Source organism: Pararhizobium sp. (genome assembly GCF_965279435.1).
In the GTDB taxonomy this organism is placed as follows: domain Bacteria; phylum Pseudomonadota; class Alphaproteobacteria; order Rhizobiales; family Rhizobiaceae; genus Pararhizobium.
Genome location: NZ_CBDIHY010000003.1, coordinates 867,501 through 982,843, shown reverse-complemented (window position 1 = coordinate 982,843; position 115,343 = coordinate 867,501). Strand labels below are relative to the sequence as shown.

The following is a 115,343-nucleotide window of genomic DNA, read 5'->3' as shown; positions in this document are numbered from 1 at the left end:
CAGGTCCATGCCATCGATGGCGATGTCATCGAGACGGCCGACGAAGGGTGACACGAAGGTGGCGCCGGCCTTGGCGGCGAGCAGGGCCTGGTTGGCCGAGAAGCACAGGGTGACGTTGGTCAGGTGACCATCCGACGACAGGTTCTTGCAGGCCTTGAGGCCATCGAGCGTCAGCGGCAGCTTGATGCAGATATTGTCGGCGATCTTTGAAATGACAGCCGCTTCCTTCATGATCGTTTCATAGTCGGTCGCGGCAACTTCGGCCGAAACCGGACCATCGACGATGCCGCAGATTTCCTTGGTGACTTCCAGGATGTTACGGCCGGACTTCAGGATCAGCGAAGGGTTGGTCGTAACGCCATCAACGAGACCGAGGTCGTTCAACTCACGGATTTCATTGACATCGGCTGTATCGACAAAAAACTTCATGGGTATTCTCCCTTGGGATGCGGGGCTGCTTGATGTTTCGGGGTTTTCTTTAACGCAATCCGGAGGCAAGGTCACGGCCGATGACTGAAGATTCGACTGATTTGTTTGACGACCTGTTCGCCCGCCGCGTCGTGCCCGTTCTGGTGCCGATGCCCGCCCCGAAACCATACTCCTATGCGGTGCCGGAGGGAATGGCTGTCCAGCCCGGATCGATCGTCCAGGTGCCGCTAGGCCCCCGCCAGGTGCTGGGCGTCGTCTGGGACGGAACCGACGATGGCAGCGTCGATCCGAAAAAACTGAAGTCGATTACCCGTGTCTTCGATTGCCCGCCTTTGGCCAAAGACATGCGGACTTTCCTCGATTGGGTTGCGACATACACCGTTTCGCCGCCGGGACTTGTTGCGCGCATGGCGCTCCGGGCTCCGGCGGCGTTTGATCCGGAGCCGATGATCGAAGGCCTGCGGTTGACCGAGACACGGCCCGAGCGGATGACGCCGGCGCGTGAGCGGGTGATCACTACCGCCGACAACGGGTTTACATGGACCCGCTCGGGGCTAGCCCATGCGGCCGGTACTTCCTCCAGCGTCATCGACGGACTGACGGAGCAGGGCGTGTTCGAGACGGTGTTCATGCCGCCGCCCCCGGTGGTGGCAGCGCCCGATCCGGATTATACCGAGCATCGTCTTGAGGGGCCGCAAAAGCAGGCGGCCATCGATCTGCTCGAAAGCGTCGATGCCGGCGGGTTTTCCGTGTCGCTGATCGACGGCATTACCGGCTCGGGCAAGACCGAGGTCTATTTCGAGGCGATCGCCGCGACCTTGAAGGCTGGCAAGCAGGTGCTGATTCTCCTGCCGGAAATCGCTTTGACCGCGAGTTTCCTCGAGCGTTTCCAGGATCGCTTCGGCTCGAAACCGGCCGAATGGCATTCCGACCTTGCACCGCGCACCCGCGAAAAAGTCTGGCGGCAGGTGACGGAAGGCGGTGTGCGGGTCGTGGCCGGTGCGCGCTCGGCGCTGTTCCTGCCGTTCGAAAATCTCGGCCTCATTGTTGTCGATGAGGAACATGATCCGGCCTACAAGCAGGAAGACCGTGTCTTCTATAATGCGCGCGACATGGCAGTGGTCCGCGCGCGGATCGGCGAATTCCCGATCGTGCTGGTGTCTGCGACGCCATCGGTGGAAAGCAGGGTGAACGGCGATCTCGGCCGCTACAATCCGATCCACCTGCCGACGCGATTTGGCGATGCAGCACTACCGGATCTCGGCCTCGTCGATATGCGCAAGCACCCGCCAGAACGCGGCGGCTTCTTGTCGCCCATCCTGCTGCGCTATATCGGCAAGGCGGTGGAGCGCGGCGAGCAGGCGCTGCTGTTTCTCAACCGCCGCGGATATGCGCCACTGACACTTTGCCGCGTGTGCGGCCATCGCTTCCAATGCCCGGATTGCTCCAGCTGGCTGGTCGAGCACCGGTTTCGCGGCCAAATCCAGTGCCACCATTGCGGCTATGCGGAAAAGACGCCGGAGAGCTGCCCGGAATGCGGTACGCTCGATCATCTGGTCGCCTGCGGCCCGGGTGTCGAACGCATCGCCGAAGAAGTCGACCGGCATTTTCCCGATGCGCGCACCATCGTACTTTCGTCCGACCTGATGGGTGTCAAGCGCCTGCGGCTGGAGCTGGAGGCCATCGCCAAGGGCGAGGCGGATATCGTCGTCGGCACCCAGCTGGTCGCCAAGGGACACAATTTTCCGATGATGACCTTCGTCGGTATCGTCGATGCTGATATCGGCCTTGCCAATGGCGATCCACGCGCAGCCGAGCGGACATTCCAGCTGCTCAGCCAGGTGACGGGCCGGGCGGGGCGAACCGGCCTGAAGAGCCTTGGTCTGCTGCAGACCTATCAACCGCAACACCCGGTGATGCAGGCGATCGTCTCGGGCGATTCGGATGCCTTCTACCAGCGCGAAATCAGCGAGCGGGAAAAGGCGCTTCTGCCGCCGTTCGGACGCCTCGCCTCGATCATCGTCTCGGCCGATACCCGCCCCGATGCGGAAGGGCATGCGCGCGGCCTGCGCCAGGCTGCTCCCAAGGTCAGCGGCATCAGCATTCTGGGTCCGGCCGAGGCACCGCTGGCGCTGATCCGTGGCCGCCATCGTTTTCGGCTTCTGGTACATGGCCGCCGCAACAGCGACATGCAGGCTTTTGTCAAAACGATGATGGCGAATGGGCCGAAGGTGCGCGGATCGGTGAACGTGCAGCTCGATATCGATCCGCAGAGTTTTTTGTGACGTTTACCAATCCGGTTCAAGGGCCAGTGGGGTGTTTCGGTTTGTTCCGTTCGTCAACATCGCTGCTCGGCGCCTCAGTTCCAAAGGAAGAGCGTTGAGGGCTGGATCTTCGAAGCTCAGATGTGGAAGATGTGTCGCGATCAACTCTGCGACGAGGAAAGCCTGATCCCGGTCCCGCCCTTGTTTAAGGGGGTCGCGGTCTTCTCTTTCGCTGACCCAAATCTTGTGGAGAGCAAAGCTGCGCGGGTCAGGTACTGACATCATCAACGGAAACCCACGTCCGTCGAGCACAGTCACCTCTATCTTCGGACTGTTGACCAGCCATTTGAGGCCGTCGATTTCGACAGGTGTCAGGTCTGTTCCTTGGATCAGGTCTGTTCCAACGGGCTTGATGGGATCTGCAGATTGGGGGGTGATCAGATCGACAAAAAAACCGTCCTTGTTGACGGCACGATAACTGCCTTTCGAAAGCAGTCGAAAGGATTGATCCACGGACTTCAATAGGTCAATCCAGCCGTCCGGCGGAACATGTGTGGCAAGAAGCCGCAAGCTTGTCCGTCTGTCGAGTAAAAGATCGATATCGCCAGTGGCGATAAGCTGGCTGTCTATATGAACGCCTGCCATGCGCTCGTAGGCAAAGAGGCAATGAGTGCCGGCAATATCAAGCGCCGACCCCATCAAGTTGGCGGAATCAACGGCACGTAGAATTCGAGCCGCGATCAATGGCACCCGTCCCAGCCCCATAGCTCGGTTGATGGCGGCAAGCTCGTTCAGCCGCGACGCCAGGCTCGCGACCGTATCTCGCAGGGTTTGGCGTCCTGCATGGAAGGCCTCGAACGTTTTCTCTGTCTCGCCGTTTCGCGGCCCTAACGATTTCCAGGCTTTGCGTGCCTTTCGATAAAGATATTGGTGCTTTCCGACAGTCTTGAACGCCATAGAGCCCGCATATCGTGCCGCCAACTCGCGTGAACCTGCCTTCCAGGCGAGGTAAACCTGCTCGGTGTCAATGATCTGCCGGGCCTTTTCTCCGCTTACTTCGCTGATATTATAAATTTTATCCCCCTTACGGAGATTTCTATCAAAAAAGGGATAATAGTCCTCTGGGGCGGCTGTTCAAGAATTATCCCCATTCGCACGAAATTTTTTCAATGAGGAAATAATAAAATTGTTTCAGCATCTTATGAAGAAAAAATCTTATTCCTGCATCTTGTCCGGCCGGTTTTTCGGCAGGATTTCGGTGCTTCCAGGCGGAATCCGTCTGTGCGATAAGCGAATCGCCTGATCGAGTGAGGAGCATGTGCCATGGAATTCTACATTCCAACCGAAACGGGAGAATTCCTGGCGTTTTGTGCAGCCGTCGTCACGTCGCTGCTCGGGCTTGTCTTCCTGTTTGCGCCGGGCATCGCGTTCCGGGCGCTGGGGATCGATCTGCGTGAAGGCCGGCGTGGCGGGTATGCGGAGGCGCGCTCGACGATGGGTGGTTTTCATCTTGGGCTTGGTCTTGCCGCGCTGCTGCTTGCCCAGCCGATGGTCTATCTGGCGATGGGGGCTGCTTTTGCGCTTGCGGCATTCGGGCGCATCCTTTCGATGCTGTCGGATAGCGGCAACACGGTTGTGAATTGGTTGTATCTAGTCCTTCAGGTCGCGCTTTCGGCTTTGCCCTTGGCCTATGTCTTTGGCTTCGTTTAAGCCTTGCCAGTCAGGCGCTACAGCGCGGACCTCGCCAGCTCATACCCCATTTTTGTCAAAATTTGGCCAAACCGGGCTATCTTGAGCGCATTCGTGCGGTTCGCGTGTTGCGAGTCCAGATATCCTATGCTAGACGAACCGCGACTTGTGGGGGAAACAGGCCGCCCGGCCTGTATGTCCTTTAAAATATAGCAACAAATTCAAAGTGTTGGGTTTACGGTTCTCCGCAGACATCGCCTTTGAATTAAAATAAGAGAAGCTTGTGCCCGTGGCAGACACATCCCAGCTTATTTCCGGTGTTGCAGAAAGGTACGCGTCTTCGCTTTTCGATCTCGCATTGGAAGCGGGTTCGGTGGAGAGCGTAGCGGCGGATCTGGACAAGTTCCAGTCGCTGATCAACGAGAGCGCCGATTTGAAGCGTCTTATTGTCAGCCCGATCTTTTCTGCCGACGACCAGTTCAAGGCTATTTCCGCGATCATCGCGAAGGCCGGAATTTCGGGTCTGGTTGGCAACTTCCTGAAGGTGGTTGCACGCAATCGCCGCCTGTTTGCAGTGCCTGGCATCGTCAAGTCCTATCGCGAAACCGCCGCCCGTCATCGGGGCGAAGTTTCTGCTGAAGTGACTTCGGCACATGCCCTGTCGGCAGCGCAGCAGACTGAATTGAAGGCGGCGCTCAAGGGCGTCACCGGCAAAGACGTGACGCTCAACGTCACGGTTGAACCCTCTATTCTCGGTGGTCTGATCGTCAAGGTCGGGTCCCGCCAGATTGACACTTCCCTTCGCACAAAGCTTTCTAGCCTTAAGCTTGCACTGAAAGAGGTCGGCTGATGGATATCCGCGCCGCGGAAATTTCCGCAATTCTTAAAGATCAAATTAAAAACTTCGGCCAGGAGGCAGAAGTCTCCGAGGTTGGCCAGGTGCTTTCCGTCGGTGACGGTATTGCCCGCGTCTACGGTCTGGACAATGTCCAGGCCGGCGAGATGGTTGAATTCCCGGGTGGAATTCGCGGCATGGCTCTGAACCTTGAAGCCGACAATGTCGGTGTGGTTATCTTCGGTGCCGACCGTGGCATCAAGGAAGGCGACACTGTCAAGCGGACCGGCTCCATCGTGGACGTTCCGGTTGGTCCGGAACTGCTCGGCCGCGTCGTTGACGCGCTCGGCAACCCGATCGACGGCAAGGGCCCGATCAACGCAACGCGCCGTTCGCGCGTTGACGTCAAGGCTCCGGGCATCATCCCGCGCAAGTCGGTTCATGAGCCGATGTCGACAGGCCTGAAGGCCATCGACGCCCTGATCCCGGTTGGCCGTGGTCAGCGCGAGCTGGTCATCGGTGACCGTCAGACCGGCAAGACCGCCATCATTCTCGACACGATCCTCAACCAGAAGGCCATTCACGACAATGGCCCGGAAGCCGAAAAGCTGTATTGCGTCTATGTCGCCATCGGCCAGAAGCGTTCGACGGTTGCCCAGTTCGTCAAGGTGCTCGAAGAGCGCGGCGCCCTGAAGTACTCGATCATCGTTGCTGCAACGGCATCCGATCCGGCTCCGATGCAGTATCTCGCACCGTTCGCCGGTGCTGCGATGGGTGAATATTTCCGCGACAACAGCATGCACGCGCTGATTGGTTACGACGACCTTTCCAAGCAGGCCGTTGCCTACCGCCAGATGTCGCTTCTGCTGCGCCGTCCGCCGGGCCGCGAAGCTTACCCAGGCGACGTTTTCTATCTGCACTCGCGCCTTCTCGAGCGCGCTGCAAAGCTTTCCGACGCCAACGGCGCTGGCTCGCTGACCGCTCTGCCGGTTATCGAAACCCAGGGTAACGACGTTTCGGCGTTCATTCCGACCAACGTGATCTCGATCACCGACGGCCAGATCTTCCTTGAAACGGACCTGTTCTACCAGGGTATCCGCCCGGCTGTTAACGTCGGTCTGTCGGTTTCCCGCGTCGGTTCGGCCGCTCAGGTCAAGGCGATGAAGCAGGTTGCCGGCTCGATCAAGGGTGAGCTTGCCCAGTATCGCGAAATGGCAGCGTTTGCCCAGTTCGGTTCGGACCTTGACGCTGCGACGCAGCGCCTGCTGAACCGCGGTGCCCGCCTGACCGAACTTCTGAAGCAGCCGCAGTTCTCGCCGCTGAAGACGGAAGAACAGGTCGCAGTCATCTTCGCCGGTGTGAACGGTTACCTCGACAAGATCGCCGTCAACAAGGTTGGCGCGTTCGAGCAGGGTCTGCTGTCGTACATGCGTTCCGAAGGCAAGGACATTCTCGAGGCTATCCGCAAGGACAAGGCAATCAGCGACGACGTCAAGGGCAAGCTCAAGGCTGCCATCGACACGTTTGCGAAATCCTTCGCCTGAACGGGTACCAGTTAGGACGGACAACGGATGCCTTCACTTAAGGATCTGAAAAACAGGATCGCCTCCGTCAAGGCGACGCAGAAGATCACCAAGGCGATGAAAATGGTCGCCGCGGCGAAGCTTCGGCGTGCGCAGGAGGCGGCCGAGGCTGCTCGGCCTTACTCGCAGCGGATGAGCGCGGTTCTTTCGAACATCGCCCAGGCTGTCGGTTCGGATGACAGTGCGCCTCGCCTGATGACTGGCAACGGTCAGAACCAGACGCATCTGCTCGTGGTTTGCACGGCGGAACGCGGCCTTTGCGGCGGCTTCAACAGCCAGATTGCCCGCTTTGCCCGCGATCACGTGCGCAAGCTTTTGACCGAAGGCAAGACGGTCAAGATCATCTGCGTCGGCAAGAAGGGCTTCGATATCCTGCGTCGCGAATTCGCTTCGCTGATCATCGACCGCGTCGACCTGCGTGAAGTCAAAAAGATCGGTTTTGAAAACGCCGACCAGATTGGCAAGAAGGTCATCGGCTTGTTCGAAAAGAACGAGTTCGATGTCTGCACGCTGTTCTATTCGGAGTTCAAGTCGGTCATTTCGCAGGTTCCGACGGCACTTCAGCTGATCCCCGCCGCCGTTCCGGCCGGTGCGGAGCAGACTGACGCAGCGGCTGCGATCTACGAATATGAGCCAGATGCGGGCGAGATCCTCAACGATCTTATTCCGCGCAACATTTCGGTGCAGGTTTTCCGGGCTTTGCTCGAAAATGTTGCGGGTGAAATGGGTGCCAAAATGAGCGCGATGGATAATGCCACGCGCAATGCCGGTGATATGATCAACAAGCTGACGCTCTCCTACAATCGTCAGCGACAGGCTCAGATCACCAAGGAACTCATTGAAATCATTTCGGGCGCGGAAGCGCTCTAAGGTTACGGAAAGAGGGTAAGGATTATGGCTAAGGCAGCTACCCCCAGTACAACAGCAGCGGCTAAGAAGCCGACAGCAGTGAAGGCAGCAGCGGAAAAGCCGGCAGCAGCAGCGAAGACCGTTGCAGCGAAGAAGGCACCGGCAGCCAAGGTCGCCGTTACGGCAACCGGCGCCGTCGGCCGCGTGACGCAGGTCATCGGCGCCGTCGTCGACGTGACTTTCGATGAAGGCCAGCTGCCGCTGATCCTGAACGCGCTGGAAACCGACAACAACGGCAACCGCCTTGTTCTCGAGGTCGCACAGCATCTCGGTGAAAACGCCGTTCGCACGATCGCCATGGACTCGACCGAAGGTCTGGTTCGCGGTCAGCCGGTCACGGACACGGGCGCTCCGATCACCGTTCCGGTTGGTCTGGAAACACTCGGCCGCATCATGAACGTCATCGGCGAGCCGGTTGACGAAGCTGGTCCGCTGATCACCTCGAGCAAGCGCTCGATCCACCAGGAAGCACCGTCCTACGTCGAGCAGTCGACGGAAGCACAGATCCTCGTCACCGGCATCAAGGTCGTCGACCTTCTGGCTCCTTACGCCAAGGGCGGCAAGATCGGCCTGTTCGGCGGCGCCGGCGTTGGCAAGACGGTTCTGATCATGGAACTGATCAACAACGTCGCCAAGGCGCACGGTGGTTACTCGGTATTCGCTGGCGTGGGTGAACGTACCCGCGAAGGCAACGACCTTTACCACGAAATGATCGAATCCGGCGTGAACAAGCACGGCGGCGGCGAAGGCTCCAAGGCTGCACTCGTTTACGGCCAGATGAACGAACCTCCGGGCGCCCGCGCTCGCGTCGCTCTGACCGGTCTGACGATCGCTGAACAGTTCCGTGACGAAGGTCAGGACGTTCTGTTCTTCGTGGACAACATCTTCCGCTTCACCCAGGCAGGTTCCGAAGTGTCGGCTCTTCTCGGCCGTATTCCTTCGGCCGTTGGTTATCAGCCGACGCTTGCCACCGACATGGGTCAGATGCAGGAACGCATCACCACGACGACCAAGGGCTCGATCACCTCGGTTCAGGCCATTTACGTACCGGCCGACGACTTGACCGACCCGGCACCGGCAACATCGTTCGCCCACTTGGACGCAACGACCGTTCTGTCGCGCTCGATCGCAGAAAAGGGTATCTACCCGGCTGTTGACCCGCTCGACTCGACCTCGCGCATGCTCGACCCGATGGTTGTCGGCGAAGAGCACTACGAGATCTCCCGCAAGGTGCAGACGACCCTGCAGCGCTACAAGTCGCTTCAGGACATCATCGCCATCCTGGGCATGGACGAACTGTCGGAAGAAGACAAACTGGCTGTTGCCCGCGCCCGCAAGATCGAGCGCTTCCTGTCGCAGCCGTTCTTCGTCGCTGAAGTCTTCACTGGTGCACCAGGCAAGCTGGTCGCGCTCGAGGACACGATCAAGGGCTTCAAGGGCCTCGTCAACGGCGACTACGATCACCTTCCGGAAGCCGCCTTCTACATGGTCGGTTCCATCGAGGAAGCGGTCGAAAAGGCCAAGCGCCTGGCTGCTGAAGCCGCTTAATGACTTTCGATCGGGGCGCCTCTTGCGGTGCCCCGATCGTCACTCGCTGCGGCTGGCAATGTGCGGCCGCGCCGAACGGATTTTCTGCCGGGGTTTTTCGCCGGTAGCGCCAAAAGAAGCGAATGATCATGGCTGATTTCAATTTCGAACTCGTCTCCCCGGAACGCCTGCTGCTTTCCGAGCGCGTCAGCGAAGTCGTTCTTCCGGCAACGGAAGGCGAAATGACCGTCATGGCCAACCATGCGCCGGTGATGACCACAATCAAGCCGGGCATCGTCAGCGTCAAGGCAGTCGATGGCAAGGTGACACGTTACGTCGTGTTCGGCGGTTTTGCCGATATCCTGCCAACGGGCTGCACACTGCTTGCCGAATCTGCGGTTCCGGTCAGCGAAGTCGATGCCAAGCTGATCGAAAAGCGCATCGATGCAACCAAATCCGAATTGGATGATGGTTCGCACAGCGACGAGCACAAGACGCGCCTTGAAAGTTTCCTTGCCGAGCTGACACAGCTCAATCAAATCGTCGTTGCGGCCTGAAAGGGTCAATGACGTGGCTTTGGAACCCCGCTCCGGCGGGGTTTTTTATTGCCTGGAATTTCCCGGTCCGGCCGCCAAAAACTGGGACGCCGGCGGCGCTGTCACCGTAACGCTTTGATTCTATATGCGCTCGCATCTGCGAAAAGATTTTACATGCTCGCGTTTTGCGTTAGGTTGCCCCGTCGCAGACGTTTTTGAAACTTGCAACCGCAGGTTCGACAAAAGACAAGAGGATGCGCATGTCTTCGAAGATCGTGCCGGTCATTATGGCCGGCGGCAAGGGGACGCGGCTATGGCCGCTGTCGCGTTCGGCGGCGCCCAAACAATTTCTCCAGTTTCTCGGTGATCATTCACTGTTCCAGAAGACGCTGGAACGGGTCTCCGATCAGGAGCTTTACACACCGGCGTTGGTGGTCACCAATGCCGAATTCCGCTTCATTGTTGCCGAGCAGGCCCGGGCGCTGGACGCACCGCTGTCGAGCATCCTTCTGGAGCCGGTCGCCCGCAACACTGCGCCGGCGCTCGCAGCTGCTGCGTTCGTGGTCCTGCGCGACCATGGCGACGCCGCCATCATGCAGGTGCTGGCCTCCGATCACGAGATCAACGCCGGCGCACACTATTTCGACTGCATCCGCATCGCGCAGGAGACCGCACAGACCGGTAAACTGGTGACCTTCGGTATCCAGCCGACGGAACCGGCCACCGGCTACGGCTATATCGAAATGGGCGATGATCTTGAGACGGGTGCGAAAACCGTTGCCCGCTTCGTCGAGAAGCCGGACCGGGAGCGGGCGGAAGAGCTGCTGGCAAGCGGCCGGTACCTCTGGAACTCCGGGATGTTCATGCTGCCTGTCGGGCAGTTGCTGGCGGAAATCCTGCGTTATGCGCCTGCGGTTTACGACGCTGCCCAACGGGCCATCCAGGGCGCCGAGCGGGATCTCGATTTCGACCGTCTCGACGAGGCGGCCTTTTCGCAGGCGCCGGATATTTCCGTCGATTACGCCGTGTTCGAGAACACGCCGCATGCAGCCGTGGTGCCGTCATCCTTCAGCTGGTCAGACCTCGGCAGCTGGGACAGCGTCTGGGCGATCGGCGAAAAGGATGCAGACGGCAATGTGGTTGGCCAGAAGGCAACGGTCTCCAATACCCGAAATTCGCTGGTGCTGTCGCGCGATATCCATCTGGCGGTTCAAGGGTTGGACGATGTCGCCGTCATCGCCAGCGAGGATGCCGTCTATGTCGGGCGGATGGAAGACAGCCAGAATGTCGGCGCCATCGTCAAGCAGCTAGCACTGTCGGCCAAGACGAAAGGGCTGACGGAAAACCATCCGACATCCTATCGCCCTTGGGGTGCGGTGGCATCGGTGCTGAGCGGCGAGCGTTTCGAGGTCAAGCGGCTGCATGTGACGCCCGGCCGCAAGATCTCGCTGCAGAAGCATCATCATCGCTCCGAGCACTGGATCGTCGTGCGCGGCACGGCGGAGATCATGATCGACGGCGAGACCCGCCTGCTGCATGAAAACGAGTCAGTCTACATTCCGCAGGGCGTCGTCCATCGACTGACCAACCCCGGCAAGATCGCGCTGGAACTGATCGAGGTGCAGACGGGGTCATATCTGGAGGATGATGATATCATCCGGCTCGATGACGAGTTTGGGCGGACATAAGGGCTCGGGATCGCTGTGTTCTCTTCTCCCCTGCGGGGAGAAGGTGGCCCAGAGGGCCGGATGAGGGGGCCATGCCGCTCCTAATTTGCCGAATCACCCCTCCTCGCCTCACTGCGTTCGGCTCTTCTCCCCGCAGGGGAGAAGAGGGAGCTATGCTTTGCGCCCGGAATTCTTTCCTCTGGTTGTCGCCACCAGCAACAGCATCATGTCATCCAATGATGGAGCAGACGCAAAAAAAACGCCCGGGATTTTTCAATCCCGGGCGTTGCGGTTTGAGAGTCTTTTTATCCCCGCAGATCAGCCGGCGATTTTGTCGGCATAGGCACGCTGTTCGTAATGGTGGCCGAAGCGGCTCTTGAGGAAGGCGTCGAGGCCGATTTCTTCCTGGCGGATGAAGCCCTTGGCCGGCAGTTCGCCCTTGGCCAGCATGTCGAGAACGGCGCAGATGCTGGATGCCGTGGTGATCTGGATGGCGCTCATCATGCGGCCGGCAACGACGGCGCTATAGACCTTGTTGGCGTAGGTTTCCTGAACCAGACGGCCTTCCTTGCGGCCAGAGACCGTGACGAAGATGATGACGACGTCCTGCATGGTCGATGGCAGCGAGTTTTCGAAGATGTCCTTGAGCACTTCGCGGCGATGGCGCAGGCCAAGATCGTTCAAAAGCGCCTTCATGATCGCGGCATGGCCGGGATAGCGGATGGTGCGGTAGTTGAGCGTGCGAACCTTGCCCTTCAGCGTTTCGCACAGCGTGCCGAGGCCGCCCGACGTGTTGAACGCTTCATAGGTGACGCCGTCGAGCGAGAATTCTTCGCGTTCTTCAAGCGCCGGAACTTCGATCAGATGGCCTTCGACGATGGCTTCGCAGGGTTCGATATATTCGTTGATGACGCCGTCGGTGCTCCAGGTCAGGTTGTAGTTCAGAGCGTTGGACGGATATTGCGGCAGGGCGCCGACACGCATGCGCACGCTGTCGAGCGTGTCGAAGCGGCTGGCGAGATCATTGGCAACGATGGAGATGAAGCCCGGTGCCAGGCCGCACTGCGGGATGAAGGCGGTGGTGGCGGTTTCGGCGATCGCCTTGACGTGACGGGTGGATTCAACGTCTTCGGTGAGGTCGAGATAGTGGACGCCGGCCTTGGAGGCGGCTTCGGCAATGGCGATCGTCAGGTGGAACGGTGCGGCGCTGAGGACGGCGAATTTGCCGGTCAAAAGGGATACCATAGCGGCGCTGTCGGAGATGTCGATTTCCGCAACCGAAATGGCATCGTGCTTTTCGATCATGGCGAGCTGTTCGGCACTGCGGTCGGCCAGCGTGACCTGATAATCGCCGGAATGGGCGAGAAGGCGGGCGATGGTCGAGCCGATCTTGCCGGCGCCGATGACAACAATGTTTTTCATGATGGTTCCCCCGAATGAATCTGAATGTACCCCATTATCTGCTTTCCAGTGGTTGATATGAAGCGCTGATCTGATAAAAATGCCGTCGAATAATCGGCATAATGCCGATAAGGATGGTCATAATGACGCTAGCGGACAAAGACCGGCATCTTCTCGCTATTCTGAGCGAAAACGCCCGCATGCCGACGGCGCTTTTGGCGCGCAAACTCGGCCTTTCGCGCACGACGGTGCAGGCAAAACTCGAGCGGCTGGAACGCGACGGCATCATTGCCGGCTATGGCGTCAGGCTGTCGGATGATTTTGAAAAGGGGCTGATCAAGGCGCATGTGCTGATCACGCTTGCCGCCAAAGCGCTGGGCCGGGTGACGCAGGACCTGCACGATATCGAGGATGTGCGGACGTTGCACTCTGTTAGCGGCAGTTTCGACCTGATCGCCATTGTCGCAGCATCGTCAATCAGCGAACTTGATCTGGTGATCGACCGGATCGGCGAGATCGACGGAGTGGAAAAAACGCTGTCGTCGATCATCCTGTCGACGCGGATCAATCGGTGATCATTCAATCAATGGGGTGCGCGTCAATTGCCACTCACCATACCCCTCTCCCCGCGGGCGGGGAGAGGGGACAACAGAGGTTGCCGCTTCTTCCTTCTCCCCGTTCACGGGGAGAAGGTGCCCGATAGGGCGGATGAGGGGCAGTTAAGGGGCACCCCTCTACCCAAACAGCACCATGCTGGCCCTGAGCGTCACCCAGACGCTCCAGAGCAGCGGGATGCCGACGATGGCCCAGGCGAGCAGGGCCTTGCCGTCGAAACCGCCGGCGCCGATGCCGAAGGAGCCGGTCGGGCCGGCGTTTGCCGCAGCGGACTTGGCTTGCAGGGCTGCCACTTCCTCGTCCTTCATGAACCATTTGTCCGGGAGCGGCCGGATCAGTGCATTGGCGATCAGCCCCAGCGCTAGCATGCCGGCGAGGATATACATCGTACCGGTATAGAGTTCAGGACCGGGCGCGACACCGGCCGAAATCTGTGCCTCGCGGATATAGTTGACCACAACCGGGCCAACGATGCCGGCCGTTGCCCAGGCCGTCAGTAGCCGCCCGTGAATGGCGCCGACGAACTGCGTGCCGAAGATATCGGCAAGATAGGCCGGGATGGTCGCAAAGCCGCCGCCATACATCGAGAGGATGATGCCGAAGGCCAGCACGAACAGCGCCTTGTTGCCAAGACCGGCCAGCGTCGGGGCGAGCGCATAGAGCGCGATGCCGAGGACGAAGAAGCAGAAATAGGTGTTCTTGCGGCCGATCTTGTCCGACAGCGAGGCCCAGAAGAAGCGGCCGCCGATATTGAACAGCGAGAGAAGCCCGGTAAAGCCTGCGGCGATTGCCGCGATCGACGCTTTCTGCGCCGTGTCGAGATCGGCAAAGGCGACATCCGGCAGGCCGATCAGCGAACCGGCAAAAATCTCCTGCAGCATCGGCGATGCCATGCCGATGACGCCGATACCGGCCGAGACGTTGAGGCAGAGCACCGCCCAGATCAGCCAGAACTGCTTTGTCTTGTGGGCATCGCGCAGGTGCACGTGCTTGGTGGTGATCATTGTGCTTTTGGACGCCGGTGCAGTCCAGCCTTCCGGACGCCAGCCTGCCGGTGGGATGCGGTAACCGAAGGCGCCGCCCATCATGAAGACGAAGTAGATCACCGCCATAACGACGAAGGTCTGCCAGACGCCTGCCGATAGATCGGTGCGGAAATGGGTCATCAGCAGGTTGGCCAGCGGAGCGCCGATCATGGCGCCGCCGCCAAAGCCCATGATGGCCATGCCGGTTGCCATGCCGCGCCGGTCGGGGAACCATTTGATCAGGGTGGAAACCGGCGAGATATAGCCGAGCCCAAGACCGATGCCACCGATGACGCCAGCGCCAAGCCACATTAGCCAGAGCTGGTGGGTATAGACACCGAGTGCTGCGACGAGAATACCGCCGCACCAGCAGCAGGCGGAGACGAAACCGGCCTTGCGCGGGCCGGCGCGTTCCAGCCAGCCACCCCAGATGGCGGCCGAGCAGCCGAGCAACACGAAGAACAGCGTGTAAATCCAGCCGAGATCGGCGACGCGCCAGTTGCAGCTGGTGGTGAACAGGGCGGAAGCAAGGTTCATGCTGGCGCAAGTATCGGGTGTGGTGCCGATCGCCTTGGAAAGCGGCAGCCAGAAGACGCTGAAACCATAGGCCATGCCAATACAGAGATGGATAGCAAGCGCTGCCGGCGGTACGAGCCAGCGGTTGAAGCCCGGCTTGGCGATAATGCGTTCGCGGTCGAGAAGGCCGACCGAACCTCCGCCCACATAGGTGTCCGTTGTTGCCGTCATGAATTTTGTCCTCCGTGCGCCCACGTCCCAGCGGGCGGTTCCCAATGAAAGGTGTTTCCGGGATCGGCAGGGATTGTTGTGCGCCACTCGCTCCTCCACGCGTGGTGCCTCCTTTGCCGTCCTTCCCATCACAGGAGCAATCGGCGTGCCAAATCGGGCCATTCAAGATTTCAATGGGTTATGCGAGAGGGACTGCGCGAACCGGACAAAATGTCCGTGAACTGGAGGACATTTTGTCCGACTCAGTTGGCTTCCGGCAGCCAGATGGAAAAGGTAGTACCTTCTCCTGGCATGCTTTGAACGGAAATCCGGCCCCCCTGGCGGGCGATCAGCCGCTGGCTGATGGACAGGCCAAGGCCGGTTCCTTCCTGCCGCTTGGTGGTGAAAAATGGATCGAAGATTTTGCCGATCAGCTCCGGCGTCATGCCGAACCCCGTATCGGTGATTTCCAATGTTACGCCCGGCTTTTCCTCGATGTCCTGATCCTGTGTGCGGATCGTCAGGGCGCCGCCCCTCGGCATGGCGTGGATGGCATTGACGATCAGGTTGACAGCCACCTGCTGCAGTTCCGTCCGGTTCATCAGCACCAGCCGCGTGGCCCGGTCGTCGCGGACGAGCTTGATCTCGGCCTTGTGCAGAAGATGCTGTACCAGCGGCAGGCAATCGGAAATTACCTCTGACGGTGCGTGGCGCTCGACATAGCCGGCATATTCTTCCGGCTTGGCAAACTGCAAGAGCTTGGTGACGATCTGGCTGATGCGATGGATCTGCTCGTCTATCAGCCGGAATTCCACCTTCGCCTCGTCGGCCTTGGCGCCGAGCACGCTGCGCACCACGTCGAGATTGCCCTGGATGACAGCGATCGGGTTGTTGATCTCGTGGGCGACGCCGGCGGTAATCTCGCCGATGGCGGCGAGTTTTTCCGACATGATCAGCTGCTTGGTCGTCGCCTCGATCTGGCGGTTGGCCAGTTCCAGCTCGCTTGTGCGCTCGGCGACGCGCTCGTTCAGCTCCTCGTTCCATTGCCGCAGTTCGCGATCACGCTGCTGCAACTGGTCGAGCAGACCGTCAAGATGCAGCGCCACGCGGCCGATCTCGTCGCTGGCGGCTTTCAGTTCGGTACGGGCGCCCATATTGCCACCCTCGACGCGGGTAATGGTGTCGCTCATGCGTTCCAGCGGTTTGAAAATCGCCCGTGCCCAGCGCAGGAAGATCGGTACGCTGACGGCGGTGACAACGAGAAAGGCGAGCACGATGGTCAACAGCGTCGCGTACTTTGCCTGCCGGAAGGGCGTTTCCAGAAAGCCGACATAGAGCATGCCGACGCGCTTGCCGAAACTGTCAACGATCGGCTCATAGGCCGAAATGTACCAGTCGTTGACGACGAAGGCGCTATCAAGCCAGGTGCGGCCCTCATCCAGAACGGCAGCACGCACGGCGGCGGAAACCCGGGTTCCCAGCGCACGGCGATCCTCGAACAGGCGCACATTGGTGCTGACGCGCACGTCCTCGAGAAACAGCGTCGCGGTGCCCTTGCTGCCTTCGGGAAGACTTGCCTCCCGATAGACGAGGTCGTTGATCGTATCGATGAAGACGAGGTTCTGATTGAGCAGGATACCGCCGACAAGCGCTGCTTTTGCACCGCTCTCCAGTGTCACGGGACTGGCCGAATGCACGACCATGCCGCGCGTCTCGCTCTCGCGGTCGGTCGGCACGGCATTTGGGGTTTCCACCAGATCGATCCGGGCGCGCTCCGCCAACGCAGGCGATAACGTGGCCAATTGTTCGTTGGAGAAAATGTCGATGGCTGTGGAAGATGTGCCGTTGAGTGCCGCAGCCACCACCGGCCAGGCGGCCTGTGACTGTCCTGTCCTATGGATCGGTTGGCCCTGACGATCGACGAGCATCAGGAAATCGAGGCCGAGCGTCTGCCGGCTCTTCTCAAGGTATACCGGCAGCTCCGGGGTTTCGCGAGCTCCCACCGTGTCGCGAAACGCGGCGGAAACGGCAAGCGCCTGGATATGCTCGCCGGTGTTTTCGAGAATGCGGGACAGATATTGATGGGCGATGGTCAGGTCGCCGTTGACCTTGGTGATCAGAAGCGCATCGAATTTGGCGTTCCAGCGGGCAATGGTAATGCCAAGCAGAAGTGGCAGGATGACCAGCGTCGGCAGCAGCGCGATGGCCAGAAGCCGGAAGCGGATGGAGCGGGCAGGGCGTTCTGTCGGATGGGAGGTCTCAGCCATTCCAGACAGCGCATTTGCGGTCGATGGTCTTGCGCGAAATGCCAAGGCGCCGGGCCGCTTCATCGCGGTTGCCGCCGGTTTCTTCCAGCACCGCCAGGATATGCCGGCGCTCGACATCATCCAGCGTTTCACCGGCCAACTCGGCCTGTGGACTGCGGCCGCCACGGAAGTCGTCCGGGAATTTTCCGAGGATCAGCGAGCGCTCGATCAGGTTTCGCAATTCACGGACATTGCCGGGCCAGGCATAGCGCGCCAGCGCACCGCGCACCTGCGCATCGATCGTCACCTGCGGCATGCCGAGTTGCTGCGACAATTTCTGCATGAACAGATCGGCCAATTCCTGCACATCATTGCCCCGTTCGCGCAACGGCGGCAGATACAGTTGCATGACATTGATCCGGTAGAACAGGTCGGCGCGGAACCGGCCTTTCTCCACCTCCTTCTGCAGGTCGGCATTGGTGGCGAAGACGAAACGCAGATCGACCGGCACTTCGCGTTCGGAACCGACAGGCCGGACGCGGCGATCCTCGATGACGCGCAGAAGCTTGCTTTGCGTGGCGAGCGGCATTTCGCCGATCTCGTCGAGGAACAACGTGCCGCCCTGCGCATGCGTGAACAGGCCTTCGCGGTTGTTTTCAGCGCCGGTAAAGGCACCCTTGATATGGCCGAACAGTTCCGTTTCGATCATATCGGCCGGGATGGCGGCGCAATTGACCGGTACGAAAGGCTTTTCCGTCCGGTCAGACAGGGTGTGCAGCGAGCGGGCGGCAACTTCCTTGCCGGTACCGGACTCGCCGGTCAAAAGCACCGAGGTCGGCAGCGGCGCCACGCGCGCGATGGTATCGCGGACCTCGCCGATCACCCGCGACGCTCCGATCAGCCGGTCGCGCAAAAGAATATGATCGGACGTTGCCTTCAGCTCATAGCGCAGCACGAAATTCTCGCGTTGCAGCCGCATGCGGTCGAGGCACCGGGCGACGGAATTGAGGATCTGGTTGGAGCGGAAGGGTTTCAGCACGAAATCGACGGCACCGGCGCGCAAGGCTTGGATCGCTGTTTCGAGATCGGCAAAGGCGGTGATCAGGATCGCTTCGGCGAAGAAACCGATGGCACGCTGCTCGGCCAGCCAATCGACGCCATTCTTACCGGGCATGATATTGTCGAGGATGACCACATCGAAATGGTGGGCATCAAGCTTGCGCGAGGCTTCGTCTGTATCGGCCGCCTCCTCGATCCGTTTGCAGCGGGGCCCGAGCGTGCGGACGAGGAAATTGCGCATGCCCGGCTCGTCATCGACGATCAGGATGGATGCCTGCGCCAGCCACGGGCCGAACTCCGGATCGCGCTCCGGCACGGGCGTTTTGCGCGCTGCCTCTCCCTGCAAAAGTCTCTCCCTCTTTTGACGAGGCCGACCATAGCAAGGCTGACGGGCAGGTACAAAGCGGTTTCGGATCTCTTTCGGAAAACAGCCCGATTGGTTCGCTGCGGAATATCTTGATGATGCGGCAGACGGGTCCGGTTTATTCGCTGCTTCAACTCTGCTAGGTGCCCAATCGAACGCAGCGGCTGAGGGGCACTTCGATGAATGCGCAGGAAATTCCGGATCATGATGCCTGGAGCGCCTGGCATCCGCTGGAGCTGACCAACCGTCTGGCTGGCATTTCGAAGCCGTGGTGCATCGTTGGCGGTTGGGCGCTCGACCTATGGCATGGCCGGCAGACCCGCGATCACGACGATCTCGAATTCACTGTGCTCCGCGAGGATATCGGGATTTTCCGCAATGCCCTGAAAGGGCTCGATTTCTACACGGCGGGAAACGGGATCGTGGAGCCTCTGCCGCACGAGGCAGAGCTGCCCGCCGATATCACGCAGATTTGGTGCCTGGACAGCGTCGAACGCTGCTGGCGGGTGGATATGATGATTGAACCCGGAACGCCGCAGACATGGATCTGCAAACGCGATCCAACAATCTTTGGCCCCCGCCATGAATTCGTCCGCTCGATTTCAGAGGGAATTCCCTATCTGGCGCCAGCACCCATCCTGCTGTTCAAGGCCAAATATCAGCGGGCCAAGGATGAGATCGATTTCGAAAATGCCTTACCGAAGCTGGCAACGGCCGAGCGGGCTTGGCTAAAGGCCAGTCTTGAGCTGGTGCATCCGGGGCATGACTGGATCGGAATGCTGTAGGGGGGTGACTGTAGAGGGCTACCTTACCTTCAGCCCCAGCTCCGCAAGCAACTGCCCCGCCTGGTCGCGCGAGATCGTTGCGCCCTTGAATTGCTTGGCGTTCAGCAGGCGGATGCCGCCCAGGTCGGCGCCGCGAAGGTCGGCACCTTCGAAACGGCAATCGACCAGATTGGCATCGCGCAGGCTGCAATCCTGAAATATCGCGTCGCGGAAATCGCATTTCTTCAGGTCAGCCATCTGGAAATCGAGGCCGTTCAGGCGGGCCTTTCGAAAGGAGAGGCCAGGCAGCCGGGCGTCGGCCAGCCGGGTTTCGTGGAAGGTCAGGTTGAGGGTTTTCGCCTCGGACAGATTTGCTCCCGTCAGCTTGCAACGGGAAAAGTGCGCGCTGGTCAGTGTCGTGCCGCGGAAATTGCTGTTGTTGAAGTCGCACCCCTCGATTTTGCTCTCGGACAGGTCGCAGCCGGTGAAATCCGCGAGACCGCCCTTGCAACTCGACCAGATCGTGGCGCTCAGTTTTGCGCCGGTGAAATTGGCTTGCTTGACGTTGCAGGCCTCGAACACCCAGCCATCCAGCGTTAGGCGGGAAAGGTCTGCTTCCTCAAGAACGCAATCTATCAGCTTGTGCGGTAGCCCGCTTTTCGAGAGGTGTCCGATTGCAGATCGATCAAGCTCGCTATTCTCGAGGATATTGGCTGGTGAAATTGGGGTGTCCGGGGAGATGGAGGGCGCCATGTCGATTGTCCTTGTTCGTCATCGAGGGAACATGGCACAGAACCACGACCCTCGCTGACCATTGCTGATCAAACTGGTGCCGTGGAAACCCGCAGGGGTCATAAGCTGCTCAGCGCAGGAACCGGATTACCAACCGGCTCATCTTTTTCGGTATTGCTGCGTAGCTTAGATGGCGCTCCCGTTCAACGTCAATGAACGGTGTCGGCAAAGCATCGCAGTTCTGACATCAGGCCTTTTCGGGAATGCTGGGTTCTGACAGCGATTCGCCGGCTGCCGTGCCCTTGCCGCCCGGTGCGCCGGCGGCTGCATCGCTGCCGGTTCCTACGCCTTCGGAGCCGGAATAGGGCTGCTTGATGATAGCGGCGGCGGATATCACGATCGGGTCGAAACCGGCATCGCCCTGTTCGATCAGTTCGAAGAACGCCTTGCGCATGCGTGGTTCCCAGAACTTGTTGATATGGGTGGCCACGCCTTCGACGCGCTCATTCTCCGGCTGCGACTTGAAAAAGGTGGCGATTTGGTTGGCCATGCGGACAAGTTTACCATTGGTGTTATCAAGCGACATCGGCGATGGCTCCGGATTGAATGCGGTCGGGATGGGTGAAAATCTCGAAATCGGCGCCGCGCACCAATGCGATCAGCGTCATGCCAGCTTCATCCGCCGTGCGGATGGCAAGCGCCGTAGGTGCCGATATGGCGATGATGAACGGGCTGCCGATGATGGCGGTCTTCTGCACCATCTCGACGGAAACGCGGCTGGTGACGACAACGGCACCTGTCGATCCGGCATGCCCGGCCCGCGCTGCAGCGCCGACCAGCTTGTCCAGCGCATTATGCCGGCCGACATCTTCGCGCACGGCAATCAGCCCCTTGCCGGGCACGTAGAAACCGGCGCCATGCACGGCGCGGGTCTCGAAATGCAGCGGCTGCTGGCCGTTGAGCAGGGCGACGGCCTCGATGATCTGCTGCTCGCAGAGACGCAGTGTCGAGGCCGATACTGTCGGTGTCTTGCGCACGGCCTGCTCGATCGATTCAATGCCGCAGAGACCGCAGCCCACCGGGCCCGCCATATGGCGGCGGCGGGAGACCAGCGCGTCATTCTGCTCGTCCCTCAGGATGATCTGCAGGTCGATGCCTTTTTCGTCCGTGACGGCCTCGATCGATTCGATCTCGGAGGGATCGGCGATGATCCCCTCTGTGAGGCTGAAGCCGACTGCAAAATCCTCGAAATCACCGGGCGTGGCCATCATCACGGCATGGGTGGAGCCGCCATAGGAGAGCGCGATCGGGGTTTCCTCAGGGACGACGCGGGAGCCAGGCGTGAGCTTGCCGCTACGATGGGCGGTCTCGGAGACGGTCTGGGTGAGTTTGAAGGTGGTCATGCCGCGAGCTCCATCGAGCCCCTCCCCCTTGTGGGGAGGGGTTGGGGAGGGGACTTTTCTTTTAACGAAAAAGAACCCCTCCCCTCCACTTCGCTCCGACCCTCCCCACAAGGGGGAGGGTTAAACCGCGCAAGCCGGGCACTCTTCCCTTCCTCATGTCGTCCGCAATGGAACGAGGGTGTTGGAAACACAATCATCCGAAAATTACTCCGCGGCCTCCATCTTGCCGGAAATCCGGCGCGATTGGCGGGCTTGTTCGTCGTAGTCCACCTGCCACTGTGAAGGGCCGTTTGATGGCGAGATCTGGACGGCTGTCACCTTATACTCCGGACAGTTGGTTGCCCAGTCGGAGAAGTCGGTGGTGATGACGTTGGCCTGTGTCGTGGGGTGGTGGAAGGTGGTGTAGACGACACCGGGGGCGACGCGATCGGTGATCAGCGCCCTGAGCGTCGTGTCGCCGGCGCGGCTTTGCAGTTTCACCCAGTCGCCATCGCGCACGCCGCGCAGTTCGGCGTCGTGCGGGTGGATTTCCAGCCGGTCTTCCTCGTGCCAGACGACGTTGTCGGTGCGCCGTGTCTGGGCGCCGACATTGTACTGGGAGAGGATGCGGCCGGTGGTGAGCAGCAGAGGGAAGCGTGGGCCGGTCTTCTCATCGGTCGCGACATATTCGGTGCGGATGAACTTGCCCTTGCCGCGCACGAAGCCGTCGATATGCATGATCGGCGAACCGAGCGGTGTCTTTTCGTTGCAGGGCCACTGCACGGAGCCCATCTTTTCCAGATAGTCGTAGGAGACCATGGCGAAGCTTGGTGTCGTCGCGGCGATCTCGTCCATGATTTGCGACGGATGGCTGTAGTTCCAGGCAAGGCCCATCGCCTGGGCCAGCTTCTGCGTCACTTCCCAATCGGCATAACCGTTGCGGGGCGTCATGACGCGGCGGACGCGGTTGATGCGGCGCTCGGCATTGGTGAAGGTGCCGTCCTTTTCCAGGAAGGTCGAGCCCGGCAGGAAGACATGGGCGTAGTTGGCGGTTTCGTTGAGGAACAGGTCCTGCACGACGACGCATTCCATCGCGGCAAGGCCGGCCTGCACATGCTTGGTGTCGGGGTCGGACTGGAGGATGTCTTCACCCTGGATGTAGATGCCCTTGAACGAGCCATCGACGGCGGCGTCCAGCATGTTGGGGATGCGCAGGCCCGGTTCGTTGGAGATTTTTACGCCCCAGAGCTTTTCAAAAATATCCCGTGTCGCGTCGTCGGAGACGTGGCGGTAGCCGGGTAGCTCGTGCGGGAAGGAGCCCATGTCGCAGGCGCCCTGGACGTTGTTCTGGCCGCGCAACGGGTTTACGCCGACGCCCGGGCGGCCGATATTCCCGGTGGCCATGGCGAGGTTGGCAATGCCGATGACCGTCGTCGAGCCCTGGCTGTGTTCGGTGACGCCGAGGCCATAATAGATCGCGCCATTGCCACCGGTGGCAAACAGGCGGGCAGCACCGCGAACCTCTTCGGCCGGAACGCCGGTCAGAGTTTCGATCGCTTCCGGGCTGTGATGCGGCTCGGAAACGAAGCTGGCCCAATCCTCAAATTCCGACCAGTCGCAGCGTTCACGGATGAATTTTTCGTCGAACAGGCCTTCGGTGACGATCACATGGGCAAGGGCGGTGACGATGGCAACATTGGTGCCGGGGCGCAGCGGCAGGTGGTGCGATGCCTTGATATGCGGCGAGGAAACCATGTCGGTGCGGCGCGGATCGATGACGATCAGCTTTGCCCCTTGGCGCAGGCGCTTTTTCAGGCGCGAGGCAAAGACCGGGTGGCCGTCTGTCGGGTTGGCGCCGATGATGATGACGACATCGGTGTGCTCGACCGAATCGAAATTCTGCGTGCCGGCCGAGGTGCCGAAAGTGGCGCCGAGACCATACCCGGTCGGAGAATGGCAGACACGGGCGCAGGTATCGACATTGTTGTTACCGAAACCGGAGCGGATCAGCTTCTGGACGAGGTAGGTTTCCTCGTTGGTGCAGCGCGACGAGGTGATGCCGCCGATCGATTCACGGCCATATTGATACTGGATGCGGCGGAATTCCGATGCCGTGTGGGCAAGGGCTTCCTCCCAGCTGACTTCGCGCCAGGGATCGCTGATCTTTTCGCGGATCATCGGGTTGAGGATGCGTTCCTTGTGGGTCGAGTAACCATAGGCGAAACGGCCCTTGACGCAGGAATGGCCGCGATTGGCCTGGCCATCCTTCCACGGAACCATGCGCACCAGCTCTTCACCGCGCATTTCCGCCTTGAACGAACAGCCGACGCCGCAATAGGCGCAGGTGGTGACGACCGAATGTTCCGGCTGGCCGATCTCGATCACCGATTTTTCGGTCAGCGTTGCTGTCGGACAGGCCTGGACACAGGCGCCACAGGAGACGCATTCCGATTCCAGGAAGTTCTCGTGCATGCCGGCCGAAACGCGCGAGCCGAAGCCACGGCCTTCGATGGTCAGCGCGAATGTGCCCTGAACTTCTTCGCAGGCCCGCACGCAGCGCGAACAGACGATGCATTTTGAAGGATCATAGGTGAAGTAAGGGTTCGATTCGTCCTTCGGCATCCACTTGGCGTTGATGTCGCCATTGTTGCGTGCCTTGACGTGGTTGTCGCCCTCGTAGCCATAGCGCACATCGCGCAGGCCGACCGCGCCAGCCATGTCCTGCAATTCGCAGTCGCCATTGGCAGCACAGGTCAGACAGTCGAGCGGATGATCGGAGATATAAAGCTCCATCACGCCCTTGCGGATGTCCTTCAGGCGGCTCGTCTGGGTATGGACGGTAATGCCGGGGGCGACGGGCGTGGTGCAGGAGGCGGGCGTGCCGTTGCGGCCTTCGATTTCCACGAGACAGAGGCGGCAGGAGCCGAACGCATCGACCATGTCGGTGGCGCAGAGTTTCGGCACCTGAATGCCGGCCTCCATCGACGCCCGCATGATCGAGGTGCCTTCCGGCACGGTGATCTCGTTGCCGTCGATGGTGAGCGTCACCATCTTTTCCGAGCGGGAGGCGGGTGTGCCGAAGTCGATTTCAGAGATGAGGGGCATGGAAATTACTCCGCAGCTTCGACAAGGGGAGCCGGGCGAAAATCGTCCGGGAAGTGGTTCATCGCGCTGGTCACCGGATAGGGCGTGAAACCACCCAGCGCGCAGAGCGAGCCGAATTTCATCGTGTTGCAGAGGTCGGCGAGCAGCACCATGTTCTTTTCCGGCTCTATCCCTTGCGCGATCTTGTCGGCGGTTTCGACGCCGCGGGTCGAGCCGATGCGGCAGGGGGTGCATTTGCCGCAGCTTTCAATGGCGCAGAATTCCATGGCGAAACGGGCTTGCTTCAGCATGTCGGCGGTGTCGTCGAAAATGGTGATGCCGGCATGGCCGATCAGGCCGTCCTTGGCCGCGAAGGCCTCGTAATCGAACGGCGTGTCGAACAGGGCGCGGGGGAAGTAGGCGCCGAGCGGGCCGCCGACCTGTACGGCTTTGACCGGACGTCCGGTCGCGGTGCCGCCGCCGATCTCATCGACGATCTGGCCCAGCGTCAGGCCGAAGGCCGCTTCATAAAGTCCACCATGCTTGACGTTGCCAGCGATCTGGATCGGGATGGTGCCGCGCGAGCGGCCCATGCCGAAGTCCTTATAGTAGACCGAGCCCTTGTCCATGATGATCGGCACGGAGGCGAGCGAGATGACGTTGTTGATGACGGTCGGACAGTTGAACAGGCCCTTGTGGGCCGGTAGCGGTGGCTTGGCGCGGACGATGCCGCGCTTGCCTTCCAGGCTGTTGAGCAGCGCCGTTTCTTCGCCGCAGACATAGGCGCCAGCGCCGGTGCGGATTTCAATATCGAAGGACCGGCCTGAGCCCATCACCGAAGCGCCGAGAATGCCGGCGGCACGGGCGATCTCGACAGCTTGCGTCATCGTCGCGATGGCATGCGGATATTCCGAGCGGATATAGACGAAGCCCTTTGTGGCGAGTGTCGCAAGGCCGGCGATCACCATACCCTCGATCAGCACGAAGGGGTCGCCTTCCATGATCATCCGGTCGGCGAAGGTGCCACTGTCGCCCTCGTCGGCATTGCAGACGATATATTTGCGGTCGCCCTTCTCGACGTTGATGACGGTATCGAGCACGGTCTTCCACTTGATCCCGGTCGGGAAGCCTGCGCCCCCACGGCCGCGCAGGCCGCTTTCGGTGACCTGCGTCACCACATCGGCTGATGTCATCGCCACGGCCCTGGCAAGACCCTTCAGGCCGTCATGGGCCTTGTAGTCCTCCAGCGACAGAGGATCGACAATGCCGCAGCGAGCAAAGGTCAGCCGCGTTTGGTTTTTCAGGAAGGGCAGTTCCTCGGTCTTCCCGAGGCAGAGCGGGTGATTGCCGCCTGTGAAGAGCCCCGCATCCAGCAGCGACGCAACGTCGGAGACCTTGACCGGACCATAGGCGATGCGGCCTTCAGCCGTCTCGACTTCAACCATCGGCTCAAGCCAGTGCAGGCCTCGCGAGCCGTTGCGGACGATCGTGGCATCAATGCCACGGGCTTCGATCTCGCGCGACCACGCCTTTGCGACGCGGTCGGCGCCAAGGGCCAAAGCCGCTGCATCCTGGGGAATAAAAATCCGCACGCTCATGCCCGTACCTCCGTAATGAGGTCACGCACCGCATCCGCATCGAGCCGTCCGTGCACCTCGCCATCAAGCATCGCGGCGGGTGCGGTGGAACAGAGACCAAGACAATAGACGGGTTCCAGTGTCACGGCGCCATCGAGCGTCGTCTGGTGGAAATCGATGCCGAGCAGGGATTTCACCCGTTCGGCCAGTGCATCACCGCCCATCGACTGGCAGGCCTCGGCGCGACAGAGTTTGAGCACATGACGGCCGGCCGGGTGATCGCGGTAGTCGTGGTAGAAGGTCACGACGCCATGGACTTCGGCACGCGACAGGTTGAGCTCGCGGGCAATGACCGGCAGCGCTTCCTGCGGCACATAGCCGAACTCGGCCTGGATTTCGTGCAGGATCGGCAGAAGCGGCCCTTCGAGCGACTTCATTTCGCTGACGATATCCAGCGTCCGTTCACCGATATCACGACTTGATACATGCAGGTTCAACGTTCAGACCTCCCGAACTGAAATGAACAATCTGTCGTGATCTGCGATCCCTCAAATCAAACGAAGCCCCTCCAGAACATCGTTTCATTCGGTTTCCTGGCTCAAAAGGACCAGGAACACCCAGTTTTACAGCTCACGCACTGAGAGGACAGCGTGTCAGCAGGCTTGAGGAGGGTCAATAGGCGTATTCCGTTAAGCGATAGATGTTTTCTATCAAAGCGCCTGGGCGTCGGCCAGAATGCGCGCTTCGTGCAGCAGGGCCGAGACGAGCGGCGTGAACGGTTCGCGATGCGTGGCGACCAATCCGACCGTGTGCCGGGCGTCCGGCTCGATGATCGGGACGAGCTTGATTTCGTCATGAAAGCCGAACGATTTCGCGACGTTATAGGGCATGATGCTGGCCCAGTGACCCGTTCGGACATGAGAGAACAGCACGATCATCGAGTTGGATTCCAGCGTTGGCGAGACGGTCACGCCGGCTTCGGCGAAATGCTGGTTGATGATGCGCCGGTTCTGCATGTCTGCGGTCAATAGACAAAGCCGAATACCGCCGACTTCCTTCCAGGTCACAGTTTCGCGATCTGACAGATTGGTGCCTGCAGCTGTCACCAGATGATAGCGCTCCACCTGCAGCGGCACGCTGGTGACGCGGCCGAGCGGTTCGTTTTCGAGATAGGTGAGGCCGGCATCGATCTCCAGATTTTCCAATAGGCCGAGGATTTTCAGCGACGTGGTGGAGAGGATGGAGAAGGTCACCTCCGGATGTTTCTCCTGAAAGGGTGCGGTGATGCGCGGCACCATGGCAAGCGTCGTTGGCACGGCTGCCAGCCTGATATGGCCGACAAGCCCGCGCCGGGCCGCGCGCATCTCCTCGTGCATTGTACGGGAATCCCCGACGATGCGGCGGGCCCATTCCAAGACGCGCTGGCCTTCCGGCGTCAAGCTCTGATAGCGCGAGCCGCGATTGACCAGCATGACGCCGAGTTGATCCTCCAGCTGCTTGATCGCGGCCGACAATGTTGGCTGGGTGATGCCGCAGAGATCGGCGGCGCGGCCGAAGTGGCGTTCCTGCGCCAGCGCGATGAAGAATTCCAGCTTGTCGATCAACCGCTACCTCCCAATGCTGAAGCTTGCGCTTAGCAGATCAACTGACCGCCATTCACTTCCAGCACCTGTCCGGTGATGTAACCCGACAGCGCGTTCGAGGCGAGGAACAAATAGGCCGGGGCGCAATCCTCCGCTGTGCCGAGCCGCTGCAAGGGAATGGTCTTGCGGGTGGCTTCGAGCTTTTCGGCGGATGAATAGCGTTCATGGAAATCGGTGGTGATGGTGCCCGGCGAAACGCAGTTAACGCGGATGCCTTCGGGCGCCAGCTCGCGGGCGAGCGCCTTGGAGTATGTCGAGACAAATGCCTTGGTGGCCGAATAGATCGCCGATCCGGCGCTGCCGCCGGTGAGCGCCGAGATTGACACCGTGTTGATGATGGCCGGATGGTTGCCGCGCCGGATGAGCGGCAGCAGCGCCCGGGTCGTCTGCACAACGGAGGTCTGGTTGAGCTGTACCACCGTCTCATATTGCTCGTCCGTCAGTTCGACGGCGAGAAACCGGCCGACCATCGTGCCGGCGTTGTTGATGAGAACATCGATCGCCTGGAATCGCGCGGCGATGCCGGTGGCCAGAAGCTCGATGCCACCGGCGGTCGAGAAATCGGCATAGGAGAGGAACGCCCGGCCTTCGGTCAGTGCTGCATCGAGAAAATCAGGCAACGGTTCGCGCGCCACGCGGCCGCCATGCAGATAGACGGTTGCGCCACAATCAAGAAATTGGCGTGCGACCTCCAGGCCGATGCCGCGGCCGGCGCCGGTGACGACGACATTCAAGCCTTTGAACAGCGATGGGTGAAACATCTGGATTCCTCCTCAGCGACGAACAGGCTGTCGCATCATGACCAGAAATGCAACGCGGCATGTCTGCAGGTTCATTTTCGAGCACACGCTGCGTTTATGAAATTGCACTGCTTTCGTTTTCGCATATTATGAAAGAAAACGAAAATGACGGGAAGGAATTATCCATGTATCTGACGGCGCGCCAGTCGGAAATCCTTGAGCTTGCCAAGACGGAAGGCCGGGTTCTGGTCGATGAACTTGCTACGCGTTTTTCGGTGACGCCGCAAACCATTCGCAAGGATCTCAACGATCTCTGCGACGGCCGGGTGCTGACGCGTATCCATGGTGGGGCCGTCTTTCCGCGTGGCAACGAGAATGTGAAATACGAGGCCCGCCGTTCGATCGCCGCCCTTGAAAAGCAGGCGATCGGCCAGGCGGCGGCGGCGATGATCCCGAACAATTCCTCATTGTTCATCAACATCGGTACAACCACGGAAGCGGTTGGTGAAGCGCTGCTCGATCATTCAGAGTTGATGGTCATCACCAATAATATCAACGTTGCCAACCGCTTGCGGGTTTTCCCCTCGATTGAGGTAGTCATTGCAGGCGGTGTGGTGCGTGGTTCTGACGGCGGTATCGTCGGCGAGGCGGCGGTCGACTTTATTCGCCAGTTCAAGGTGGATTATGCTGTCATCGGCGCGTCGGCGATCGATCAGGATGGCGCGCTGCTGGATTTCGATTACCGCGAAGTGAAAGTCGCGCAGGCGATCATCGCCAATGCACGGCACGTCATTCTGGTGTCGGATTCGACCAAGTTCGAGCGGACGGCGCCCGTCCGGATAGGGCACATTACCCAGGTCCACACCTTCATTACCGATGTTTGTCCCATCGAGAATGTCCGCAATATCTGCCAGGAGCAGGATGTTCGGTTGATCGAAACCGCACGCTGAAATCGCTGATTTTAGCGGTTGCTTGTCTTCCATAAACATTCGTTTGACATTCGTAAGATTTTCGCTTTAATTATTTTTGCTTTCGCATGTGCTCAAGATTGTGCAATGCGAAATGTGGGAGGGGAAATCAGTGCCTGCGCAGGACGTACTCGACATTTTCGTGATCGGTGGCGGTATCAACGGATGTGGCATCGCAAGAGATGCTGCTGGCCGGGGATATTCGGTTGCGCTGGCCGAAATGGACGATTTCGCCTCCGGCACGTCCTCTCGCGCCACCAAGCTCATTCATGGCGGGTTGCGCTATCTTGAACATTACGAGTTCAGGCTGGTGCGTGAATCGTTGATGGAGCGCGAAGTGCTCTGGGCCATGGCCCCGCATATCATCTGGCCGATGCGGTTCGTTCTGCCGTTCCACAAGGGTGGCATCCGTCCGGCCTGGCTCATCCGTCTAGGCCTCTTCCTTTACGATCATATCGGCGGCCGTAAGCTTCTGCCCGCCACCCGGACTCTCGACATGAGGCGCGATCCGGCTGCCAAGCCGTTGAAGGCGTTGTTCACCAAGGCTTTCGAATATTCCGACGGCTGGGTTGATGACGCTCGCCTTGTCGTGCTCAACGCCAAGGACGCGGCGCTCAAGGGCGCGCGCATCATGACGCGCAGCCGGGTCGTCTCGGCAGGGCGCGAAGGCGGTCACTGGTCGGTCAATGTCGAGGATGCAACGACCGGTGCCGTCAGCACCTTCAAGGCGCGTATGCTGGTCAATGCGGCGGGCCCCTGGGTCGACGTGGTTCTGTCGAATGCCGTGCGCAAGAACAATGTCCATAATGTCCGCCTCGTTCAGGGCAGCCATATCGTCGTGAAAAAGAAGTTTAACGATAGCCGAGCCTATTTCTTCCAGAACCCGGACAACCGCATCATCTTCGCGATCCCCTACGAGACCGACTTTACCCTGATCGGTACCACCGACAACGATTTCACCGGCGATCCGAAGAACATCCAGATCACCGAGGGCGAAATTACCTATCTCTGCAATGCGGCGAGCGAGTATTTTTCCGAACCGGTCAAACCGGCCGATGTGGTCTGGACCTATTCCGGCGTGCGACCGCTGTTCGACGATGGTGCCTCGAAAGCGCAGGAAGCGACGCGCGACTACGTGCTGAAGATCGATGGCGGCGACGGCGAAGCGCCGTTGCTCAACGTTTTCGGCGGCAAGCTGACGACCTATCGGCGGCTCGGCGAACATGCACTGGAAAAGATCGCTGGTGCGATCGGTGCCAAGGGCAATCCATGGACCGCCAAGAGCGTGCTGCCGGGCGGCGACTTTCCAGTGACCGGCTATGACGCCGAAGTGGCAAAGCTCAAGGGCCGCTATCCGTTTCTGACCGAGCGCCACGCGCGCCGCCTGGTGCGGCTCTATGGGACGCTGGCAGTCAGCCTGCTTGGAAGTGCCGGCAAGGCGGAGGATCTCGGCCGGCATTTCGGCGCCGATCTCTATGAGGCCGAAGTGCAATGGCTGATCACCCAGGAATGGGCACGGCAAGCCGAGGATATCCTCTGGCGCCGCACCAAGCTGGGCTTGACATTGACCCAGGCGGAAGCCGCCGGGTTGGAGGAATACATGCGGGAGACTATCCGCAACGTCGCCTGACGGCCGCGCCTGCATGGCGCTGCCTATGGCTGGGAGGAAGCCTGAGAATGCTTGAACTGAAAAACATAACCAAGGTTGTCGGAGCGGATACGCATATCCATTCGACCGATCTTGTGCTGGAGCGGGGCTCGCTCAATGTGCTGCTCGGCCCGACGCTGTCGGGCAAGACGTCGCTGATGCGGCTGATGGCTGGCCTCGACAAGCCGACGACCGGCACGATCTCGTTCGACGGCAAGGATGTGACCGGCGTGCGTGTGCAGGATCGCTCTGTCGCCATGGTCTACCAGCAGTTCATCAACTATCCGGCGATGACCGTTTACGAGAACATCGCCTCGCCGATGCGCATTTCCGGCAAGGATACGGCAACGATCGACCGCGAAGTGCGTAAGGCGGCCGAGCTGATGAAGCTGACGCCCTTTCTGGAGCGCACGCCGCTCAACCTGTCAGGTGGCCAGCAGCAACGAACGGCGCTGGCGCGCGCCATCGTCAAGAATGCCAGCCTCGTGCTGCTCGACGAGCCGCTTGCCAATCTCGACTACAAGCTGCGCGAGGAATTGCGCGAAGAGCTGCCGAAGCTGTTTGCCGCGGCCGGTTCGATCTTCGTTTATGCGACGACCGAACCGCAGGAAGCGCTGCTGCTCGGGGGCAATACGGCAACGCTTAGCCAGGGCCGCATCAGCCAGTTCGGGTCGACCATCTCGGTCTACCGCAAGCCTGTCGATCTTGCGACCGCAAAAACCTTTGCCGATCCGCCGCTCAATACCCTCGACGTGGTGAAGTCCGGTAACACTTTCGAGCACAACGGTATCAGCATCTTGCCGGTGCCGGCGCACCTCGCCGGTATCGCGGATGGCGCCTATACGATCGCCTTCCATCCGCACCACCTGTCGCTTGCCCGGCCGCACGACACAGCAGCGACGCTGAAGGCGCGCATCATCATTTCGGAAATCGCCGGCTCGGAAAGTTTTATTCATGTCGATTGCGCCGGTTCGCGCTGGGTCATGCTTGAACACGGCATTCACGACATCGAACCGGATACGGCAATCGAACTCTTCGTCGATACGCGCCATCTGATGGCCTTCGGGGCGGATGGACGTGCGATCGGCGCTTCTGCCGGTAGCCAGACTGTTCGGGGAGCGTGAGGAGAAAACCATGGCACGCATCAATCTCGACCATATCCGCCACGCCTACGGCCCGAAGCCGACGAAGCCTTCCGATTATTCGCTGAAGGAAGTGCATCACGAATGGAACGATGGCGGCGCCTATGCGCTGCTCGGTCCGTCCGGCTGCGGCAAGACCACGCTGCTCAACATCATTTCCGGCTTGTTGCAGCCATCCGAAGGCAAGATTCTGTTCGACGGCAAGGATGTCACCAACCTATCGACGCAGGAACGCAACATCGCCCAGGTGTTTCAGTTCCCGGTGATCTACGACACGATGACCGTTTACGACAATCTGGCTTTTCCCTTACGCAATCGCCGGGTTCCGGAAACGGAAGTTGATCGCCGCGTCACGGAAATTCTCGAAATGATCGGTCTGTCCGACCGCGCGAAGAAAAAGGCGCAAGGGCTGACGGCCGACCAGAAGCAGAAGATCTCGCTTGGCCGCGGTCTCGTCCGCTCCGATGTCAGCGCCATCCTGTTCGATGAGCCGCTGACCGTCATTGATCCGCATATGAAATGGGTGCTGCGCTCGCAGCTGAAGCGGCTACACAAGCAGTTCGGCTTCACCATGGTCTATGTCACCCACGACCAGACCGAGGCGCTGACTTTCGCAGACAAGGTTGTCGTCATGTATGACGGCGAGATCGTCCAGATCGGCACGCCGGCCGAGTTGTTCGAAAAGCCGAAGCATACATTCGTCGGCTATTTCATCGGTTCTCCGGGCATGAACGTTCTTCCGGCAAAGATCGACGGTTCGTCGGTCGATCTGGGTGGCCAGACGCTTGCGTTATCGTTTGCGCCGAAATTCGCGGCCGGTGCCAAAACGGAGCTGGGCATTCGCCCGGAATTTGTCCGGCTTGGCCGCGAAGGCATGCCGGTCATGATTTCGAAGGTCGAGGACATTGGCCGCCAGAAGATTGTCCGCGCCACGTTTGCCAACAAGCCAATCGCCATCGTCGTGCATGAGGACGGCGAGATCCCGGTGGAGCCGAAGATCACGTTCGATCCCGCAGCCATCAATATCTACGCCGATTCATGGCGTGTGGGCGGGGAGGCCTGATCATGGAAAAGACCTGGAACAACAAGGCCTGGTTCATGGTGCTGCCGGTGCTGGTGCTGGTTGCCTTCTCGGCAGTCATCCCGCTGATGACGGTGGTCAACTATTCGGTGCAGGACACGTTCGGCAACAATGAATTCTTCTGGGCAGGCACCGACTGGTTCATCCAGGTGCTGCAATCCGACCGCTTCTGGGATGCGCTGCAACGTAACCTGCTGTTTTCGGGCATCATCCTCGCCATCGAAATTCCGCTTGGTATCCTGATCGCGCTGAACATGCCCAAAAAGGGGCTCGGCGTTCCTATCTGCCTCGTCCTGATGTCGCTGCCGCTGCTCATTCCGTGGAATGTCGTCGGCACCATCTGGCAGGTGTTCGGCCGCGTCGATATCGGCCTGCTCGGCTATACGCTGGCAGCGATCGGCATTCCTTATAACTACGTCAACAACGTTCTGGACGCCTGGATCACCCTGATCGTCATGGACGTCTGGCACTGGACCAGTCTTGTCGTTCTGCTCTGCTATGCCGGCCTCGTGTCGATCCCGGACGCCTATTATCAGGCTGCCAAGATCGATGGCGCGTCCCGCTGGGCGGTGTTCCGCTACATCCAGCTGCCGAAGATGAAGCGCGTGCTTTTGATCGCCTTCCTGCTGCGCTTCATGGACAGTTTCATGATCTATACCGAGCCTTTCGTCATCACCGGCGGCGGACCCGGAAATGCCACCACATTCCTGTCGATCGATCTCGTCAAGACGGCCATCGGCCAGTTCGACCTTGGCCCGGCAGCAGCACTTTCGCTCATCTACTTCCTGATCATCCTGTTGCTCTCATGGATATTCTACACCGTGATGACCAACAGCGATGCGCAAAGCTGACGGACGGAGGGAGGAAAAACAATGACCACCGCGACACAATCTGTACCCCAGGCATCCGGCCGCAGCCTCTCCTGGCTGGTGCCCACGATCTACATCATCTTCCTGTTGTTGCCGATCTACTGGCTCGTCAACATGAGCTTCAAGACGAATACCGAGATCACCGGTGCATTCTCGCTCTATCCGCATGAGCCGACGCTCAGGAACTATGCGGTGATCTTCACCGATCCGTCCTGGTATAACGGCTATATCAACTCGATCATCTACGTGGTGATGAACACGGTCATCTCGGTCTCGGTGGCGCTGCCTGCGGCCTACGCTTTCTCGCGCTACCGGTTTCTTGGCGACAAGCACCTGTTCTTCTGGCTGCTGACCAACCGAATGGCGCCGCCGGCCGTGTTCGCGCTGCCGTTCTTCCAGCTCTATTCCGCCTTCGGATTGATCGATACGCATATCGCGGTTGCCTTGGCGCATTGCCTTTTCAACGTGCCGCTGGCAGTGTGGATCCTCGAAGGCTTCATGTCGGGTGTGCCGAAGGAAATCGACGAGACAGCCTATATCGACGGCTATTCGTTTCCGCGCTTCTTCATCCGGATCTTCATCCCTCTGATCGCCTCCGGCATCGGTGTCGCAGCCTTCTTCAACTTCATGTTCTCATGGGTGGAACTGCTGATCGCCCGCACATTGACGACGACGGATGCCAAGCCGATCGCCGCGATCATGACGCGTACGGTGTCTGCATCCGGCATGGACTGGGGCGTGCTGGCAGCGGCCGGCGTGCTCACCATCATTCCCGGTGCGATCGTCATCTATTTCGTCAGAAACTACATTGCCAAGGGCTTTGCCCTGGGGAGGGTTTAATGGCCACGCTGTCCCATCGCACCAATCGCTGGCCCGTGGCGCTGGCTGCCGTACTCGTCGTCTATGCTGTCCTGATCGGGCTGCTGATCATGGCGCTGCCGATCAAGGACGGCGTGCGCGACTGGTTCGCACCACTGATTCCCGGCGGCTGGATGGCCTGGTCTTTTCCCGGCGCCATGTTCTTTCTCACCATCTTTGCGCTGCTATCGCTGATGGCGGTCTGGGAATATGCCAGCCCGGGCGGCAATCCGCGCGTCGGTATCCTGCGGTTCGAGACGACGCGCGGCGACCGCCTGTTCGTCTCGTTGCTCGGCAGCGCCTTCATTCATCTCGCATGGCTGGGACTTGTCGGTCCCAACGTGTGGTGGGCTCTTGCTCTTTCCGTTGTCTACGCCATCGGCGTGTTCAAGCTGGTCTGAGGCAAGATTACTGAAACGGATTGCCTGGGAGGCAGTCCGGCACTGCAATCGCAAAACCTTTAAGGGAGGACAATTATGCGACGGCACCTTTTAACATCGACAGCAGTTCTGCTGCTGGCTTTTACAGGGTCCGCATTTGCGGGCATGGACGAGGCAAAGCAGTTCCTGGACAAGGAAGTCGGCGACCTTTCGTCGCTTGATCGCGCCTCCCAGGAAAAGGAAATGCAATGGTATATCGATGCCGCGAAGCCTTTCGCCGGCATGGATATCAAGGTTGTTTCGGAAACCCTGACGACGCATGAGTACGAATCCAAGGTTCTGGCACCGGCCTTCACCGCCATCACGGGTATCAAGATCACCCATGACCTGATCGGCGAAGGCGACGTCGTCGAAAAACTGCAGACACAGATGCAGTCGGGCGAAAACATCTATGACGCTTACGTCAACGATTCTGATCTGATCGGCACCCATTGGCGCTACCAGCAGGTTCGCAACCTGACTGACTGGATGGCCAAGGAAGGCAAGGACGTTACCTCGCCAACGCTCGACCTGCCGGACTTTATCGGCACGTCGTTCACTACGGCGCCGGACAAGAAGCTCTACCAGCTTCCCGACCAGCAGTTCGCCAACCTTTACTGGTTCCGGTACGACTGGTTCAACGACGAAAAGAACAAGGCTGACTTCAAGGCGAAGTACGGCTACGACCTCGGCGTTCCGGTCAACTGGTCTGCTTACGAAGACATCGCCGAATTCTTCACCGGTCGCGAAATCGACGGCAAGAAGGTCTATGGTCACATGGACTACGGCAAGAAAGACCCGTCACTCGGCTGGCGCTTCACCGACGCCTGGCTGTCGATGGCCGGTAACGGCGACAAGGGCATCCCGAACGGCCTTCCGGTCGATGAATGGGGCATCAAGGTCAACGAGAAGTCCCAACCCGTCGGCTCGTGCGTTGCACGTGGCGGCGATACCAACGGCCCGGCGGCTGTCTACTCCATCCAGAAATATCTCGACTGGATGAAGGCTTATGCACCGCCGGCAGCCCAAGGCATGAACTTCTCCGAATCCGGCCCGGTTCCGGCCCAGGGTGAAGTTGCCCAGCAGATCTTCTGGTACACGGCGTTTACCGCCGATGCCGTCAAGAAGGGGCTGCCTGTCGTCAACGAGGACGGCACGCCGAAATGGCGCATGGCACCGTCGCCGCATGGCGTCTACTGGAAGGATGGCATGAAGCTCGGCTATCAGGACGTGGGTTCCTGGACGCTGATGAAGTCGACGCCGGAAGACCGCGCCAAGGCCGCTTGGCTTTACGCGCAGTTCGTCACTTCGAAGACCGTTGATGTGAAGAAGAGCCATGTCGGTTTGACGCTCATCCGCGAATCTTCGATCCGCCACGAAAGCTTCACCAAGCGTGCGCCGGAACTTGGCGGTCTGATCGAGTTCTACCGTTCGCCGGCCCGCGTACAATGGTCGCCAACCGGCACCAACGTTCCGGACTATCCGAAGCTGGCCCAGTTGTGGTGGCAGGCGGTGGGTGATGCCGCTGCCGGTAACAAGACCCCGCAGGAAGCCATGGATTCGCTGTGCGCCGAGCAGGAAAAGGTGCTTCAGCGCCTCGAACGCGCCGGTGTCCAGGGCGATATCGGTCCGAAGCTGGCCGAAGAGCATGATCTCGAATACTGGAACAAGGATGCCGTCTCGAAGGGCAATCTTGCACCCCAGCTGAAGATCGAGAACGAAAAAGAAAAGCCGGTCACCGTCAACTACGACGAGCTGGTCAAGAGCTGGCAGTAAGGCAAGAAAACCGGCGCCGGGTAACTCTGGCGCCGGAGCTTGCTTTCAGCTTCTGCTAAAAATGAAAACCGCCCGAAGACATGATCTTCGGGCGGTTTTCATTTTTGTGGTTGGGCAGTTGCGACTACGGTTATGGGCCCGTCCAGCGCTTTACCGCGTTGATTGCGGTGCGCGTCATGATCTTCAGATCCAGAAGCAGCGAGAATTGCCTGACGTAATCGACATCCGAGACGATCTGGCGGATCGCCATCCAGCGATGCCCGGCCGGATCATTGAGATCGGCGGTCTGGGCTAGCCCTGTCAGGCCCGGCCGCATCAGGTTGCGGTATTCGTAACCCTGCACGAGATCGCTGTAGCTGCGCCCTGCGACGAGCATGTCGGGAATATGCGGGCGAGGGCCGACCAGCGACAGGTCGCCAACTAGCACGTTCCACAATCGTGGCAAAGTATCGAGATGGGTCCTGCTCAAGAAACGTCCGAGCGGCGTGACGTGCTGATTGTCAGTGATTGACTGATGGGCAGCGCAGGCGTCAACGGGCCGGCAGCGGAACGTCAAAAGCTCGAACGGGGCTCCGTTGAGGCCGGTGTGCAGTTGCCGGGAGAAAACCGGCCCCCTGCTGTCCAGCTTGATGAGCACCGCAATAATGACAAGAGCAGGGGCAAGAATGAGAAGCCCGGACAATGCGCTGGCGGTATCGATGGTGCGTTTGACTGCGAGCTGAACGGGAACGTCGGGGACGCGAACCGGATTGAGGTAAAATTGGCGCAAACCCGGTGAGGACTGCGGGCCTTGGAGCGTCACGGAACCCGTTTTGCCACGGCTGCTTTCCGATGCCCGGAAGGGACCTGTTCGTTGCGGGAGTATTTTCTCCGTCATGGACTTACTTCTTTCCGCTTTGACAGGCAGATCCGCTTTCCCGTTGATCGCTGACAAGAAAGACCTCATCCGCAGATATTCTGTCAGACGGTTTCGGATCTGGTTCATCCGCGCAGTGAAACATGCAGGTTTAACGTTTCGTTAAATGTACCCGCTTTGACAAAGTCGTGCGAATCCAATCCGTTCCCGTGGTTAATGTGCGGCGGGTCGAGGGTTCGATGTGTGAGCTTGGCATGGAGATTGGCAGCTGTTGCGGGGCCCAATCGATTTTTTTGCCAGAGGAAGAATTGGCTTATGGTGCCGCAGTGCTGGGCTCTGTCAGAGGAAGCCCGCCGGCGCTTTCGCCGGCCATCATGCCGTCTATCATCGGCAGCCCGTCGCTTCCGGTCAGCTGAAACCACTTGCTGCGGTCGAAGTACAAGTCTCCCGGCATCTTCTTGCCGTGCATGACGATCTGATTGGCGAGGAAATTGTAGCGCGGTGTTTCGCCGAATTCCTTTTTGAACTGGATGCGGCTGCCGAAATTGCGGATGTCGAACGGCTCAAGCTCGTGGATCTTGCCGATGATCTCTTCCGGGTTACCCCAGCGGACCTGACGCAGGAAGATATTGGCTGCCTGCCCGGCAAGCTCCGTGACCTTGGCCGTATCGGCTGCAGTTTCGATGTTCAGTTTGACACGAAAGGACGTGACGCGGTTTTCCTCGTCGCCCTTGATGACGATGAAGAGCGAGGATTGTTCGGGAGCGCTGGAGGCAGGAAGCTCGACCGAGGAGGAACATTCCCAATTGTCCTTGTTGGCACGGCTGATGGTCCAGTCCAATTCGCCGAAACCACCGTCCCTCAATTGCTCACACAGGGTCCGCGGGTCGCTCTGGATCAGGCGGATGAAGTGCTGTTCCGGGGCCTTGAGGTCGTTGAAGGCATAGACGGGAAGGACCATGCGCGCCGGTGGCAGACGCAGGCTTCTGGTCTGGGTTATCTTCACCTGTTTTGCTTCCGGCTCTGCATGGGGCAAGAGGTCGGGATAACCGAGATAGGTCAGCAGCAGATCGAGATTGCGGTGGTTGTTGGCAAGCAGAACCGTCGCCAGAATGCCGGCAAAGATCAACCCGACAGCGACGAGGAAAAATATCTTTCCGGACCGGCTTTTCCGTAGCGCCTTCATGCCGAAACCTGAACTGCGCAGTTTTCGCCGGTCTCAGACATCATGGATCCATATGCCTTGGCCATCTGGCGCTTCTCGTCTCACCCTCGCGATAGGTATTGTCGAGAAAAAACAGACATATCAAGGTATAAAATGAAAGAGGCCATGCTGGGGCGCCAGGGTGGGTAGCCGGTTGAAAGAAAACGCCGAAGAGAGGCCGTCACCGTGTACTTGGCTTCGCCAGCACGGCTATGGGGTGTGAGTAGCGAATTGGGCCGACAGTTCGGAGTTTCCGCCGGCGTCGTATTCGAAAATAGTCTTACTGCGCGGCAATTGCCGGGCGGGTTACCGTATCACCGCTGAAGATGATGACCGCAAACAGCAATACGCCCGCGAATGTGATCAGCGATGCGATTGCGACAACAGGTTCCATCGCCGGATTTCCGGTCAGCATCAGGTAGAGTGCCGGTACCATCAGGGCAACGCCCGCCGTGTAGACAGCGTATTGGATCAGGGCGATCCGCCGTTCGGCCTTGGTTGGGTTTAGCGCATGGTATCCACCAAAGATCGCCATCGTTACCCAACCAAGCAGATTGGCATGGGCATGCGCGCCGATGGCGCTGTGATCCTGCGAGATGGCCATGGTCAGGCCCATCGCAATTCCGATGATCAGGAAAATGATGGCAGTGCGGAAATAGAGCTTTGCGATGCGCGGCATATGTCTTCCCCCAAGTGTTGCCCTGGCGAATATTAGCACTCACTCTGGTTGGGCGCGAAGGCCAAATTTGGTCGCTTCTGGGCCGGTCAAGACGAAGGGAAAGCTCAGCTTCCTTCGTCCGGAATGTTGAGAACGTGACCGCAGGCCTTGCAGTGTACTGCATCGGCGTCGTGTCTTTGCAGGCCGCATTGGGGGCAGGGGAAGACGACCTTGTGCGGCCGCACGATCGCCTGCGCCAGCCGGACGAACAGCGAGATGCCGAAGATCATCGTGATGATCGAGGTCAGCTTGCCGAGCGTGCCGGGCAGGGTGATATCGCCAAAGCCCGTCGTCGTGATGGTGGCGACGGTGAAATAGAGCGCATCGACAAACCCTTCGACGCCCGCTGCCTGGTGGTAGAAGAACGCCGTGTAGACGAAGCCGGTGACGAGGAACAGGAAGGTCACGAAATTGATACAGGCACGGATGACGTCTTCCCACTCGGCATAACCCGCCCGCTGGATCAACAGCGTGAACACCTTGCTTTGCCCAAGTGACCAGATGCGGAAGGCGCGCAGGAACGCGAAGTTGGAAAATTGCTCCGGAAACAGCAATGTCGCGAGGATTGCGACATCGACCCACGTCATCGGCCGTGTCAGCCAGCGCCGGAGGTTGGCGGCGATCAGTGCCCGGGCGCCAAGCTCGAAGGCGATCAACGCGGCGATGGCATAGTCGATAATGAGGTACGCGTGGCCCTCAGCGAAATAGGGGCCGACGAGGAAGAAAATGATGATGGCGAGATCGATGAGCGCCATGGTGATCTGAAATCGGATCGCCCGCGCACTGGTCCCGAGATAGAGCATGCGCAACTTGCAGCGCAGAGCATGGAATGGAGGTTCTTCCGATTTTTCAGTTTCGCTGGGCTCTATCATGACGTTGAAATAGGCTGGTGCGGCAGGGCGGTCAATGCTGACGGATCTGATGACGCGCCGTTGCATAGCATGGTGGCTTTGCAATTTGGCCGTGTCCGCCTTCCGGGCACAAAAAAAGGCTGGAATCAGGTGCTTGAAGATTACATTAAGTTCACTTTATTTAGCTGTTGCAGGATGTATATCGTCGATGACAATGCAATTCGAAATGCCCCACCAGGAGCTCCATGTCCAATCCGGCCGATAGAAACGATGAAAACGATGGTGCTGAGGTCCGGGTTCAGCGGGTGTGGCTTCAGGGCCGGCTGCTGACGGCGATTGCCACGATCCTCATTCTTGCGCTTGCGGGGTATGCGATCTTTCACCTGACCAGTGAAGTTCGCTACGAAGACGTGATGTCCGCGCTCGATAACACCAGCGCAACATCGATCGCGCTTGCCATCGGCTTCACCGGGTTGAGCTTCTTTGCCCTGACCTTTTATGATGTCGGCGCGCTGATCTATCTCAAGCGCCGGTTGCCCTATGCCGATGTGGCATTGACGGCGTCGGCAGCCTATGCGGTCGGCAATACGGCAGGCTTCGGCCCGTTAAGCGGCGGCGCTATCCGTTATCGCGCCTATTCTCGCCTCGGCCTGAAGCCGGAGGAAATCGGCGGTATTATCGCTTTCGTGACCCTTGCCTTCGGCCTCGGGCTTGCAAGCGTCGCGGCCCTCAGCCTGTTGATGATCGCGCCGGAAGTGGCGTCGCTCGTCGGAATGAGTTCGGCGGCGCTGCGTGCAGTGGCGGTGCTGATCCTGGCCGCCCTGCTGGCTTTGATGGTTGCTGGCCGCAATGGCCGCGCCTTGCAGCTTGGGCGCTTTTCTCTGCGCATTCCGGATTCGCGCACGGCCTCGCGCCAGTTCCTTGTGACCGTCCTTGATCTCGCCGCCTCGGCCTCCGTCCTCTACGTTCTGTTGCCGGATGGCGTGATCGGCTGGCCAGCGTTTTTGGCGATTTATGCGGTCGCGGTCGGACTTGGTGTTCTCAGTCACGTCCCGGCCGGCCTCGGTGTCTTTGAAACGGTGATCGTTGCAGCGCTCGGCCAGGCCGTGGATGTCGATACGGTGCTGGGCGCTCTCGTCCTCTACCGTCTGATCTACCATGTGCTGCCGTTGCTTCTGGCGGTCATCTTCGTCATCGGTGCCGAGCTGCGCAGCCTTTACCGCAAGCCTGTCGCCTCCAGCCTTCGCCGCGTGGCCGGGCGGTTGACGCCGCTGCTGCTTGCTACGCTGGCGTTGATCCTGGCCGCCATGCTGGTGTTTTCCAGCGTCACCCCGACCCCGGACGACAATCTGGCCTTCCTGTCCGGCTATGTGCCGTTGCCGATTATTGAAGGCACACACTTCCTCGCCAGCCTGCTTGGCTTGGTTCTTGTCATTGTCGCGCGCGGTCTTGCGCGGCGGCTGGACAGTGCCTGGTGGGCTGCGATGGTCGTCGCGGTCATCGCGCTGTTGTTTTCACTGCTGAAGGCGGTTGCGCTGATCGAGGCCAGCCTGCTTGCCTTTTTCATCGTCAGTCTGCTTGCCACGCATCGTTCGTTCGATCGTCCGGCAAACCTGTCGAACGAACGGTTGACGCTGCCTTGGTTGACGGCGATGCTGGCGCTGTGCGCCTTCGCCGTGATCGTGCTGTTGTTCGTCTATCGCGACGTGGAATACAGCAATACGCTCTGGTGGCAGTTCGAACTGTCGGAGGAGGCCCCTCGCGGCCTTCGTGCCGTGCTCGGGTTGACGATCTTCTCCGGTGCCGCAGCGCTCTGGAGCCTGTTGCGGCCGGCCAAGGGGCCAAGAGAGGCGTCTTCCACAGAAGACATCGACAGGGCGATCGCCATTGCCAACGCGCAGGACATGTCCGACGCCAATCTTGTGAGGATGGGCGACAAGAGCCTGATGTTCTCAACCGATGGCCGCGCCTTCATCATGTATGGCCGCCAGGCGCGTTCCTGGATCGCTCTGTTCGATCCGGTTGGCCCGCGCGATGCATGGCCGGACCTGATCTGGCGGTTCATCGAGGAAGCCCGTTCCTGCGGCTGCCGGCCGGTTTTTTATCAGGTTTCGCCTGCAGGGCTTTCCTATTACGCGGATGCCGGCCTGCGGGCATTCCGTCTCGGTGAATTGGCCACGGCGGACCTGACGACCTTCGAGCTGAAGGGCGGCAAGTGGGCCACTCTGCGCCAGACCGTCAGCCGCGCGCAGCGCGACGGTCTGGAATTTGCCGTCATCGAGCAGGCCGATATCCCGGCAATCATGGACGATCTGGTTGCGGTCTCCGACGCCTGGCTTGCGCATCATCGTGCCAAGGAAAAAGGCTTTTCGCTCGGCGCGTTCAATGCTGACTATATCGCGGCCCAGCCGGTAGGTGTTCTGCGCCTGAACGGGAAAATCGTCGCCTTTGCCAATATCCTGGTGACCGACGCCTGCGAGGAAGGCACGATCGATCTCATGCGCTTCCTGCCGGATGCGCCGAAGGGATCGATGGATTTTCTCTTTGTGTCACTGATGGAGTATCTGCGCGACAGAGGGTTTAAGCGGTTCAATCTCGGCATGGCGCCTCTGGCCGGCCTTTCCGGCCGCCGTTCCTCGCCTGTCTGGGACAAGGTTGGCCGCACGGTTTTCGAACACGGCGAACGCTTCTATAATTTCAAAGGCCTGAAGGCTTTCAAGTCGAAATTCCATCCGCACTGGCAGCCGCGTTACATGGCAGCGGGTGGTGGTATCAATCCCGTTCTGGCACTGATGGATGCAACATTCCTGATTGGCGGCGGCGTAAAGGGAATTGTGAAGAAATGATCTTGAAGACATTCTGCCAGGCCGCCTTCGCAGCCAGCCTGATTTTCGCGGCATCCTCGGCACGATCGGAGGATCCAGCCGCCTTCGATACGGGCATGATCCCATCGCCCCATATCCTGATGCCCACTGGCGACGTCGCTGCCGCAGTTGTGCTGATTTCCGATAAGGGCGGATGGTCGGAGAAGGAGGACACGCTCGCCAAAAGCCTGACCGATGGCGGCGCCTTGGTCATCGGCATCGATCTGCCGAGCTACCTTACGTCGCTGGCGAAGGACGACGGCGATTGCATCTACATGGTGTCCGACATCGAAGCCCTGAGCCAGCAGGTCCAGCGGGCGGCAAAAAACAACGATTACCGGCTGCCGATCGTTGCCGGCGCCGGAGCGGGCGGTGCGCTGGCTCTGGCCATCGCAGCCCAGACCCCGGCAGCGACAATCGGGCAGACATTGGCCATCGACCCCGAGGCCGGCATCGCGCTGAGCAAGCAGCTCTGCACGCCTGCCGACAAGAAAAAGGTGGGTGACCGGATGGTCTACGGCCTGACAGACGGGCCGCTGCCCGATCCGGTCACCGTGCTGTTTACCAAGGATGCGCCGGCAGACGGCCGCGCCCATGTTAACGAGCTGACCGCCAAGCATAGCGACATCGAGATTACTGAAACGGATGATGATATGTGGACGGCGTTTTCCGATACGCTGTCAGCGCTCGTTTCCGCCTCCGCAGGCGAAGACAATCCGCTGGGTCTACCCCTGACGGTGCTCGAAACCAAGCCGACGCGCGACACGATGGCGATTGTCTATTCCGGCGATGGTGGCTGGCGCGATATCGACAAGGAAGTTGGTGATGTGCTGCAGCAGCAGGGCATGCCGGTCGTCGGTATCGATTCCCTGCGTTACTTCTGGTCGGAACGCCAGCCGCAGGAAACTGCCGATGATTTGCATCGCATCATCGCTTTTTATGGCAAGCGCTGGAACGTCAAGCATATTCTGCTGATCGGCTATTCCTTCGGAGCGGATATCCTGCCCCGGACCTACAATCTGCTGCCGCAGGCCGACAAGGATCGGGTTGCGCAGGTATCGCTTCTCGCGGTGTCGCATCAGGTGGATTACAAGATTTCCGTTCTCGGTTGGCTCGGTGCTGCCGCTGCGGACGGTGCCGGAGATCCGGCCGACGACATCACCAAGATGAAGCCAGCTGTCGTGCAGTGCATATATGGCACCGACGAGGACGACGATGTCTGCCCGACGCTGAAGGATACCGGTGCCGAAGTCATTGCCATTGATGGCGGGCATCATTTCGACGAGGATTATCCGGCGCTGGTCAAACGTATCCTGGATGGGTTCGATCGCAGGCTGGCGGCTATCGCCAAGCCTTAAATTGCCCTTGGCTACTTAAAATTATGGGACCGCCTTTGTGGGCGATCCCAAGGTCGTTAAAAACTACTGTTTTTTGGCTTCTTTGGTGTCGGCGCGGCCGCTGGGGATGGTGCTGACGGTAACCGAAACCGGGTCACTGGCGGGGAAGGACGACTCCAGTCCCTCATCCAGCTGCTCTTCCAGAGTGCCGGTATCGCCGGCGGCTCGTGCGCTTCGCAGCGACACCACGGCGGGGGATTCGCCAGTGGAATCATTGTCAGAGCCGGAACTATCCGCTGCCTCTTCCTCATCGGGCTGATCGAATGTCGCGACCTGCAGCATCATCGCTTTCGCCCTCGTGATGGCATTCAGGCGGTTCAGGCCATCGGATTCGGTCTGGTGCATCTGAACGGAAATGACATCCCCACCTTCGCCGACAAATTCGACGGTCATCAGCCCGGATGAAGGTTGCGGGTGAACCTGTGTGCCGATTACTTCCATGACAGTCGCCTCCATGATTGCGTTACCGCTAATAACCACACTGGCGAAGTTTTGTTCCGGTTGCGAGTTCACGCCGCAACGGACATGGCCGCAGCCCGAACGCAACAAGAGCGGCCGGAGCCGCTCTTTGACAGGATACTGAAGCGGCAGCGATCAGGCTGCGACGTCTTCCATCTCACGTTCCTTGAACATGCGCGCAAGGTTGAGGAAGCAGATCATGCCGGTCTCGTTGGCAATGATGCCTTCCGCATAGCTCTTGTCGAACGATGTGGTGATTTCCGGAACCGGCTGAACCTGGTCGCCACGGACGGTCAGGATGTCGGAGACGCGGTCGACGACGAGGCCGATGACCATGTTGTGGACTTCGGCAACGACGATGGCGCTGCGCTCGTTGGCAACCGTGCTCTTCATACCGAGCTTGTGGGCAAGGTCGATGATCGGGATGACGGTGCCGCGCAGGTTCATCACGCCGAGAACATCAGCCGGCGAATGCGGGATCGGGGTGGATGGCGCCCAGCCGCGGATTTCGCGGATCGTCGTAGTCTTCACGCAGAACTCCTGATCGTGAAGACGGAAGGCGATGATCTCGAGCGTTTCGTGACCGAAGGTACCTGTAGAGATCGTGTTGTTCATCAAAATTCTTCCCAGCTATCCCGATTGGCGGCAACTGCCACGTTTGAACTAAAGGCCTTCGCTACCCGGTTGGCCATGGCTCGGGCCGGGGAAGCGACTGGTTTTGCGTCCTGCCGCGCTGCCGCCAAGCGACCCTGCGATGCCTCACCGACCTTGAACTGGCTGAGCAGACTGAAAAGACCGTCTGCTTCTTTAGCCAAGGCGTGGCTGGCAGCCGTGGATTGCTCGACCATTGCTGCATTCTGCTGTGTACCTTGGTCCATTGTATTCACAGCCTGGTTAATTTCTTTCAAACCTGTCGCCTGTTCTTTTGCACCTTCTACAATAGCGGTCACATTGGTGTTGATCTGCTGCACCTGGGTCAGGATTTCCTCCAGTGCCTTGCCAGCCTGGCCGACGAGAGAGACGCCGGTTTTGACTTGATCGCCGGAGGTGGTAATCAGGCTCTTGATTTCCTTGGCCGCCTTTGCCGAGCGCTGGGCGAGTTCACGCACTTCCTGTGCCACCACGGCAAACCCCTTGCCGGCATCGCCGGCCCTGGCCGCCTCGACGCCTGCATTGAGGGGCAGCAGGTTGGTCTGGAAGGCGATCTCGTCGATCACGCCGATAATGCTGGAAATCTCGCGCGACGAGTTTTCGATTTCGCCCATCGCCTTGACGGCATTTCGTACCACCTCGCTGGAGCGTTCAGCGCCCAGCTTGGTCTGCGCCACCAGCGTACCCGCCTCTTCGGCGCGGCGGCTGCTGTCGGCAACGGTGGTGGTGATCTGCTCAAGGGCTGCGGCCGTTTCCTCGATCGATGCCGCCTGCTGCTCTGTGCGTCTTGAAAGATCCTGGGCGGCGATGCTGATTTCGCCGGAACCAGCGGCGATTGCCTGCGCATTGGTGCCGACGGCGCGCATGGCCTGTTTCAGTTTGTCGATGGAGTCGTTGAAGCTGAGGCGGAGCGTTTCCAGTGCCGGGATGAATTGTTTGTCCAGGTGCTGATCGAGATTGCCGCCGGCCAGATCCTGCAGCGCCTCCGCCAGTTCCTGGCTGTTGTTGACGCGGCCGGTAATGTCGGTGGCGAATTTTACCACCTTCATCACGGATCCGTTCAAATCGAAGATCGGGTTGTAGCTAGCCTGGATCCACACCTGCCTGCCGGCATTGCCGATTCGCTTGAATTCGTCGGCGATAAATTGGCCGTTGCGCAGCTTGGCCCAGAAGTCCCGATATTCGTCGCTGCGGCTATAGGCGGGTTCGCAGAACATGCTGTGGTGCTTGCCCTGAATATCGGCAAGTTGGTAACCGAGCGTCGAGAGAAAATTCCCGTTGGCCGTCAGAATGTCGCCGCTCGGGGTGAACTCGATAACGGCCTGGGCGCGGGAGATTGCATCGATCTTGCCGGCATCTTCGGCGTTTTTCAGTTTTTCGGCCGTGATGTCGGTGGCAAACTTGACGACTTTGTAGGGTTTTGATCCCCGGAACACGGGATTGTAGGATGCCTCGATCCAGATTTCCCGGCCGCCTTTGCCAATCCGCTTGTACTGGCGTCTATCGAATTCGCCGCGCGCCAGCCGTGCCCAGAATTCGCGATAATCCGTGCTTGCCGCATCGGCTGGATCGACAAACATGCGGTGGTGCTGACCGACGATTTCCGGGAGGTCATACCCCAGCGTTTTGCAGAAGTTTTCGTTGGCTGTGAGGATTTTGCCCTGCAGATCGAACTCGATGATCGCTTGCGATCGCTGCATCGCAGACAGGATTGCCTTGGCGTCGCTGCCGAACGGCGATGGGAAACTGCTCATGGCTGTCGGTCCTTGTGTGCACGGTTGGACAACGCGCGCGCAGGCGCGCCGCGCGATCGGGGCGGATTTTCACTGAATGGGAATGCGGACTGTTGGAGAACGATACCGGCAATTGCGTCTGCGTCGTCATGTCATGCCGGATAAACGGCGTTGCGCGAAAGCATCATGCCCCGGTGAATACCGGCCGCGTAGTAATATCTAGGGGGTAAAACTTGAACAGATATTTAAGATTTGCCGATTTCCGATCAATGATCGGCATAAATATGACTAATGAATATACCCGGCTCAACGCCGGGTATAGGAAGAAAGTCGAGTACATTCAAAGGGTGCGGAAAGCCGCGTTTCCGGGCTTTCTCCGCGCCAATCACTGCGCGGTGAGAACGCCCGCGAATTGCTCGACGGCCCAGTCCACCTGGTCTGCGGTGATGACCAGCGGCGGTGCGATGCGGATTGTGTCGCCATGAGTGTCCTTGGCCAGAATGCCGCGTTCCTTCAGCGCTTCGCAATATTTGCGGGCACCACCGGCTTCCGGTACCAGTTCAACGGCCAGCATCAGCCCACGGCCGCGCACGTCCTTGATGATGTTGGAACGGATGTCCTTGAGGCCGGCCTGGAAGCGGTCACCCATGCGGGCGGAGTTGCCGATCATGTCTTCTTCGGTCAGGGCCTTCAGCGACGCCCGGGCGATGGCGCAGGCGAGCGGATTGCCGCCGAACGTCGAGCCATGCTGGCCGGGCTGCAGGACGCCGAGCACCTCGGAATTGGAAAGAACGGCCGAGACAGGATAAAAACCACCGGACAAAGCTTTGCCGATCAGCGTCACGTCGGCCTCGATGCCTTCGTGCTCTTCGGCGAGCAGCTTGCCGGTGCGGCCGAGGCCGGTCTGGATCTCGTCGAGGATCAGTGTGATGCCGTGCTTGGAGCACAGCGCGCGAACCTCAGGGAAATAGCCCTGCGGCGGGATCATCACGCCGGCTTCGCCCTGGATCGGTTCGATCAGGAAGGCGACCGTGTTTTCGTTGATCGCGGCGCGGAACGCTTCGATATCGCCGAAGGGCACGGTCTTGAAGCCGGGTGCGAACGGGCCGAAGCCGGAGCGGGCATCCGGGTCGGTCGAGAAGCCGACGATGCCCATGGTGCGGCCATGGAAGTTGTTGGAGCAGACGATGATCTCGGCCTTGTTTTCGGCAACGCCCTTGACCTCGTAACCCCATTTGCGCACCGCCTTGACGGCGGTCTCGACGGCTTCCGCACCGGAGTTCATCGGCAGGATCTTATGGCTGCCGGTGAGTGCGGCCAGTTCCTCATAGAAATGCGCGAGCTGATCGTTGCGGAAGGCGCGCGATGTCAGCGTCAGCTTCTGCGCCTGCTCGACCATTGCCGCCAGAATTTTTGGATGGCAATGGCCCTGGTTGACGGCGGAATAGGCCGACAGGCAGTCGAGGTAACGGTTGCCATCGAGATCCCAGACATAGACACCTTCGCCGCGCGACAGCACGACGTCGATCGGCTTGTAGTTATGTGCGCCGAGCCGGTATTCGGTTTCGATCAGTGCGTTGGTCGTGTTCATGGTTCCTCCGGTATTTTTGTTATTTGTTTTTGGCTCAGGCGCCGCGGGTGGGGCGATCGAGAATACGGCGCCCGAACAGGCTTGCCGTCAGCTCGACGAGAATCCGGGCGCTCTTGCCGCGATCGTCGAGGAAGGGATTGAGTTCGACCAGATCGAGCGAGGAGACGAGGCCACTGTCGCAGAGCATTTCCATGATCAGGTGCGCTTCGCGGAAGGTCGCACCGCCGGGAACCGTGGTGCCGACGCCAGGTGCCAGTTCCGGATCGAGGAAATCGACGTCGAGGCTGACATGCAGCAAGCCGTTGGCGGCTTTGATCGTGGCGATGATCTCGTGCATGATATGGGCCATGCCGGTCTCGTCGATGGCGCGCATGTCATAGACATTGACGCCATGCTCGGCGATTTCCTCGCGTTCGCGGTCATCGACGGAGCGGATGCCGACTTGGAAGACGTTCTTCGGATTGACCATCGGGCGGTCTTTGTCGAGGATCGGCGCAAATTCCGCCTGGCCGCAGAAGAAGGCCACCGGCATGCCGTGCATGTTGCCGGACGGCGATGTCGCCGGTGAATTGAAATCGGCATGGGCATCAAGCCAGAGCACGAAGAGCGGACGGTTCTGTTCGGCGGCATAGCGGGCCATGCCGGAGACCGAGCCCATCGACAGGGCATGATCACCGCCGAGGATGACCGGGAATTTTTGAGCGCGGGCAGCCTGGTGCACCGATTCGTCGAGTGCGCGTGTCATCGCCGCGACGATCTGTAGATTGTTGGCTTTCGGATGGTTCGGCAGGTCGCGGGCAGGCAAAGGCTTCAGGTCGCCTTCGTCGGTGACGCTGTGGCCAAGACCGGCCAGAATGGTGTCGAGACCTGCAATGCGCAGCGCTGCGGGACCCATCGCAGCACCGCGACGGCCGGAGCCTTCTTCGAGTGGCGCGCCGATGAGCACGATGTTCTTCTTGGATTCAGCCATGGTCTTCCCCGCAAGTTCGCGTGATGCCGGTTTGCCCGGTTTGTGCGCGGATTATACGGGTTTGTTCGTTGGCAAATAGATGGAAAACTGGCAAATAGGTGGCAATAATTGACACTATGAGAAGTGCGGATGGACAGAATGATAAGTCTCGACGATCTTGATCATGCCCTGATCAGTGCGCTGCGCCACAATGCCCGCACACCCGTTTCAGCCCTTGCCGCCACCACAGGCGCATCGCGCGCGACCGTTGCCGCCCGGATCGACCGGCTGGTGGCGTCCGGCACTATTGCCGCCTTCACCATCCGCACCGGGGCCGAGCTTTCTGGCAGCGGTGTGCGCGCTATCGTCATGATTGAAATCCACGGCAAGATGGCCGATCGTGTCGCGGCTCAGCTGCGCGGCCTGCCGCAGGTGCGTGCGCTGCACTCCACCAATGGCCGCTGGGATTTCATCGCCGAACTGGAGGACAAGGATCTCGGTACCTTTGACGAAACTCTGCGGCTCATCCGGTTGATCGACGGGATCAACCTGACGGAGACAAACATCCTCTTGAAGACCAGCAAGATTTCGGCAGCGGTTTAAGTCGGATGATACTGACCGGCGCCGACAGGCGTCGCTCAATATTCCTTCTCATAAAAAATTCCGCCGCCTGCGCCGCTGGCTCCGGCTTCGCCGCGCAGCTTGACGCCACGGCCGACGTCGAGATTGATGATCGCCTTGCCGCCGCCGGCCTCAGCCCCAGATTGAAGCTCGAGATAGGTCCGGTCGTTGAGATATTTGCCGGCCGTTACCGTGGCGCCGCCGGTCGCATCGGTCGAAACGTCGAGGTCGTCGACACCCAGCTTGTTGCGCAGACCGCTTAAAAGCGAATTGGAGCCGCCGCCGGCCAGTTCACTGACAGCAGCAGCCAGCTGGGCGATCTGCAGGGCCGAAAGATTGGACAGCGACCGGTTGAAGATCAACTGCGCCAGGATTTCATCCTGAGGCAAAGCGGGTGACGACGAGAACGTGATCGCCGGGTTGTTGGCAGGGCCGGCGACATTGACGGTAACCGTTGTTGATCCGGCGGTGGAGGTTGCATCCAGATCCAGCGTCGGGATCAGGTTGCCCCCGAAGCTGATCGTGCCATCGGCGAAGTTGAGGCGCTTGCCAAGGATTTCCAACCGGCCACGCCGCATCTCGAAACCGCCGGACACGGCCGGTTCCGAGGCCGTGCCGCGGATGGTCAGGTCGCCACCGAGTTCGGCATCGATGCCACGTCCGCGGACGAATAGTTTTCCCGGAGCGCTGACGGCCAGGTCGAAGGCAACGCCGCCGCTCTTGGTGCCGCCGCTGCTGGCCGTGTCGCTGCGGACGTCGGCCTGCATTTTGCGCACATTGGCCGGGGCGTTCTTGTGCTTGATGTTGATCTCGGACAGGGACGCCGGCAGCTTTTCCGGAATGGTGATCGAGGCTTTGTGGATCGTAACCTTGCCGCCCAGTACCGGCGTTGCGGTCAACGAGCCCTTGAGCGTCAGCGCGCCATCGACACTGGCGGTGAACAGGCTGCCATCGACATAGGTCGCATCGGCAAGGCGGATGGCAAGGTCGGCCGGGAAGCCGGAACCGGGGGCGATGCCGACCGTGCCGGTGACATCCAGCGTACCGCCGCTGGCAAGCTTGCCGGAGAGTTTCTGGATGTTCGCCTGCTTGCCGTCGAGTGAAATATTGGCAGTGAGATCGGTGATCGCCAGATTGCGCCGCACATCGACGAAGCGTGCACCAGAGGTCGAGATCGTACCGGTCACCTGGGGTGCCGTTGCGGCACCGGTGATGGAAAGATCGACATTGGCGGCGCCGGTCAACGTGAAACCCTGGTCGGCCAGAAGGTTGGCGGCGAGACCGAACGGCAGGTTGCCCGACGCTTTGACGTCGATCGGCTTGTTGCCGGTGATGCCGATTTTGCCACCGGCCTTGAAGGCAAGGCCGTCCGCACCGTTGAGGGTGGTGTCGAGTGTCACGACGTTGTTGGCAAACTGGCCTTTGGCGGCGATATCGAGCGCGCCGACACCTGCGGATTTCGCCTGCGCGAGCGCTGCGTTTGCCCAGCGCAGATCGTAGGCCACGACAGGTGCCGCTGCGGTTCCAGTGACATCGACCTTGCCGCTGATGGCACCGTCGGCACCCAGCGACGGCACGAACGTGTTGGCAAGGCTTGCGGGCAGTGCGTTGAGATCGACATCGAGATTCAGCTTTTCGCCGGCCGAGCCGGTGACCGCGATTGTTCCGCCCGAAGCGCCGATCGTCAGCTTCTGCAGGCTGACCTTGCCGTTTTCGATGGTGATCGTCGTTGGCGCCGCGAGTTTTACCGGGATCCTTCGTGGTGTTGCGGCGAAAGAGGCGAGATTGACGATGGTCTTGCCGTTCGCCGTTTCGATATCGGCGCGGAGATTGAGCGGCGCGCCGTCATACTGGCCATCCAGTGTGACGTCCGTTTTGCCGGCCTGCTGGGTGAAATCGAGCTTCAGTCCGCCAACGCGGTTTTGGCCTTGCGCGAATGTTTCGACGGAGAGATTGCCCTTGATGGCAAGGGCCTTGAGGTCGGCGATGGTGATATCGGCAACCGGCTTGGTGATGACGAGATCGCCGCGCTTGATGCCGGAACCACTGGCTTTCAGTGCGATCGAAGTCTTGCCACCGTCGCTGTTGATCGATGCTGATCCGGCGATGTCGCCGGATGCCTTTTCACCGGCCATGGCGGCGAGCAGGCCGACATCGGGGAAGGTGAAGTCGATATTGCCCTGCGGCAGGAAATCGGTGGTGAACTGGATCTTGCCGTTCAGCCTGTTGTCGCCGATCTGCACCTGAAGGACCGGAAGACTGGTACGGCCTTCCTGCGAGACGAGGTCCGCGTTGACATTGATCGCCTGACCGCCAAGCGCACCGGTGGCCTTGATCTTCGCCTGCGGGTTTTTCGGATTGACGGTTGCATCGGCGGTGAGCTGAAGGTCGCTCAAGGTCCGGCCGGCCAGAGTGGCGCCGCTGGAGGTGACTTCAGCCTTGATACCGAGATTGTCGAGCGGGCCGGTGGCATCGACCTTGAAGTCGGCGATGCCGCTGGCATCGGCCAGGACCTTGCCGAGATCGGGCAGCGTACCGGTGAGAGCAGCCGTCAGCGCTCCGTCCTTGAGACCGAGGGATCCTGCGGCCTGGATTGCTCCGGAACCGACGGCGAGCCTGCTGATATCAACCGCACCATCGGCGCCGGTGGTCACCATTCCGGACAATGTGACCGGCGTGTCGAATTTGGCGGAAAGGGACGTCGGCAGCCCGGCCGGAAGCACCGACAGGTTGAAACCGGCATTCAGGGTCTTTGCGGCAATCTCGAACGCGCCATCGACGGTACCGCCGAGGTTGCTGCTGTCGATGGTGACGGGGTCGAAGCCGATCCGGTCCGGCGACACGTCCAGAATGGTCTCGATCTTCAGTGGCCCCTTGACCAGCCTGTCGAGGTCGGCGCTCGTCAGTTGCGTATTGCCGGTCTCGATGCGGGTCTTGATCAGGCCGGTCTGCGTGGACAGGTTGAACGCATCGCTTCGAGCCGTCAGTCTGATGGCTTCAAGGCGGCCTTGCGGCAAGGCAAGTTGACCACCGACAGCCTGGACGTCGAGGACCGCCGCTTGCATGCTGCCGGTGATCGACGCTGTGCCCGCATCGAGCACGACATGCGCCTCGCCGTTCTCAAGCGGCAGACGCGCGTCGATCCCCGCGAGTGTCGCGGTGACATCGAGCTTTTCGCCGGCACTGCCGTTCAGCGTTACCGTGCCGCCGGATGCGGCGATCGCCAATTCCTGCAGATTGACCGCACCGTTTTCGATGGTGATCGTTGTCGGGGCCGCCAGTTGCAGCGGGATTTTCTTCGGCGTGGCTGCAAACGACTGGAGATTGATTGTCGTCTTGCCGTCGGCACTCTGCAAATCACCGCGCGCCGTCAGAGGGGCTGCGTCATAGGTGCCATCGAGGGCGAAGTTGGTTTTGGGACCCTGTTGTTCGAAGCCGAGCTTGAGACCGGCAAGGCGCGTGTCACCTTGTCGGACTTCTTCGACCGTGATCGCACCCTTGATCGCCAAAGCTTTCAGATCGGCAATGGTGATGTCGGCAGCGGGTTTGCTGATCACCAGATCGCCGCGCGTAATGCCCGAACCGTTGGCCTTGACGGCAACCGAGGTCACGCCGTTTTCAGACTTGATGCTGGCCGTACCGGCGAGATCACCAGACGCGGTTTGGCCGGCCATGGCCGCCAGCAATCCGAGATCGGGAAAATTGAAAGTCAGTGCGCCATTCGGCTGGAACTCCGGCGTCAGGTCGAGTGCGCCGGTTAGCGTGTTCTGCCCAATCGTCGCCTCGATCGAAGGAAGGCTGGTGGCGCCCTTGGCGGAGGCGATTTCGGCCTTGGCGTTGATCGCCTGCCCGTCCAGCGAGCCCGTGGCGGTCACCGTCGCATTGGGCCCGTTCTGGCCGACGGTCGCATCGGCGTTGACGGCGAGATCGTTGAGGGTGCGGCCGGCAAGGGTTGCGCCGTTCGCTGTCACTTCGGCCTTGATGGCCAGCGCGTCGAGCGGTCCGTTGACATCGGCCTTGAAGTTGGCGGCACCCTTGGCGTTTGCCAGGAACCTGCCGATTTCCGGAACGATACCGCTGATTGCTGCGGTCAGGTTTCCGGTTTCAAGTGCTGCCGATCCGCCTGCCTCGATGGTGCCGGATTTCAGCGCCAGATCGCTGACGGTGACGCTGCCGTTTGCGCCGGTGCCGAGATTGCCGGTAATGGCGATGGTCGTGTCGAATTTCTCCGCCAGTGCCGGAGGCAGGACGGCAGGCAGGGCGAAGATTTTGAAACCGGTTGCCAGCGTGTTTTCGGCAATCGTGTAGGAGCCGGTCAGCGTTCCGCCGACGCTGGCGCTTTCCAGCGTCAATGGATCGAAGGAGATCGTTTCAGGCGTCGCTGACAGCGTGCCGTCGATCTTGAGCGGGCCTTTGATCAGGCGGTCGATATCGGTGCTGATAAAGCGGGTCGCACCGGTCTCGATCGTTGTCTTCAAAGGACCGGTCTTGGTCGAGAGATTAAAGCTGTCGCTGTAGGCATGCAGCTTGATCGCCTCGATCTCGCCCTGCGGCAGTGTTGCCTTGCCGATATCGGCGCCGATGTCGAGGACGGCCGTCTGGGCATCGCCGATCAGCGAGACGTTGGCATTGTTGATCGAAAGCTGCGCCTCGCCTTTTGCCAAAGGCAGGCGGAAGTCGATCGGGCCGCTCTTTCCGGTCAGGCTTGCCTGAAGGTCGTTTTCGCCAGCCGTGCTATAGGTGCCGGAGGCGGTCAGCGTCAGTGCGCCGGTCGAAAAGTTGCCGGTCTGGATGCGGATGGTCTTACCGTCGACCGCTGCAGACAGATCGATGTCGGTGGTGCCTTCGAACAACGGGCGGAAGGCTGCTGGAAGCAGATCGCTGAACGTGCCGCCACCCTTCAGCGAGACGGTACGGAAGCCGTCGGCCGCAAGCGTATGCTGGCCGCCAAGGTTCAGGACCTGCTGACCGTCGAGTGCAGCTGTCGCCGTACCGCTCCAGTTGGAAAGTGGCCCCTGTCCGGTGACGTTGACGCTGATCGCCGGTTCGCCCGGCAGTCGCATCGCCTTGGCGAGCAATCCGCCTTTCGGTTCGTTGATGGTGGTTTCCAGGCGAAGCTCGTTGCCGGCCGGATTGAAGACGATGTCGGCGATGGCCTTGGCATCCGGCCGGTCGCGCTGCGCAACGGTGAGCGCAGCGGCAATGCTGGCATTGGTGGCAGAGAGCTTACCCTGCGCATTGAGGAACTGATCGATACCGGCGATATCCTTGCCGATGATGATTTCCTTCAGATCGAATGTATCGATCTTGACTTCAAGCGGCAACGCGAAGGTCTGTCGGACTTCCTTGGTTTCCTGCGAGGGGATCGGCAGCCGTTCGAGGCGCACGGATCCGGCCGACAGTTTTGCCGCATCGAAGCGTTTTGAAAACAGCGCTGTTGGCGACCAGTCGATCGCCACTTCGCGGATTTCCGCATAGATGCCCCTACTGTCGAATAGCGTTACGCTGGACGCCGTGAAATCGCCGGTCAGCAGTGCGCTCGGATCGTTGATGCGAACGATCTGATCCGGCGTCGAGGCATATTTCTCGATCATCGCGGCAACAAAGCGCGCACCTGGCGCGGTAAAGCCTGCGAAAAGCACCAGAAGCACGAGCGCGACAAGGGCAAAGCCTGCACCATAAGCCAGCCAGCGTGACGCGATTTTCAAAAAACGGAGCAAACGATTCATAGTTCATCCATAGCGCAAGTTGCGTTGCGGTGAAATTGCTTCTGAAACCGGCTCCTTGCGTCCGGGTTCAGGCCGTGGTGACTGCCCTTGGCAATCAGAAGGATTGGCCGATACCGGCATAGATTCCGTATTTGGTACCGCCCGGATAGGGATTCAGCGGCACGGCGACATCCAGCCGGATCGGCCCGAACGGCGTATTGTAGCGCAGGCCGATGCCTGCACCGGCGCGGATATCGGAAAAGTTCGGCGCGGTCTTGGCCGATACCGTTCCCGCGTCGATGAAGGGAACGATGCCGATCGTATCGGTGATGCCGATGCGCGCTTCCACCGTGGCGTTGACATAGGAGCGTCCGCCGAGGATTTCGTTGTCGCCGTTGCGCGGGCTGATCTCCTGGTAGGAATAGCCACGCACCGTGCCGCCGCCGCCGAGATAGAAGCGCCGGTTTGCGGGAATCGAGGCGAGGCCGTCGCCACCGGCAATCACGCCGGCGCCGAGCCTTCCGGCCAGAACGAAACGGTTCTCCTCACCGAACCCGACATAGGCTGCTGCCGATCCCTCAAACGAGCTGAAGAAGCTCTGGCCTTTGATCTCGTAACTCGGCTTGGCGTTGATCGAGGCGCGATAGCCTGAAGCGGGATTGAGCTTGTTGTAGCGGGTGTCGCGGACATACTCGATCGGGATCGATGCCGTCAGATATTTGTTTTTTCCAAACGCATCCTCGACATCGGCCCAGGCCAGTTCACCACCGGCCGATACCGTGTCGGTGTCGGACAGCTCGAACGTGGCACCCGCTGCTGCTGTGAAGATTGTCGCCTTGTAGGCATCGGGATCGAGCAGCTGCGCCTTCAGGCTGGCATTGAAGGTGGAGGCAGGGCCGAAAGCCCCGGGCTTGGCAAACAGCAGGCCGGCCGAATAGTCGAGGTTGCCGATATCGGTGGTTTCGCCGATCCGGCTGACCGAGCCTTCCAGACGCAGGGATTCGGCCCGCCCGAACAAGTTGCGATGGCCCCAGTAGCCCTGGAGACCGAAGCCGTCGGTGGTGGAATATTGCGCGCCTGCACCGAAATAGCGTTGCTTGCCTTCGGAGACTTCGATGCTCATCGGAATAGTGCCATCCGGCGCCAGCGCATTCGCCTGCTTGATGGTGACGCTGGAAAACACGCCCAGCTGCCGGAGCCGGTCGGACGCCTTGCGCAACGCTTCCGGAGAATAGGGCTTGCCGCCGTTCAGCCGGGAATAATCGGCAACGAAGGTTGGATCGACGGTCTTTGTCCCGGTGACGGTGACGGTACCCACCGGTGCAACGGGGCCACCTTCGGCGGCAATCGTGACATCGACGGTGTTCGTCGCATGGTCGGCAACGACGCTGCGATCAGTCAATTTGGCCAGTGGGCGGCCTTCTTCCTTGAGATCGTCGACGATCTTTTCACCGGCCTTGATGATCAAGGTCGAATCAGCGCGTGCACCGGGCTTCAGATATTCGTCCGGCCGGCGCCCAACAGCATCACCCTTCAGAACGACATTACCCAATGTAAAGACGGGGCCGGGGGTCACCGTGATTTCAACGGGCACCGGAGCGCCATCTGGAAAGACGGGATCGGGCGGTAGCGTATCGATATCCTGACCGTTTACCTTGACGGCGACGGTGCCGCCGTAGCGTGCCTGTTCATAAAGGGCTGCCAGCAGACGGTCACGGTCGTCGCGGGCCTTGATGGCGAGGCCAAGATCGCCGGAAACCGGCTTGTCCTTGTCCTGATATAGCCGGGAGCTGTTTTCCAGCGCCGACTTCAGATCGGCGTCTCCGGTAGATTCATTCAGCGTCAGGCTGAAATTGACGGGATCGACGATGTCGTTGGGTTCTTCTTCTTTTTCGAAGAACCGCATACCGAAGATCTTGAAAGCATAGGCGTCGGTGACCGACAGAGGCCCGCACGCAGCCAAAGCCGCGACCGCAAAAGCAGCACCAATCTTCCGATACGCAACACTCATAGTCGGCAAACGCATAATTTCCGCATTCCGCTGTTCAGGCCACTTCGAACACCTGCCTGCCATCACGGCAGGGGTACAATCGCATGACAAGGTTTGCCGTTTGTTAATGATGACCCTACACAGCATTGGCCGGGGGATGAAGACTTTCGGCCGTCTTTTTGCAGAAAAGCCCTGCTGGTGTGGCATGAGGGAAACAAAAAACCCCGGATTTCTCCGGGGCTGAGAGTGGAAAAGCGGTGTAATGCGCCACTTTTCGCGGTGTGGCCTGCAATTAACGCGGGCAGCTGTCGATGTAGCGGCGGCCGTAGCGGTCGCGGTAGTAGCACTGGCCGGGCTGTTCGGACACGTTGCCAATGACAGCACCCGAAACGCCACCGATTGCTGCGCCAACGGCAGCGCCGCGAACGTTGCCAGTGATTGCTCCGCCGATGATAGCGCCGGAAACCGCCCCGATACCGGCACCCTTTTCAGTCTGCGTGCAGCTCACCACGGATAGAGCGAGCAGGACAAGCACGATGGCCTTCTTCATTTGTTTCTCCAAATCTGGACGCGGGACCCGAGTTCCCGGCCGTCCGTTTCTCCCCAGGGATAGAAGATGGACGGTAAGGTCCCCCTCCGGTCTAACTTGCACCTTCAAAAGATAAATGCCTGTCTGTGAAAGTCTACAGATATCCTGCAAAATCCCCTTGGCGCAAGTAATGCTATTCAACCTGAACGGAAGCTGAAGGCTGTTCCCTGTGGGACAGGGATTACCGCTGATCCCATTGAAACAGAATATAAGCAGCGGATGCTCCGTCCTTTTGGCATGGTCTTGACTCAGATCAAGGTTAAGTGGAATGAAATCCATGACAGGTAGTTTGGAACTGTTCAAAATTAGGGGCCTTTTGCCGCACTTGGCCGCGACAACCCTCGCAGAGGTTGACGCCGCCGCGCTTTGGATCAAAAAGACGGCAAGGTTCTGGAGACAATGATGGATTTCGAGAGTTTCTTTAAAGGTGAGTTGGACGGCCTGCATCAGGAAGGCCGCTACCGCGTTTTTGCCGATCTGGAGCGCCAGAGCGGGCAATTCCCCAAGGCGACCCGTTACAATTCGGCCGGCGAGAAGCAGGACGTCACCGTCTGGTGTTCCAACGACTACCTCGGCATGGGCCAGCACCCCAAGGTCACCGAGGCGATGAAGCTCGCCATCGACCAGTGTGGCGCGGGTGCGGGAGGCACCCGGAATATTTCGGGCACCAACCATTATCACGTTCTTCTGGAGCGCGAACTTGCCGACTTGCACGGCAAGGAATCGGCGCTGTTGTTTACCTCCGGCTACGTGTCCAATTGGGCAGCGCTCGGAACGCTCTGTTCGAAGATTCCCGGTGTGATCGTCTTTTCGGACGCCGGGAATCACGCATCGATGATCGAAGGCATCCGCTACTCCAAGTGCGAGCGGGTCATCTTCAAGCACAATTCGCTTACCGATCTCGAAGCCAAGCTTAAGGCTGCCGATCCGCGTGCGCCAAAAATCATCGCGTTCGAATCCGTGTATTCGATGGACGGCGATATTTCACCGATCAAGGAAATCTGCGACCTCGCCGACAAGTATGGCGCGATGACCTATCTCGATGAAGTGCACGCTGTCGGCATGTACGGCGCGCGTGGTGGCGGCATAGCCGAACGCGAAGGCCTGATGCACCGCCTGACGGTCATCGAAGGCACGCTCGGCAAGGCTTTTGGCGTGATGGGCGGTTACATCGCTGCATCCACGGCGTTGTGCGATTTCATCCGTTCATTCGCCTCCGGCTTCATCTTCACGACGGCTCTGCCGCCAGCACTTGCTGCCGGTGCGGTCGCCTCGATCCGTCACTTGAAGGAAAGCCAGGTCGAACGCTTCGCCCACCAGGAACGCGTCCGCCGGCTGCGCAATCTGCTCGACAAGAACGGCATTCCGCACCTCGACAATCCGAGCCATATCGTGCCGGTGATCGTCGGCGATGCCTCCAAGTGCAAGTGGATCTCCGATCTGCTTCTCGACAATTGCGGCGTCTACGTTCAGCCCATCAACTATCCGACGGTGCCGAAAAAAACCGAGCGTCTGCGCATTACCCCGACGCCGCTTCATTCGGATGCCGATATCGATCATCTGGTCGGCGCGCTGCATCAGCTCTGGTCGCGTTGCGCGCTGGCAAGGGCCGTCGCCTAAGCCAAAGGTTCCTTGGCAAAGGCTTGAATTTACAATGCGGATTGTCGAAAGATGATCCGCATTTTTGATTCTGGACAGTCTTTCAGGAGTTCTCCGCATGGGCATCGAGCACAGGCTCAATCAGGTGATCGACCGGTTTCTCGAAACCGGAAAGATTACCGGAACCGTCGTGCTTGCCTACGAGCATGGCCAACCGCTTTTCCGCCGCGCCGCCGGGTTTGCTGACCGGGAAGCGGGCAAGCCGGTTGGGTTCGATACGATTTTCCGCATGGCCTCGCTGACCAAGCCAATCGTTGCGGCAACGGCCCTGGCAATGGTTGATCGCCGCCTGATCTCTCTGTCCAATCGGGTTGCCGAACACCTGCCGTGGTTTCAGCCGAAGGCGCCAGATGGTAGGGCAGCGGATATCTCCATCCATCAGCTACTCACCCATACCTCGGGTCTGGTCTATGATGTAACGCTCGAACATCTGCCGGCGGCGCAGGCGATGACCTGCGGTCTGCTCAATACCGATCTCGATTACGAGGCCAATTTCAGCCGTCACAACGCGGTGCCGCTGGCTTTCGCCCCGGGTACGCAATGGGCCTATTCGTTCGCAACCGACATTCTGGGCGCAATCCTCGCCAAGGTTCATGGCGGGTCGTTGGAAGATGCGGTCGTGACATATATCGCCGGTCCTCTCGGGATGGCTGACAGCCGATTTCACGTCACTGATCCCGCGCGGCTTGCCGTGCCTTATGCCGATTCGGACCCATCAGCTGTGCGGATGACTGATCCTTATTTTGCGCCGGGAGATGCAGGCTGGACGCTGGGGTTTTCGCCATCACGGATTTTCAATCCCAAGGCGTTTCAATCCGGCGGCGCCGGCATGGTGGGAACGGCTGGTGATTTTCTTGGCTTCCTGGAGACGTTGCGCACAGGTGGCGGTGCCGTTCTCAAGCCGGAAACGGTGGGTTTTGGTCTTTCCAATCGCATCGGTACGCTGGTCTCGGACCCGGGCTGCTCCTTCGGCTATTTCGGTGCGGTGGTCGAGGATCAGGCAGAGGCACTGACGCCGCAGCCGGCCGGAACAGTTCGCTGGGGCGGTGTCTACGGTCACAGCTGGTTCATCGATCAGGCCAACGGGCTGACGGTGCTCAGCATGAGCAACAATGCGCTTGAAGGCTGCATGGGCGAATTCCCCGGCAAGATCGTCGAGGCGGTATACGCGGCTTAGCCTGATTTCAGGCTGCAGCGGCCTCACGCTCGACGATCATCTTTGCGATACGCCGGGCTTCGCCATCGACGGCAAAGACATCGTCCATGCTGGATGCTGCCGGTATCGCAGTCATCGCCTCCATGACGGTCTCGGTGATCTCGGCCATCTGCAGGAAGCCTACTCGTCCGTCGATAAAGGCCTCCAGCGCGACTTCCTTGGCGGCATTCAGTACCGCGCTCTGCATGCCGCCGCGTTCCATCGACAATCGTGCAAGGCGCAGCGCCGGGAAGCGTTCTTCATCCGGTGCCTCGAAATCGAGCCGTGACAGTTTTGCAAAATCCAGTCGTTCGACATCGAGCGCCGGCCGTGCCGGATGCGACAGCGCATAGCCAATGGCGGTGCGCATATCGGGGCAGCCGAGCTGCGCCAGCACCGAGCCGTCGCTATAGCCGACCATCGAATGGATGACCGATTGCGGATGGACGATCACTTCGATCTGGTCCGGCCGCATGCCGAAAAGATGCTTGGCCTCGATCATCTCGAGCGCCTTGTTGAACATCGAGGCACTGTCGATCGAAATCTTCAGGCCCATCGACCAGTTGGGATGGGCGCGCGCCGTTGCGGCGGTCACATCGCGCATCTCGGTCAGCGTCGATTGACGGAACGGGCCGCCGGATGCGGTGAGAATGATACGCTCTACAGCGTGACGCTGGTGCTCTTCCAGCACCTGATAGATGGCATTGTGCTCGCTATCGACCGGCAGCAGCTTGCCACCGCCGGCATGGACGGCGGCTACGAAGAGATCACCGGCAGAAACCAGGCATTCCTTGTTGGCAAGCGCGATGTCGGCGCCGCGCCGGGCTGCGGCCAGTGTCGGGGCAAGACCGGCCGTGCCGACGATGGCGGCCATCACCCAGCCGGCGTCGCGCTGCGCCGCCTCGATCAGGCCGTTGCGGCCAGCCGCGACTTCGATGCTGGTGCCTGCCAGCGCTGCCTTGAGATTTTCATATTGGCCCTCATCGGCCGTCACGGCGAGTTCGGCGCCCGCTGCCTTTGCCTGTTCGGCAAGTAGCGCGACATTGCCGTTGCCGGTCAATGCGGCAATGTCGAACGCATCACGTCCGCCGAGTTGGCGGATGACGTCGAGCGTATTGGTGCCGATCGAGCCCGTCGAGCCCAGAATAGTCAAGCGGCGTTTGCCTTGCGCGCCGGAGGTCATGGCCAAGTCCCGTTGTTTTTATTGTTTCCCGGTAGGCTCTACAGGTGAAAGCCGATGCCAACAAGGGTAGCCTCGCTCCGGGTGGTGGCGATAGGGTCGCAGGTGCTGCGAATCAATGGCCGCAGCGGGCGGGGCGAAACCTGCCGTTTGCCGGAAAGGATGTTCCTGATGTTGAAACTTGCGCTGTTTCTTTCCTGCTCCTGTGTGCTGATCGACGCCACGTCGGTCTCCACCGTCGCGGCCGAATCGGTGCCGAACGCGCTGGTGGGGACGTGGCTGGCGGAGGATATCGGCGGCGGCGGCGTCATCGACTTTCTGCAGACGACCCTGGAAATCAACGATGACGGCACCTATTCCGGCTTTGCCGGCTGCAACAATTACACAGGCACCTTTGACCTGAAGGACGGGGAGATTGTCTTTGGCCCGGCAGGTTCGACGCGCAAGATGTGCGTGCCGGCGGTGATGGATCAGGAGACGAAGTTTTTCGCGGCCCTGAAGACCGGGCTGTCCTGGAGGATCGAAGAAACCAAGCTGGTGCTGGCGAAAGCCGATTCGAAGACAGCTCTGCGGCTTGCTCCGCATACGGTGTCGTCAGACGTTCTCATCAACATTCCCGGTGCCCGGACAGTTGACCGGCAAGCTGTGCGTTACGATTGCGCCGGCAAATCCGTTGCTGCCGAATATATCAATGCCGGTCCGGTCTCGCTGGTCACGCTTGCCATTGGCAGCGAGTTCGTGGTCGCCTCAAACGTACTTTCAGGATCGGGCGCCAAATATGCGGGCGGGCAATATGTCTGGTGGACGAAGGGTGACGCGGCAACGCTGATCGACACTATGAAGGGTGACAACGACCCGGGCGTCACCTGCTCGAAAGTAGAGTGAACCCGGCTCGCCGGTGGTAAGTACTGGTGGTTTCCTGTCGCTCTGATCCGTTGACCGAGCGCCGCCAATTTTGCCCATCCCTATACCCCGCTGACGATAGCCGCCGCTTCTCTTGATGTCAGGCCGAGGTCTTGCGCCGGGTGATGAAGCTGAGCGCCAGCACAGCGAAGATCAGCAGGCCGGTGCCGACCTGTTGCCAGTAGAAATTCAGCCCGGTGAGCAGCAGGCCGTTGGCGACGATGCCGAGCAGCAGTACGCCGAGCACGGTACCGGAGACGTTGGGGCGGCCAAGGCGCGAGAGCGTCGTGCCGATGAAGGTGGCGCCGATGGCGTTGAGCAGGAAGGCGCTGCCGGAGGAGGGGATATAGACGGTGACCGTCGCCGACAGGATCAGTCCGGCGACCGCTGCAATCAGACCGGCAAGAATGAAGGCCACGGCCACATGCGCACGCGCCGTAATGCCGGAGTAGCGTACGACGCTCGGCTGGATGCCGATTGCAAGAGCGACGCGGCCGAAGCGGGCGCGGGTCAAGATGATGGTCGCTCCAACGATGATGGCGGCGGCGATGATGAGCGGAACCGGAATGCCGGCGACGGCGCCGCGCCCGAGAAAGCGGAAGGCTTCGGGAACGCCTGATGGAGGCAGATAGACCGGGTTGCCGCCGTTGGTCAGAAGCTGCTGAATGCTGCGGCCGATGAACAGCGTGCCGAGCGTGGCGAGAAACGGTGAAATGCCGATGCCTGAAATCAGTACCGCATTAAAAGCCCCGACCGCCGCGCCTGCGCCAAGACCCGCCAAGGCTGCGACCGCGATCGGCTGGCCGGCAAGCACCAGGGAGACAAAGGCGAAGCTGGCGAAATCGACGGCTGTGCCGACCGACAGATCGATGCCGCCAACCGAGACGGCAAAGGTCATGGCGATGGCGACGATGGCGAGCAGCGTAAAATTGTTGACGAGAATGCTCTGCAGGTTGGCGATTGTGAGAAATGTCGGGCTGGCGAAGGAGAAGATGGCAAATACGGTGATGAGTGCCAGAACGAGGGCGTTGTTGACGATCACGCCGATGATGGCGCGAGGGACGGACGGTTCGATTGCGGAGGTCTGCAGGGTCATGATCAGGCCTCCTGCCTGCGCAGCAATGTCGTTGCCGAAACCACGAGCAGGATCAACAGACCCTGGATGCCGCTGACCAGCACGCTCGAAATGTTGAGAAGCTGGAAACCGTTGACGAGGAAACCGACGAACAGGGTGGACAGCAGGGTGCCGATTACCGTCGGTACCAGCCGCCGTGAGAAGACGGAGCCGAGCAGGGCGGTAACCACCACCGGCAATAGCATCTCGCCTGAGCCTGTGGTGCTGCCGCTGAGATTGGAGACCGACAGGACCCCGGCAAACCCGCCGCACAGGCCGCTGGCGATGAAGGCGCCTGCGACCAACCGGCGAACCGGCAGGCCGGCGGCGCGGGCCGCGTCAGGAAATTCGCCGACGGCGTAGAGACGGAGCCCGGTCGGGGTGTATTGCACGATGGCCGCAGCGATCAGCGTGAAGACGAGCAGCACGTAGGCGAGCGCCGGAATGCCCAGAGGACCGGATGACGACAGCGCCGTAAGCAGCGGCGTCGAGGCGGGAATGACGGTATTCTGCGTCAGCACCAGTTCGAGGCCGGCGACTATGTTCATCACGGCAAGCGTTGCCAAGAGCGGCACGATACCGGCGCCGACGACGGCGATGGCGTTGACCATACCGATCAGAACGCCGGTGAGGAGGGCGGCTGCAACCGCCGTCGCATCTCCATAGCCGAGTTGAGCAGCCGTCGCGTAGACGGCGGCGCTCAGGCCCATATTGGCGGCGAGCGACAGGTCGATGCCGCCGGTAACGACGTTGGAGCCGCCGGCGATCAGCACGACGGTCAGGCCGATGGCCAGCACGCCGGAGATCGCCGACGGGCCCAGCACGTTGCCGATATTGCCGACGCTGAGAAAGTAAGGCGCGGTCAGTGAAAAGACGAGCAGGATGGCAACGAAAGCGACCAGCGATCCGGCGCGCAGCGCACTGGCGGCGAGACTGCCACCCCGGCTCGGCTTCAATGGTGAAACACTTGGTTCAAAATGGATGACGGGGGCAAGCTGGATATCAACCGACATGGCGGAGAACCTCTGAGGAGCCGGTGGATGCGGCAAGCACGTCGTCTGGTGATGTCTGAGACGAGATGAATTCGCTGATGATGCTGCCGCGGAAGAGGACGAGGATACGATCGGTGATGCCGATCAGTTCCGGCAGGTCGGATGACAGCACGATAATGCCGGCGCCGCGGGCGGCGAGGTCGCCGATCAAGTTATAAATCTCGACCTTCGAGCCGATATCGACGCCGACCGTCGGCTCGTCCAGCAGATAGATTTCGGAATGGCGGCTCAGCCATTTGGCGATCGCCACCTTCTGCTGGTTGCCGCCGGAGAGCGTGCGCACAAGGGCGTTGCGTCCCGATGTCTTGACCTCAAGGCGGCGGATGAGATCATCCGCTTCGCGCCGTTCGCTTTTGAAATCAAGAAAGCCGAGGCGGGTGAAGCGTTTCAGCGACGACAGCGTGATGTTTTCCGTGACGCTGAGATCAAGCGCCACACCGTTGCCGCGCCGGTCTTCCGGCACGAGCGCAAGGTGCTGGTCGACGGCCTGTGCGGGATTGGCGGACCGTGCCGGTTTGTCGTCGATCTCGATCTGCCCGGAGGTTGCTGTTTCCAGGCCGAACAGCGTGCGGATCAGGTCCTTGGCGCCGGAGCCCAAAAGGCCGGTCAGGCCGAGCACTTCGCCACGCCGCAGCGTCAGGGAAATATCCTGATATTTTCCATGTGACGACAGGTCGTCGAGGCTCAGGATGTCCTTGCCGAGTGTGACGCTGCGTTTCGGGAACATATCGGCAATGTCGCGCGCCACCATCAGCCTGGCGATGGCCGCAGCCGACGTTTCGCCAAGCGGCAAAGTGGCGACGTCTTCGCCATTGCGCAGCACCGTGACGGTGTCGCAGAGTTCTTCGATCTCGTTGAGATAATGTGAGATGTAGATGATCGTCACGCCCTCGTCGCGCAGGCGGCGGATCAGCCGGAAGAGAATATCCGCCTCGCGGCGCACAAGGGCTGCCGTCGGCTCGTCGAAAACGAGCACTTTCGGCTGGTCGAGCAGCGCGCGGGTGATCTGGACGATCTGTTTTTCGGCAGTGGAAAGCTCGCTGATCAGCGCACTGTTGGGCAGCTTGACGCCGAAATAATCGTCGAGGATTTCGCTGGCCCGGCGCTGCATAAGCCGCCGGTCGAGAAAGGGCGTTCCGGCGATGCGCGGTTCCCGCCCAAGGAACAGGGCTTCGCCGACTGTGAAGGTCGGAACCAGCAGGCGATCCTGGTGGATGAAATGGATGCCGAGTTCTTCGACGCGGTGTGGGGTGAGCCTGTCATAGGCCTGGCCGTCAATTTCGATGCGGCCTTCGTCAGGCTGATGCAGGCCGGCAAGCAGTTTGATCAGCGTCGATTTGCCGGCACCATTCTGGCCGACGAGGCCATGCACCGTGCCGCGCCGGACGCGCAACGAGGCATGGCTGAGCGCCGGCGCGCCATCAAAGCGCTTGACGATCCGGTCGAGATGAATGGCATCGCCGGTTTCGTCTGGTGAAGCTGCGCTCATGGCTTGTCCGTCCTGCTAATCGACCCGTGTGGAATGGCGACCCGGATATGCACCGGATCGCCTCAAGGCATGATGGCGTTAGCCGATACCGAGTTTCTTGGTGACTTCGTTGACGTTCGCCTTGTTGGCGATCAGCGCATGCACGTAGGTTTCGCGCGGCAGTGTCTGGCCGGCGAGAAGCTTGGCAACATTCTGGATTGCCGTGCGGCCGATTTCAGCGGGTTGCTGCGCCACGTCGGCGCCGGCCGGAGAATTTGGATCGGCAACGAGTTGCAGCACTTCAGGGCTGCCATCGACACCATAGGTGCGGATTTCATTGCGGCCGGCGGCGGCGACCGCCTGGGTGGCGCCGAGCTGCGGAATGTCCCAGGCGGACCAGATCGCCTTGATCGAGCCCTTCTCCGGATATTTGTTGAGAAGTGCCGTGATCTGCGTGAAGGCGTCCTGAACCGTGTTCGGGATGACGTCGCGCAATTCCGGCTCAAGGATTTTCACCTTGGGGAAGTATTTGACGACATTGACGAGCTGGTCGTAGCGGATGGCGCAAGGGGTGACGCCGTAAAAGCCGTTGAAGACGACGATATTGCCTTCACCGCCGATGTCGGAAACGAGCTGCAGCGCCAGGTCCTTGCCGATGCCCCAATTGTCGGAGGTGGTGTTGTTGATCGAATGGGTCGAGCCGACATCGACGGTCAGAACCGGAATGCCCGCATCGCGCGCCTTCTTCAGCCAGGGATCGATGACGCTCAGCGTGCCGAGGATTTGGACGATAGCGTCGGGCTTCTGGGCAATCAGCGTCTGCAGCTGTGATACCAACTTGCCATCGTTGCGGCCGGCATCGACTGCGATCGGTTCGCCGCCGAGACGATTCACCTCTTCAATCTGGGCATTGTAGGCCTGAAGGTCGAAGAAATGATCCGTGCCGGTGGCGCTGATGGCGATACGCTTGCCCTTCAGCGAGAGCTCCTCTGCGGCTGCGGCCGTCCGGTTGCCGATCAGGCTTGCGCCTGCAATTGCCGCACCTGCGACTGCCGAAAGTTTCAAAAGATCGCGGCGGCCGACGCCCTGTGCCGGTTTTTCCTGTGTCATGGTCAATCCCCGATTAAATAATATCTATAGAATAAGTGTATTATGATATCTGCCGAGAAAGAAATTTCCAAAGATGGGGCGGTGGCCGGAAAACTTGGGGCATGAAAGCGACCCGGGCAGGAGAAATCCCGGTGCTCCGGACCCTGTCAGGAGGAGTTGCTGCGGCCTGTGCCATAGGTGAGCGCAAGGGCACCGACAAGAACGGCACCCTTGACGAAATCCTGCGTGTAATAGGGGGCGTTGAGCATGGTAAGGCCGTTGAGCAGGACGCCGACGAAGACCGCGCCAACGATGGTGCCGAGAACATTCGGCCGTCGTTTTCCAAGCACCGCAAAGCCGATCAGCGCGGCGGCCACCGCGTCCATCAGCAGCGAGCCGCCGGAGGAGACATCGCCACGCCCGACGCGGGCGGCAATGACGATGCCGCCAAGGGAGGCAAGCGTGCCGGAGATCACATAGGCGAGCGTCTTCAGCCGCGCCGTCGATGCACCCGCCAGCCGTGTGGCCACCTCGTTGCCGCCGGTGGCAAACAGCAGGCGGCCGATGCGGGTCCGTTCCGTCAGAACGAACAGGGTAATGGCGACGAAGACCATGAGCACGACAGAGACCGGGACGACGCCGAACAGGCTGGCGCGGCCGATCAAAAGGAACGTGGGGTCATAGGCGCCGGTGGCGGTTGTCCCGTTCGGCAGGATCAGTCCGGCGGAAATCGAACGGCCGGCGGTCGGGATCAGTTGCAGGCCGGAGAGCAGGAACATCATCGACAGCGTTGCCAGCAGATCTGGAACCTTCAGCCGGACGATAAGAAACGCGTTGACGAGGCCGATCAGCGCTCCGAAGGCGAGGACTAGCGGTACGGTGGCGATGGCATCGAGCCCCCAGACAATCATCGCATAGCTGGCGGCCATGACGCTGGAGGCGGCAATCGCGCCGATCGACAGATCGAACCCGCCGACGGCAAGCGTGACGGTGACGCCGGCGCCCAGAATGGCGACGACGGCAACGGCCTGCAGGATGCTCATCAGGTTACCGAGATTGGCAAAGGCGGGCTCGGCCGTGGAGAAGCCGACGAGCAGAGCAGCAAGCAAAATGAACACGGCGCCGGATCTCAACGTTGTGCCAAGATCTGCAAGCCAGGTCGATGTCCCGGCGCTTGTATTTGCGCTGCGTGGCACCGGCGGAGCGGTTTCGTCAATGATCGATGTCATGCGTGGATTTCCTGCAGGAGGTCGGATGGCGCGCCTTCGGGCGCCGCGACAAGGCTGTGGTGGTCGATGATGAGAATGCGGTCGGCAACCTCGTGGGCCTCCTCCGGATCGGAAGTGGCGATCAGGGTGGCACGGTCGCTGCGGCTGCGGATCGCCTGGATGATATCGTGGCGGGCGCCGACGTCGACGCCCTGGAAGGGTTCGTCGAGCAGCAGAAGCCGGCTCGGTTCGGCTTCCCAGCGGGCGAGAACCACCTTCTGTTGATTCCCGCCGGAAAGCGAGGTTATCGGCGCCAGCGGTCCGGATGCCTTGATGCGCAGGCGGTCGATGGCCTTTACGGCCTCGCGCCGTTCGCGGCCGCCGAACAGCAGGCCGTGCGGATACCATTTGGCAAGATGCGGCAGGCTGATGGTCGCCGCCAGCGAGCTTCCCGGCCAATCGGCCGGCATCAGCGAAGACCGATGCCGGTCCTCCGCTGCCATGGCGACGCCGGCGGCAATCGCCTCCGCCGGCGTTTGCGGCCGGTGCCGGCGGCCGCCCAGATACATCTCTCCTGCGGCAAGGCGCCCGGCGCCGAAGATCGCCGAGAGCAGGCGGCTTTTGCCGGCACCCAGCACACCGGTGATCGCCACCACCTCGCCTGTGTGGACCGTGAGATCGAACGGTGTGGAGCCGGGCAACAGCCGCGCGTCGCGCAGTTCGAAGACCGGCGATCCCTCAGCAAGGCGAATGCCGGGCCGCGCCGATTGCAGTTTGCGGCCGATCATCGTCTCGATCGCCGCTGCAAAATCGATGGGGCGCTCGAAGGCACCGGGGACTGCGCCACCGCGCATGACGAGCACCCGGCTGGCAATTGCTTCCAGATCGGCGGTCCTGTGGGAGATATAGAGGATTGCAAGTCCACCATCGCGCAGGCGTTTGAGAATGCTAAACAGGCGCTGGCTTTCTGCAATGGAAAGACTGGCGGTCGGCTCGTCAAGAATCAGCAGATCCGCCCGGTTGGCGAGTGCGCGGGCAATGGCCACCAGTTGCCGGTCGGCAGCAGTCAATTCGGCGAAGTCGCGGTCCAGCGGCAGATCGAAACCGGCGGTATCGAGGATCGCCTGCGCTTGCCGCCTGATGCTGGCGCGGGAGATGAAGAAGGGCTGGCCGCGCTGGCTGAAGCGCGTCAAAAGCAGCGTGTCTGCAACAGTGAGCCCGGCAGCGCCGACCAGATCGGTCGATTGATGGACGGTGACGACCCCGGCAGCGGCGGCTTCTGCCGGACTGCGCGGGGCGTAAGCCTGCCCGTTCAGCGTGATCGCGCCGCTATCGGCGGGCAGGACCCCGGAGAGGATTTTTACCAGTGTCGATTTGCCGGCGCCGTTTGCTCCCATCAGCGCGACGATCTCGCCGGCATCGATCGTCAGCGTCGTGTTGACCAGCGCGCGCGTGGACTGAAAACTGCGGCTGAGCGCATCGACGTGAAGCAACGGCATGGGTGGAAATCCTGATGTCTTAATAGTCTATATATTTTGTCATATATTTTCCGTTGAAGACAGCCGAGCGGGCGGAACAGCTTTGCGAAGTACCGGCTGCGCCCGTAATTTCTTTGCTGAGGGATGGGTTCCGGCAGAACGTTCGCGCCGCACAGGCAAACTGGTCATCATGCGGTACCTTGCCGGTAAGACTTTGTCGCGCAGGCCAGTTCCCGCGAAACAGGTTTCTCCCCAAGGCTGAAAAATGGCACTAATTAGTCTATTAAATTTATGGATTGACTATCTAATAGGTGCTGCGTCCCCAGAAGGGCTGGCTGCTTGCCGGTGACGTGTTCGATTGTCTTCAGAAGGAACGCATTCCATGAAAACCATTCTCCGTCTGGCGGCAACCGCCGCTCTCATTCCCTTTCTGTTCGTCTCGGCTGCCAAGGCCGATGGCGTTGCCGGCGCACCGGCCCCGTTCGACAAGGGCGGCGTCAAGCTGGCGCTGATCAGCTACATTTCTGCCGGTGATTTCTTCCAGGCGTATCAGGCTGGAGCTGAAGCACAGGCGAAGGCGCTTGATATCGATCTGCGGGTCTTCCCTGGCCGCCAGAACGCGGCGGAACAGCGCGAGCAGATTCTGCAGGCAATCAACCTCGGCGTCCAAGGCATCGTTATAGACCACGGCGTTCCCGAATCGCTTGCCGATGTCGTGCAGCAGGCGCTCGACAAGGGCATCAAGGTCGTCGCCTTCGACGTCAATCTCAACAATCCAAAGGTGCCGCAGGTCGAGCAGAGTGATCACGCGCTGGCAAAGCAAGCGCTTGAGCAGGCCGTCAAGGACAATGGCACCAGCTTCAATGCCGGATACGTCTATGTCGCCGGCTTTGCGCCGCTCGATCGCCGCAATGAGGTCTGGGACACGTTCAAGGCGGAGAACAAGGGCGTCGTCGAGAAGGCACGCTTCGGCAATGTCAGCGATACGACGGCGACCAGCACGGCCGATCAGGCAAAAGCCGCGCTTCGGGCCAATCCCGATATTACCGTGGTTTTTGCGCCCTATGACGAGTTTGCCCGCGGCGTGAAGCTGGCGGCGGCCGATCTGGGCATTTCCGACAAGCTGAAGATTTACTCTGCCGACGTTTCGACCGCCGATATCCAGGAGATCATCGAGGAAGGCAGCCCGTGGGTCGCAACGGTCGCGACCAACCCGGCCGTGGTGGGTGCCGTTTCGATCCGCGCAGCTGCCCTCGAAATTGCCGGAGAAGAGGTTCCCCGCCAGATCACCGTCGAGCCGACGTTGCTGACCCAGAAAAGCCTGAGAGAGGCCGGTGTCAAAACCATCGAGGAACTGGCCGCCAAGATCCCGGCCTTCAGCGTCAGCGATGCCGTCACCGCGAGCTGGATCCCGGCCAAGCTGTTCTGATCTTTTGCATAGCGACGGCGGAGCCGCTTGTGGCCCCGCTGCTCTCCTCCTTTTCAAACTGGAGCTTTTCCCATGAGCCAATCCAACGTTGTCTATGCAGCCGGTCTCGGCGTCACGCGCGACAGCCTGTTTGCCAGCGCCGCCGAAATCTCCCGCGATCTGTCGCTGCACGCTGCTGATCTTGATAGGGAAGGGCGCCCGCCGATCGGCGAGATCGTCAAGTTGAAGAAGGCCGGCCTGCTCAATGCTCTGCATGCGCGCGACATCGGCGGCGGTGGACTGAATTGGGTCGATGGCCTGAAACTCGTCCGCATCCTGGCGCGTGGCGAAAGCTCCATTGGCCAGCTGCTCGGCTACCACTATGTCAACAGCCAGTCGATCTACTGGTCCTTCGCGGATCAGGCGCGCGCACAGGCGCTGGGTACTGAGACCGTGGCGCAGAACCTCTACTGGGGGGCTGCGGTCAACCCGCGCGACCCCGGACTGACATTGACGCGGCGTGGCAGCGGTTACGTACTCAACGGCCGCAAATCCTTCTCCACCGCCGCGCGGGTGTCCGACTACATCAATGCCAATGCGACGCTGGAAGGCAAGATTGCCAATTTCGCCGTGCCGACCGATCGGCCGGGGTATGTCACCAATGATGACTGGGACAATATCGGCCAGCGGTTGTCGGATTCGGGCAGTGTCGAGTTCCACGATTTTCCAGTTTACGACGAGGATTTTATCGCGCCACCGGCAGATGAAAATGTACCTCCACCAGCTCTGGCAACTTTCAATACGCCGCTCATTCAGCTGGTCTTTGTGAATTTCTATCTCGGAGCTGCCGAGGGCGCACTGGCCGCCGCCGTCGATTATGTCCGCACCACGACCCGTCCCTGGGTGACATCCGGTGTCGAGCGCGCGGCGGATGATCCGTATGTTCTCGAACGTGTCGGCGAATTCACCGCATCATTGAAGGCCTCTGTGGCTCTTGCGGATAGCGCAGCATTGGCGGTGCAGACGGCCCTTTCCAAGGGAACGGACGTGACCGCTCGTGAACGTGGCGAAGCAGCAGCTGAAGCCTACGCGGCAAAGGTTCATGCCACCCATACCTCCCTCGACATCACTGCCCGCGTCTTCGAAATAACCGGCGCCCGCTCGACGGCGGAAAAATACCGGTTCGACCGCTTCTGGCGCAACGTGCGCACTCACACGCTGCACGATCCGGTGTTTTACAAGGCAAAGGAAGTCGGCGAGTTCGTGCTGAACGATAGGATCCCGGTGGTGAGTTTGTATAGCTGAGTGGGGCGAGCGTTGCTTCTACCCTTGTTAAATGTACGAGGTGGCAGATTGCGAATCAGATTTCGTTTGGATACCGGTGTGGCATTCAATCGGAGGTTGCAGTGAAACTCGTCTATATCGCTTCATGTCTATTCTCAGTCGCAATCCTTGCTGGCTGTGCACCTTCGAAGCAAGAATACGCCGCTATCGTTACGACAGTTCAGGGGAGCGCAAAGGCAAGACAGTTTGCCATGAAAGAATGCATGGCAAACTGGACCCCGCAGCAACGCAAAGATGCTTCGATCATAATTGATTCTTCAGAGAAAGATGCGCCGCGGCTGGCTTGTGCCCGCTTCGTTGAAGCAGTCCGATCCGGAAAACTCGAATATCAGGATGCCGTTGATTTTAAACGCCGTAGACTTACGCCCAAGTTGATCAAGATTTTCCAAGGACGATAACCGGGCGCCTTGTAATGAGGCCCGGTTTTTACCTTCCTCGTTAACCGATACTGGGTTTTCTGAAGGCGATGGGAGGCTGAAAATTGCTCCTCTGGAGGCGCTACCATCTCCTTCTGTCCGTACAGTCGTTGAGCGCTGAACGGATAGCGTCTTCAGCGCTCACAACGCCCCATTCTTCGGCGGCACCACGCCGTTCAGGTGAAAATTGCCGACAACATGGGCCTTCCAGCGCACCGGATCGTGCAGCGTGTGGGTGCGGGCGTTGCGCCAGTGGCGGTCGAGGTTGAGGCCGATGCGGGTGGCCGAGGTGCCTGCGAGTTCGAACAAAGTCGTGGACGCGGCGAGCGCTACCTCCGTCGTCAGCACCTTTGCGGCGGCGACCGAGAGTGTGGCGTCGATGACATTGGCCTCGGTCGCGTCCATCTGGGCAACGTCGACCTTGCGGCCTGCTCTTTCGATCAGGGCCGTTGCCGCCTCTATCTTGATGGCGATCTCGCCGATCCTGGCAATGGTCAGCGGATCGTCTGCGGCGCGTTCGACGCCGGAATCTTTCCAGGGGCGGCTCTGGGTGCGGACGAAATCCAGTGTCTCGGCAAAGGCGGCGCGCGCGATGCCGAGATCGACACCGGCATGGATGATCTGGCCGACCGAACCGATGGTGGTTGGCCGCTCAAAACCCTTGTGATGGAAGACGATGGCATCGGCATTGACATAGACATTGTTGAGGATGGTCGTGCCGCTACCGGTAGTGCGCTGGCCAAAACCATCCCAGTCGTCGATGATTTCGATGCCTTCGGTGCCCTTGGCGACGAAGGACATGGTCAGCCGGTCTTCGGGATCAAGGGCGAACACCGTAATCCAGTCGGCGAAGAGCACGCCGGTCGAATAGAATTTCTGGCCATTGACGCGGTAGCCGGGTCCTTCCGGTGTGATGCGGGTATTGTAGTCGGCCACCGTCTTGGTGCCGCGTTCGGAGAGCGCATTGCCGAAACGGTCGCCCGCCAATGCGCGGCCAAAGAAGTAGCGCTTCTGTTCTTCGCTGCCGTCCACCCGCAATGCTTCTAGAATGTAGAAATGGTTCTGCGGGATCTGGCCGATCGACGCATCCGCCTCAGACAGGATCGCGGTCACTTCCGCCAGAATCGCGTTGGAGACATCAAGCCCGCCATATTCGGCGGGAACGGTAATCGCCAGAAGTCCGGACCTGGCGATCTCGTCGAGTTCGTCATAGGGCAGGGTGCGATTGGCATCGCGATCGGACGCGCGGGTGGCGAAATCGGCGGCTAGTGCCCGGGCGGTCTCGATGGCTTCGAAATCGCTGCGGAGGCGACCGGCCGTTGGTTTGACGATTGGCTGATACTGCAAGATGGTTTCCATCGCACGCTCCGTTTTTGCACGGATCATGGGTGGAAGAAGTCAGGCGGAAAGATAAGATTATAATTTCTATAGATCTCCTAGACTAAGAAAAGTCTTTCCTTAAAGCTGGTTTTGCGCCGTCTTTGGCGTTTTCGCCTGCAAGCATTCGGCGATCCTTGCCGCAACGAACACGGCATGGTCGGTTACCTGCGGTAGGCCCATCAACTCGCCGAACGTACCGCGCGCCAGCGGCCCGGCGATCAGCAGGGATGGCGTTACGCTCGCCACTGGGCCGATGGCTTCCGAGTTACGGGTGCAGGATAGTCCAAGGCCGGTCGGGTCGATTTCGAGGTAACCGTTTTGCGAGAGTTCGGCGAGGAAGGGCTGGCTGGCGAGAATGCCGCCATGGCCGGGACCGGTGGTCACGACCACGGCGTCGTAGGTTTTCTCGACGGTAAGGGGACACCGCCGCAGACGCAGCGTGCAGTGGATCGCATCCGCCTCGATACGGCTTGCCGCAACCGACCCGGCGAGGATTTCAAGGCGTCCTTCGGCGATTGCCGTATCGAGTGCGGCTTCTACCTGCGGCGCGACGCGGAACCGGTGCACATCCCAGAACGGCCGTAGATGCCGGACGATGCGCTGCCGTTCCACCAGCGGCAGAACCTGCCACAGCGCCTGGCCCTGCGCCCGTACCTGATCGATGACACCGTGCCAGGTCCTGCCGTCCAGAGCCGCGTGCCGGATGGCATTGCGGATGTTTTTCAGCAGTGCCCGCGCGGTGAAGGCTGGCTCTTTCAGGAAGTCGCCGGTCGGGTCCTGCGCCACCGGTGCGTGGCCGCGCGAGCGCAGTCCACGCCGTGAAATCGCGGTAATCGGACCCTGGTGGCCCTTCAGCGCGAGCGCAGCGATCACATCGGCCGAGGTCAGGCCGTTGCCGACGACAAGCACGCGGTCCGATGGACGGATGGCCGCAAGCGCTCCGGCTTTCGTTGGGTCGGGCACGAAACGGGGATGGTCCTTCAGCACGGCTTGAAGCTGGCCCGGTGCTACCGGCGGCGGGTGACTGGTGGCGATGACGACGACGTCAGCCTTGGTCAGTGTGCCATCGTCACTGATAATCGACCAGCGCGGGCCATCACGCAGCACATGCGCGACCGCCCTGCGCTGATGCTGGACAGCGCCGGTCGCAACAAGTGGCTGCAGCATGGCGTTGACATAGTCGCCGAACACGCTGCGGCGGGGAAACAGGGCGCCGTCGGGCCGCAGGGCATCGTCATCGCCGGCCGTCGCCGAATGCGTCGCGATCCAGCGTAGGAAATGATCCGGTTCTTCGGTCAAAAGGCTCATGCGCGCGGCCGGCACGTTGATGCGGTGAGCGGGCTCAGTCGTGTCGTAGGCGAGACCCTTGCCAAGGTACGCGCGTGGCTCGAACACGATGATTGCAGGAGCCGGGGTCTGGTTTGACAGCGCAAGATGAAAGGCTGTTGCCGCGCCCGACACACCGCCACCGACAATGGCGACCACCGGTACTTCGCCTGAGACGGCGCCGGATACTGTCATCGGGTTGACGATCAACTGGTTCATGACACCTCACCGTCGGGCCGTTTGATAGTCTATAGTTTTTATCAATATTATTCGACGGTCAAGCCTTTAACGTCGCGGCGGACCCTACGATGGGTCCGATACCCGGGTTCAGGACTTCTCGTCGAGGGCCTGGAGAACGCGCGCCAACAGTTCTTCCTCGTCACGAACGCCATGGCGATACAGCGTCAGCACCAGCGCTGCCACAGGGTCGTTGGCGTCGCTATCCGGAGCGATGTTGCGGGCCGCCCTTGCACTGTCGAATACGCGCTGGCACAGCTGCACGTGATTGGGGAGCATTGGCTCATTGCGCCATTTCGTCATACTTCGTCTCCTGTTGCCGGCTGAAACGGACCTGCCGAGGCCGCACTCCAACAAGGCATGCACCGGTCAGAGTGGCGGTGCGTTCCTTGAGCGGTACGAGTGACGATTGATTGTGGCGGTTTTTATCCCAGCCGTATCAGGCCGGTGCAGCGGCAGCGGCCGGGTCCATCATAGGCACGGCAGCATTCAGATCGTTATCGGCATATTTGATGACGAGAATGCTGAGAATCGACCCGACGATCACGAAGACGACGGCGCGCATGGTCATTTGCATTGTACTAAATCCTGTTTAAGCCTGCCTGAAACGTGCGGATCGACGGCTTGTTCCAAAAGCGGGCATTGCAGACATCCCGCTGGAACCGGCCCACTGGAACCCGCAAGACGATAAAGCGCCCTTACTTCCAAATGGTGTTGTTCGGGCGCTTGCTGGCAGCCTGCGATACAAATACATCAGATGAGCGGAATGAAAGCAGCCGGGGGTAGTGCGTGCATCAGGATATGGCATTGGTGGCAACCGTCGCGATCAGCTTTGTGCTGGCTGCGGGGTGCGGTTATTTTGCGGATCGGCTCCGCCTGCCGCCGCTGGTCGGATATCTGGTTGCCGGCATACTGATGGGACCATTTACGCCCGGGTTTACCGCCGATACCGCGCTGGCTACCCAGTTGGCCGAGATCGGCGTTATTCTTCTTATGTTCGGTGTCGGCCTGCATTTTTCTGCGGCAGATCTTGTCGCTGTTCGCGGGGTCGCCATCCCCGGCGCCATCGGCCAGATCATCCTGGCAACGCTACTGGGGATCGGCCTCTGTACGCTCTGGGGCTGGAACCTCGGCGCCGGGCTGGTCTTCGGGCTCAGCATTTCCGTTGCCAGTACTGTCGTTCTGCTCAAGGCACTGGAGGAGCGAAACCTGGTCAATTCACCGAATGGCCGGGTGGCCATCGGCTGGCTGATTGTCGAGGACCTGGCGATGGTTCTGGTGCTCGTTCTGCTGCCGATCGTTGCTGAGGTTCTGGGCGCTCAGGGTACTGTTGCGCATGGCGCGGCGGCGGCTTCGACGCCTGTTGCGCTGACAATCGTCCTGACACTGGTCAAGCTCGGCGCATTTGCCGTCCTTGCCATCGTTCTGGGACCGCGGATTGTTCCGTGGCTATTGACGCTGGTTGCCCGCACCGGATCGCGCGAATTGTTCACGCTCACCGTTCTTGCCATCGCGCTGGGCATCGCCTTCGGCTCGGCCACGCTTTTTGGCGTTTCGTTTGCGCTGGGCGCGTTCTTCGCCGGCGTCGTCATGAGCGAATCGCATCTCAGTCACCGTGCAGCGGAGGATTCTCTGCCGTTGCAGAATGCCTTTTCGGTGCTGTTCTTCGTGTCAGTCGGCATGCTGTTCAACCCGAAGATCCTCATCGAGCAGCCGCTGGCGGTCCTCGCTATCCTGGCGCTGATCACGCTTGGAAAATCGCTGATTGCCGCCGGTTTCGTGCTGATGCTGCGCTATCCGATGTCGATGGCGCTGACCGTGGCGGCAAGCCTCGCCCAGATCGGCGAGTTTTCCTTCATCGTCGCTGGCCTTGGCGTCTCCCTGGGGCTGATGTCACAAGAGGGGTATGACCTCATCCTGGCTGGCGCCATCCTGTCGATTACCCTCAATCCGCTGATGTTCTGGGCTGCGGCAAAGCTGAAGACCGCGTTCAGTGGTAGTGTGCCGATTTACGGCGAGCGGAAAATCAAAATACTCAGTCGCGATCTCGACGTCATCAAGGCGCGGAACGATGAAAAGGAAAGCCAGCAGCAGCTGAAGCAGCAGCAGCTGGTCCACACCTTTCCGCTGTTTTCAGAGGTCAACGATCACGCGCTCGAGGAGCTTCTCCTCCTGTTCCGTCCAGCCTCGGCCTCGCCGGGTGACAAGGTGATCAGGGTTGGAGAGCGCGGGGATGCGATGTTTTTCATCTCGTCCGGCGCCGCCGAGGTTCGTTTGCCGGGCAACGACATCCTGCTCGAGGCCGGCGCATTTTTCGGCGAGATGGCGCTGCTCAGCGGCGGGTTGCGCACCGCAGACGTGATCGCGGTGGATTTCTGCCAGTTCCTCAAACTCGATCGGCGTGATTTCAACATTTTCATGGCCCGCCATCCCCGCCTGCGCGCCGCTGTCAGCGACATGGCCCGTGAACGTAAGAAGATGAATGTGCCTGGTACGATCAACAGCGGCACGGTGGAGTAATTGTTATGGTTGAGGCTTGGAGCTGACATGAGCTTCAATCCGCCAAGACTCCGGTTTTCCGGTTTTTGCCTGTCAATCATCGCCGTGGCGCAATTTTCGGATGAAAAAACCTGAAGAATGGCAAGAAGCAGGGACAAAAATTGATGTAGACTGCAGTATTCGCCTCAAATCCCGGAGACTGTCATGACTGCTCCACATCCCTCCAAGACCCATATCGGCAATCACAAGCTGCATCCCGAAACATTGATGCTGAACTATGGTTATGATCCTGAACTCTCCGAGGGGGCGGTCAAGCCGCCGGTGTTTCTGACATCCACATTCGTGTTCAAGTCGGCCGAGGAAGGGCGCGATTTCTTCGATTTTGTTTCCGGCCGCCGCGAGCCGCCGGCAGGGACCGGGGCAGGGCTGGTCTATTCCCGCTTCAATCACCCCAACAGCGAAATCGTCGAGGATCGTCTCGCCGTCTACGAGCGTACGGAAAGCTGCGCGCTGTTTTCCTCCGGCATGTCGGCGATTGCAACGACGCTACTGGCGTTCGTCCGGCCGGGCGATGCCATCCTGCATTCGCAGCCGCTTTACGGCGGCACCGAAACGCTGTTGGCAAAGACCTTCCTCAATATGGGCGTTGCAGCGGTGGGATTTGCCGACGGTGTCAATGAGGCGTCCGTTCAGGCAGCGGCTGAAGAAGCGATGGCGAAAGGCCGGGTCTCGATGATCCTGATCGAAACCCCTGCCAATCCGACCAACAGCCTTGTCGATGTCGCGATGATCCGCAGGATTGCCGACGCGATCGGCAAGAAACAGGGACATACGCCAATCGTTGCCTGCGACAATACTCTGCTTGGCCCGGTCTTTCAGCGGCCGATCGAGTATGGTGCCGATATCTCGCTTTATTCACTGACCAAGTATGTTGGCGGTCATTCTGACCTCATCGCCGGCGCTGCTCTCGGCGCAAAATCGGTGATGAAACAGGTCAAGGCGCTGCGCGGCGCCATCGGCACGCAGCTTGATCCGCACTCCTGCTGGATGCTCGGGCGGTCGCTGGAGACATTGTCGATCCGCATGGAGAAGGCCAACAACAACGCGCTCGACGTCGCCAATTTCCTGCGTGATCATCCGAAGGTCAAGGGCATTCACTATCTGCCTTATCATGACCCGCAGTCGCCGCTCGGCAAGACATTTGCCGCGCAGTGCACCGGGGCGGGCTCGACCTTCTCCTTCGATATTCGCGGCGGCCAGCCGGCATCCTTCAAGTTTTTGAATGCGCTGCAGATCTTCAAACTCGCCGTCAGCCTCGGCGGCACGGAATCACTTGCCAGTCATCCGGCGACGATGACCCATTCCGGCGTGCCTCTGGAGGTGCGTCAGCGGATCGGTGTGCTGGAATCGACCATCCGCCTGTCAATCGGCATTGAACACCCCGATGATCTGATCGCAGACCTGACAATGGCGCTGGATGCGGCTTGATACTTCGGCGATATTTTTCTTATTTTTCGCTGTGTCTTGAAACGGTTACATTCCTTCGCCATATTATGCTCATGGAATTCGTTTCCAGCGGTTGACCACGGATGTACTGGCAATCGCTGTCGAGACGGGTCGGAGAGGTCGGGTTTTCACCCGGCCTTTTTCTTTGCCCGGACCCTCGCGGATCGCCCGCCGAACGGTTTCTTTTTCAAATTGTGTTTACGCTGTCGTTTGTTATCTCGCCTTTCGCGGGGGATAACACTACTTGTTATTGCAGACGATTTAGACGAACATTTGCCATGGCCATCCGGCCTCCCGGCCAATTCCCTCGACAGGAGAAAACCATGCCCCTTAAGTCTCTGATGGCCGTTGCGGCGCTGGCGCTTTTGGCGCTTTCAGGATGCGCAAGCACCGGCGCCAACAACACGACCTACTCGCAATACCAGGGTTACGGCCCGATCCCGGACCTCGGCGCCTCTGACTCGGGTGGCGTACGCATCGGTTACTGATACTCTTTGAGCGAACAGTTTTGCAGGGGGACGTGCATGCCCCCTGCAAATCGCGCATGCCAGCGGGCGGCGCTGCCCTAGCAATTGGCCACCCGATTGCTCCACACCTATCTTCCAGGATGTTTCGTCGTGATCCCAGCCAAGCTGGCAGGCTTTCGGTTGCCCGATGGCGGGCCGCGTGAACGTGCCTGTTTGTCTCCACGATAATGGCCCGATCAGCCACGGCATTGCCCGGTTACGGGCAGAGCCAAGGCATTTTTACGTCGGAACGTCCCGATTGTTACCGTAACGTACTTCCTCCGGTGCATTTTCCCATCAGAGTTGCAGGGTCGAAACAGCGACCTGCCAGGGCAGCTCCGACTGTCCCGCGAAGAGGAGATCCGCAATGACCGGAGACTTTCAACACGCCGAGATGGGAGACCATCATGACCAGTAAATTTTCGCGCAAACTGCTGAGCGCCACCGCCGCAGCCGCCATGTCCTTGATGGCCGTTCCCTTTGCCACCGCGACCGCCCAGGCGCAGGATGCAGCGGCAGCAAAGCCCAACATCCTTGTGATCTTCGGCGATGACATTGGCCAGACCAACATTTCCGCCTATTCCATGGGTGTCATCGGCTACAAGACACCGAACATCGATCGCATCGCAAAAGAAGGCATGATGTTCACGGACTATTATGCCGAGAACAGCTGCACTGCCGGACGTTCGACGTTTATCACAGGCCAGGTCTGCCTCAGGACCGGTCTATGCAAGGTTGGCGCGCCCGGCGTTACAGTGGGATTGCAGGATGGTGACATCACCATCGCCCAGGCGTTGAAGCCGCTTGGATACTCGACGGGGCAATTCGGCAAGAACCATCTGGGCGACCGGGACGAGTATCTGCCGACCAAGCATGGCTTCGACGAATTCTTCGGCAATCTCTACCATTTGAACGCCGAGGAAGAACCCGAGGCAGCGAATTGGCCGAAGGATGATGCCGAGTTTCTCAAGGCGTACAATCCGCGCGGCGTGATCAAGGCCTCCGCCGACGGAAAGGTCGAGGATACCGGACCGCTGACGACGAAGCGCATGGAGACAATTGACGACGAGACGACGGCAGCCGCCATCGACTTCATCGATCGCCAGGCGAAGGCGAAGAAGCCTTTCTTCACCTGGATGAATACGACACGCATGCACCTCTTCACCCACGTGCGGGAGTCCATGCGCGGCCAGAGCGGCATGCCAGGCAACGAGTATGGCGACGGCATGATCGAGCATGACGGCGACGTCGGCAAACTCCTGAACAAGCTTGACGAGCTCGGCATCGCCGACAACACCATTGTCGTCTATGCCACCGACAATGGCCCCAACCAGTTTTCCTGGCCGGACGCGGCGACAACGCCGTTCCGCTCCGAGAAGGACACCAACTGGGAAGGCGCTTTCCGCGTCCCGGCATTGGTCCGCTGGCCCGGCCACGTCAAGCCTGGCCAAGTCTCCAACGGCATGGTCTCAGGCCTCGACTGGTTCCCGACCCTGCTTGCCGCCGCTGGCGATCCCGATGTGAAAAACCGCCTTCTGACCGGCTGGAAGCCTGAAGGAAGCGCCACGACCTTCAAGAACCATCTCGATGGCTTCAACCAGCTCGATTACATCACAGGAAAGGCCGACAAGAGCGCTCGAAATGAGTTCTACTATTTCGATGATGACGGCAATCTCGTGTCGATCCGCTACGACGACTGGAAGGTCGTCTTCCACGAACAGCGCACTCCGGGTGGATTTGGCGTCTGGCAGGACCCATTGGTCACCCTTCGCTTGCCCAAGCTCTTCAATCTGCGCATGGACCCCTATGAACGTGCCGACACCGTCTCCGATCAGTATAACGACTGGCTGGTCAGAAACGACTTCCTTTTGGTCAAGGGACAGTTGAAGAGCGCGGCCTTCCTTGAGACCTTCGTGAAGTATCCGCCGAGCCAGCGCGTGGCCAGCTTCAACGTCGAAGGTGTCCGCGCCCAGGTGGACAAGGCGATCGACCAGTCCTTCAAGGAACGCGGCATCGAGAAGTAGTCCCTGCCGCCACTCCTATGACAATGATCTCCGGACGCACCTTCACCCGTGCGTCCGGCCCACATGAACGGAGTTCGGTATGACGGCACGCGACGATATACTCGCTCTTGGCCAACGCATCGGCCAGTCCATTATCGGCCAGGAGGAAATGGTCGAACGGCTGCTGCTGGGGCTGCTCGCCAACGGCCATCTCTTGGTCGAAGGCCTTCCCGGGCTTGCCAAGACACGCGCCATCAAAAGTCTGGCGAAGAACCTCAATTCCGAACTTTCCCGCGTTCAGTTCACGCCGGATCTTCTGCCGGCCGATATTACCGGGTCGGAAATCTATTTCAGCGAGGGCGGCAAGGGCGAGTTCAAGTTCCAGCAGGGACCAATTTTTGCCAACCTGATCCTCGCCGATGAAATCAATCGCGCACCCGCCAAGGTGCAGTCGGCTCTGCTGGAGGCCATGGAGGAGCGGCAGGTCACCGTCGGTGGCAAGAGCTATCCGCTTCCTGAACTGTTCATGGTGATGGCGACGCAGAACCCCATCGAGCAGGAAGGCACATATACGCTGCCGGAGGCCCAGCTTGACCGTTTCCTGATGCACGTCGAGGTCGGTTATCCCGATGAGGTTTCGGAGGCCGCCATCATGCGGCTGGTACGTGACGAAGAAAATGCAGGAGCGCATGCGAAGACAGCCGCTCCCGAAAGGCTCGATCCGCAGGCGGTCTTTGCGGCCCGCAAGGAGGTCGGTGCCGTGACCGTTTCCAGCCCCATCGAAAAGTACATTGTCGCCCTGGTTTTCGCCACGCGTTATCCGGATCGCTACGACAAGGATCTTGCCAAGCTTCTGCAGGTGGGCGTCAGTCCGCGCGGCGTCATCGGTCTCGACAAGGTCTCGCGCTCCTATGCCTGGCTGAAAGGCCGCGATTATGTGACCCCGGATGATGTCAAGGCGATCGTTCATGACGTCTTTCGCCACAGGCTGATATTATCTTACGAGGCACACGCCTCGGACACCACACCGGACAAGGTGATCGATCGCATTATAGAACTCGTGGCGGTTTCGTGAGGAGTGGCGATGCCGGCGACTGAGAGCACGCAAGGCGTTCATATCTCCACCGATCAGCTCGTGGCTCTGGAAGCGCGCGCCCGTGACTTGAGCTTCGTCCAGAAATCCCGCAGCCACCAGCAGCTAGCGGGCCGGATGCAATCCTCGATGCGCGGCCGTGGGCTGACGTTCGAGGAGTTGCGCGACTACCTGCCTGGCGATGACATCCGTTCCATCGACTGGCGGGTGACGGCACGCACGAACAAGCCTGCGGTGCGCGTCTACAGTGAAGAAAAGGAACGTCCCGCCCTCGTTATCGTCGACCAGCGGATCAACATGTTTTTCGGCAGCCGCCGCTCGATGAAATCGGTGACTGCGGCCGAGGCGGCGATGCTTTGCGCGTGGCGCATCCTTGGCTCGGGTGACCGGGTGGGAGGCTTCGTTTTCAACGATACCGACATTGACGAGGTCCGGCCGCATCGCAGCCGCGAGGCGGTGATCACGCTTGCCGGCAAGATCGCGGCACAGAACGGCAGCCTCGAGGCCGCATTTTCCGGGAAACCATCACCTGAATCGCTCGACACCGTCTTGCGCCGCGTCGCCGCCATTGCCCATCACGATCACCTCGTCGTCGTGATCAGCGATTTCGACGGTCACAGCGAGACGACGCGGGATACTTTGCTGCGTTTGGCGGACCGGAACGACATCATCTGTATTCTGGTCTATGACCCCTTCCTGCTTGATTTGCCGATTTCGGGCGACATCGTGGTGAGTGGCGGTGGCCTGCAGGCGGAACTGCCGCTGCGGCGCGCCGATGTCAGGCAAGCGATCGGGACCTTTGCCCGTGACCGCGGCCGTGAGCTTCGCGACTGGCAGCGGCAGTTGGGCTTGCCGATGCTTCCGGTTTCGGCGGCTGAAGACACCGCGCCTCAGCTCCGGCGGCTGCTCGAACAGGCCTCGTGGCGACAGCGGAGGCGGTAATGGAGCCGGACAAGGTGCCTCCCCTTGATCCTCTGACAAGAGTCGCTCTCGAATCGCTGAAAGACATAGCGGTACCAGAGCCCGTGTCGTGGATTCCACAAACGTGGGGATGGGCACTGGCCGCGATCCTCATGCTGGTGGTGATTTTGCTTCTCGTTCTTCGGGCGCTCCGGCGTTACCGGGCAAACGCCTATCGCCGGCAGGCACTTGTCGAGCTGAACGGCATCGAACCGCGCATCCTCGACCCGCAGACCCGCAATGACGCTGTGGGCGATCTGGCGGAATTGCTGAAGCGCGTCGCTCTGGTCGTGTGGAAGCGCGAAGAGGTGGCGACCCTTTCGGGAGCGGCATGGATTGATTTCCTGAAACGCCATTGCAAGGCGGGCGACGTCAGCGCTTTGCAGCCACTTCTCGACGGCGATGAATATCGCACGGACAGCGACCTGAGCGGCATTCCCGACACGCTTTGCAAGACCTTCGTCTCCTCGGCGAGGGTCTGGATCAGGCGGCATCATGTATCAGCTTGATCTTCCATGGCTGCTCGCTTTGATTGCGGTGCCGCTGCTGGTCTGGTGGTTGCTGCCTGCCCGCCGCGAAACCTCGGCATCGGTAAGACTTCCGTTCTTCCGGCAGGTCACTGAGGCCGCAGGGGTCGATCCGTCCGAAGGATCGGTGGTCGCCCGGCGGAGCTGGACGCGATGTATCTGTGAAACACTGGCATGGTGCCTGATGGTCGTCGCCATCGCTCGCCCGCAATTCGTCGAACCGCCGATCGAGAAAGTCGAGCCGCAGCGCGATCTGCTGCTGGCGCTGGACCTGTCGCAGTCCATGGATACCAAGGATTTCCGTTCGCCGGATGGCAGCACGGAGGCGCGTGTGGATGCGGTCCGCAAGGTGGTTGCCGATTTCGTCGCGAAGCGCCCCGGCGACCGTATCGGACTGATAGCCTTCGGCGATGCGCCCTATCCACTCGTGCCCTTCACGATGGATCATAAGACCGTCCAGGCGGTGATCGCTGATACGCTTCCCGGAATTGCAGGTCCACGCACGGCGCTCGGCGATGCCATCGGGCTTGCCATCAAGATGTTCGAAAAGACCACGGTGCCTGAAAAGGTATTGATCGTTCTCACCGATGGAAACGACACGGCAAGCCGTATGCCTCCGGCCAAGGCCGCCGACATTGCCAAACAGAAAAAGGTCATCATTCACACCGTCGGCATCGGTGATCCGAAAGCGTCCGGCGAAGACAAGCTCGATACCGGGACGCTGCAGAAGATCGCGGATGAAACCGGCGGGCGCTATTTCTTCGGGCAGGACCAGACGCAGCTTTCAACCATCTACGACACGCTCGACAAGATTACGCCGCAGGACCAAAAGAACCTCTCCTGGCGTCCGCGCATCGAGCTGTTCCACTGGCCGCTCGGTCTCGCGATTGCTATCCTTGGCGCATACTATCTTTTGAGCGGGTTGACGGGGCTCTTCAGAAGGAGAGCTGCGGCATGATCGAGAATTTTCATCTCCTCAGACCTTGGTGGCTTCTGGTTCTCGCCGTGCCCGCGATCATCGTCTGGATGTCGGCGCGCTCTGCCGATACCCGACGCCAGTGGAAGGGCATGATCGAGCAGCATCTTCTGGACAGCTTGGTTGTCGACAGTTCGCCTGGATCCCGTATGCGTCCGTCTTGGCTTCTGGCCACTGTTCTGACATGTGCGATCCTGGCGGTGTCCGGACCGGCTTGGGAGCGGGAGTTGCCGCCTTTCGTGGAAGACACGGCTCCCCTCGTCATCGCCGTGGATCTCTCGCCGACCATGGATGCGATCGACGTCAGCCCGTCGCGGCTGGAGCGCGCCAAGCTCAAGATCAGGGACATCGTCGCTGGACGCTCCGGTGCACACACGGCAGTCATTGCCTATGCCGGATCGGCGCATCTGGTTTTGCCGCTCACCGAAGACGGGTCGCTGATCGAGACCTACACGGATGCTTTGGCGACGCGGATCATGCCTGTCGATGGGAAGGATACCGCCAAGGCTCTCGCTCTTGCCGAGGCCACTCTTGCTTCGGAGGATGTCCCCGGTACGATTCTGTTCCTGACCGACGGGATCGAGCAAAAGGCATTCGATGCCTTTAAGCTTAAGTCTCGGCAGGGGATCGTTGTGCTCGGCATCGGCACGGCTGAAGGCGGGCCGGTGAAAAGCTCGGACGGTAGTTTTCTGACCGATGCGGCAGGTGGCCGGGTTGCCGCAAAGCTCGACGTCGAAGGATTGAAGAACCTCCACGCGCTCACTGGCGCGGATGTCGCGACATTTACGGACGACGATACGGACGTCCGCTGGGTATCACAACGCATCCGCACCAACTTCGCACAGAAGCGGGCGGCTGAGGGCGATCGCTGGCGGGATGCGGGATGGTGGTTGATCGGCCCGTTACTGCTGCTCTTCGCTCTCACTTTCCGCAAGGGTTGGATCGTCCGGGTTGGCGCGGTTCTCCTCTCCGCCCACATACTGCTGCCCTCGAATGCCCAGGCCGCCGACTTTGTCGACATGTGGCTGACACCGGACCAACAAGGGCGGATGGCCTATGAGAAAGGCGATTTTGAAGGTGCAGCGGCGCTTTTCGCCGACCCGATGTGGAAGGGAACGTCTCTTTATCGTGCAGGCAAATATGCAGAGGCGCTTGATGCATTCGCTACCGCCGACAGCGCCGAGAGCTGGTATGATCAGGGGAACGCCCTTTTGCATCTCGGAAAACTCGATGAGGCGGTCTCTGCATACAAGACTGCGCTGAAGAAGAGGCCGGATTGGCCTGATGCCGCTGCAAACCTTACCATTGCGGAACAGCTCGTGAAGCTGAAAAAGGATGAGGAGGAAGAGCAGCAGGATGCACCGAGCCTGCCGCCCGACAGCATTCAGTTCGACGACAAGGGCAAAAAGGGCAAGGCGGCCACTATTAGCATCGCCGAGCAGACGTCGGAGCTCTGGATGAAGAATATCATCGTCAGTCCCGCCGATCTTATGGCGCGCAAGTTTGCCATCGAAGCCCAGGGGAAGAAGCCATGATGATGCTCCGCGCCGTCATCGCAGTCTGGCTGGCACTCGGTTCGATCGCCTATGCCGCCGAACCGTTCACACGCGCCGCAGTGGAAGGCAAAGGCAGGATCGTACCCGGCCAACAGGTTCAGGTCACGGTCGATGTTTTCGTGTCGGATTTTTTCACAGCGCCGCCGCAGTTTCCGCTATTCGATTTGCCAAATGCAATCGTGACCCTGTCGGATGAGCGTGCGCAGAACATGGTCGAAACGGTCGATGGTGTGCAGTATGCCGGGATCCGCCGGACCTATGCGGTGGTTCCTGAAGCAGCAGGCACGTTCACCCTTCCGCCGGCCGTGATCACGCTCGGTTATTCGCAGGACGGCAAACCAATCTCCGGCCAGGCTATCCTGCAACAGGTGAGCTTTACCGTTGCCGGCACGCCCGACGGTGCGGCATCAACTTTGATCTTCGCGGCGCGGGACCTGACGATCACCCAGTCCTTCGATCGTGATCCAGCGGCGTTGACTGTTGGTGACGCCGTGGTTCGCACGATCACCCTGTTTGCCGAAGACACGCAGGCGATGATGATCCCGGCCATCCCGATCGTTACCGCCAAGGGCCTGAAGCAGTATTCGAAATCCCCCCGCATCGCCGATGGCGTGGCGGCCGAAGACCGGACGACGGGAAGCACCCGGACGGAAACCATCACCTATGTCGCCGAGGCCGCAGGTGCTTTCGAGATCCCCGCCGTGTCGTATCCCTGGTTCGACGTCGATACCCAGGTCAACGAAGCCGCAACGCTTCCCGCCACGCCCGTGAAAGTCGCGCCGTCCGTTCCGGCAGTCACCGGGCTGGCGCCCCGGTTGGAACAGCCGGATCATCAGGGTAAGCAAGCTTGGCTGTCGAAGAAGGGGGTATCGATGATCTTGGCGGCAATGGTTGGTTTGGCGGCAGCGGGTTATGCACTCTTCCATTTGCTGCCGTGGATAGGAAGGACGTTGCGAACGGTGAGGAATGCTCGCCGCAATTCCGAGCGGCAAAAATTCAGGCAGCTGATCGCATGTATCCCGTCCGATAACCCCGTCTCGATCTACCGTAACCTTGAAGACTGGACGCGCTCGGCAGGATACGGATCAATAGCGGCCTGGGTATTGGCATCCGCAGATGAAGGCGTCACTAGCGAGACCCGCAAACTTGAGAGTGAGCTCTTCGGTCCGGATCGCAACCATCCGGCCTTTGATCGCGCAGCATTGAAGCAGGCTCTCCTGATGTGGCGGAAGAAGGCTCGCGCGCGGGGGCGCGGAGTCCCCGCTTCGCCGCTGCCCGACCTCAACCCGCAAAGCGGGCGGCGCGCCGTCAACAGGGCCACAGCGCGCGCCGTCTGACACTGTGCTGTCGGCTTGTGTTCTCTCCGTGCTTGTTACCGTAACGTACTTCCACCCCCGGCCCGTCTCCATGATGTTGGGCATGGAAATCCGGAGAAGACGGTGATGCTGGTTCTCTCTGCGGAAGATACATAGTGCGACGCAACCGAAGACTTCGTTTGGATCCGAGCCGCACTTTTGTGATGGGATCAGGCCTTCACGGCAGATCTGCTCGCGTTTGAAATGCAAAGGGCGAAAGAAAAGTGATGAGATTGTTAAATCTGACAGCTGCCGCGGCTTTGTCGTTCCCAGTGTTGGGTTTTGCGCAGGAAGCGAAAAAACCGATTTCGAACGATGACCTGAATGATACGAATAACCCCCTCAATCCGGCCATTACGCTGAACCTGCACAACTTCTATATTCCCGATCTCGGAGGCCCTTTTGAGCGCGATGCGAATGCCTTCTTTTTACGGGGGCTTTTTCCATTTCTGATTGGCGATACACCCAATCTGGTGCGGTTCTCCATTCCGTTCATTACAGAGCCCACTCTACTTGATCATGGGCACACGACCGGCTGGGGTGACCTTGTGGTTTTTGATATTGCAGTGTTTGAACAGGATGGTTGGGCTTGGGGTCTCGGTCCTGTTTTGGGGGCTCCGACTGCCAGCGAAGACCGGTTCGGAAATGGCAAATGGACTGCGGGTGTCGCGGGCGGGCTCGTCGTCCCGACGAACTGGGGGCTGGCCGGAGGACTGGCGACCTATCAGAAATCCTTTGCCGGAGATGATGACCGCAAAGACGTTCAATCGCTGGAATTTCAACCCATCATTTTTTACAATCTCGATGCGGGTTTCTATCTGCAATCGACGGCAAGCATGTTTTTCAATCTTGAGAGCGAAACCTGGTCAGTTCCAGTCGGCCTGGGTTTGGGCAAGATGTGGCACCTGAATGAAGACATAAAGATGAATGCCTTCATCGAGCCACAGTACACGGTGGCGAGCAGCGGTTCCGGCCCGGACTGGCGTATATTTGCGGGTGTCAACTTCTCCTACAGCCTGGAGAAGTTCATCAAGAATCGCAGTCATTGACGACCCGGCCAGGTATTGTCGCAAAGCCGGTAATCGTAGCACTCACTCCGCAGTGCTCTTTTTCGGACTGTTCAGAGGCAGCGCGATGGTCAGGAATACGGAATCGCCTTCCGCACGGTTCTCGACGCCGAATTCATGGAAATACTTGATACGAGCGGAAACGGGCTGGTCGGCGACGGCGAAGTTCCAGCCGATTGTTGCGCCCAGCGCATTTGCGGTGCCCTTGAACGGGCGTAGCGCACCATCGCCGCTGTCGCCCGTGGTCTGGCGATAGACGTAACCGACCAGGCCCAGATCCCATTTCTGTCCGAAATGTTTCAGGGCGGCCCATTCGAAATGCAGTTCGTTGCCTGATCTGTAGTCCGTCGCAGGATTTTCGGCGTTGAATGTCATGCCAAGCGCGCCGGACAGCTCGTAACCGCTTGCCGGGTCAAGCCAGGTCAGCGCAGCATTGACGTCTGCGCCCCAGTGATGGAAGGCAATATTGGAAATTTCGCCGTCCTGGTAATTGCCGATCGGCACGTTGACGATGGTGCCGACCTGCCAATGCAGGTTGCCGGCATCCCAACCCAGGCTGGCGCTGACCAGCGGGTCTCCCATGGTGAATACAGTATCTGTGACTTCACCGGTCGCACCTCCCCCGAGCGGGCCGGCGATCGTCACATCCGCATTCGTCTTCATCCAGCCGTAAGGGACGGTCAATCCCAAACCGAGGCGGCCATTCAGAACCTCATCCTCCGGCACCCAGAGCAAGGTCGGCGCGGCAAGCACAGCTTGTCCCTCGACCCCAACCGCAAGCTTTCCGCCGGTCGGCAGCTGCTTATTGCCGCCAAGGCTGCCGTCATACAGCCAGGTATCATTCTGGAAATACAGGCCTGGTGGAGGTGCAATACCGGCTGCGGGGCCTTTTGAACCGAGCAGATAGAAACCTGCGCCGCGTTCTGCCGCCATGCCAGACGTTGCGGAGAGAAGCACGGCAACGGCCGCCAGCGCTTTGATCGTCATTGGTCTGTCCACGGCAGCATACTCCTCATTGATACACGATCGGAATCGACACAGACAATTATCGACAACTATACTGTCACGAGGCTTGCCCGCTGCGAATAAATACAATGAAAATATTGAGCGGTGTTGCAATTGCAGGCTGATGGATGTGTCTATTTTGCCGCATAGCCCGAGCTTGAAATTGCGGGACGAGGGTCTTGCCTTCCGGGTTGAGGAAAACAGACGTTCCGCCCGTTGTGTATTTTCGGAATTGTTGTGGCAGGACGATAAGTGGTGATCCCAACTGGATTCGAACCAGTGGCCTCAAGATTAGGAATCTTGCGCTCTATCCTGCTGAGCTATGGGACCAGCCTGAAGAACCCTTACAAAAGGTGGGCGTGGAAGCCAAGTGTTTCCCGTGTGGTTTTAGCGGTTTTCTGCGTATGGGGCTTTCTGATGTGCGCGCCGCCAAGCCGGGGCTGGCGCGGAACGCTTTTCCGATGATAAGCAGGGTGCGGCGAAACGGGGAGGAGACCCGGCCGTAACGGCGCCGCCTTTGGCAACGACACCCACAGAGTTTGATCCGGCATGTTCATTGGAATTGATTGGGGCGGCACGAAAATGGAAGTCATCGCGCTCGATCGCGATGGTTCGACACGGGCAAGGCATCGCATCGCCACGCCGACCAGCGGTTACGATGCCTGTATCCGCGCCGTACAGGAGCTTGTCGCGGCGGCCGAGCAGACGGCCGGCGAGACGGGTACGATCGGTATCGGTATTCCCGGCAGTCCCAATCCGCGCACCGGTATCGTACGCAATTCGAATGCCGTGCTTTTGAATGGCCAGCCGCTCGGGCGCGATCTTGGCGCCGCACTCGGCCGCGAGGTCCGGCTTGCCAATGACGCCAATTGCCTGGCGATTTCTGAGGCGGTCGATGGCGCCGGCAAGGATGCACATACGGTGTTCGGCGTGATTGTCGGCACCGGCCATGGCGGCGGGCTGGCGATCGGCAAGCATGTGCATGCCGGTTATCAGGGCATTGCCGCCGAAATCGGCCACTATCCGCTGCCCTGGATGACCAGGGACGAGTATCCCGGCCATAAATGCTGGTGCGGCAAACACGGCTGCCTCGATATGTATGCCTGCGGCACCGGTGTGGAGCTGGATTATCGTTTGACCACGGGCATCGACCGGCGCGGCCGCGACATCATTGCCGACAAGCGCAACGGTGAACCGGTGGCCACCGCCGTCTATCAGCGTTTTGTCGATCGGCTCGCCCGCAGCCTGGCGCTCTTGACCAATATCGTCGATCCGGATGTGTTCGTGCTTGGCGGCGGCATGTCAAATGTCGATGAGATCTACGATGAATTACCGGACCTGATCGTCAAATATATTTTTGGCGACAGTTTCGAAACGCCGATCCGCAAGGCGGTGCATGGTGACAGTTCCGGCGTGCGCGGTGCCGCATGGCTCTGGAAAGACTAAAAAGACAAAGGGAGAGCAGAATGAGTATCGACGCGGATCTGGAGCGGATTGCCCTTCAGGAAAACGAATTGCAGTTCGACAGTTTCAGCTTGGAAACAGGCTGGGCACTCGGGTCGCTGCTACGCGCAATGGCGGTGGAGCAAAAGCTCGGTGTCGTCATCGACGTGACGCTGTTTTCCATGCCGGTATTCTACACGGCACTCGAAGGCTCGACGCCGGACAATCCGAGCTGGGTGCGCCGCAAGCGCAATTGCGTCTTCCGCTTCCTGAAAAGCAGCTATGCCGTCGGTCTTTCCCTTGCCAAACAAGGCACCGATATCACCACCAAGTTCGGTCTGCCGGGCGCCGAGTTCGCGCCGCATGGCGGCAGTTTCCCGATTGTCGTCAAGGGCACCGGCTGCATCGGCGCGGTCACCGTTTCGGGCTTGCCGCAGCGCGACGATCACATCATGGTCGTTGAAGCGCTTGCCCAGCTTCTCGGCAAGGATATCGCCGGCTTGAGGCTTGGCGAAGGATACTGAACGGATAGATGACAATGGATATTGCCGGTTTTTCCGCAACGCTGAACGAATGGCTTTCCGAAAAGGCGCTGCCGCTCTGGCGGGACAAGGGCTTTGATTTGGCCGGCGGCGGTTTCGTCGAGACCATCGACATGGCGGGGCAGCCGACGCGGGCGAACCGCCGTTCGCGCGTCCAGCCGCGACAGGTGTATTGTTTTGCCGAGGCGGGGCGGCGTGGCTGGTCCGGCGACTGGCAGACGGTCGCCAATGACGGCATTGCCCATTTCGACCGGGTCTATCTGCAGCCGAGCGGATTTTATGGCGCGCTCGCCGACGCCGACGGCAATCTCATCGATGCGTCCTTCGATCTCTACAATCAGGCCTTCGCGCTTCTGGCTTTTGCCTACCTGGCGCAGGTGTTTCCCGGCCGCAAGGCGGAGATGATCGATCGCAGCAATGCGTTGCGCAATAGTCTGGAAGCCCATTGCAAACATCCGTTGGCGGGCTTTGAGGAAGACAATCCACCCCGTCTGCCGCTAGGCTCCAACCCACATATGCACCTGTTCGAGGCATGCCTTGCCAGCGAGACGGTGGAGGGCTTCGACGCAGTCGCCTGGACCAATCTGGCCGATGAGATCGCTTTTCTCTGCATGGAGCATTTCATTGACCGGGAGACCGGCGCACTGCGCGAATTTTTCGATCACGACTGGGCACCGGTATCCGGCGACCAGGGCCGTATCGTCGAGCCTGGCCACCAGTTCGAATGGGCCTGGCTTCTGTTGCGCTGGGGTGAGCGGCGCGGCAATGCCGATGCGCTGGTGAAGGCCCGGCGGCTGTTTGAAATCGGCGAGCAATATGGCATTGCCCAGCCGCGCGACGTCGCTGTCATGACGCTGTTCGATGACTTCTCCGTGGCCGATCCGATTGCCCGGCTCTGGCCCCAGACGGAATGGCTGAAATCGGCGACCCGTTTTGCAGCGCTGACGCAGGGCGAGGAGCGGGAACGTTATCTGCGGTCGGCCGTTCGCGCCGCAACCGCCTTGCAGTGCTTTCTCGATACGCCGGTCCAGGGTCTCTGGCGGGACAAGCAGAAAGCTGACGGCAGCTTTGTCGATGAGCCGGCGCCGGCCAGTAGCTTCTACCATATCCTCTGCGCCATCTACGAATTGGACGATTGCCTGAAGCGGCTCTAAGCCGAGATATCTGCTCGGTTTTTTCAAGCGGCCCGCTTCCATCGGAGGCGGGCCGCTTTGTTTCCGAGGTGATCAAATAAGCAACTCATATATTGACATAAAGATATCTTTATGTGATCTCTGATTTGCAGTTTATTGTCGTTTTCAGAACGGGAGATCTCCCATGTCCGCCATTGATGCACTTTTCGGCGCCGTTTTACTCAAGCCGGATGGGTCCGAAGTGATGGCCGCGCTGAAAGCGGCGGCTCGCGAGCGCATCCTGATCATGGATGGCGCGATGGGAACGGAAATCCAGCAGCTGGGGCTTGGCGAAGACCATTTTCGCGGTGACCGCTTCGGTGCCTGCGAGTGTCATCTGCAGGGTAATAACGACCTTCTCACGCTGACCCAGCCGGGCGCGATCGAGGAAATCCATTATAACTACGCCATCGCCGGCGCCGATATCCTTGAGACCAACACGTTTTCCTCCACATCCATTGCCCAGGCCGATTACGGCATGGAGGCGATGGTCTATGAACTCAACCGCGATGGCGCGCGTCTTGCGCGGCGCGCCGGATTGCGCGCCCAGCAGGTCGACGGCAAGCGCCGCTTCGTTGCGGGCGCCCTGGGGCCGACCAACCGCACGGCGTCGATCTCGCCGGACGTCAATAATCCCGGATATCGCGCCGTCTCCTTCGACGATCTGCGCATTGCCTATACCGAGCAGTTGCGCGGCCTCATCGACGGCGGCACCGATATCATTCTGATCGAAACCATTTTCGATACGCTGAATGCCAAGGCGGCGATCTTTGCCACCGAGGAAGTGTTCATCGAGATGGGCATTCGCCTGCCGGTGATGATCTCCGGCACGATCACCGACCTTTCCGGCCGTACGCTATCGGGCCAGACGCCGACTGCCTTCTGGCATTCGGTGCGCCACGCCGACCCGTTCACCATCGGCCTGAACTGCGCGCTCGGCGCCAATGCCATGCGCGCCCATCTCGCTGAAATTTCCAGCGTTGCCGACACTTTCGTCTGCGCCTATCCGAATGCTGGCCTGCCCAACGAGTTCGGCCAGTATGACGAAACGCCGGATGAAATGGCTGCCCAGATCGAGGGCTTTGCCCGCGAAGGCCTGGTCAACATCGTTGGCGGCTGCTGCGGCTCGACGCCGGCACATATCCGGGCGATCGCGCAGGCTGTTGCGAAACATGCACCCCGCGAAATCCCCGACGTGCCACGGCTGATGAAGCTGTCCGGCCTGGAGCCGTTCACGCTGACCAAGGACATCCCCTTCGTCAATGTCGGCGAACGCACCAACGTCACCGGTTCTGCCAAGTTCCGCAAGCTGATCACATCAGGCGATTATGCGGCGGCACTCGATGTCGCGCGGGACCAGGTGGCCAATGGGGCGCAGATCATCGACATCAATATGGATGAGGGGCTGATTGATTCGAAGCAGGCGATGGTCGAGTTCCTCAACCTGATCGCTGCCGAGCCGGACATTGCCCGCGTTCCCGTGATGATCGACAGTTCGAAATGGGAGATTATCGAGGCCGGTCTGAAATGCGTGCAGGGCAAGCCGCTGGTCAATTCGATCTCGATGAAGGAAGGCGAGGAAGCCTTTCTGCATCACGCGCGGCTTTGCCGCGCCTATGGCGCCGCCGTCGTGGTCATGGCCTTTGACGAGCAGGGGCAGGCGGATACGCAGGCCCGCAAGGTCGAGATATGCACCCGCGCCTATAAACTTTTGACTGAACAGGCCAACTTTGCGCCGGAAGATATTGTCTTTGACCCGAACGTCTTTGCGGTCGCCACCGGTATCGAGGAACACAACAATTACGGCGTCGATTTCATCGAAGCGACGCGCGAGATCATCGATACGCTGCCGCATGTGCATATTTCCGGCGGCGTCTCCAACCTGTCCTTCTCGTTCCGTGGCAATGAGCCGGTGCGTGAGGCGATGCATGCCGTGTTCCTCTACCACGCCATCCAGGCGGGCATGGACATGGGCATCGTCAATGCCGGTCAGCTGGTGGTCTACGACCAGATCGAGCCGGAGCTGAAGGAAGCCTGCGAGGATGTGGTTCTTAACCGCCGCGCCGATTCGACCGAGCGCATGCTGGAGCTTGCCGAGCGTTTCAAGGGCACTGCCGGCAAGGAAGCCAAGGAGCGGGACCTGAAATGGCGCGAATGGGCTGTCGAAAAGCGGCTTGAACATGCGCTGGTCAACGGTATCACCGAATTCATCGAGGCCGATACCGAGGAAGCCCGCCAGAATGCCCAGCGGCCGCTGCACGTTATTGAAGGCCCTCTGATGGCCGGGATGAATGTCGTCGGCGATCTCTTCGGCGCGGGCAAGATGTTCCTGCCGCAGGTGGTGAAGTCTGCCCGCGTGATGAAGCAGGCGGTTGCTATTCTGCTGCCCTACATGGAAGCTGAACGGCTGGCCGGCGGCGGCCTTGGCGAGCGCAAGAGCGCCGGCAAGGTGCTGATGGCGACGGTGAAGGGCGATGTGCACGATATCGGCAAGAATATCGTCGGCGTCGTGCTTGCCTGCAACGACTATGAAATCATCGACCTCGGCGTCATGGTGCCTTCAGCCAAGATCCTTGAGGTCGCCCGCGAAAGACAAGTCGATATCATCGGCCTCTCCGGCCTGATCACTCCGTCGCTCGACGAGATGGCACATGTGGCGGCCGAAATGGAGCGCGAAGGTTTCAACATTCCACTGTTGATCGGCGGTGCGACGACGAGCCGTGTCCATACCGCGGTCAAGATCCACCCGCGCTACAATCAGGGTCAGGCGATCTACGTCACCGACGCCAGCCGCGCCGTCGGCGTGGTGTCCAGCCTGCTGTCGCCGGAGATGAAGGGCGGCTACATCGATACAGTCCGGGCCGAATACAAGAAAGTGGCAGACGCGCATGCCCGCAACGAACTGGAAAAGCAGCGCCTGCCGCTCGCCAAAGCCCGCGCCAATGCCCAAAAAGTCGATTGGGACGCCTACCAGCCGAAGACGCCGTCTTTCCTCGGCACGCGGGTTTTCCAGAACTGGGACCTTGCGGAACTGGCTGAATATATCGACTGGACCCCATTCTTCCAGACCTGGGAGATGAAGGGCGTCTATCCGAAAATCCTCAACGACGAACGCCAGGGCGAAGCCGCCCGTGCGCTCTTTGCCGATGCACAGGCGATGCTGGCCAAGGTCATTGCGGAAAAATGGTTCGCGCCAAAAGCCGTCGTCGGCTTCTGGCCGGCCGGCGTCGTCGGTGACGATATCCGGCTGTTCACGGACGAAACCCGCGCAACCGAACGTGCTGCCTTCTTCACGTTGCGCCAGCAGATGGCCAAGCGCGATGGCCGCCCGAACGTGGCGCTGTCGGATTTTGTCGCGCCTGTCGATAGCGGCAAGCAGGACTATCTCGGCGGCTTCGTCGTAACCGCCGGCATCGAGGAAGTGGCGATTGCCGAACGCTTCGAACGGGCAAACGATGATTATTCGTCGATCATGGTCAAAGCCTTGGCCGACCGGTTTGCCGAGGCCTTTGCCGAGCGCCTGCACGAATATGTCCGCAAGGAACTCTGGGGCTACGCGACGGATGAGACCTTCCCACCGGGCGAACTGGCCGGTGAACCCTATGCCGGCATCCGCCCCGCTCCCGGTTATCCGGCACAGCCGGATCATACCGAAAAGGCAACTTTGTTTGACCTGCTGAAGGCCGAAGACGAAATTGGCGTCACACTGACGGAAAGCTTTGCCATGTGGCCGGGCTCCTCCGTTTCCGGCATCTACATCGCCCACCCGGACGCCTACTATTTCGGCGTCGCCAAGGTCGAGCGCGACCAGGTCGAGGACTATGCCGAGCGCAAGGACATGCCGGTCGGTGAGGTCGAACGCTGGTTGGGGCCGATATTGAACTATGTGCCAGTGCTAAGGGCGGAAGCGGCGGAGTAGGGGATTAGCGGCAGCCGGTGATTGCGAAATGCTGGTTTAACCGCCGCGCGCCGTCGATGGCATGGTGCCAATTCACTGTCCTGTAACGACCCTTCGTGCCAGCCGGAATGGGCTCGAAACGACTGAAGCCGCTGCATCGAACACGAAGGCTCCGGTCTCCGCAGACGTTGCGCCCTCACGCTTGTCCAGCGAGACGAGTTGAGGGCCGATGGCGGCGAGGTTGGCGTATCGGTCGTGACCCAGGCGATCGTCCGCTTTCACCGAGGTGATATCGATCACCTTGATGCGATACCGGGCGGCAGCTTCTTCGACGATGGGATCGTCGACATCAAGCCGCCCGGCGCGTTGTCTCTCTCCACCGAGAAAGCTCGAAACTCTCAAGGCCTTGTCGTCCTTGGCGACAAACAATGTCAGTGGCGTCTTCAACGGTCCAATCACGGCAAGCTGCTTGCGGAAGACATCCGCATCAATATCGGGCGCGGCCAGAATGACGACAAGCTTGTTCAGGACATCGTCATGGCCTTGAAGCTTGATCTGCCGCAGGGCCTCCATGATCAGAAAACATCCCATACTGTGCCCGAAAACAACGAGCTTTTTCACCTTGGGCTGCCGCGACATCTCGGTGATAACCGTCACCAGGTCGTCCCGCGAAAACAGAACGGCGTCCCTGTCGGCCACGTAGCCGGTCAATGCAGCTTCCGACGGCCATGAGAACAGAACCGGCGTCGCGCCGGTCTTTGCGTCCGCCGCGATCTGCGCCAGCCGGAACAGGCCCTCCTGGTAGCTGTAGTTGTAGCCGTGAACGAACAGACCGACCGAACCGTCAGGGTCCGGCGTCCCTGCCAACGTGACGAATTTCTGTCTGTCGATGGCCGTCCGCTTGGTGACCACGAGGTCGCGTTTTGCGTTTGGTTTGCCTTTTGACCATTCGATTTTGGACGGCTCATGCGTCGGCGGAACGGAGATGGTGTACTCCTCGAACGCCATCGATGGCGAACGGCCGCTTGCAAAGCCCTGACCGCCGGCGTCCTTCGTTCTGTTGGTCGCCGTCAAAAGTGCGATCTGCCGTTCGCCGCCTGCAGCACTTGACGGCTGCAAAACGGCATCCGTCGGGCGCGTCGCGCAGGCCGCAAGTTGCGAGATGGCAGCACATACGATCGCTATCTTGCGCAGGTTCGGGCGTCCAGGTTTGGTTGGGAGCAAACGGTTCATTGGTACTCGCTGATTTGATTCCGAACGCATGACAGCCTTGGTGCCATATTTTCCTCGCGGATAAAACAAACGCATGCCTGCTTTCCGGATATCGGCATTTGGCGGGGTCAAACGCCGACTTTGACCAACATTGAAGTATGTGGCGGCCCCGAGGGCGGTAGCACAATTATCCGCATCCGCCGCCACATTGCTCGTGGGCTCCGGTTTTGATACAGCGGTGTATAAGAATTCCGGATCTTGGAGCACTGCATGAGGAATGCAAAATCCGCAGATAAGTAAGCCGCAACAACTTTTTCATGTTGTTGCGGCGTTCTGTCGAACCAATCCCAGCTCAAGCTGACTGGCAGACGCCGCCAAATGTGCCTCATTTGAGCGGATGTTTTCCCATGCCTACTAACTCCCGTGTCTGGGCCTATTCCCTGCCAGCAACACTGCTGCTGATGGCCCCCTTCGATATTCTCGCCTCCCTGGCGATGGATATCTATCTTCCGGTCGTTCCTGCGATGCCCGGAATCCTCAACACCACCACGGCGGTCATTCAGCTGACCCTGAGCCTTTATATGGTCATGCTTGGCGTCGGGCAGATCGTGTTCGGGCCGATGTCCGATCGTATCGGCAGGCGTCCGGTGCTGATCGGCGGGGCGATGCTTTTTGCTACCGCGTCGTTCGGCCTTGCCGCATCGTCAACAGCCAGCATGTTCATGCTCTTCCGGTTCCTCCAGGCCACCGGGGCGTCCGCAGCCCTCGTGGCCACGTTTGCAACCGTTCGCGATGTCTATGCCGATCGTCCGGAAAGCGCTGTCATCTATGGCCTTTTCAGCGCGATGCTGTCTTTCGTGCCGGCTCTTGGCCCGATTGCAGGCGCCGTGATCGCCGATGGATTGGGTTGGCGTGGGATTTTCGCTACTCTTGGCGCAGTTGCCGTGTTGGCGCTCGTCAATGCGGTTTTTCGCTGGCACGAAACACGGCCTGTATCTGCTGCAATCTCGCGCCGCTCGATCCTGCCAATTTTCAAGAGTTTTGCGTTCTGGACCTACACACTGGGTTTTAGCGCGGCGATGGGCACGTTCTTCGTGTTTTTCTCCACCGCGCCCCGTGTTCTGATCGATGGCGCGGGTTTCTCTGAGTTAACATTCAGTTTGGCTTTCGCGACCGCAGCGGCTGCGATGGTCATAACCACGCGCTTTGCCCGGAAATTCGTGGCGAAATGGGGAATTCCCGGCAGTCTGGCGCGCGGCATGGGCATGCTGCTGGTGGGCGCGGCCTTGCTCAGCATCGGCCAAATCTTCGGTTCCGCATCCTTTTTGACCTTCATCGTGCCCATGTGGCTGATGGCGATTGGTATCGTCTTTGCGGTTTCCGTTACGGCAAATGGCGCGCTGAAGGGCTTTGACGATATCGCCGGTACGGCAGTTGCCTTCTATTTCTGCATCCAGAGCCTGATCACCGGCGTTGCCGGGACGCTGGCAGTCGTGACTTTACGAGGCGATACGGCATGGCCGCTCGTGGCCTATTCCTCGTTCATGGCCCTGCTTGTATTGGCAGCGCTGGTACTCCTTCGCCGCCAGCAAAGGCGGGTCTAACTGACCGGGCAGGGCGGCATCTGCTGTCCTGCCCTGATGGACGGGTTTGGATTGAGATAGGCAGTCTATTGGGTGTATTGACCGACGCGTCCGGCACCGCCACATCGACTTGTCGCAGAAGGAGTGCGAGGAATTCATGGCCGAAAACAAGCTCGATACGATTGCCCTTCTCAAGGCGATCGCCGATAGCCCGAAGCGTGACAACAGTGTCTATCACCAGGCAATGGCGGAGGCGCGCCAGGCTTTCGAAGATGCAGAAGCCGCGTTGGGTGGACCTGTCCGGGTGCGCACCAAGACCAAGCTGAAGCGCAGCGGTGAGTTTACCGTCAAATGGACATTCAGGCGCATATCCTGAAAAAAGGCTCTGAAAGGATGCTTGTGGCGTGCGCCACGACCAAGAAATGATTATTTTAGGTCAACGGGGGCACAAAACTGCTGTTTGAAACGTTTCCCAGGTTGAAAGGTAAAATGGTGTCTCACATGAAAATGTTTGCAATCATCGGTCTGTCGCTGGCCACCGCCTTTTCAAGCGTTGTGCCAGCTCAGGCATTCCCCTCCATCGAACGGCCGAGGCCTCAAGTTTCGGATGTTCTACAGGTCGAATCCTACCGCAGCTCCTGGGGTATCGGCCGTTATGGGGGCAATCGCGGCCCTTACATAAGACGTCACTATCGCAACGGCGGCTACTATGGTGATCGACGCAATTATCGTAACTACGGCAACCATCGACGCTACTACCGTGACTACGATGACAACTTCGGTGCAGCGTTTGGCGGCTTGGCTGCCGGAGCGATCATCGGTGGCCTTCTAGCGCAACCGAGATACTACGACGGTGGCCGGCGCTATTATCGCAGCGGTGGCTCGCATGCCGATTGGTGCTATGCGCGATATCGTTCTTATCGGGCTTATGACAATACATTTCAGCCGTATAACGGACGCCGCCGTCAGTGTCTTTCGCCCTATTAACGCAACGGGCGTTGGTGATGCAAAATCTGCTGGGTGGAGGGCAGGGCTTGTAATAGTCCTGCTCAGACGTGGAAATGCGCGCCCTGATTAAACGCCTGCCTTACCCTTTGATATACCAGCCCCACGGCTCGTCGCTGTTGAAACGGGTAATCTGCTTGGTCTCCAGATAGTTCGACAGTCCCCAATGGCCGAGTTCGCGGCCGATGCCGGATTGTTTGTAGCCGCCCCATGGGGCTTCGACGAAGGTTGGCTGCGAACAGTTGACCCAGACGATCCCGGCGCGAAACGCCTCGGCGACGCGTTCGGCGCGGATCACGTCCTTTGACATCACGGCAGCGGCAAGCCCGAAGCGGCTGTCATTGGCCATGCGGATGGCATCATCCTCGTCCTTGAACGGCTTGACGCAGACGACCGGACCGAAAATCTCCTCCTTCCAGACATAGCTGTCTTCGCTCATATCGGTGAGGACAGTCGGTTCGAGAAAATAACCGCTGTTGAGGCCCGCCGGACGGGCGCCACCGTAAGCAACCGTTGCGCCATCGATGCGGGCGCGGTCTATTGCGGAGACGATCTTGTCGTATTGTCCCTTCGAGACGATCGGCCCGAGCAGTGTGCCATCGTCCATGCCGTTGCCGATCTTGATCTTGGCCGCTTCCTCGCACAGGCGCGAAACAACGGCGTCGTAGATATCAGCCTCGACCAGCACGCGTGAGGTGGCCGAACAGACCTGGCCCTGATTCCAGAAGATCCCGAACATGATCCATTCGACGGCTTTTTCGATATCGCTATCGGCGAAGATGACAAAGGGCGATTTGCCGCCGAGCTCGAGGCTGACAGTCTTGATGTCCTGCGCGCCTGCCATCATCACCTTGCGGCCGGTGGACACAGAGCCGGTGAAGGCAAGCTTGTCGACCAGTGGATGTTCGGTCAGCGGTTCACCGGCCTGCATGCCGGTGCCGGTAATGATGTTGAGGACGCCGGCCGGAAGATCGACCTCCTCTGCAATCACGCCGAGTTCGAGCGCGGTGAGCGGTGTCAGTTCCGAAGGCTTGAGCACTATGGTGCAGCCGGCGGCAAGAGCCGGCGCGACTTTCCAGGATACCATCAGCAACGGATAGTTCCACGGTGTGATGGCACCGACGACGCCGAGTGGTTCGCGCACCACCCGCGAGGAGAAGCGTGGCTCGCTGAGCGGGATGGTCTCTTCTGGATGATGATCCAGTTCTTCTGCCAGAGTGGCATAATAGTTGAAACAGCCGGCGACATCGTCGATGTCCCACAGCGCTTCCGGCAGCGGCTTGCCGTTGTCGGCGACTTCGAGCCTAGCGAGAAACTCGCGTTTCTCGGTCACTTTCGCGGCGATGGCGCGCAGATAGACAGCGCGCTCGGTGCCGGTGAATTTCGGCCAAGGGCCGGAATCGAAGGCATAGCGGGCAGCTTTGACGGCCTTATCGATATCGCCGCTGGTGCCGGCGGGAGCCTTGTGAATGACCTGTTCGGTGGCGGGATCGATGACATCCAGCGTGCCGCCCTTTTCAGGCCTTACCCACGCGCCGTCGATGTAAAGCCTGTCCTGCATGTCGCGGTCCTTCTTTAAATCAGATCCAGTATCGCATTGGCGGCCACGGTCACGCCGGCGGCCTTTTTCATCGTCACGGAATTGGCAGCGAGTGTATCGCGCAGAGCGGAATTGTCGAGCAGGCCGGTGATCGTGGCGGCGAGTTCATCATCGGTCCAGCAGTAGCGGTCAAACTTGCGTCCGACGCCGACATCCTCGGCGCGCCGGGCATTGTCGTGGCCATCCCAGCAGAACGGCATGACCAGCGAGGGCACGCCAAAATAGAGGGCTTCGCAAAAGCTGTTATTGCCGCCATGATGAATAAACAGGCTCGACTGCTCGACGACGGAAGGCTGCGGAAACCAGCTTTCGAGGAAGACGTTGTCGGGGATGCGGCTGTACTCGTCACGCCATGGTCCGACATTGACGATGAAGCGGTAGGGCAGGGTCTCGAAGACGCCGATCATCCGCTTGATCATCGAGACGTCCATGGCGCCGAGACTGCCGAAGCTGGCAAGTACCAGCGGCGCCTCCTGATGCGAGGCGAAATGCGGCAGCGTATAGGGCGCCTCCTGCCGGACGCAGCCGTCAAGATAGATGAACTTTTGCGGGTCGAGTGGGTTTTGGCGCTCGAAGCGGACGGCGTCCGGGGAGAGAAGCAGGTTGAGGTACGGCGAGTTTTCGAGAAACTCGTTTGGCGGCAACGGGTTGAGGCCGCACTCCGCCAGAAAGGCATTCATGCGCTTCTGCGCCGGTGCTACGGCCTTGGCATAGGTGCGTGCAAACGCCGACCAATCCGCGCCGGGCTTGCCGCCGCAGCCGGAGAGATAGGGCGGAACCAGCGGATCGGGCAATTCCGTCTCGGCGCAGGAGACGACCCGGACCCACGGGACGCCGGCATTGGCGATCGCTGGAAACATCACGACGTTGTCGAGCACGATGGCTGCCGGTTTCAATTGTGCGAGTAGCTGGCGAAGCGGCTCTTCCGCTGCGATTGCCGTATCGACGATCGCCTCCCAGGTCGGGGCGACATAGCTCTTTACCTGTTCCAGCGGCGATTGGCGAAAGGCATCCTGATGCCGGTTGATGAAGTCGGTCCAGTCGGTCTGGCTCTCCGTTCCGGCTGACTGCAGCAGATATTCGGGAAAGCCATATTCGTTGAAAACGCCGCGGAAGCCGGGATGGCAGATGAAGACCGGGCGGGCGCCCAGCCGGCGCAGTTCCTGGGCGATGCCGACACAGTTGAGTGCTGCGCCATAACTGGCTTCCGGGAAAAAGGCGATCACCTTGGGCTGGCTCATGCGTGCACCGAATATCTAGCCCACGACCTTGAAGACGGGCGGAACGCCGCGCCCGGCAAGGCGTGGCCGCTGCGAATGGGAAAGCTGGATATGCACGCGCATCAGGTCGGCCGCAAGCTCAAGCTGGCCGCGCTCGATCTGTTCCAGCATCTGGATATGCTCCATGTTGGACTGCATCAGCCGGAAAGCGTTGACATGCACTGGCGGCTGGCTGGAACGGCGGCGGCGGTGATGGCTTGAAAGCGCCTCCGACATGAAGGGATTGCCGCAGCTTTTGGCGATCAGCATATGGAAGTCGAAATCGGTGCGCTCGAACAGTTTCTGATCGAAACCGCTCTCCGTCATCGAGCGCAGGATCTCCATCGATTGCCTGAGCGAGGTGATTGCCGCAGCGTCCCGGCGAAATCCGGGCATGGTCAGGGCGAGCGGTTCGCAGGACAGGCGATATTCGAAACTCTTGGCAACGGCATCGCCGCTTATGGCGAATTGCTTGATCAGCCATTGCTGGCCGGCGGCGCGCTCCGCCAGATTGTCCTCGGCCAGCCGCGTCAGCGCGTTCTGCACCGCGTTGCGGGACGCATCGTAGCGGCGCTGCAGGCCGGCGACGGTCTGGGAATCGCTGATGCGTCCGGCCGAGACATCGCGCAGGATGGCGTTGTAAAGCTCGGTTTCTTCGGCTGGCTGCGTCGTATCCTCCAGACCGGGGAACGAGGCAGGATCGATGGCAAGCAGATAACCGCCTTCGGTCTCGGCTGTGACGATCGATTTTTCGGCGAGGAACTGCAGCGCCTTGCGGATCGGGGTGCGCGAAACGTTGCAGCGGGAGGCAAGCGCCTGTTCCGGCAGCCGTTCGCCGCGGCTCATGCCGCGTTCTGTGGCGATGTCGAGTATTTTTTGCGCCAGTTCAACATGGCGATGATTGACCTTTTTCGCCTCTGCTTGCATCGCTCGTACCTTTGAATGCCATAGAGTAAAGCTCATGCTGCATCTTCTGCAAAAGGTCTGCAAGAGCGGTTGTTAAATTTTCGCCGCTGGTACGATTTCGTATTGACGTATTTTTTTTATAAATAATACTGCCTGATGAAGTGAGACATAGACCGGATAACCGGCACGCCGCTTTGGGAACAGAGGTTGAATCCTCGGGTGAGGCATTGCGTATTATCGCGATACCCTCCGGGACGATGTATTTGCGCATGCGGCGATGGCCCAAGATCTGCTTGGCATCCGGGCTGCGCCAGCAACGGGAGACTGCCATTGAAAACGTCAGTGAAATTGCGCCTGGCCGGTCTTGCCGCGACGGCCATGGTTCTTTCTACAGGCACGGCGCTGTCGGCCGATCTGGTGATTTCCAATTGGGCCGGCTACATGGCGCCCGATATTGCCGAGACCTTCAAGGCGGCGACCGGCCTGACGATCGAGGTGGTCAATCATGCCACCAACGAAGAGATCATGGGCAAGCTGATGGCGGGCCAGGGCAAGGGCTATGACGTGGTTTTCGTCTCCTCGCCGTTCGCCCATATCCTCAACGGCCAGGGCCTGCTCGAGCCGCTCGGGCCCGAAAAGGTGCCGAACCTCAAGAATCTCTATCCGCAGGCGACCAAGCTGGCGTTCGATCCGGGTAATACCTATGCCATCCCCTATGCCTGGGGCACGACAGGTCTCTGCTATCGTTCTGATCTGGTCGAAGGAACGCCGGACAGCTGGTCCTATCTGCTTACTCCGCCGGAAGCGCTGAAGGGCAAGATCACCATGCTTTCGACGGACCGCTGGCTGATGGCGCCGGCCCTGCTCTACAAGGGCTATTCGGTCAACGAGAAGGACCCGGCCAAGATCGAAGAGGCCAAGAACCTCTTGATCGAAGCGAAGAAGACTTTGCTTGCCTATGACGACACGACCTTCTTCTCCAAGCTCGTGTCCGGTGAAGCCTCGCTGGTACAGGCCTGGGATGGCTGGTGCAATTACGGCATTGCCGAAAACGACAAGATCAAGTTCGTCGTGCCGAAGGAAGGCTCCGACCTCTGGATCGACACCATGGTCGTGATGAAGAATTCCGAGCACAAGGAAGCGGCGATGAAGTTCCTCGACTTTATCCTTGAGGCCAAGAACCACGCTTGGGCGGCCTCGAACATCTTCTACGAAGTGCCCAACAAGCCCGCCATGGAAAGCCTCGATCCGGAACTCATCAAGAAATATCCGACCATGGGCGTGTCTCCAGAAACGCTGGTCAAATACGAGGAACTGCAGGATCTCGGCGAGGCGCAACGCGCATATTCGCGTGCGGTCAGCGAGATCAAGGCGGCGAATTAACCCTGTCTCTTCTCCCCAGAGGGGAGAAGATGCCCGAAGGGCGGATGAGGGGACCGTGCGGCAGACTTAGAGTTTGCGGAAAGACCCCCTCATCGCCTCGCATTCGCTCGGCACTTCTCCCCGCTGGGGAGAAGAGGGAGCAAGCCAAGCAGCCCCGCACTCATGGCTCATTTAAGAGCGCGGCCATTTCAATCCGGAGTCCTTTTCTTGTCCTCGCAGACGGTTCGTTCCAATCTCATGGCTCTGCCTGCCGTTGCGTGGCTCGTCCTGTTCATGGTCGTTCCGTGCCTGATCATTCTGGCCTATGCGTTCCTGACGCGCGGGCTCTATGGCGGCATCGAATACACGTTGACGGCAGAGAATTTTCTAAGGGTCATCGATCCTCTCTACGCGAAGATCTTTCTGACATCGGTGCGCATTGCAGGCCTGGCGACCTTGCTGGCGATCCTGATCGCCTATCCCGCCGCTTATGCCATCTGCCGGGCGCCCAAACGGACACAACCGCTGCTGCTGTTCTTTGCCGTCCTGCCGTTCTGGAGCAATTACCTGATCCGCACCTATGCCTGGATCGTGCTGTTGAACCGCGAAGGCCTGATCAACAATCTGCTGCGCTGGTTTGGTTACGAGGGAGAGCCGCTGGCGCTCCTTTATAGTGAGGGCGCCGTGATCACCGGGCTGGTCTACAACTATCTGCCCTTCGTGATCCTTGCCATTTATTCCAGCCTGTCGCGGCTGAACGGCGAGTTGATCGAGGCATCGCGCGATCTTGGTGCTTCGCGGGTGCGGACATTCTTCCGCGTGACCCTGCCGCTGACCATGCCGGGCGTGGCTGCCGGCGGTGTGTTCGTCTTCGTTCTCTCGATCGGCAATTTTGTCACCCCGGCGCTGCTCGGAGGCGGCCGGTTCCAGATGATCGGCAATCTGGTCTATGACCAGTTCCTGACCGCCAACGACTGGCCGTTCGGTGCTGCACTCGGCATGGTATTGATCGCCATCATGATCGGGTTGCTGCTTCTGCAGGCGCGGGCCTCGGCGCGCTTCAGCGGTGAAAAGCAGGAGGCAGCCAATGGCTGATGCCTTCCGCACCAAACTGACCGGGCGGATGATCCTGGTTCTGGTCTTCGGCTTTCTCTATCTGCCGATCGTGGTTCTCGTGTTGCTGTCGTTCAATGCCAGCGGTCTGCCGACGACATGGTCGGGCTTTTCGCTGCGCTGGTATGTCTCGCTCGCCAACAACAGCGATATTCTGCATGCCGCCTGGAACACCCTGGTCGTGGCGATCTTCGCGACGCTGATTGCCACCGTGCTCGGAACCATGCTGGCGATCGGCATGGAAACGCGCAAACGCAAGAGCACCGCTCTCGAAGCGCTGGCTTTTGCGCCGATGGTCATTCCCGATATCGTGTTGGCCGTGGCGCTTCTTACCCTGTTTTCGCGGCTGAACGTGACGATGGGCCTCTCGACGATCATCGTCAGCCACGTGATCTTCGATCTCGCCTTCGTCTGCTCCGTTGTGCGCGCCCGCTTGAAGAATTTCGACTTCTCGATTGTCGAGGCATCGCGCGATCTCGGGGCCTCGTCGGTTACGACCTTCTGGCGCATTACCCTTCCGGTTTTGCTGCCCGCTATCATTGCCGGTGCGCTGCTCGCCTTCACCCTGTCGGTCGATGAATTTATCATCGCCTTTTTCACCTCCGGCGCCGGGCGCTCCTCCATCACCCTGCCGATGCAGATCTATTCGATGATCCGCTTCGGCGTGACGCCGGAAATCAATGCGCTCGCCACCATCGTCATGGGCGTCAGCGCTGCCGCGCTTCTCCTTTCGCAATGGCTGAACAAAGAACAGATGACCCGATGAACACTCCTCTCAAAGCCCCGGTTCTGGCGGTTGATAACGTCGTCAAGCGCTTCGGCAAGACCATCGCGGTCAATTGCCTCTCACTGGATATAAGAGAGAATGAATTTTTCGCGCTGCTCGGCCCGTCCGGCTGCGGCAAGACCACGCTCCTGCGGATGATTGCCGGGTTCGAGGTGCCGGATGAAGGCCGTATCCGGCTTGCGGGCGCCGACATTACCGGGCAGGCGCCGGAAAAGCGGCCGCTCAACCTGATGTTCCAGTCCTATGCCCTGTTTCCACATATGACGGTTCGGCAGAACCTGGCCTACGGCCTTGAAATGGAACGTCTCGCCAAGCCGGAAATATCGGCGCGCGTCGAGGAGATGTTGAAGACCACGGACCTGCAGGCACTGGCCGAGCGCAAGCCGGCCGAGCTTTCCGGTGGACAGAAGCAGCGTGTGGCTCTCGCCCGCGCCTTGATCAAACGGCCGAGGGTGCTTTTGCTCGATGAGCCGCTCGGCGCGCTCGACAAGAAGCTGCGCGAAAAGATGCAGCTGGAGCTGAAACGGCTGCAGCATGAGGTCGGCATTACCTTCATCATCGTGACGCACGATCAGGAAGAGGCGCTGGTGATGGCTGATCGCGTCGCGGTGCTGAAGGATGGCAGCATTTTGCAATGCGGCACGCCTGAAGAGGTCTATGAGCGGCCGGCCAACCGCTTCGTTGCCGGCTTCATCGGCGTGATGAATTTCATCGAGGGCGAAGTCGGGGATGACGCAGTTTTCCGCGCCGCAGGCCAAACATTGGCCTGCAATACCGCAGGACTGAAACGCAATGCCAAGGCGGTGCTGGCGATCCGGCCAGAAAACATCACGTTGAGCCCGGCTGGTTCAGGGATCGCCGGAACCGTCGTCGATGCCGCCTATCATGGTCTCGACCGGCAACTCTACGTCAAGACGGCGCTGTCAGCATTCCCCCTTCAGGTTCGCGTAGCAGCGACAGGGGCCGGGACCGTGCAGACCGGTGCTGCGGTGTCGCTCGGGTTTGACGCGTCATCCTGCCGGATTTTTCAGGACTAAAGAAAACAAGAGGGAACTGATGTCCAAGACGATTGCATTCTTTCCGGAAGCGGCCTTCGGCCCGGCGCTCAATTCCGTCGGCATCGCGCAGGCCGTCGAGGCACTCGGCCACAAGGCCGTCTTTCTGTCCGATCCCGGTTTCGTCGATGTCTACAAGGGGTATGGGTTTGAGGCCTATCCGGTGAACCTCTCGGCGCCGATGCCGCCGGAGCAGATGGCGAAGTTCTGGGAGGATTTTATCAACGGCCATATCCCAAACTTTCGCAAAAGCCCTTATGACCAGATCAGCAACTATGTGCGCGATTGCTGGGAGGCGATCGTCGACAGTGCCAAGTGGGCGGAGAAGGATCTGCCGGGCGTGCTGGCGAAGATCAAGCCGGACCTCATCTGCGTCGACAATGTTATCCTGTTTCCGGCCATCAAGCAGTTCGGCAAACCCTGGGTGCGGATCATTTCCTGCTCGGAAAACGAGATCGAGGACGAAAACATTCCGCCGCACCTGTCCGGCTGCCGTCAGGACGATCGGGCCGGTCATGCCGCCTACCGTGAAAAGTTCCACGCGGTGATCAAGCCGATCCATGAGGATTTCAACGGTTTCCTCGCCTCGACCGGGGAGGCGGCCTATCCGATCGGCCAGTTCTTCGAGGCCTCGCCCTTCATGAACCTTTTGCTCTATCCGGAATCGGTGAAGTTCGACCGTGAACATCTGCTTGATCCAAAACAGTTCCAATATCTCGAAGGCTGCGTGCGCAAGGAAAAACCTTACGACGTCCCGTTCTTTGCCGAGAACAACGACAAACCTCTTCTTTATATATCGTTCGGCAGTCTTGGTGCCGGCGATACCGATCTTTTGAAACGGCTGATCACCACAATTGGAAAGCTGCCCTATCGCGCGTTGGTCAATGTCGGCGACTATAAGGAGCAGTATAGTGGCCTGCCGGGCAATATCATTATCGACAGCTGGTTTCCGCAACCGTCCGTCATTCCGCAGATCGATGCCGCCATCCATCACGGTGGGAACAACTCGTTCACCGAGTGCCTCTATTTCGGCAAGCCGGCGATCATCATGCCCTATGTCTGGGATGGCCACGACAATGCGACGCGGGTCGATGAAACCGGCCATGGCTTCAAGATGCCGCGCTATGACTGGACCGACGACGAACTGGCCGCAAGGCTCAATGCCTGCATCAACGATGCGGTGATGAAGGCGAAACTCGCCGCGACCAGCACCCATATGCAGTCGCAGAACGGCCCGCAAAAGGCCGCCGCAATTCTCGATCAGCTGGCAAACACGGGGACGTTCAATGGTTGAGGCGTTGCAAATTTTGACGGTGCCCGGGTGCCCCCCTCTGTCACTGCGTGACATCTCCCCCACAAGGGGGGAGATCATTCTTTTTCCTCACCGGCTTCAATGTCAGGCAGGCGCAATAGATGCGACCGATCTCCCCCGTTGTGGGGGAGATGTCGGCGTCGCCGACAGAGGGGGGTATCTCCATGGTTGAACCCAAGTCATCCTCCGCCCCCCACATCTACAACGCCACGACCACTGACGATCTCGTCGACTGGGGCCTGCAGCCCGACAGTGTCGAGGGCCAGTCGAAGTCGACCGGGCGGCTCGTACACAAGGGGCCGGACAACCAGCCGGAATCCGGCATCTGGGTCTGCACCCCCGGCCGCTGGCGGCTGTCGATCCCGCGTGATGAATTCTGCCATTTCGTCGCCGGCCGCGCCATCTATCGCTCGGATGACGGAGAGGTGATCGAGGTCGAGGCGGGCACCGTGGTGATGTTTCCCGGCGGCTGGATCGGCGAATGCCACGTGATCGAGACGATGCGAAACATCTACATGCTGGTCTGACCAGCTGGACTTGAGACTACTGCAGCGGCTTCTTGGCGTTTCTCCAAACACGGCCGCTTCCCAAAGAAAAGACGAAAGGAAACACGCCATGACTGCCACGCCACTGATGCGCAAGCCGCTCGAACAGACCGACCTCAAGGATTGGGGCGTCATCTCGACGATGATCGAAGGGGAGAGCCGCACGACCGGCAAGTTGATCCACAAGGGGCCGAACGGCGAATCCGAATGCGGGCTCTGGGTCTGCACGCCCGGCAAATGGGATTGCCACGTCACGCGCGACGAATTCTGCCACTTCCTCGAAGGCCGCTGCACCTATGTGCATGAATCGGGCGAAGTGATCGAGATCACCCCGGATACGGCAGCCTTCTTCCCGCAGGACTGGAAGGGCGTCTGCACCGTCCATGAGAGGATCAAGAAGGTTTACATGATCCGTTGAGGGGTCTGGGGGCAAACCGCGCGGGCGGCGGCCCCTCATCCGCCCTTCGGGCACCTTCTCCCCGCTGGGGAGAAGAGGGTAGCGGCGAATTCTGCTCCTCCTCTCCCCAGCGGGGAGAGGGCAGGGTGAGGGGGATTTCACCTCTCGGAATAAAGCGACAAGGAAAACACCATGTTCAATCCAGCCGAGCCCGTCTTCTACCGGCACCCGGACTACATCAAGGCGACGGGCGAGCGTCATACGGTGGTCAACCCCGCCACGCTTGGAAACGAGGGCGTATTTGCCGAAACGACGGTCGCGGAACTCGATGCCGTGCTGTTTGCGGCCAAACGGGCCCAATCGGACTGGAAACGCCTCGACGCCAAAAGCCGCGCCACCATCCTGCACCGGATCGCCAACCGGATCGAAGCGACCGACATGCGGACTTGTGCCGAACTGATGTCGCGCGAGATGGGCAAGCCCTATCCGGAAGCGATCGGCGAGGTTGCCAATTGCGCCGGTGCCTTTCGCTATTTCGCCGAAATGGCTCGCGACGAGGCCGGCAAGGTGGCGGGTACGACGCAGGCCGGGTCGTTTCAGTATGCCCGCTATGAAGCGCTCGGCACCAGCGTCCACATCATGCCGTTCAATTTCCCGATCCTGTTGATGTGCTGGACGGTGGCGGCGTCGCTGGCGTCGGGCAATGCCTGCATCATCAAGCCGGCGCTGGCGACGACGTTGTCGACGCTGGAATTCATGACAGTTTTTGAAGCCTTACCGGAGGGGTTGATCGCCTGCGTGCCGGGTGGCGCCGAGGTCGGGCAATATCTGATTGCCTCGCCGCTTACCCACGCCGTCGCCTTCACCGGTTCTGTCGCCGCCGGCCGCGCCGTGGCCTCGGCG

The 115,343-nt window shown here is 60.0% G+C and carries 95 protein-coding genes and 1 tRNA gene (2 of these 96 cut by a window edge); 53 read left to right on the top strand and 43 right to left on the bottom strand.

Annotation, left to right across the window (positions count from 1 at the left end):
- Nucleotides 1–429, bottom strand: the 5' portion of a protein-coding gene (fsa, locus tag ACQY8Q_RS10275; RefSeq protein WP_113246442.1) for a fructose-6-phosphate aldolase. The gene continues 225 nt to the left of window position 1, outside the view; 429 of the gene's 654 nt are visible here — the first part of the coding sequence; its start codon is at nt 427–429; the stop codon falls past the left edge of the window.
- A gap of 80 nt (nt 430–509) precedes the next feature.
- Here fsa and ACQY8Q_RS10270 point away from each other — a divergent pair, with 80 nt between their 5' ends.
- Nucleotides 510–2,714 carry a primosomal protein N' gene (locus ACQY8Q_RS10270; protein ID WP_428426490.1) on the top strand — a complete coding sequence of 735 codons (2,205 nt, stop codon included), beginning with the start codon at nt 510–512 and terminating at the stop codon, nt 2,712–2,714.
- A gap of 3 nt (nt 2,715–2,717) precedes the next feature.
- On the opposite strand, the gene ACQY8Q_RS10265 is transcribed toward ACQY8Q_RS10270, so the two are convergent.
- Nucleotides 2,718–3,650 (bottom strand): GSU2403 family nucleotidyltransferase fold protein, encoded by a 933-nt coding sequence (locus ACQY8Q_RS10265; protein ID WP_428426489.1) that lies wholly within the window; start codon nt 3,648–3,650, stop codon nt 2,718–2,720.
- A gap of 366 nt (nt 3,651–4,016) precedes the next feature.
- Between ACQY8Q_RS10265 and ACQY8Q_RS10260 the strand changes: the two genes are divergently transcribed.
- The 7 genes from ACQY8Q_RS10260 to ACQY8Q_RS10230 all read left to right on the top strand — a co-directional run bounded on the left by ACQY8Q_RS10260 (nt 4,017) and on the right by ACQY8Q_RS10230 (nt 11,460).
- Nucleotides 4,017–4,403, top strand: a complete 387-nt coding sequence (locus ACQY8Q_RS10260) for a DUF4345 domain-containing protein (protein ID WP_428426488.1) — start codon at nt 4,017–4,019, stop codon at nt 4,401–4,403.
- Nucleotides 4,404–4,665: 262 nt separating this feature from the next.
- Nucleotides 4,666–5,232, top strand: coding sequence for a F0F1 ATP synthase subunit delta (locus ACQY8Q_RS10255; protein WP_113246439.1), 567 nt, complete (start codon nt 4,666–4,668; stop codon nt 5,230–5,232).
- On the top strand, nt 5,232–6,761 hold the full coding sequence (atpA, locus tag ACQY8Q_RS10250) for a F0F1 ATP synthase subunit alpha (protein ID WP_428426487.1): 1,530 nt from the start codon (nt 5,232–5,234) through the stop codon (nt 6,759–6,761). The genes ACQY8Q_RS10255 and atpA overlap by 1 nt, the downstream gene beginning before the upstream one ends.
- A gap of 27 nt (nt 6,762–6,788) precedes the next feature.
- Nucleotides 6,789–7,670, top strand: a complete 882-nt coding sequence (locus ACQY8Q_RS10245) for a F0F1 ATP synthase subunit gamma (protein ID WP_428426486.1) — start codon at nt 6,789–6,791, stop codon at nt 7,668–7,670.
- 24 nt (nt 7,671–7,694) lie between these two features.
- Nucleotides 7,695–9,257 (top strand): F0F1 ATP synthase subunit beta, encoded by a 1,563-nt coding sequence (gene atpD, locus ACQY8Q_RS10240; RefSeq protein WP_428426485.1) that lies wholly within the window; start codon nt 7,695–7,697, stop codon nt 9,255–9,257.
- A gap of 128 nt (nt 9,258–9,385) precedes the next feature.
- Complete coding sequence (locus tag ACQY8Q_RS10235) at nt 9,386–9,793, top strand: F0F1 ATP synthase subunit epsilon (protein WP_428426484.1); 408 nt, start codon at nt 9,386–9,388, stop codon at nt 9,791–9,793.
- Nucleotides 9,794–10,032: 239 nt separating this feature from the next.
- Nucleotides 10,033–11,460 (top strand): mannose-1-phosphate guanylyltransferase/mannose-6-phosphate isomerase, encoded by a 1,428-nt coding sequence (locus ACQY8Q_RS10230; RefSeq protein WP_428426483.1) that lies wholly within the window; start codon nt 10,033–10,035, stop codon nt 11,458–11,460.
- 297 nt (nt 11,461–11,757) lie between these two features.
- Here ACQY8Q_RS10230 and ACQY8Q_RS10225 read toward each other — a convergent pair whose 3' ends face one another.
- Nucleotides 11,758–12,861: a saccharopine dehydrogenase C-terminal domain-containing protein gene (locus tag ACQY8Q_RS10225; protein WP_428426482.1), complete on the bottom strand. Its 1,104-nt coding sequence runs from the start codon at nt 12,859–12,861 to the stop codon at nt 11,758–11,760.
- Between the two features lie 122 nt (nt 12,862–12,983).
- Here ACQY8Q_RS10225 and ACQY8Q_RS10220 point away from each other — a divergent pair, with 122 nt between their 5' ends.
- Nucleotides 12,984–13,415 (top strand): Lrp/AsnC family transcriptional regulator, encoded by a 432-nt coding sequence (locus tag ACQY8Q_RS10220; RefSeq protein ID WP_113246434.1) that lies wholly within the window; start codon nt 12,984–12,986, stop codon nt 13,413–13,415.
- 159 nt (nt 13,416–13,574) lie between these two features.
- Here ACQY8Q_RS10220 and ACQY8Q_RS10215 read toward each other — a convergent pair whose 3' ends face one another.
- The 3 genes from ACQY8Q_RS10215 to ACQY8Q_RS10205 all read right to left on the bottom strand — a co-directional run bounded on the left by ACQY8Q_RS10215 (nt 13,575) and on the right by ACQY8Q_RS10205 (nt 18,857).
- Nucleotides 13,575–15,227 carry an OFA family MFS transporter gene (locus ACQY8Q_RS10215; protein ID WP_428426481.1) on the bottom strand — a complete coding sequence of 551 codons (1,653 nt, stop codon included), beginning with the start codon at nt 15,225–15,227 and terminating at the stop codon, nt 13,575–13,577.
- A 242-nt stretch (nt 15,228–15,469) separates the two neighbouring features.
- Complete coding sequence (locus tag ACQY8Q_RS10210; RefSeq protein WP_428426480.1) at nt 15,470–17,473, bottom strand: sensor histidine kinase; 2,004 nt, start codon at nt 17,471–17,473, stop codon at nt 15,470–15,472.
- Nucleotides 17,466–18,857 carry a sigma-54-dependent transcriptional regulator gene (locus ACQY8Q_RS10205; RefSeq protein ID WP_428426479.1) on the bottom strand — a complete coding sequence of 464 codons (1,392 nt, stop codon included), beginning with the start codon at nt 18,855–18,857 and terminating at the stop codon, nt 17,466–17,468. The genes ACQY8Q_RS10210 and ACQY8Q_RS10205 overlap by 8 nt, the downstream gene beginning before the upstream one ends.
- 197 nt (nt 18,858–19,054) lie before the next feature.
- Between ACQY8Q_RS10205 and ACQY8Q_RS10200 the strand changes: the two genes are divergently transcribed.
- The gene (locus ACQY8Q_RS10200) at nt 19,055–19,660 is read left to right on the top strand and encodes a nucleotidyltransferase domain-containing protein (RefSeq protein WP_428426478.1); all 606 of its coding nucleotides are present in this window, start codon (nt 19,055–19,057) and stop codon (nt 19,658–19,660) included.
- Between the two features lie 18 nt (nt 19,661–19,678).
- Here ACQY8Q_RS10200 and ACQY8Q_RS10195 read toward each other — a convergent pair whose 3' ends face one another.
- The 8 genes from ACQY8Q_RS10195 to ACQY8Q_RS10160 form a co-directional block, all read right to left on the bottom strand.
- A complete protein-coding gene (locus ACQY8Q_RS10195) occupies nt 19,679–20,392 on the bottom strand; it encodes a pentapeptide repeat-containing protein (RefSeq protein WP_428426477.1) in 714 nt (237 codons plus the stop codon).
- A gap of 226 nt (nt 20,393–20,618) precedes the next feature.
- Nucleotides 20,619–20,957, bottom strand: coding sequence for a formate dehydrogenase subunit delta (locus tag ACQY8Q_RS10190; protein ID WP_428426476.1), 339 nt, complete (start codon nt 20,955–20,957; stop codon nt 20,619–20,621).
- On the bottom strand, nt 20,947–21,774 hold the full coding sequence (gene fdhD, locus ACQY8Q_RS10185; protein ID WP_428426475.1) for a formate dehydrogenase accessory sulfurtransferase FdhD: 828 nt from the start codon (nt 21,772–21,774) through the stop codon (nt 20,947–20,949). Before fdhD ends, ACQY8Q_RS10190 begins: the two co-directional genes overlap by 11 nt.
- Before the next feature lie 204 nt (nt 21,775–21,978).
- A complete protein-coding gene (fdhF, locus tag ACQY8Q_RS10180; protein ID WP_428426473.1) occupies nt 21,979–24,858 on the bottom strand; it encodes a formate dehydrogenase subunit alpha in 2,880 nt (959 codons plus the stop codon).
- A gap of 5 nt (nt 24,859–24,863) precedes the next feature.
- Nucleotides 24,864–26,435, bottom strand: a complete 1,572-nt coding sequence (locus tag ACQY8Q_RS10175) for a formate dehydrogenase beta subunit (RefSeq protein WP_428426472.1) — start codon at nt 26,433–26,435, stop codon at nt 24,864–24,866.
- Nucleotides 26,432–26,911 carry a formate dehydrogenase subunit gamma gene (locus ACQY8Q_RS10170; RefSeq protein WP_428426471.1) on the bottom strand — a complete coding sequence of 160 codons (480 nt, stop codon included), beginning with the start codon at nt 26,909–26,911 and terminating at the stop codon, nt 26,432–26,434. Before ACQY8Q_RS10170 ends, ACQY8Q_RS10175 begins: the two co-directional genes overlap by 4 nt.
- Nucleotides 26,912–27,124: 213 nt before the next feature.
- Nucleotides 27,125–28,018 (bottom strand): LysR family transcriptional regulator, encoded by an 894-nt coding sequence (locus tag ACQY8Q_RS10165; protein ID WP_428426470.1) that lies wholly within the window; start codon nt 28,016–28,018, stop codon nt 27,125–27,127.
- A 29-nt stretch (nt 28,019–28,047) separates the two neighbouring features.
- A complete protein-coding gene (locus ACQY8Q_RS10160) occupies nt 28,048–28,818 on the bottom strand; it encodes an SDR family NAD(P)-dependent oxidoreductase (RefSeq protein WP_428426469.1) in 771 nt (256 codons plus the stop codon).
- Between the two features lie 164 nt (nt 28,819–28,982).
- Between ACQY8Q_RS10160 and ACQY8Q_RS10155 the strand changes: the two genes are divergently transcribed.
- The 8 genes from ACQY8Q_RS10155 (at nt 28,983) to ACQY8Q_RS10120 (ending at nt 37,558) form a co-directional block, all read left to right on the top strand.
- Complete coding sequence (locus tag ACQY8Q_RS10155) at nt 28,983–29,747, top strand: DeoR/GlpR family DNA-binding transcription regulator (protein WP_428426468.1); 765 nt, start codon at nt 28,983–28,985, stop codon at nt 29,745–29,747.
- A gap of 130 nt (nt 29,748–29,877) precedes the next feature.
- On the top strand, nt 29,878–31,395 hold the full coding sequence (glpD, locus tag ACQY8Q_RS10150; RefSeq protein WP_428426467.1) for a glycerol-3-phosphate dehydrogenase: 1,518 nt from the start codon (nt 29,878–29,880) through the stop codon (nt 31,393–31,395).
- A gap of 47 nt (nt 31,396–31,442) precedes the next feature.
- Nucleotides 31,443–32,537: an ABC transporter ATP-binding protein gene (locus ACQY8Q_RS10145; protein ID WP_428426466.1), complete on the top strand. Its 1,095-nt coding sequence runs from the start codon at nt 31,443–31,445 to the stop codon at nt 32,535–32,537.
- 10 nt (nt 32,538–32,547) lie between these two features.
- Nucleotides 32,548–33,618, top strand: coding sequence for an ABC transporter ATP-binding protein (locus ACQY8Q_RS10140; RefSeq protein WP_428426465.1), 1,071 nt, complete (start codon nt 32,548–32,550; stop codon nt 33,616–33,618).
- Between the two features lie 2 nt (nt 33,619–33,620).
- Nucleotides 33,621–34,487: a carbohydrate ABC transporter permease gene (locus tag ACQY8Q_RS10135; RefSeq protein ID WP_428426464.1), complete on the top strand. Its 867-nt coding sequence runs from the start codon at nt 33,621–33,623 to the stop codon at nt 34,485–34,487.
- A gap of 21 nt (nt 34,488–34,508) precedes the next feature.
- On the top strand, nt 34,509–35,345 hold the full coding sequence (locus tag ACQY8Q_RS10130) for a carbohydrate ABC transporter permease (RefSeq protein WP_428426463.1): 837 nt from the start codon (nt 34,509–34,511) through the stop codon (nt 35,343–35,345).
- The gene (locus tag ACQY8Q_RS10125) at nt 35,345–35,764 is read left to right on the top strand and encodes a DUF2160 domain-containing protein (RefSeq protein ID WP_428426462.1); all 420 of its coding nucleotides are present in this window, start codon (nt 35,345–35,347) and stop codon (nt 35,762–35,764) included. The genes ACQY8Q_RS10130 and ACQY8Q_RS10125 overlap by 1 nt, the downstream gene beginning before the upstream one ends.
- Before the next feature lie 75 nt (nt 35,765–35,839).
- Complete coding sequence (locus ACQY8Q_RS10120) at nt 35,840–37,558, top strand: carbohydrate ABC transporter substrate-binding protein (RefSeq protein ID WP_428426461.1); 1,719 nt, start codon at nt 35,840–35,842, stop codon at nt 37,556–37,558.
- Nucleotides 37,559–37,688: 130 nt separating this feature from the next.
- Here the strand turns inward: ACQY8Q_RS10120 and ACQY8Q_RS10115 are convergent, their stop codons facing one another.
- The 4 genes from ACQY8Q_RS10115 to ACQY8Q_RS10100 all read right to left on the bottom strand — a co-directional run bounded on the left by ACQY8Q_RS10115 (nt 37,689) and on the right by ACQY8Q_RS10100 (nt 41,208).
- Nucleotides 37,689–38,435, bottom strand: a complete 747-nt coding sequence (locus ACQY8Q_RS10115) for a sugar transferase (protein WP_428426460.1) — start codon at nt 38,433–38,435, stop codon at nt 37,689–37,691.
- Nucleotides 38,436–38,727: 292 nt separating this feature from the next.
- Entirely contained in the window at nt 38,728–39,600 is an 873-nt protein-coding gene (locus ACQY8Q_RS10110) for a DUF6030 family protein (RefSeq protein ID WP_428426459.1), read from the bottom strand.
- Nucleotides 39,601–39,898: 298 nt separating this feature from the next.
- Nucleotides 39,899–40,297 carry a hypothetical protein gene (locus ACQY8Q_RS10105; RefSeq protein ID WP_428426458.1) on the bottom strand — a complete coding sequence of 133 codons (399 nt, stop codon included), beginning with the start codon at nt 40,295–40,297 and terminating at the stop codon, nt 39,899–39,901.
- Between the two features lie 104 nt (nt 40,298–40,401).
- Complete coding sequence (locus ACQY8Q_RS10100) at nt 40,402–41,208, bottom strand: potassium channel family protein (RefSeq protein WP_428429741.1); 807 nt, start codon at nt 41,206–41,208, stop codon at nt 40,402–40,404.
- 224 nt (nt 41,209–41,432) lie between these two features.
- On the opposite strand from ACQY8Q_RS10100, the gene mprF reads away from it, so the two are divergent.
- The gene (gene mprF, locus ACQY8Q_RS10095) at nt 41,433–44,033 is read left to right on the top strand and encodes a bifunctional lysylphosphatidylglycerol flippase/synthetase MprF (RefSeq protein ID WP_428426457.1); all 2,601 of its coding nucleotides are present in this window, start codon (nt 41,433–41,435) and stop codon (nt 44,031–44,033) included.
- Nucleotides 44,030–45,409, top strand: coding sequence for a virulence factor family protein (locus ACQY8Q_RS10090; RefSeq protein WP_428426456.1), 1,380 nt, complete (start codon nt 44,030–44,032; stop codon nt 45,407–45,409). The genes mprF and ACQY8Q_RS10090 overlap by 4 nt, the downstream gene beginning before the upstream one ends.
- A 63-nt stretch (nt 45,410–45,472) precedes the next feature.
- Here the strand turns inward: ACQY8Q_RS10090 and ACQY8Q_RS10085 are convergent, their stop codons facing one another.
- The 5 genes from ACQY8Q_RS10085 to rocF all read right to left on the bottom strand — a co-directional run bounded on the left by ACQY8Q_RS10085 (nt 45,473) and on the right by rocF (nt 50,852).
- Nucleotides 45,473–45,889 carry a hypothetical protein gene (locus ACQY8Q_RS10085; RefSeq protein ID WP_428426455.1) on the bottom strand — a complete coding sequence of 139 codons (417 nt, stop codon included), beginning with the start codon at nt 45,887–45,889 and terminating at the stop codon, nt 45,473–45,475.
- Nucleotides 45,890–46,042: 153 nt separating this feature from the next.
- Nucleotides 46,043–46,522, bottom strand: a complete 480-nt coding sequence (locus ACQY8Q_RS10080; protein ID WP_037097448.1) for a chemotaxis protein CheW — start codon at nt 46,520–46,522, stop codon at nt 46,043–46,045.
- Nucleotides 46,522–48,312: a methyl-accepting chemotaxis protein gene (locus ACQY8Q_RS10075; protein ID WP_428426454.1), complete on the bottom strand. Its 1,791-nt coding sequence runs from the start codon at nt 48,310–48,312 to the stop codon at nt 46,522–46,524. Before ACQY8Q_RS10075 ends, ACQY8Q_RS10080 begins: the two co-directional genes overlap by 1 nt.
- 364 nt (nt 48,313–48,676) lie before the next feature.
- Complete coding sequence (rocD, locus tag ACQY8Q_RS10070) at nt 48,677–49,882, bottom strand: ornithine--oxo-acid transaminase (RefSeq protein WP_428426453.1); 1,206 nt, start codon at nt 49,880–49,882, stop codon at nt 48,677–48,679.
- Between the two features lie 34 nt (nt 49,883–49,916).
- Nucleotides 49,917–50,852, bottom strand: coding sequence for an arginase (gene rocF / locus ACQY8Q_RS10065; RefSeq protein WP_428426452.1), 936 nt, complete (start codon nt 50,850–50,852; stop codon nt 49,917–49,919).
- Nucleotides 50,853–50,990: 138 nt separating this feature from the next.
- Between rocF and ACQY8Q_RS10060 the strand changes: the two genes are divergently transcribed.
- Complete coding sequence (locus ACQY8Q_RS10060; RefSeq protein WP_426128249.1) at nt 50,991–51,434, top strand: Lrp/AsnC family transcriptional regulator; 444 nt, start codon at nt 50,991–50,993, stop codon at nt 51,432–51,434.
- A gap of 35 nt (nt 51,435–51,469) precedes the next feature.
- Here the strand turns inward: ACQY8Q_RS10060 and ACQY8Q_RS10055 are convergent, their stop codons facing one another.
- The 3 genes from ACQY8Q_RS10055 to ACQY8Q_RS10045 form a co-directional block, all read right to left on the bottom strand.
- Nucleotides 51,470–57,181, bottom strand: coding sequence for a translocation/assembly module TamB domain-containing protein (locus ACQY8Q_RS10055; protein ID WP_428426451.1), 5,712 nt, complete (start codon nt 57,179–57,181; stop codon nt 51,470–51,472).
- 94 nt (nt 57,182–57,275) lie between these two features.
- Nucleotides 57,276–59,186: an autotransporter assembly complex protein TamA gene (locus ACQY8Q_RS10050; RefSeq protein WP_428426450.1), complete on the bottom strand. Its 1,911-nt coding sequence runs from the start codon at nt 59,184–59,186 to the stop codon at nt 57,276–57,278.
- A 256-nt stretch (nt 59,187–59,442) separates the two neighbouring features.
- Nucleotides 59,443–59,700, bottom strand: a complete 258-nt coding sequence (locus ACQY8Q_RS10045; protein WP_428426449.1) for a YMGG-like glycine zipper-containing protein — start codon at nt 59,698–59,700, stop codon at nt 59,443–59,445.
- Nucleotides 59,701–60,141: 441 nt separating this feature from the next.
- On the opposite strand from ACQY8Q_RS10045, the gene hemA reads away from it, so the two are divergent.
- Nucleotides 60,142–61,359 (top strand): 5-aminolevulinate synthase, encoded by a 1,218-nt coding sequence (gene hemA / locus ACQY8Q_RS10040; protein WP_426240651.1) that lies wholly within the window; start codon nt 60,142–60,144, stop codon nt 61,357–61,359.
- 97 nt (nt 61,360–61,456) lie between these two features.
- Nucleotides 61,457–62,575 carry a serine hydrolase domain-containing protein gene (locus ACQY8Q_RS10035; protein WP_428426448.1) on the top strand — a complete coding sequence of 373 codons (1,119 nt, stop codon included), beginning with the start codon at nt 61,457–61,459 and terminating at the stop codon, nt 62,573–62,575.
- A gap of 7 nt (nt 62,576–62,582) precedes the next feature.
- Here the strand turns inward: ACQY8Q_RS10035 and dxr are convergent, their stop codons facing one another.
- Nucleotides 62,583–63,776, bottom strand: coding sequence for a 1-deoxy-D-xylulose-5-phosphate reductoisomerase (dxr, locus tag ACQY8Q_RS10030; RefSeq protein ID WP_428426447.1), 1,194 nt, complete (start codon nt 63,774–63,776; stop codon nt 62,583–62,585).
- A 168-nt stretch (nt 63,777–63,944) separates the two neighbouring features.
- On the opposite strand from dxr, the gene ACQY8Q_RS10025 reads away from it, so the two are divergent.
- On the top strand, nt 63,945–64,658 hold the full coding sequence (locus ACQY8Q_RS10025) for an META domain-containing protein (protein ID WP_428426446.1): 714 nt from the start codon (nt 63,945–63,947) through the stop codon (nt 64,656–64,658).
- 118 nt (nt 64,659–64,776) lie between these two features.
- On the opposite strand, the gene ACQY8Q_RS10020 is transcribed toward ACQY8Q_RS10025, so the two are convergent.
- The 6 genes from ACQY8Q_RS10020 to ACQY8Q_RS09995 all read right to left on the bottom strand — a co-directional run bounded on the left by ACQY8Q_RS10020 (nt 64,777) and on the right by ACQY8Q_RS09995 (nt 72,106).
- Nucleotides 64,777–65,772, bottom strand: coding sequence for an ABC transporter permease (locus tag ACQY8Q_RS10020; protein ID WP_428426445.1), 996 nt, complete (start codon nt 65,770–65,772; stop codon nt 64,777–64,779).
- 2 nt (nt 65,773–65,774) lie between these two features.
- Entirely contained in the window at nt 65,775–66,803 is a 1,029-nt protein-coding gene (locus ACQY8Q_RS10015) for an ABC transporter permease (protein ID WP_428426444.1), read from the bottom strand.
- Nucleotides 66,793–68,331, bottom strand: coding sequence for a sugar ABC transporter ATP-binding protein (locus tag ACQY8Q_RS10010; RefSeq protein WP_428426443.1), 1,539 nt, complete (start codon nt 68,329–68,331; stop codon nt 66,793–66,795). Before ACQY8Q_RS10010 ends, ACQY8Q_RS10015 begins: the two co-directional genes overlap by 11 nt.
- Before the next feature lie 78 nt (nt 68,332–68,409).
- Entirely contained in the window at nt 68,410–69,420 is a 1,011-nt protein-coding gene (locus tag ACQY8Q_RS10005; RefSeq protein ID WP_428426442.1) for a sugar ABC transporter substrate-binding protein, read from the bottom strand.
- A gap of 146 nt (nt 69,421–69,566) precedes the next feature.
- On the bottom strand, nt 69,567–70,628 hold the full coding sequence (locus tag ACQY8Q_RS10000) for an ABC transporter permease (RefSeq protein WP_428426441.1): 1,062 nt from the start codon (nt 70,626–70,628) through the stop codon (nt 69,567–69,569).
- Nucleotides 70,625–72,106 (bottom strand): sugar ABC transporter ATP-binding protein, encoded by a 1,482-nt coding sequence (locus tag ACQY8Q_RS09995; protein ID WP_428426440.1) that lies wholly within the window; start codon nt 72,104–72,106, stop codon nt 70,625–70,627. Before ACQY8Q_RS09995 ends, ACQY8Q_RS10000 begins: the two co-directional genes overlap by 4 nt.
- 361 nt (nt 72,107–72,467) lie before the next feature.
- Here ACQY8Q_RS09995 and ACQY8Q_RS09990 point away from each other — a divergent pair, with 361 nt between their 5' ends.
- The 3 genes from ACQY8Q_RS09990 (at nt 72,468) to ACQY8Q_RS09980 (ending at nt 75,235) form a co-directional block, all read left to right on the top strand.
- Complete coding sequence (locus ACQY8Q_RS09990) at nt 72,468–73,514, top strand: substrate-binding domain-containing protein (protein WP_428426439.1); 1,047 nt, start codon at nt 72,468–72,470, stop codon at nt 73,512–73,514.
- Between the two features lie 72 nt (nt 73,515–73,586).
- Nucleotides 73,587–74,798 carry an acyl-CoA dehydrogenase family protein gene (locus ACQY8Q_RS09985; protein WP_428426438.1) on the top strand — a complete coding sequence of 404 codons (1,212 nt, stop codon included), beginning with the start codon at nt 73,587–73,589 and terminating at the stop codon, nt 74,796–74,798.
- 101 nt (nt 74,799–74,899) lie between these two features.
- Entirely contained in the window at nt 74,900–75,235 is a 336-nt protein-coding gene (locus ACQY8Q_RS09980; protein ID WP_428426437.1) for a hypothetical protein, read from the top strand.
- Nucleotides 75,236–75,394: 159 nt separating this feature from the next.
- Here ACQY8Q_RS09980 and ACQY8Q_RS09975 read toward each other — a convergent pair whose 3' ends face one another.
- The 4 genes from ACQY8Q_RS09975 to ACQY8Q_RS09960 all read right to left on the bottom strand — a co-directional run bounded on the left by ACQY8Q_RS09975 (nt 75,395) and on the right by ACQY8Q_RS09960 (nt 78,773).
- On the bottom strand, nt 75,395–76,612 hold the full coding sequence (locus tag ACQY8Q_RS09975) for an SfnB family sulfur acquisition oxidoreductase (protein WP_428426436.1): 1,218 nt from the start codon (nt 76,610–76,612) through the stop codon (nt 75,395–75,397).
- A 99-nt stretch (nt 76,613–76,711) separates the two neighbouring features.
- Nucleotides 76,712–78,178 carry an FAD/NAD(P)-binding protein gene (locus ACQY8Q_RS09970; RefSeq protein ID WP_428426435.1) on the bottom strand — a complete coding sequence of 489 codons (1,467 nt, stop codon included), beginning with the start codon at nt 78,176–78,178 and terminating at the stop codon, nt 76,712–76,714.
- Nucleotides 78,179–78,286: 108 nt separating this feature from the next.
- The gene (locus ACQY8Q_RS09965; protein WP_428426434.1) at nt 78,287–78,499 is read right to left on the bottom strand and encodes a hypothetical protein; all 213 of its coding nucleotides are present in this window, start codon (nt 78,497–78,499) and stop codon (nt 78,287–78,289) included.
- Between the two features lie 136 nt (nt 78,500–78,635).
- Nucleotides 78,636–78,773 (bottom strand): hypothetical protein, encoded by a 138-nt coding sequence (locus ACQY8Q_RS09960; RefSeq protein ID WP_428426433.1) that lies wholly within the window; start codon nt 78,771–78,773, stop codon nt 78,636–78,638.
- 212 nt (nt 78,774–78,985) lie between these two features.
- Here ACQY8Q_RS09960 and ACQY8Q_RS09955 point away from each other — a divergent pair, with 212 nt between their 5' ends.
- The 11 genes from ACQY8Q_RS09955 to ACQY8Q_RS09905 all read left to right on the top strand — a co-directional run bounded on the left by ACQY8Q_RS09955 (nt 78,986) and on the right by ACQY8Q_RS09905 (nt 92,226).
- The gene (locus ACQY8Q_RS09955) at nt 78,986–80,716 is read left to right on the top strand and encodes a cation:proton antiporter (protein WP_428426432.1); all 1,731 of its coding nucleotides are present in this window, start codon (nt 78,986–78,988) and stop codon (nt 80,714–80,716) included.
- A 183-nt stretch (nt 80,717–80,899) separates the two neighbouring features.
- Nucleotides 80,900–82,183 carry a cystathionine gamma-synthase family protein gene (locus ACQY8Q_RS09950; protein WP_428426431.1) on the top strand — a complete coding sequence of 428 codons (1,284 nt, stop codon included), beginning with the start codon at nt 80,900–80,902 and terminating at the stop codon, nt 82,181–82,183.
- A gap of 341 nt (nt 82,184–82,524) precedes the next feature.
- Nucleotides 82,525–82,689, top strand: a complete 165-nt coding sequence (locus ACQY8Q_RS09945) for a hypothetical protein (RefSeq protein WP_428426430.1) — start codon at nt 82,525–82,527, stop codon at nt 82,687–82,689.
- A gap of 425 nt (nt 82,690–83,114) precedes the next feature.
- Nucleotides 83,115–84,731, top strand: a complete 1,617-nt coding sequence (locus ACQY8Q_RS09940; protein ID WP_428426429.1) for an arylsulfatase — start codon at nt 83,115–83,117, stop codon at nt 84,729–84,731.
- 79 nt (nt 84,732–84,810) lie between these two features.
- The gene (locus ACQY8Q_RS09935) at nt 84,811–85,785 is read left to right on the top strand and encodes an AAA family ATPase (RefSeq protein ID WP_428426428.1); all 975 of its coding nucleotides are present in this window, start codon (nt 84,811–84,813) and stop codon (nt 85,783–85,785) included.
- A gap of 9 nt (nt 85,786–85,794) precedes the next feature.
- Entirely contained in the window at nt 85,795–86,745 is a 951-nt protein-coding gene (locus tag ACQY8Q_RS09930; protein ID WP_428429740.1) for a DUF58 domain-containing protein, read from the top strand.
- The gene (locus tag ACQY8Q_RS09925) at nt 86,745–87,272 is read left to right on the top strand and encodes a DUF4381 domain-containing protein (protein WP_428426427.1); all 528 of its coding nucleotides are present in this window, start codon (nt 86,745–86,747) and stop codon (nt 87,270–87,272) included. Before ACQY8Q_RS09930 ends, ACQY8Q_RS09925 begins: the two co-directional genes overlap by 1 nt.
- Nucleotides 87,259–88,248: a vWA domain-containing protein gene (locus tag ACQY8Q_RS09920; protein ID WP_428426426.1), complete on the top strand. Its 990-nt coding sequence runs from the start codon at nt 87,259–87,261 to the stop codon at nt 88,246–88,248. The genes ACQY8Q_RS09925 and ACQY8Q_RS09920 overlap by 14 nt, the downstream gene beginning before the upstream one ends.
- Nucleotides 88,245–89,801 (top strand): VWA domain-containing protein, encoded by a 1,557-nt coding sequence (locus tag ACQY8Q_RS09915; protein ID WP_428426425.1) that lies wholly within the window; start codon nt 88,245–88,247, stop codon nt 89,799–89,801. The genes ACQY8Q_RS09920 and ACQY8Q_RS09915 overlap by 4 nt, the downstream gene beginning before the upstream one ends.
- Nucleotides 89,798–91,159, top strand: a complete 1,362-nt coding sequence (locus ACQY8Q_RS09910; protein ID WP_428426424.1) for a BatD family protein — start codon at nt 89,798–89,800, stop codon at nt 91,157–91,159. Before ACQY8Q_RS09915 ends, ACQY8Q_RS09910 begins: the two co-directional genes overlap by 4 nt.
- A gap of 245 nt (nt 91,160–91,404) precedes the next feature.
- Nucleotides 91,405–92,226, top strand: a complete 822-nt coding sequence (locus ACQY8Q_RS09905) for a hypothetical protein (protein ID WP_428426423.1) — start codon at nt 91,405–91,407, stop codon at nt 92,224–92,226.
- Nucleotides 92,227–92,268: 42 nt separating this feature from the next.
- On the opposite strand, the gene ACQY8Q_RS09900 is transcribed toward ACQY8Q_RS09905, so the two are convergent.
- On the bottom strand, nt 92,269–93,231 hold the full coding sequence (locus ACQY8Q_RS09900) for a SphA family protein (protein WP_428426422.1): 963 nt from the start codon (nt 93,229–93,231) through the stop codon (nt 92,269–92,271).
- A 271-nt stretch (nt 93,232–93,502) separates the two neighbouring features.
- Nucleotides 93,503–93,579 (bottom strand) — tRNA-Arg (locus ACQY8Q_RS09895).
- A 219-nt stretch (nt 93,580–93,798) separates the two neighbouring features.
- On the opposite strand from ACQY8Q_RS09895, the gene ACQY8Q_RS09890 reads away from it, so the two are divergent.
- The 4 genes from ACQY8Q_RS09890 (at nt 93,799) to metH (ending at nt 100,325) form a co-directional block, all read left to right on the top strand.
- On the top strand, nt 93,799–94,695 hold the full coding sequence (locus ACQY8Q_RS09890; protein WP_428426421.1) for an ROK family protein: 897 nt from the start codon (nt 93,799–93,801) through the stop codon (nt 94,693–94,695).
- Nucleotides 94,696–94,715: 20 nt separating this feature from the next.
- Nucleotides 94,716–95,216, top strand: coding sequence for a heme-degrading domain-containing protein (locus ACQY8Q_RS09885; RefSeq protein ID WP_428426420.1), 501 nt, complete (start codon nt 94,716–94,718; stop codon nt 95,214–95,216).
- 8 nt (nt 95,217–95,224) lie between these two features.
- On the top strand, nt 95,225–96,388 hold the full coding sequence (locus ACQY8Q_RS09880; protein ID WP_428426419.1) for an AGE family epimerase/isomerase: 1,164 nt from the start codon (nt 95,225–95,227) through the stop codon (nt 96,386–96,388).
- Between the two features lie 163 nt (nt 96,389–96,551).
- Entirely contained in the window at nt 96,552–100,325 is a 3,774-nt protein-coding gene (gene metH, locus ACQY8Q_RS09875; RefSeq protein WP_428426418.1) for a methionine synthase, read from the top strand.
- Nucleotides 100,326–100,397: 72 nt separating this feature from the next.
- On the opposite strand, the gene ACQY8Q_RS09870 is transcribed toward metH, so the two are convergent.
- Nucleotides 100,398–101,537 (bottom strand): alpha/beta hydrolase, encoded by a 1,140-nt coding sequence (locus ACQY8Q_RS09870; RefSeq protein ID WP_428426417.1) that lies wholly within the window; start codon nt 101,535–101,537, stop codon nt 100,398–100,400.
- 386 nt (nt 101,538–101,923) lie between these two features.
- Between ACQY8Q_RS09870 and cml the strand changes: the two genes are divergently transcribed.
- The 3 genes from cml to ACQY8Q_RS09855 all read left to right on the top strand — a co-directional run bounded on the left by cml (nt 101,924) and on the right by ACQY8Q_RS09855 (nt 104,086).
- On the top strand, nt 101,924–103,120 hold the full coding sequence (gene cml / locus ACQY8Q_RS09865) for a CmlA/FloR family chloramphenicol efflux MFS transporter (protein WP_428426416.1): 1,197 nt from the start codon (nt 101,924–101,926) through the stop codon (nt 103,118–103,120).
- A gap of 136 nt (nt 103,121–103,256) precedes the next feature.
- Complete coding sequence (locus ACQY8Q_RS09860; protein ID WP_428426415.1) at nt 103,257–103,475, top strand: hypothetical protein; 219 nt, start codon at nt 103,257–103,259, stop codon at nt 103,473–103,475.
- Nucleotides 103,476–103,600: 125 nt separating this feature from the next.
- Nucleotides 103,601–104,086 (top strand): BA14K family protein, encoded by a 486-nt coding sequence (locus ACQY8Q_RS09855; protein WP_428426414.1) that lies wholly within the window; start codon nt 103,601–103,603, stop codon nt 104,084–104,086.
- Between the two features lie 100 nt (nt 104,087–104,186).
- Here ACQY8Q_RS09855 and ACQY8Q_RS09850 read toward each other — a convergent pair whose 3' ends face one another.
- Genes ACQY8Q_RS09850 through ACQY8Q_RS09840 form a run of 3 tightly spaced genes read right to left on the bottom strand, consistent with a single transcriptional unit; the run spans nt 104,187 to nt 107,926 of the window.
- Nucleotides 104,187–105,665, bottom strand: a complete 1,479-nt coding sequence (locus ACQY8Q_RS09850; RefSeq protein WP_428426413.1) for an aldehyde dehydrogenase family protein — start codon at nt 105,663–105,665, stop codon at nt 104,187–104,189.
- A 14-nt stretch (nt 105,666–105,679) separates the two neighbouring features.
- Nucleotides 105,680–106,945, bottom strand: coding sequence for a nucleotide disphospho-sugar-binding domain-containing protein (locus ACQY8Q_RS09845; protein ID WP_428426412.1), 1,266 nt, complete (start codon nt 106,943–106,945; stop codon nt 105,680–105,682).
- A 15-nt stretch (nt 106,946–106,960) separates the two neighbouring features.
- Nucleotides 106,961–107,926 carry an FCD domain-containing protein gene (locus ACQY8Q_RS09840; RefSeq protein WP_428426411.1) on the bottom strand — a complete coding sequence of 322 codons (966 nt, stop codon included), beginning with the start codon at nt 107,924–107,926 and terminating at the stop codon, nt 106,961–106,963.
- A 273-nt stretch (nt 107,927–108,199) separates the two neighbouring features.
- Here ACQY8Q_RS09840 and ACQY8Q_RS09835 point away from each other — a divergent pair, with 273 nt between their 5' ends.
- From ACQY8Q_RS09835 to ACQY8Q_RS09800, 8 genes are all read left to right on the top strand, one after another.
- Nucleotides 108,200–109,252 carry a polyamine ABC transporter substrate-binding protein gene (locus ACQY8Q_RS09835; RefSeq protein WP_428426410.1) on the top strand — a complete coding sequence of 351 codons (1,053 nt, stop codon included), beginning with the start codon at nt 108,200–108,202 and terminating at the stop codon, nt 109,250–109,252.
- A gap of 237 nt (nt 109,253–109,489) precedes the next feature.
- Nucleotides 109,490–110,326 (top strand): ABC transporter permease, encoded by an 837-nt coding sequence (locus ACQY8Q_RS09830; protein WP_428429739.1) that lies wholly within the window; start codon nt 109,490–109,492, stop codon nt 110,324–110,326.
- The gene (locus ACQY8Q_RS09825; protein WP_428426409.1) at nt 110,319–111,110 is read left to right on the top strand and encodes an ABC transporter permease; all 792 of its coding nucleotides are present in this window, start codon (nt 110,319–110,321) and stop codon (nt 111,108–111,110) included. Before ACQY8Q_RS09830 ends, ACQY8Q_RS09825 begins: the two co-directional genes overlap by 8 nt.
- Nucleotides 111,107–112,168, top strand: coding sequence for an ABC transporter ATP-binding protein (locus tag ACQY8Q_RS09820; protein ID WP_428426408.1), 1,062 nt, complete (start codon nt 111,107–111,109; stop codon nt 112,166–112,168). Before ACQY8Q_RS09825 ends, ACQY8Q_RS09820 begins: the two co-directional genes overlap by 4 nt.
- A 16-nt stretch (nt 112,169–112,184) precedes the next feature.
- A complete protein-coding gene (locus ACQY8Q_RS09815) occupies nt 112,185–113,480 on the top strand; it encodes a glycosyltransferase (RefSeq protein ID WP_428429738.1) in 1,296 nt (431 codons plus the stop codon).
- A 182-nt stretch (nt 113,481–113,662) separates the two neighbouring features.
- Nucleotides 113,663–114,025 carry a cupin domain-containing protein gene (locus ACQY8Q_RS09810; RefSeq protein ID WP_428426407.1) on the top strand — a complete coding sequence of 121 codons (363 nt, stop codon included), beginning with the start codon at nt 113,663–113,665 and terminating at the stop codon, nt 114,023–114,025.
- Between the two features lie 88 nt (nt 114,026–114,113).
- Nucleotides 114,114–114,461: a cupin domain-containing protein gene (locus tag ACQY8Q_RS09805; protein ID WP_428426406.1), complete on the top strand. Its 348-nt coding sequence runs from the start codon at nt 114,114–114,116 to the stop codon at nt 114,459–114,461.
- Nucleotides 114,462–114,632: 171 nt separating this feature from the next.
- Nucleotides 114,633–115,343, top strand: partial view of an aldehyde dehydrogenase family protein gene (locus ACQY8Q_RS09800; RefSeq protein ID WP_428426405.1) — the beginning only. The gene runs 795 nt beyond the window's last position; 711 of the gene's 1,506 nt are visible here — the first part of the coding sequence; the start codon lies at nt 114,633–114,635; its stop codon lies beyond the right edge, outside the window.

What these genes read in the sequence shown, in the direction of transcription:
- ACQY8Q_RS10270 (WP_428426490.1), top strand. Translation starts at nt 510, where the DNA reads ATGACTGAAGATTCGACTGATTTGTTTGACGACCTGTTCGCCCGCCGC.
- ACQY8Q_RS10265 (WP_428426489.1), bottom strand. Translation starts at nt 3,650, where the DNA reads ATGGCGTTCAAGACTGTCGGAAAGCACCAATATCTTTATCGAAAGGCA.
- ACQY8Q_RS10260 (WP_428426488.1), top strand. Translation starts at nt 4,017, where the DNA reads ATGGAATTCTACATTCCAACCGAAACGGGAGAATTCCTGGCGTTTTGT.
- atpA (WP_428426487.1), top strand. Translation starts at nt 5,232, where the DNA reads ATGGATATCCGCGCCGCGGAAATTTCCGCAATTCTTAAAGATCAAATT.
- ACQY8Q_RS10245 (WP_428426486.1), top strand. Translation starts at nt 6,789, where the DNA reads ATGCCTTCACTTAAGGATCTGAAAAACAGGATCGCCTCCGTCAAGGCG.
- atpD (WP_428426485.1), top strand. Translation starts at nt 7,695, where the DNA reads ATGGCTAAGGCAGCTACCCCCAGTACAACAGCAGCGGCTAAGAAGCCG.
- ACQY8Q_RS10235 (WP_428426484.1), top strand. Translation starts at nt 9,386, where the DNA reads ATGGCTGATTTCAATTTCGAACTCGTCTCCCCGGAACGCCTGCTGCTT.
- ACQY8Q_RS10230 (WP_428426483.1), top strand. Translation starts at nt 10,033, where the DNA reads ATGTCTTCGAAGATCGTGCCGGTCATTATGGCCGGCGGCAAGGGGACG.
- ACQY8Q_RS10225 (WP_428426482.1), bottom strand. Translation starts at nt 12,861, where the DNA reads ATGAAAAACATTGTTGTCATCGGCGCCGGCAAGATCGGCTCGACCATC.
- ACQY8Q_RS10220 (WP_113246434.1), top strand. Translation starts at nt 12,984, where the DNA reads ATGACGCTAGCGGACAAAGACCGGCATCTTCTCGCTATTCTGAGCGAA.
- ACQY8Q_RS10215 (WP_428426481.1), bottom strand. Translation starts at nt 15,227, where the DNA reads ATGACGGCAACAACGGACACCTATGTGGGCGGAGGTTCGGTCGGCCTT.
- ACQY8Q_RS10210 (WP_428426480.1), bottom strand. Translation starts at nt 17,473, where the DNA reads ATGGCTGAGACCTCCCATCCGACAGAACGCCCTGCCCGCTCCATCCGC.
- ACQY8Q_RS10200 (WP_428426478.1), top strand. Translation starts at nt 19,055, where the DNA reads ATGAATGCGCAGGAAATTCCGGATCATGATGCCTGGAGCGCCTGGCAT.
- ACQY8Q_RS10195 (WP_428426477.1), bottom strand. Translation starts at nt 20,392, where the DNA reads ATGGCGCCCTCCATCTCCCCGGACACCCCAATTTCACCAGCCAATATC.
- ACQY8Q_RS10190 (WP_428426476.1), bottom strand. Translation starts at nt 20,957, where the DNA reads ATGTCGCTTGATAACACCAATGGTAAACTTGTCCGCATGGCCAACCAA.
- fdhD (WP_428426475.1), bottom strand. Translation starts at nt 21,774, where the DNA reads ATGACCACCTTCAAACTCACCCAGACCGTCTCCGAGACCGCCCATCGT.
- fdhF (WP_428426473.1), bottom strand. Translation starts at nt 24,858, where the DNA reads ATGCCCCTCATCTCTGAAATCGACTTCGGCACACCCGCCTCCCGCTCG.
- ACQY8Q_RS10175 (WP_428426472.1), bottom strand. Translation starts at nt 26,435, where the DNA reads ATGAGCGTGCGGATTTTTATTCCCCAGGATGCAGCGGCTTTGGCCCTT.
- ACQY8Q_RS10160 (WP_428426469.1), bottom strand. Translation starts at nt 28,818, where the DNA reads ATGTTTCACCCATCGCTGTTCAAAGGCTTGAATGTCGTCGTCACCGGC.
- ACQY8Q_RS10155 (WP_428426468.1), top strand. Translation starts at nt 28,983, where the DNA reads ATGTATCTGACGGCGCGCCAGTCGGAAATCCTTGAGCTTGCCAAGACG.
- ACQY8Q_RS10145 (WP_428426466.1), top strand. Translation starts at nt 31,443, where the DNA reads ATGCTTGAACTGAAAAACATAACCAAGGTTGTCGGAGCGGATACGCAT.
- ACQY8Q_RS10140 (WP_428426465.1), top strand. Translation starts at nt 32,548, where the DNA reads ATGGCACGCATCAATCTCGACCATATCCGCCACGCCTACGGCCCGAAG.
- ACQY8Q_RS10135 (WP_428426464.1), top strand. Translation starts at nt 33,621, where the DNA reads ATGGAAAAGACCTGGAACAACAAGGCCTGGTTCATGGTGCTGCCGGTG.
- ACQY8Q_RS10130 (WP_428426463.1), top strand. Translation starts at nt 34,509, where the DNA reads ATGACCACCGCGACACAATCTGTACCCCAGGCATCCGGCCGCAGCCTC.
- ACQY8Q_RS10125 (WP_428426462.1), top strand. Translation starts at nt 35,345, where the DNA reads ATGGCCACGCTGTCCCATCGCACCAATCGCTGGCCCGTGGCGCTGGCT.
- ACQY8Q_RS10120 (WP_428426461.1), top strand. Translation starts at nt 35,840, where the DNA reads ATGCGACGGCACCTTTTAACATCGACAGCAGTTCTGCTGCTGGCTTTT.
- ACQY8Q_RS10115 (WP_428426460.1), bottom strand. Translation starts at nt 38,435, where the DNA reads ATGACGGAGAAAATACTCCCGCAACGAACAGGTCCCTTCCGGGCATCG.
- ACQY8Q_RS10110 (WP_428426459.1), bottom strand. Translation starts at nt 39,600, where the DNA reads ATGAAGGCGCTACGGAAAAGCCGGTCCGGAAAGATATTTTTCCTCGTC.
- ACQY8Q_RS10105 (WP_428426458.1), bottom strand. Translation starts at nt 40,297, where the DNA reads ATGCCGCGCATCGCAAAGCTCTATTTCCGCACTGCCATCATTTTCCTG.
- ACQY8Q_RS10100 (WP_428429741.1), bottom strand. Translation starts at nt 41,208, where the DNA reads ATGATAGAGCCCAGCGAAACTGAAAAATCGGAAGAACCTCCATTCCAT.
- mprF (WP_428426457.1), top strand. Translation starts at nt 41,433, where the DNA reads ATGTCCAATCCGGCCGATAGAAACGATGAAAACGATGGTGCTGAGGTC.
- ACQY8Q_RS10090 (WP_428426456.1), top strand. Translation starts at nt 44,030, where the DNA reads ATGATCTTGAAGACATTCTGCCAGGCCGCCTTCGCAGCCAGCCTGATT.
- ACQY8Q_RS10085 (WP_428426455.1), bottom strand. Translation starts at nt 45,889, where the DNA reads ATGGAAGTAATCGGCACACAGGTTCACCCGCAACCTTCATCCGGGCTG.
- ACQY8Q_RS10080 (WP_037097448.1), bottom strand. Translation starts at nt 46,522, where the DNA reads ATGAACAACACGATCTCTACAGGTACCTTCGGTCACGAAACGCTCGAG.
- ACQY8Q_RS10075 (WP_428426454.1), bottom strand. Translation starts at nt 48,312, where the DNA reads ATGAGCAGTTTCCCATCGCCGTTCGGCAGCGACGCCAAGGCAATCCTG.
- rocD (WP_428426453.1), bottom strand. Translation starts at nt 49,882, where the DNA reads ATGAACACGACCAACGCACTGATCGAAACCGAATACCGGCTCGGCGCA.
- rocF (WP_428426452.1), bottom strand. Translation starts at nt 50,852, where the DNA reads ATGGCTGAATCCAAGAAGAACATCGTGCTCATCGGCGCGCCACTCGAA.
- ACQY8Q_RS10060 (WP_426128249.1), top strand. Translation starts at nt 50,991, where the DNA reads ATGATAAGTCTCGACGATCTTGATCATGCCCTGATCAGTGCGCTGCGC.
- ACQY8Q_RS10055 (WP_428426451.1), bottom strand. Translation starts at nt 57,181, where the DNA reads ATGAATCGTTTGCTCCGTTTTTTGAAAATCGCGTCACGCTGGCTGGCT.
- ACQY8Q_RS10050 (WP_428426450.1), bottom strand. Translation starts at nt 59,186, where the DNA reads ATGCGTTTGCCGACTATGAGTGTTGCGTATCGGAAGATTGGTGCTGCT.
- ACQY8Q_RS10045 (WP_428426449.1), bottom strand. Translation starts at nt 59,700, where the DNA reads ATGAAGAAGGCCATCGTGCTTGTCCTGCTCGCTCTATCCGTGGTGAGC.
- hemA (WP_426240651.1), top strand. Translation starts at nt 60,142, where the DNA reads ATGGATTTCGAGAGTTTCTTTAAAGGTGAGTTGGACGGCCTGCATCAG.
- ACQY8Q_RS10035 (WP_428426448.1), top strand. Translation starts at nt 61,457, where the DNA reads ATGGGCATCGAGCACAGGCTCAATCAGGTGATCGACCGGTTTCTCGAA.
- dxr (WP_428426447.1), bottom strand. Translation starts at nt 63,776, where the DNA reads ATGACCTCCGGCGCGCAAGGCAAACGCCGCTTGACTATTCTGGGCTCG.
- ACQY8Q_RS10025 (WP_428426446.1), top strand. Translation starts at nt 63,945, where the DNA reads ATGTTGAAACTTGCGCTGTTTCTTTCCTGCTCCTGTGTGCTGATCGAC.
- ACQY8Q_RS10020 (WP_428426445.1), bottom strand. Translation starts at nt 65,772, where the DNA reads ATGACCCTGCAGACCTCCGCAATCGAACCGTCCGTCCCTCGCGCCATC.
- ACQY8Q_RS10015 (WP_428426444.1), bottom strand. Translation starts at nt 66,803, where the DNA reads ATGTCGGTTGATATCCAGCTTGCCCCCGTCATCCATTTTGAACCAAGT.
- ACQY8Q_RS10010 (WP_428426443.1), bottom strand. Translation starts at nt 68,331, where the DNA reads ATGAGCGCAGCTTCACCAGACGAAACCGGCGATGCCATTCATCTCGAC.
- ACQY8Q_RS10005 (WP_428426442.1), bottom strand. Translation starts at nt 69,420, where the DNA reads ATGACACAGGAAAAACCGGCACAGGGCGTCGGCCGCCGCGATCTTTTG.
- ACQY8Q_RS10000 (WP_428426441.1), bottom strand. Translation starts at nt 70,628, where the DNA reads ATGACATCGATCATTGACGAAACCGCTCCGCCGGTGCCACGCAGCGCA.
- ACQY8Q_RS09995 (WP_428426440.1), bottom strand. Translation starts at nt 72,106, where the DNA reads ATGCCGTTGCTTCACGTCGATGCGCTCAGCCGCAGTTTTCAGTCCACG.
- ACQY8Q_RS09990 (WP_428426439.1), top strand. Translation starts at nt 72,468, where the DNA reads ATGAAAACCATTCTCCGTCTGGCGGCAACCGCCGCTCTCATTCCCTTT.
- ACQY8Q_RS09985 (WP_428426438.1), top strand. Translation starts at nt 73,587, where the DNA reads ATGAGCCAATCCAACGTTGTCTATGCAGCCGGTCTCGGCGTCACGCGC.
- ACQY8Q_RS09975 (WP_428426436.1), bottom strand. Translation starts at nt 76,612, where the DNA reads ATGGAAACCATCTTGCAGTATCAGCCAATCGTCAAACCAACGGCCGGT.
- ACQY8Q_RS09970 (WP_428426435.1), bottom strand. Translation starts at nt 78,178, where the DNA reads ATGAACCAGTTGATCGTCAACCCGATGACAGTATCCGGCGCCGTCTCA.
- ACQY8Q_RS09965 (WP_428426434.1), bottom strand. Translation starts at nt 78,499, where the DNA reads ATGACGAAATGGCGCAATGAGCCAATGCTCCCCAATCACGTGCAGCTG.
- ACQY8Q_RS09960 (WP_428426433.1), bottom strand. Translation starts at nt 78,773, where the DNA reads ATGCAAATGACCATGCGCGCCGTCGTCTTCGTGATCGTCGGGTCGATT.
- ACQY8Q_RS09950 (WP_428426431.1), top strand. Translation starts at nt 80,900, where the DNA reads ATGACTGCTCCACATCCCTCCAAGACCCATATCGGCAATCACAAGCTG.
- ACQY8Q_RS09945 (WP_428426430.1), top strand. Translation starts at nt 82,525, where the DNA reads ATGCCCCTTAAGTCTCTGATGGCCGTTGCGGCGCTGGCGCTTTTGGCG.
- ACQY8Q_RS09940 (WP_428426429.1), top strand. Translation starts at nt 83,115, where the DNA reads ATGACCAGTAAATTTTCGCGCAAACTGCTGAGCGCCACCGCCGCAGCC.
- ACQY8Q_RS09935 (WP_428426428.1), top strand. Translation starts at nt 84,811, where the DNA reads ATGACGGCACGCGACGATATACTCGCTCTTGGCCAACGCATCGGCCAG.
- ACQY8Q_RS09930 (WP_428429740.1), top strand. Translation starts at nt 85,795, where the DNA reads ATGCCGGCGACTGAGAGCACGCAAGGCGTTCATATCTCCACCGATCAG.
- ACQY8Q_RS09925 (WP_428426427.1), top strand. Translation starts at nt 86,745, where the DNA reads ATGGAGCCGGACAAGGTGCCTCCCCTTGATCCTCTGACAAGAGTCGCT.
- ACQY8Q_RS09920 (WP_428426426.1), top strand. Translation starts at nt 87,259, where the DNA reads ATGTATCAGCTTGATCTTCCATGGCTGCTCGCTTTGATTGCGGTGCCG.
- ACQY8Q_RS09915 (WP_428426425.1), top strand. Translation starts at nt 88,245, where the DNA reads ATGATCGAGAATTTTCATCTCCTCAGACCTTGGTGGCTTCTGGTTCTC.
- ACQY8Q_RS09910 (WP_428426424.1), top strand. Translation starts at nt 89,798, where the DNA reads ATGATGATGCTCCGCGCCGTCATCGCAGTCTGGCTGGCACTCGGTTCG.
- ACQY8Q_RS09905 (WP_428426423.1), top strand. Translation starts at nt 91,405, where the DNA reads ATGAGATTGTTAAATCTGACAGCTGCCGCGGCTTTGTCGTTCCCAGTG.
- ACQY8Q_RS09900 (WP_428426422.1), bottom strand. Translation starts at nt 93,231, where the DNA reads ATGACGATCAAAGCGCTGGCGGCCGTTGCCGTGCTTCTCTCCGCAACG.
- ACQY8Q_RS09890 (WP_428426421.1), top strand. Translation starts at nt 93,799, where the DNA reads ATGTTCATTGGAATTGATTGGGGCGGCACGAAAATGGAAGTCATCGCG.
- ACQY8Q_RS09885 (WP_428426420.1), top strand. Translation starts at nt 94,716, where the DNA reads ATGAGTATCGACGCGGATCTGGAGCGGATTGCCCTTCAGGAAAACGAA.
- ACQY8Q_RS09880 (WP_428426419.1), top strand. Translation starts at nt 95,225, where the DNA reads ATGACAATGGATATTGCCGGTTTTTCCGCAACGCTGAACGAATGGCTT.
- metH (WP_428426418.1), top strand. Translation starts at nt 96,552, where the DNA reads ATGTCCGCCATTGATGCACTTTTCGGCGCCGTTTTACTCAAGCCGGAT.
- ACQY8Q_RS09870 (WP_428426417.1), bottom strand. Translation starts at nt 101,537, where the DNA reads ATGAACCGTTTGCTCCCAACCAAACCTGGACGCCCGAACCTGCGCAAG.
- cml (WP_428426416.1), top strand. Translation starts at nt 101,924, where the DNA reads ATGCCTACTAACTCCCGTGTCTGGGCCTATTCCCTGCCAGCAACACTG.
- ACQY8Q_RS09860 (WP_428426415.1), top strand. Translation starts at nt 103,257, where the DNA reads ATGGCCGAAAACAAGCTCGATACGATTGCCCTTCTCAAGGCGATCGCC.
- ACQY8Q_RS09855 (WP_428426414.1), top strand. Translation starts at nt 103,601, where the DNA reads ATGAAAATGTTTGCAATCATCGGTCTGTCGCTGGCCACCGCCTTTTCA.
- ACQY8Q_RS09850 (WP_428426413.1), bottom strand. Translation starts at nt 105,665, where the DNA reads ATGCAGGACAGGCTTTACATCGACGGCGCGTGGGTAAGGCCTGAAAAG.
- ACQY8Q_RS09845 (WP_428426412.1), bottom strand. Translation starts at nt 106,945, where the DNA reads ATGAGCCAGCCCAAGGTGATCGCCTTTTTCCCGGAAGCCAGTTATGGC.
- ACQY8Q_RS09840 (WP_428426411.1), bottom strand. Translation starts at nt 107,926, where the DNA reads ATGAGCTTTACTCTATGGCATTCAAAGGTACGAGCGATGCAAGCAGAG.
- ACQY8Q_RS09830 (WP_428429739.1), top strand. Translation starts at nt 109,490, where the DNA reads ATGGCTCTGCCTGCCGTTGCGTGGCTCGTCCTGTTCATGGTCGTTCCG.
- ACQY8Q_RS09825 (WP_428426409.1), top strand. Translation starts at nt 110,319, where the DNA reads ATGGCTGATGCCTTCCGCACCAAACTGACCGGGCGGATGATCCTGGTT.
- ACQY8Q_RS09820 (WP_428426408.1), top strand. Translation starts at nt 111,107, where the DNA reads ATGAACACTCCTCTCAAAGCCCCGGTTCTGGCGGTTGATAACGTCGTC.
- ACQY8Q_RS09810 (WP_428426407.1), top strand. Translation starts at nt 113,663, where the DNA reads ATGGTTGAACCCAAGTCATCCTCCGCCCCCCACATCTACAACGCCACG.
- ACQY8Q_RS09805 (WP_428426406.1), top strand. Translation starts at nt 114,114, where the DNA reads ATGACTGCCACGCCACTGATGCGCAAGCCGCTCGAACAGACCGACCTC.